Genomic DNA, 113648 nt, shown 5'->3' on the forward strand with positions numbered 1-113648 from the left:
ATTTCAGTCCGTTTCTGCAGGCGAGGGGGTTTATCATCTTCTGCAGCAGGAAGCAAAAGGGCTGGAATATGACTACTTCGCACTCTGCGTACGGCATCCCGTGCCTTTTACTCGGCCCAGGGTGACGCTGCAATCGACCTATCCTCAGGCCTGGATGGCGCATTATCAAGCCGAGAATTATCTCGCGATCGACCCGGTGCTGCGCAAGGAGAATTTCCTTCGTGGGCATCTGCCATGGAACGACAAGCTATTCCATGATACACCGGAATTATGGGACGGCGCGCGCGACCATGGATTACGCAAGGGCGTCACGCAGTGCCTGACGCTGCCGAACCATGCTCAGGGATTCTTATCCGTTTCAGGAACCAGCCATAGCCAGGGACCCTTTGCGGAAGATGAACTGGAGATGCGCTTAAGAACGCTAACCGAATTGAGCCTGCTGACGCTTTTGCGCCTGGAGGACGAGATGGTTATGCCGCCGGAAATGAAATTTAGTCGACGTGAACTGGAGATTTTGAAATGGACGGCGGAAGGGAAAACCTCGGCTGAGGTGGCAATGATTCTGTCTATCTCAGAAAATACCGTCAATTTCCATCAGAAAAATATGCAGCGAAAATTCAACGCGCCAAACAAAACCCAAATTGCCTGCTATGCCGTAGCGACGGGCCTAATTTGATCTCATGTGTTGTTCTGCGTGCCAGACGTAAGACCGGCTGTTAGTAATACCTTCAGCCGGTAATTGATTACTGACGATATGCCTGCTTAATTTGCTTAACGGTGCTGGAGAATACGGCAGCCTGAGCCTCATCTTCCATCTGCGCGATTTGTTTTTCCATTTTAATAATCACGCGGCCTGCATCAGCCTGACCCATGGCCTGCAGCATCAGCGTTATCATTGCTTTCAGACTCGAAACTTCCTGTGCCAGTTCTTGGTTATTTTCCGCAGTGGAAAAATCTGGAGTGCTCATCTATATCCTCGATTGCTTTCTGCGCAATTGCGCATGACTAAAAGTGAAGGCGGCGCAGTATACCACAAGCAAAGGAAAAAAAAGGAGTGCTTGATTTCTGTTCTTTCATCCGAGTGGTGAATGATTTAATTGACTGAATAATACGTATTCATGAGATCTAAGCGTGTTAATTTTTTCGTACGCCCCGTGTTCGTGTTAATAATTGTTACATATTCAGGCACATATTTATCGCCTACGCAATGTGTTGTGTTTTTACGTAATCTGTATGATGAATGTTAAAAAATAACTGTTGTACAACTCTATGTTATGTATGGCTTTCCAGCGGGTGTGCAGACAAATTTCCATAATTGCGCAAGAAATCTTTCCCAGCACATTTTTTGGCTTTCAAAATTAGGTTAAAACCCGGTAATATGTGGGAGATAAGCTATCAGTAGCGTTATCCCTAATTCTGGAGAATATTCCTTTGATCAACGTCCTTCTTGTTGATGACCACGAACTGGTGCGCGCAGGGATACGACGCATTCTGGAAGATATAAAAGGGATTAAAGTTGCCGGCGAGGCCTGCTGCGGTGAGGATGCCGTGAAATGGTGCCGCGCGAATCCCGTTGATGTAGTCCTGATGGATATGAACATGCCGGGTATCGGCGGCCTTGAGGCTACGCGAAAAATTGCCCGTTCCGTTGCTGATGCCAAAGTGATAATGCTGACCGTGCATACGGAAAATCCGCTGCCGGCGAAAGTCATGCAGGCCGGGGCTGCTGGCTACCTCAGTAAAGGCGCCGCGCCGCAGGAGGTTGTGAATGCGATTCGCTGCGTGGCATCGGGTCAGCGTTATATCGCCTCTGATATCGCCCAGCAGATGGCGCTAAGCCAGATTGAACCGGAGAAGGCGGAGTCGCCGTTTGCCAGTTTGTCTGAGCGAGAATTGCAGATTATGCTAATGATTACTAAAGGTCAGAAGGTCAACGAGATCTCAGAGCAGTTGAATCTGAGTCCCAAGACGGTGAACAGCTACCGCTATCGTATGTTCAGTAAACTGAACATACACGGCGATGTGGAGCTGACGCACCTGGCAATTCGCCATGGCCTGTGCAATGCGGAGTCGTTAGCAAGTCAGTGAGTGATGTTTTTGATGCAAAAGCTTTCCTGAAAACAGTAACCAGCCAGCCGGGCGTCTATCGTATGTATGACGCTGGCGGTACTGTTATCTATGTAGGCAAAGCGAAAGACCTGAAAAAGCGGCTGAGCAGCTATTTTCGCAGCAACCTGGCTTCGCGTAAAACCGAAGCGCTGGTTGCGCTTATCGCCCAGATTGACGTTACCGTGACCCACACCGAAACGGAAGCGCTGCTGCTTGAGCATAACTACATCAAACTATACCAGCCGCGTTACAACGTGCTGCTGCGCGATGATAAATCCTATCCCTTTATTTTCCTTAGCGGCGATACGCATCCTCGCCTGGCGACGCATCGTGGGGCGAAGCATGCGAAAGGCGAATATTTTGGCCCGTTCCCCAACGGCTACGCGGTTCGCGAGACGTTAGCGCTGCTGCAAAAAATCTTCCCTATCCGCCAGTGTGAGAACAGCGTCTATCGCAACCGTTCGCGGCCTTGCCTGCAGTATCAAATTGGCCGCTGTCTGGGGCCGTGCGTTGCCGGACTGGTGAGCGAGGAAGAGTATGCCCAGCAGGTCGACTACGTGCGCCTGTTCCTGGCGGGCAAAGACGATCAGGTACTGACTCAGCTGATTGCCCGCATGGAAAAGGCCAGCCAGGCGCTGGAATTTGAAGAGGCAGCGCGGATCCGCGACCAGATTCAGGCCGTACGTCGGGTAACGGAGAAACAGTTCGTCTCCAATACCGGTGACGATCTGGATGTTATCGGCGTCTCGTTTGATGCCGGCATGGCGTGCGTCCACGTGCTGTTTATCCGCCAGGGTAAAGTCCTTGGTAGCCGCAGCTATTTCCCCAAAGTGCCGAATGGCACCGAACTCGGTGAAGTGGTGGAAACCTTTGTCGGACAGTTCTATTTGCAGGGCAGCCAGATGCGGACGCTGCCGGGCGAGATCCTGCTGGATTTTAACCTGGGCGACAAAACCCTGCTAGCGGATTCGCTCTCAGAGCTGGCCGGACGCCGGGTTAACGTACAGACCAAACCCCGCGGCGATCGCGCCCGTTACCTGAAGCTGGCGCGCACGAACGCCGCGACGGCGCTGACCACCAAGCTTTCCCAGCATTCAACGATTACGCAACGTTTGCGGGCGCTGGCGACATTACTCAAGCTTCCGGCCGTCAATCGGATGGAATGCTTTGACATCAGCCATACGATGGGCGAACAGACGGTGGCGTCGTGCGTGGTTTTTGATAGCAACGGACCGCTGCGCGCAGAGTATCGCCGTTACAATATTACCGGTATCACGCCGGGAGATGATTACGCGGCGATGAATCAGGTCCTGCGTCGTCGCTACGGTAAGGCAATAGAAGAGAGTAAAATTCCCGATGTTATCCTGATCGACGGCGGTAAAGGTCAGCTTGGGCAGGCGAAGACGGTTTTTGCCGAGCTGGACGTGCCGTGGGATAAAAGTCACCCTCTGTTATTGGGCGTGGCAAAAGGCAGCGATCGTAAAGCGGGCCTGGAGACGCTATTCTTTGAACCGGAAGGCGAGGGCTTTAGTCTGCCGCCGGACTCCCCCGCGCTGCATGTGATTCAGCATATTCGCGACGAGTCGCACGATCACGCCATTACCGGCCACCGTAAGAAACGGGCAAAAGTAAAAAGCACCAGCACGCTGGAAACCATTGAGGGGGTCGGACCCAAACGCCGACAGATGCTGCTGAAATATATGGGCGGTCTGCAGGGGTTGCAGAAAGCCAGCGTCGAAGAAATTGCGCAAGTACCGGGTATATCTCACGGTCTGGCAGAAAAGATCTTCTACTCGTTGAAACATTAGGGGCTCTGTAGCAACATAGGGCTAATTTTTACTTACAACAGATAGTTACCCGTTACTATGCAATTTAATATCCCTACGTTGCTTACTCTGTTTCGCGTCATTCTTATCCCGTTCTTTGTACTGGCGTTTTATCTGCCGTTTACCTGGGCCCCTTTTGCCTGTGCGCTAATTTTCTTTGTCGCAGCGGTGACCGACTGGTTTGATGGTTATCTGGCGCGTCGCTGGAATCAGAGCACGCGTTTCGGCGCTTTCCTCGATCCGGTCGCGGATAAAGTCATGGTGGCTATTGCGATGGTACTGGTTGCCGAGCATTACCATACCTGGTGGGTGACGTTACCGGCCGCCACCATGATCGCGCGTGAAATTATTATCTCCGCGCTGCGCGAGTGGATGGCCGAACTGGGCAAGCGCAGCAGCGTGGCGGTGTCATGGATAGGCAAAGTCAAAACCACGGCGCAAATGGCCGCGCTGGTGTGGATGCTGTGGCGCCCAAATATCTGGGTTGAATGGGCGGGGATTGGTCTGTTCCTCGTGGCGGCGGTGCTGACGCTGTGGTCCATGCTGCAGTATTTGAACGCGGCGCGCGGCGATTTGCTTGATCAGTGATCGTTTCGGCGCAATTTTCAGCAAACAACACAAGGTTTTAAAAAATATCGTTGACTCATTGCGCCAGGTAAGTAGAATGCAACGCATCGAACGGCAGCACTGTCTGACAGACGATAACAAAATCAAGTAATTAGCAAATTAGCTTGATGATGCGGGAATAGCTCAGTTGGTAGAGCACGACCTTGCCAAGGTCGGGGTCGCGAGTTCGAGTCTCGTTTCCCGCTCCAGTTTACAACATCGGCATCAGCGGGTGTTCAAACATTAAGGCGCGTTAGCAAAGCGGTTATGTAGCGGATTGCAAATCCGTCTAGTCCGGTTCGACTCCGGAACGCGCCTCCAATTTCTATCCCGAGCCCGGATGGTGGAATCGGTAGACACAAGGGATTTAAAATCCCTCGGCGTTCGCGCTGTGCGGGTTCAAGTCCCGCTCCGGGTACCATTGGGATAAAGCAGAATAATCAAAGCAATAAGCAGTGTCGTGAAACCACCTACGGGTGGTTTTTTTGTTTTTGTATTTCCATAACCTCGCTTTTGAACCTCAGCCCCACCTCATTCATTTTTGTCATAGGACAAAACCCGCATCTGTTGTTATTCTGCGTCGGCAATCTATCATTATCTCAATAAGTGGGGATGAAATGTTTACTGGCCTCTGCGCTTTTCCTCTGACTCCGTTACATCAGCATGGCGTTGATGAAACCGCTTTTGCCCGGATTGTCACTCGCCTCGCCGAATCTGCCGTCGATGCTCTCGGCGTGCTCGGTTCCACGGGAAGCTATGCCTGGCTCAGCCGCGAGCAGAGAATGCAGGTTATCCGACAGGCCAAATCGCATGCCGGAGCGGTGCCGCTTATGGCAGGGATCGGGGCGCTGGGGACCGATCGGGTCCTTCGTCTGGCAGAGGATGCGCAGCGGGCTGGGGCCAGCGCGCTGCTCCTGCCGGCAATCGCCTATCAGCCCCTGACGGAAGAGGAGATTTTGGCTTTTTACCAGACCGTCACCCGCGAAGTCTCCGTGCCCGTCTGCGTTTACGATAACCCCGTGACCACGCATGTGACGACCTCGGATGCGCTTAAAGGCGCGATCGCTGCGCTGCCGGGTATCGCCTCAATTAAAATACCGGGTCCCGCTAAAAATGACGTCACACGGCGCGTTCAGAGCCTGCGGCGGCAGCTACCGGCTGAGGTGACGATCGGGATTAGCGGAGACGCCTGCGCGGCCGATGGCCTGAACGCCGGCTGCGAAGTCTGGTATTCGGTGTGCGGCGGCCTGTTCCCGCACGTCGCCAAAGAGCTGACGGCGGCCGCGACGCGCGGGGAGGCTCAGCGGGCGGAGGCAATAAGCGCCAGGCTGGAGCCGCTGTGGACGCTCTACAGAAAGTATGGCGGAAGCCTGCGGGTCACTGCCGCAGCGGTGACGATCCTCGGTCTGTGCGGTGAGGATTGTTTGCCGCGTCCCCTGCTACCGCTTTCGCCGGATGCCTTTCGTGAGATTGCTGAGACGCTGCGCAGCCTGAACCTTGAGTAGCCGGGTGGTTTTTTCTCGCTATTTCCGCTACTGTAAGCGCCATTTTTTACGACGATGAGCCTGTTTATGAAAACTGGACCCCTGAACGAAAGCGAAGTTGAATGGCTGGACGATATCCTGTCGAAATACGCGGTAGAAGGCACCATCATGGACGTTGCCGAGCTTGATGGGCTGCTGACGGCCATTCTCTCCGGGCCGACGGAGATTGAACCCGCGCAGTGGCTGCTTGCTATCTGGGGCGGAGCGGATAACGTGCCGCGCTGGGCCAACGATCGCGAGCGGGATCGTTTTGTGAACCTGACGCTGCAGCAAATGAGCGATATCGCCGAGCGCTTGAGCGATTATCCCGAACAGTTCGAACCGATGTTCGGCAGCCGCGAAGAGGAAGGGCAGGAACTCACGATTGTTGAAGAGTGGTGCTTCGGCTATATGCGCGGGGTGGGGCTGAGCGACTGGTCCGCGTTGCCGGCTGAGCTGCAGGCGGAGCTGGACGTGATTGCCCTGCACGGTACCGAGGAGCGATTTGAGGCGCTTGATGAATTATCCGCGGAAGAGTTTGTCGCCAGCGTTGAGCGAATTCGTCCTGCCGCCCTGGCGCTTTATAACTACTGGACTGAGCACGCGCAGCCGGCGGAAGTTCAGCAGCCCATCCGGAATGAGGCGAAGGTGGGGCGCAACGATCCTTGCCCGTGCGGCAGCGGTAAGAAATATAAGCAGTGCTGTTTAGCCAAATAAAAGAAGGGGCCAATATGGCCCCTTCTTTTTACCCTACCGCGGGCAGCAAGCCTGCGACAATCGCAAACTGGATCGCGACGATGCCGATCCCGCAGAGCAGGACGAGCCACAGCGCCGCTGAGCCTCCCGCGACCCGCCATGCTGCATCAGGATGCTGTTTGCGGCTCTTCATGACCAGCAGCGCAGGCAGCATGAGCGCCAGCACGGCCAGCGCGACGCCCGCATAGCCTAACGCCATCACGAAGCCACGCGGATAAAATAGCGCGAACGCCAGCGGGGGCAAAAAGGTAATCAGGCCGCTCTGTATCCGTCCACCGGCGCTGTTCTGGCGTTGAAACAGATCGGCCAGATAGTCGAATAACCCAAGCGCCACGCCGAGAAATGACGTCGCCAGCGCCAGATCGGCAAACAGATGCACCGCCAGCTCAACGTGCGGTGAGGCGACCACTTCGCGGATAGCTTCCAGCAGCCCGTTAAGCCCGGCATTTTTTGCCAGCAGCGCGGTAAAGACGGGAGAGTCAATGCTGCCGAGCGTCGCCAGCTGCCAGAAAATATAGGCGACCAGGGGAATAAAGCTCCCGATGACAAATACCCGACGCAGCTTGCGAATATCCCCGCCCAGATAGCTCACAATACTGGGTATGCTGCCGTGAAAACCAAACGAAGTAAAAATCACCGGAATCGCTGACAGAGCCAGTCCCTGCTGTAGCGGCAGCGTCAGTAAATTTACCTGGTGAATATGCGGCAGCAGCAGAGCCAGCATAATGGCGAGAAAGATAATTTTTGCGCTGAACAGAAAGCGGTTAAAAAGATCGACCAGCGAGGTTCCGATACACACTACCGTCCCGCCGATCCCGGTAAAAATCAGGACGCCTGCCGCAGGAGGCAGTCGCCAGTCCAGCCACTGGTTGAGGCTGGAGGCCAGCAGCTCGCCGGCGCCGCTAATATAGGCGGCGGTGAGAGCGTACAGCAGAAACAGCATGCAAAACCCGGTAGCCCACTGCCCGTAGCGGCCGAGATAGCGCGCGGCCAGCGACCCCAGTCCCATATCAGCCGGCACGTGCTGATACACTTCCAGCAGCAATAAGGCGGTATAACACATCAGCGCCCACAGCGTTATCAGCAAACCAAACGTTACGCCGAAACCCACGCCCGCCGAGGCCAGCGGCATCGCTAACATCCCTGCGCCGATTGTAGTGCCGGCAACGATTAAAATACTACCCAGAGTGCGGTTTTTCACGCTTTTCTCTATCCATCACGGAATACACAATTAATTATGCCGCGCAGAGTATGTGAAATCAGTGAGTTCGTCAAATGAGGGTTACAGGGGGTGTAATGATAACTTTACGATGCCAGAGGTTTGCGCGAAAGCTGCGCTGGCGCAAGAATCCGCCGCCCTGGCTGGTTTATTCTTCGGCCTTTACGGGAGGGGTTATGCCATCGATTCATGGTCACGAAGTGCTGCAAATGATGATTTCATCAGGCGAGTCTTACACTGTTGCTACGCTGGAAGCGGCGATTATCGACCGTTTTGGGAAAGAGGTTCGATTCCATACCTGCTCGGCGGAAAATCTGAGCGCGGCGGAGCTGGTGGCGTTTTTGCAGAAAAAAGGCAAATTTATTGCCGCTGAGGAAGGATTTAATACGCACGAAAGTAAAATTTGCCGCCATTAATACTCATACGGCAGCGAACGCCGGGCGTCGCTGCCGTAATTATTAATTTTGTGTGTCGAGCGTTGCCAGCTCTTTATCAATAAAGTACAGGCCTTCACCGCTTTTACCGGCAAGGGTCAATTTATCAATAACGGATTTAAACAGTTTCTCTTCTTCGTGCTGCTCAGCAACGTACCACTGCAGGAAATTAAATGTTGGATAATCCTGGCTGGTCATTGCCGCATGGGCCAGTTCGTTAATTTTCTGCGTAATCAGCTGTTCATGTTCGTAGGTGACGCGAAATAGCTCATCCAGGGACGCATATTCGGCGAAAGGTGAGGCGATAGCCGTGATGCAGGGCAGGCTGCCGGTATCGGTCAGATAGTCGAACAGGCGCTGCATATGGGTCATTTCCTCCTGCGCGTGGCGACGCAAAAACGCGGCGGCGCCTTCAAAACTGTGGTAGCTGCACCAGGCGCTCATTTGCTGATAAAGCAGAGAGGAATAAAGTTCGAGATTCATCTGCGCATTCAGCTTGTCGATCATTTCAGTTTTTAGCATCAGGCTGCTCCGGGAAAATAGAATTAAGGATTATTGTGCGCTCACTATAATTTGTTATTAATTTATTTGCAAAAAGTAAATTAATAAAATCATTTATTAATAATGCAAATGGGAATAACACGCATTGGCGATTTAAAAATAATGAGAATGGTTTTAATTTAATATTCTATGCGAAAAATCGTTGCGCCTAATTTAGCGGTGAAAATAGACCCGCCCGGCGGCCGCGGCGGGATTAGCCTGACGCGGGTAAGAGTGGGGAGGAGGCCATACCAGCCGGGGGCGGAAGTCAAAAGTGTGAGGCGAGATGCAATTTATAAAACAACTTTTCATAAAATTTGAAAGTATGTTCGTAAGGTAGTATTGTTCATAGCAACGCTAACGAACTATCGCGGGAGTGCCCGCAGAGCATTCAGGAGAGTAAAGCATGAAAATCGCACTGATGATGGAAAACAGCCAGGCGAACAAAAACGCCATCATCCTCAATGAGTTAAACGCCGTTGCTGAAGAAAAAGGCTTCCCGGTTTACAACGTCGGTATGAGCGATGAAAACGATCATCACCTGACCTATATTCATCTGGGGATCATGGCCAGTATCCTGCTGAATTCGAAAGCGGTGGACTTTGTGGTGACCGGCTGCGGTACCGGGCAGGGCGCGCTGATGTCGCTGAATATTCACCCTGGCGTGGTATGCGGCTACTGTATCGACCCTGCTGATGCCTTCCTGTTTGCGCAGATCAACAACGGTAACGCGCTTTCTCTGCCGTTTGCAAAGGGTTTTGGCTGGGGCGCAGAGCTGAACGTACGCTTTATCTTTGAAAAAGCTTTTACCGGCCGCAACGGCGAAGGTTATCCGCCGGAGCGTAAAGAGCCTCAGGTGCGTAACGCCGGGATCCTGAACGCGGTTAAAGCGGCGGTGGTTAAGGAAAACTATCTGGATACGCTGCGCGCGATCGATCCGGAGCTGGTGAAAACCGCCGTTTCTGGCCCTCGTTTCCAGCAGTGCTTCTTTGAGAACTGCCAGGATAAAGAGATCGAAGCGTTTGTGCGCCAGATCGTCGGTTAATATCCCGTCATGATGAGATGCTAAAGGCCAGCGCTGCTGGCCTTTTCTTTGGCTACTTCTTTTTGTTCGATACGCTGCTACCCGCCTCTTTGGCCAGATGCAGGCTATCAATCATGCCGACCAGGCAAATCACCGCGATAAAAATAAACGACAGGCGGAAGCTGATGCCCGGCAGGTGAGAAAGCGTAAACCATTCGCTGAACGTTTCCCCAAGACGAATGCCTATCGCGCCGAGCGTGATGCCCAGCCCCACGGCCAGCTGTGACGCGGTGCTGAACAGGGTATTGGCGTAGCTCATTTGCGCGGAAGGCACATCGGCAAACGCGAGCGTGCTGATGCCGGTAAACTGGATAGAGCGGAAGACCCCGCCAAGATAGAGAATCACAAAGATCAGCCAAACCGGCGTTTGCGGCGTTAAAAAAGCGCAGGCCAGCAGCGACAAAACGTTTAATGCGCCGTTAATCAGCAGCAGGCGGCGAAAGCCCAGCCAGCGGATCAGCGGCGTTGTGAGGGGCTTGATGGTTAAGTTGCCGACGAACACGGCCAGCACCAGCAGCCCCGAGTGGAAGGGGTCCATACCAAATCCGACCTGGAAAAGCAGCGGCAGCAGAAACGGCACGGCGCTAATGGAGGCGCGGAACAGGGAACCGCCGTACATGGTGACCCGGAAGGTGGGGATCTTGAGCGCATCAAGGCGCACCATCGGCCACCTGGTGCGGCGGAAGTGCCGCAGCGCGAAGAGCATGCAGCCCAGGCCCAACGCCAGTAGCGCCAGCGTCTGCCAGCCCAGAGGCTGGCGATCGCCGAGCAGCTCCATGGCGGCGACCAGGCTAACCATCGCCACCGAGGTGGCAACAAAGCCGGAAAGGTCGAAGGGGCGCTGCTCATCTTCGCGAATATTCGGAATGATACGCAGCGACAGGGCGATAGCGATAAGCCCGAGCGGCACGTTAATAAAGAAGATCCAGTGCCAGCTGGCGTAGCGGGTGATAAATCCGCCCAGCGGTGGGCCAATAATGGGCGCGACCAGCGCCGGCCAGGTCAGGGTGGCAATCGCCTTAATCAACTGGTGCTTCGGTGTGGTACGTAGTACCGCCAGCCGGCCAACGGGCACCATCAGCGCGCCGCCTATCCCCTGCAGAATACGCATCGCGACGAACACATCGACGTTGGTCGACAGCCCGCAAAAAACCGACGCCAGGGTAAAAATCGCCAGCGCGAGAGTAAAGATTTTCCGCGCGCCAAAACGATCGGCGATCCAGCCGCTGGCCGGTATCAGAACCGCAAGGGTAATAAGATAAGCGCTAATCCCGATATTGAGGTCGACCGCCGTCACGCCAAAATCTTTCGCCATGTCGGGCAGGGCGGTGGCTATCACCGTGCCGTCGAGAAACTCCATAAAAAAGGCGCCAGCCACCAGTAGCGCAGGTGCTGAAAAAGAACGGTCGTCCCTGGAGGAGGTGTGTGTACTCATTATTGTGTCGCTGCCATAGCAAAGAGAGCGCAGATTGGTCCGGAGCGTTCGGCTATTCACTATCCGGTTCTGCCCATTTTGTTTAAAAATTAAATTATTTTGGTAAAAAATAGGTGATTTAGCGCACGTTTATATTGATTTTTGTGATGTAAGTCATATTATAACCATCAGGGCATTAACACCTGCATAACAAAAATGGAGTCAACCATGAAACTGCGCAAAATCCTGAAGAGCATGTTCGAAAACTACTGCAAAACCTTCAAAGACGTACCGCCTGGCGCTATGTTCTGATAAAAAAACCTGCTGCGGCAGGTTTTTTTATATCCCGGGATTTAGGGTACTATTACGCTCCTGAAAAAAGGAGTGAAAAATGTCTCAACATCTTACCGAGCACGACGAGCTGGTCTCTGACGTGGTTGCCTGCCAGTTAGTTATCAAACAGATCCTCGACGTCATTGATATCATCGCCCCCGTTGAGGTGCGCGAAAAAATGACCACCCAGCTGAAAGCCATCGATTTTGCCAGCCACCCGGCATCGGCTGACCCGGTGACCCTGCGGGCGGTACAAAAGGCCATCGCGCTGATTGAACTGAAATTTACCCCGCAGGAAGAAGCGCACTAGCGGCGTCAGCCCCGCCATCATTGTGATAGCGGGGCGTTATCACCTGTTAGTGGGAGACGGCGGTTTGAACGGCGCCTTCCTGCGTATCTTTAAACAGCCTGCTGTTGCCCCAGCACTCTTCGTAACGGTGGCCGACTAAATCTTCAACGACAAGGCGAACGTCCGGTGCGATATCGGCGATCTTACCGCCTGCTTTAATACGCGCGACTTCCTGCAGCACTACCAGATGCGCCTTGCGATCGAGTTTCATCTGCTTACTGAACACAATGGCTGCCAGTGCCAGCAGAATCACGCCCGCACAAAACACCACCGCAATCGCGGTGACCGCGCTCTCTGGCTGCGTATGCGCTTTCGACTGAAAGCCGTAGAAGCTGAGGATCGCCCCCATGGAAAAGACGATAATCGAGCGCAAAATTTTACCGGAGAAGGTCATGGCTCCCGCATAGATCCCCTCGCGGCGACGGCCGGTATAGATTTCATCGACATCCGCCAAAAAGGTGTAAACGGTCCAGGGAATGTAGTAGACGCCGCCGGTGCCCAGGCCGAAGAGTACGGTAATGCCAAACATCAGGATGGTGGCCAGGCTTGAAGGCAGGTGGAAGAACCATAGCGAGGTGTAGAGCAGCACGGCAAAGATAACCACGCCCAGCGCCAGAATATACGGCTTACTGAAGCCTTTCTTCACGCACAGGCCAATAAACAGGGCCGTTGATACCAGCTGGAGGATGGAGTTCAGACTGTTAAGCCCGGCCACCATCGCCGGATCGTGCTGCAGCACGAATATAACAAAGTAGGTGAAGATCGAGGCAAAAAGCCACTCGGCGCCGAAGCCGCAGAGATACATACCCAGGTGTTTGCGGAATACGCGCAGGTAAAACGTTGAGCGCATATCTTTCGCCAGCATGAGCAGAGTATTGAACAGTCCCTTTTTCTCTCCCTTGCTTATCTCCTCTTCGCGGGGACGCTCCCAGCTGCAGTACCACAGGCAGGAGATGGCCGCGATAAGAATGACGCCGTAGGTCAGCCCGGTGAGAAAAAACGGGGTGGCGGATTCTTTACCATAAAGCAGGATGAACTGCCCGGGGATAAATGCCGCGAGAAAGTTGGCCAGTTTGCCGAAAATCGCTTTATAACCGGTAAGCTTCGAACGCAGTGAGAAATCGTCGGTCATTTCGGTCGCCAATGTTTCATAGGGGACCATAATCGAGGTATAAATGATTTCAAAGACGACGTAGGTGCACAGGTAGTACCAAAAGCCGAGGCCTTCTACCCACAGCAGCGGGTAGAACATCATCAGCGGAATGCCAATCAACAAAAAGAAACGGCGACGACCAAAGCGTTTACCCAGCCGCGTTTTACCAAAGTTATCGGTGAGATAGCCCATCAGCGGGTTACTAATTGCGTCGATAATGCTGGCGACGGAAAAAATAAAGGAGGCTTCGATCAGCGTCAGCCCACAGAAGGTTGTATAAAAATAGAGCAGCCATGCGCCGCTGATCGCCAGTGCGCCGCTTCCCAGTAAATTCCCGCCGCCGTAGGCTAACTGATGGCGTAACAAAATCGGTCTTCCCTGCAGCCCCTGTGGGGCTGAAGCCGTATATCTTGCCATTAAAGTAAACTCCGTATTTTAAATTTTTGAAACAGTGTTTTTATATTCTCAACCCGTAGTTTTAAACGTGATCCAGATCACCAATACCCTGCTAATTCCTCCGGCGGAGCAGGAATGAGATCTGGTTAAAAGTTTTTAATGCTTTTCTGGAATAAAAACGGCGCCGAAGCGCCGAAAAAGAAGGGGGACAGGGAACCTGCGATTAAAGAGAGCGCTGGCCCGAACAGGCGAGTTCTGATGATTTATCGCCGGCAAGCATCCGCCGGCATGGCGTTATACGCGCTGTTGACTGACCAGATCCAGCAGGTGGCTATCGGTTTGTTGTACGCTGGTTCCGGCATTTTTCGCATGACGGATTTCTTCAAGAATGGTCTCCAGCAGCATGCCATCCTGATCCTGCTCTTCAGCAAGCAGCGTCAGAAAACGCAGGGTTGATTCATCGCTTTGCGCCTTCGCCTCTTCCGCCAGGCTGGAAAGTATCGTGCTGCGCTGCTGATAATCTTCGACGGTTTTGCTAAAGAGATCTTCCAGGGACGAACATTCAGTGCCGTAGGTTCCTTCCGCTTTCACAACGGGCCAGGCGCCTGATTTTTTCATAAAATCAAAGACCTGCATCATCTGCGTGATACTGGCTTGCGCTCGGTTACGGAGAAAAGTGGCGGTACCGTTCAACCGTTGCTGAGTACACCATTCGCTCAAATGCAGATACAAATTTGAGGTATAGAACTCAAGATTCATCTGGTTATTCAGCTTTTGAACCATTCCTGGTACGACCATACAAATATCCTTATTCACTTTGGAGGGGGCGGGCGCCATATCTTGACGCATCTACATCAGGGTCGCCTTAGAAATTACGGTGCACAGAGAGAGTCCTGAGTAATAGTATTCAGGATTTCTGCACAGCCGTTTGAATTAAATTTCTTATCTCAACAAATATAGAATAGCGCCATATTTGAATTAAGAAAACTCTCAATGAGTGATATTTACATTTCGTTACAACATCCGTATTTATCTTGAAAAGAGGGGGGGGTGTAAGAATAAAGTCTGATTTTTACCGATCGAAAATAATCTTATTTTACTGATTTTAAATGTTTTTATTTCCGCGCCTCATTAATTGATAGTAGTTCTAATGATTTTGATGAAATTGTGTTTTAAAAATAATGATTAATAATTCTATTTTATGTTAGTCTGCGAGTGAGAAAATGATGAGGTTAATTTAAAAAGATGCTGCTTTTGTAAACACATTATTGCTAACAGGCTATCTGAAGGAGTCGGAAATGAAAAAAGTTGCGGTGCTGCTGGCACCGGGTTTTGAGGAAGGTGAAGCGATTGTGGTGATTGACATTCTTCGTCGCTTACACCTCGATGTCGAACTGCTCTCCTGCGCTGATTCGCGCGCGGTGGTGAGCTATCACGATATCCCCATGGTGGCGGACAGCACGCTAACAGAGCGCGCCGGGATACTGTACGACGCGGTGGTTCTGCCCGGCGGCCCGCAGGGAAGCGTCAATCTTGCCGCCAGCCGGGACGTCGTGGCGTTTATTTCGGCCCACGATACCGCGGGAAAGCTGATCTGTCCGATCTGTTCGGCGGCGGCGAGAGTGCTCGGCGGCAACGGGCTGCTCAAGGGGCGACGCTACGTCTGTTCGGGAGAGTTATGGCAGCACGTCACGGACGGAGAGTACGTGGACCAGGCGGTAGTGGAGGACGGTAATTTGATTAGCGGTAAAGGCCTGGGACACGTTTTTGACTTTTCATTTACCGTAGCCGCCCGTTTATTGGGGGATGAGGCGCCCGTTCGCAATCATGCGGAGCACATTTATTGTCGCTGGTAATCCCTACAGGGATAACTCTGCTGATGATATAGAGAATATTGCTACGGCCTGCGCTAATTGTCTGACAATTAGCGCTTTTTTTATGTCATTTTTCGCTGTTTATATGCACGCAATTACTGTAATTCCGCGATGTGATTGGGCTCTCGTATGGAGAAATAATTTCCGGTTAATACTATTTAAACAACGGCACTCAGCGTTGAGATTTTTCTAATGCCTTGTTTTTCGTCCGATTAAAAATTTAAGACTTATTATTCCCTACATAAAAGCGAATTAAAGCTGGAGTTTACCATGCACAAATTTACTAAAGCGCTGGCGGCAATCGGTCTTGCCGCGGTTATGTCACAATCAGCTATGGCTGAGACGCTTAAGCTGGGTTTTCTGGTGAAACAGCCTGAAGAGCCATGGTTTCAAACCGAGTGGAAATTTGCCGATAAGGCCGGTAAAGATTTAGGTTTCGATGTTATTAAAATTGCTGTGCCCGACGGCGAGAAAACCCTGAACGCGATAGATAGCCTGGCGGCCAGCGGAGCCAAAGGCTTCGTCATTTGCACCCCGGATCCGAAGCTCGGGGCGGCCATTGTCGCCAAAGCGCGCGGCTATGATATGAAAGTGATTACCGTTGATGACCAGTTCGTCAACGCCAAAGGCAAACCGATGGACAGCGTACCGCTGGTGATGATGGCGGCCAGCGAAATCGGCGCGCGCCAGGGGCAGGAGCTCTATAAAGAGATGCAGAAACGCGGTTGGGACGTGAAGGATACCGCGGTTATGGCCATTACTTCCGACGAGCTGGATACCGCCCGCCGCCGCACTACCGGCTCAATGGACGCTCTGAAAGCCGCCGGTTTCCCGGAGCAACAAATCTATCGCGTGCCAACCAAATCTAACGACATCCCCGGCGCGTTTGACGCCGGTAACTCCATGCTGGTTCAACATCCTGATGTTAAGCACTGGCTGATCGTCGGCATGAACGACAACACCGTGCTGGGCGGCGTGCGCGCCACCGAAGGCCAGGGCTTTAAAGCGCCTGACGTTATCGGGATCGGTATCAACGGCGTCGATGCGGTGAACGAACTTTCTAAAGCGCAGGCCACCGGTTTCTATGGCTCTTTACTGCCAAGCCCGGATATTCACGGCTATAAAACCAGCGAAATGCTTTACAACTGGGTGACAAAAGACGTTGAACCGCCGAAATTCACCGCGGTAACCGACGTGGTGCTGATTACCCGCGACAACTTTAAAGAAGAGCTGGCGAAAAAAGGGCTGTAAGGCCAGTTGACCGGGCCTCTTGCCTTGGCGCGAGAGGCTCTGTACAGAAAAGCGGAGTCGTTATGCAACAGTCTACCCCTTATCTCTCATTCCACGGCATCACCATGACATTCCCGGGCGTTAAAGCGCTGTCCGATATTAGCTTTGGCTGCTATGCCGGACAGGTGCACGCCCTGATGGGAGAAAACGGCGCCGGGAAATCCACGCTGCTGAAAATTCTCAGCGGCAACTACATACCGACCGCCGGCAACCTGCAAATCCGCGGCCAGCAGATGACGTTTACCCACACCACCGAGGCGCTGAACGCCGGGGTGGCCATTATCTATCAGGAGCTGCATCTGATCCCGGAAATGACCGTGGCGGAAAATATCTACCTCGGGCAGCTGCCGCATAAAGGCGGGATTGTGAACCGGTCGCTGCTGAATTATGAAGCCGGCCTGCAGCTGAAGCATCTGGGGCTGGATATCGATCCGGAAACGCCGCTCAAGTATCTCTCTATCGGCCAGTGGCAGATGGTGGAGATCGCCAAGGCGCTGGCGCGTAACGCAAAAATTATCGCCTTTGATGAGCCGACCAGCTCCCTGTCTGCGCGGGAAATCGAAAACCTGTTTCGGGTTATCCGCGAGCTGCGCCAGGAAGGACGGGTCATTATTTACGTTTCCCACCGCATGGAAGAGATCTTCGCGTTAAGCGACGCGATTACGGTGTTCAAAGATGGTCGCTACGTGCGCACCTTCGACAATATGCAAGAGGTTAACCACGACGCGCTGGTACAGGCGATGGTGGGGCGCGAGCTGGGCGATATCTACGGCTGGCAGCCGCGTGAATATGGCAAAGAGCGTTTGCGTCTTGAACAGGTGAAGGCGCCAGGCGTGCGGCAGCCCGTCAGCCTTTCGGTGCGCAGCGGAGAAATCGTCGGCCTGTTTGGGCTGGTTGGCGCCGGGCGCAGCGAGCTCATGAAAGGCTTATTCGGCGGCAGCAGAATAACCGGCGGCCAGGTTTATATCGACGGGGAGGCCATTGATATTCGCAAGCCGGCTCAGGCGATTCAGGCCGGGATGATGCTCTGCCCGGAAGACCGCAAAGCGGAGGGGATTATTCCGGTCCACTCGGTGCGCGACAACATCAATATCAGCGCTCGCCGCAAGCATATTCTCGCCGGCTGCGTTATCAACAACGCCTGGGAAACGCAGAACGCCGACCAGCATATCAAATCGCTGAATATCAAAACGCCCGGCGCCGAGCAGCTGATTATGAACCTCTCCGGCGGCAATCAGCAGAAGGCGATCCTCGGCCGCTGGCTGTCGGAAGAGATGAAAGTCATCCTGCTTGACGAGCCAACGCGCGGTATTGACGTGGGCGCTAAACATGAAATCTACAACGTTATCTACGCATTAGCGGCATCGGGCGTCGCGGTGGTCTTTGCCTCCAGCGATTTACCGGAAGTTCTCGGCGTTGCCGATCGCATTGTTGTGATGCGCGAGGGTGAGATCGCCGGAGAGCTGCTGCATGAACATGCGAATGAACAGCAGGCATTGAGCCTTGCCATGCCAAAAGTGAGCCAGGCGGTCGCCTGAGTAAGGAGTCTATGATGTCATCAGTTACCACTTCAGGTACTACCCGGTCGGCTTTTAGCTTCTCCCGCATTTGGGATCAGTTCGGCATGCTGGTTGTTTTCGCGGTGCTGTTTATTGGCTGCGTGATTTTTGTGCCTAATTTTGCCTCGTTTATTAATATGAAAGGCCTTGGGCTGGCTATTTCTATGTCCGGAATGGTGGCCTGCGGAATGCTGTTTTGCCTGGCATCGGGGGATTTCGATCTGTCGGTCGCCTCGGTTATCGCCTGTGCCGGTGTGACCACGGCGGTGGTGATTAACCTGACGGAGAGCATGTGGGTGGGGATCGGCGCCGGTCTGCTGCTCGGCGCGCTGAGCGGCCTGGTCAATGGTTTTGTGATTGCCCGCCTGAAGATTAACGCCCTGATCACCACCCTGGCCACCATGCAGATCGTCCGCGGTCTGGCCTATATCATCTCTGACGGTAAAGCGGTTGGGATTGAAGACGAGCGTTTCTTTACCCTCGGCTACGCCAACTGGTTTGGCCTGCCAGCGCCTATCTGGCTGACCGTTGCCTGCCTGATTGTCTTCGGCCTGTTGTTGAATAAAACCACCTTTGGCCGCAATACCCTGGCGATTGGCGGTAACGAAGAAGCGGCGCGTCTGGCGGGCGTGCCGGTAGTGCGGACCAAGATCATCATTTTCGTCCTTTCCGGCCTGGTTTCCGCGGCGGCAGGCATTATCCTGGCTTCACGAATGACCAGCGGACAGCCGATGACCTCGATTGGCTATGAGCTGATTGTCATCTCGGCCTGCGTGCTGGGGGGCGTATCGTTGAAAGGCGGGATCGGTAAGATCTCCTACGTGGTGGCCGGGATCCTGATCCTGGGAACGGTAGAGAATGCGATGAACCTGCTCAATATCTCGCCATTCTCGCAGTATGTCGTACGCGGCGTGATTTTACTGGCGGCGGTGATCTTCGACCGCTACAAACAGAAAGCGAAACGAGCCGTTTGATTCGTCCAACTTTTCAGTTTAATCCTAATCCATTGCCAGCGCTCGTTGCGCTGGCAATGACTATCAAAAATGGCGAGGCTGGTCACACTGTCTATACTTACATGGCTACAATTATTTAACACCCAGCATGTTGCTGGCCATGATAAGGAGGAAACAGGGTGGCTGACCAGATTTATGTACCGCCTGCGTTAACCGGAAACTGCGCTTTTTTCTTTGACCTCGACGGTACCCTTGCCGGTATCAAACCCCATCCCGATCAGGTGGTCATTCCTGCCGATGTTTTGCAGTCGCTGCGCCAGCTCGTGCAGCAGCACAACGGCGCGGTGGCATTGATTTCAGGGCGCTCAATGGTTGAGCTGGATGAGCTTACCCGTCCTTACCGGCTGCCGCTTGCCGGTGTCCACGGGGCTGAACGCCGTGATATCAATGGTAAAACGCATATTGTCTCTTTACCGGATTCTCTCCAGAAGGCGCTCTCTGCGGAACTGACCGCGGCGCTGGATGACTTGCCGGGATGCGAACTGGAAAGTAAGGGGATGGCCTTTGCTCTGCACTACCGACAGGCGCCGGAGCATCAGCACGCGGTGCTCGCGCTGGCGCAGGCCGTCGTGCAGCGCCATCCCATTCTGGCATTACAGCCGGGTAAGTGCGTGGTGGAGATCAAACCGCGCGGAGTGAATAAAGGTGAAGCGATAGCCGCTTTTATGCAGGAAGCTCCATTCAGCGGGCGCAGGCCGGTGTTTGTCGGTGATGACTTAACCGATGAAGCGGGTTTTAGCGTCGTCAATCAACTGAGTGGCGTATCGGTCAAAGTGGGCGGCGGTGAGACCCAGGCGCACTGGCGCCTGCCGGATGTCGCCGCTGTTCATCTTTGGATTAGTAACATCGCGAATCATGGGCAACAACCAGATGCGCTAACCGACAGGAGAGATGGCTATGAGTCGCTTAGTCGTAGTATCTAATCGTATTGCCCCGCCGGATGACAAAAAGGCCAGCGCCGGTGGCCTTGCCGTGGGGATTATGGGGGCATTAAAAGCAGCCGGAGGACTGTGGTTCGGCTGGAGTGGGGAAATCGGTGACGACCAGCAGCCGTTAAAAAAAGTGAAGCAGGGGAATATCACCTGGGCTTCCTTTAACCTTAGCGAGCAGGATCACGACGAATATTACAACCGCTTTTCCAATGCCGTTTTATGGCCCGCCTTCCACTATCGTCTCGATCTGGTTGATTTTCAGCGTGAAGCCTGGGAAGGCTATCAGCGCGTCAACGCAACGCTGGCGGATAAACTGCTGCCGCTGATCGAACCTGACGATATCGTCTGGATCCACGATTACCACCTGCTGCCGCTGGCCAGCGAACTGCGCCAGCGCGGGGTCAATAATCGCATCGGCTTCTTTTTACATATTCCGTTCCCGACGCCGGAAGTCTTTAACGCGCTCCCGCCGCACGCGGAGCTGCTTGAACAGCTGTGCGATTACGATTTACTGGGTTTCCAGACCGAGAGCGATCGCCTGGCGTTTCTCGATTGCGTATCGATGCAGACTCGCCTGACGACGCGCGACGGCAAAAAGCATGTGGCCTGGGGGAAACCTTTCCACACCGAAGTCTATCCGATCGGTATCGATCCGGAAGAGATTGCGCGGAGCGCAAAAGGGCCGCTGCCGCCGAAGCTGGCGCAGCTGAAGAGCGAACTGAAAAGCGTGCAGAATATCTTTTCCGTTGAGCGGCTGGACTATTCCAAGGGGCTGCCGGAGCGTTTTCTGGCCTACGAGGCGCTGCTGGAGAACTATCCGCAGCATCATGGCAAGATTCGCTATACCCAGATTGCGCCGACGTCGCGCGGCGATGTTCAGGCCTACCAGGATATTCGTCATCAGCTTGAAACCGCGGCCGGCCGCATTAATGGCCGATATGGCCAGCTGGGCTGGACGCCGCTTTATTACCTGAATCAGCACTTTGAACGCAAGCTGCTGATGAAAATCTTCCGCTACTCGGACGTCGGTCTGGTTACGCCGCTGCGCGATGGGATGAATCTGGTGGCGAAAGAGTATGTGGCCGCGCAGGACCCGCAAAATCCGGGCGTGCTGGTGCTGTCGCAGTTTGCCGGCGCGGCGAACGAGCTGCCGACGGCCTTAATCGTCAATCCTTACGATCGCGACGAGGTCGCGGCTGCGCTGGACCAGGCGTTAACCATGCCGCTGGCCGAGCGTATTGCCCGCCATTCGGCCATGCTGGCGGTGATTAAAGATAACGATATTCATCGCTGGCAGGAGCGGTTTATTGCCGATCTAAAGGAGATTGAGCCAGGAAGTGAGGAGAGCCACTTAGCGCGCAAGGTCGCGACCTTCCCCAAGCTCGCCTGAGACGATCGCGGTTAGCGCTTTCGGCGCTAACCTTTTTCCAGACACACCAGCAGCACGTCAACGCCGCTGCTGCCCACGATATCTTTCGCCGAACAGGTAGCGCGAGAGAACAGGCTCTGGTTGTGGTTGCCGCAAATCACCAGGTCAACGCGATGCCGCTGGCAAAAATCCTTCACATGGTGGGCAATCCCGCCGCTGGCGATAGTCATTTTCTCTATCGGGTAGTCGGCGTGGCGGGCGAGCTCGGCCAGAAAGCCGCGCGTCTCCTCCTGCATCACTTCGCGTAAATTTTCCATCATTGGCGCCGCAAACTGGTTATACAGCTCCGGGTCCGTTGCCAGGGTAATCAGGCTGACCTTCGCATTGACCGGACGGGCGATGGAGACGGCTTTCTGAATGAGGACCCGGCTTTCCGGGGTTGGCGCCACGGCGACCAGCAGATGTGAGTAGGGCATCAAGCCTCCTTGAGATACGCGAAACAACCCTTTTCTATTGTCTTTACTCCCATTCCTTAGCTTTCGCAAGGTTTATCCGCAGCGAAATAACGCGCCCAGATTTCACTCCGCCGCGCGCCATTTTGGTGGTCACTTCGCAACTTTTGGTCCGATCTTTTGTATTAAAAGAAACGCTGTTTTATAAATCAGTGAGGCGCGTTCATCGACTCTTTGTGTTTTTGCCATTGAACGCTTTTGGCTGGCAAAAATGAAAAGGTAACGCCGTTCCCATGTTCTTAATGTAGCCATGTATCAACCCCCTTTTGGCTGAATGGGCCAAAACGCGGTTCGGAGTTCTCTAAAAAAAGACACAGGATTTACGGCGATGAAAACACGTAAAATCGGTTTGGTTAACTACCTTGCCTATGGATCGGGCGATTTCCTTGGTGCGGGAACGACCGCACTCACAGCAGCATGGCTGCTCTACTTCTACACCACCTTTTGCGGTCTTTCCCCTATCGAGGCGACGCTTATTTTTGCCACCGCCAGGGTTCTGGATGCGGTAATCAGTCCGCTGATGGGCTTTCTGACGGATAACTTTGGCTCAACCTGGCTGGGGAAACGTTTTGGCAGGCGTAAGTTCTTCATCCTGCTCGGCATCCCCTGCGTGTTTAGCTACTCCATCATGTGGGTAGGGGATATGGGGTTCTGGTACTACCTGCTGACCTATCTTCTTTTTGATATTGTCTACACCATGATTCTGGTGCCGTATGAAACGCTGGTACCGGAAATGACCGATGATTTTAAACAGAAAACCAAATTCTCCGGCGCGCGTATTTCTATGGCGCAGATGTCGGCGATTCTGGCTTCCTTCCTGCCGGGCGTTCTGCTGACTATCTTTGGTAAGGACAACGCCGTTTCTTTCTTCTATGCCAGCCTGGTGTTCTCGGTGCTGTGCGCCATGATGCTGACCTTCGTCTGGTTCTTTACCTGGGAACGCCCGCGTGAAGAGTGGACGGAGGCCGCGCTGCGCGCCGAAGAGGAGAAACAGAACCTGAGCCTGTCGCAGAGTCTTAACCGCCTGTTCATTGAGTTAAGTTCGACCCTGCGCATTAAAATTTTCCGTCAGCATCTGGGGATGTATCTGGGCGGCTATATCGCCCAGGATGTCTTCAATGCGGTCTTTACCTACTATGTGGTGTTTGTCCTGATGCAGGAAGCCTCAATGGCTTCTAACCTGCTCGGAACCATGGCGATCTTCCAGTTTATTGCGGTTATCGCCATGATCCCGCTGTGTATTCGCTTCGGGCCGGCGCCATCGTATCGCATGGTGGTGGTGCTGTTCGGCCTGAGTTCGCTCTCTTACGCGGTGCTGTACTACGCTGGCCTCAGCGATGTCTATTCGCTGCTGCTGCTGATATCCGCAGTGGCGGGCCTGGGCCGCGGCGGCATCAACTACGTTCCGTGGAACACCTACACCTATATTGCCGACGTGGACGAAGTGATCACCGGCCAGCGCCGCGAAGGCATCTTTGCCGGGATCATGACCCTGACGCGTAAAGCTTCCCAGGCCGGAGCGGTGATGCTGGTGGGGATCATCATGCAGATGTCGGGCTTTGTCTCCGGACAGAAAACGCAGCCCTATGAAGTGAGCCATACCATTCTGCTGATCCTCAGCGTGGGCACCTTACTGGTGCTGGCCTGCGGTTTCCTCGTTTCCCTGCGCTTTAAGCTCAATCTGCAAACCCACAGCGTCCTGCGCGCGGAAACGCTGAAAATGCGTGAATCCGGTCGCGCTCAGCCAGAACTGGCCAGCGCCGGGGATCGTGAGGTGGTGGAGATGCTGGCCGGGATGCCGTACGACGCCCTGTGGGGAAACAACAATATTGGTTATCTGAATCGGAATAAACCCGCCGCGCCAGCGCTGAAGCCGCGTTCAGCCATGAATTCGACATATAACAGAGGTTAAGGATATGAAAGTTTGGCCTGTCAAACATAGCCCACTACTGCGCCAGCCGGAGCGTTTTATCGCCCGCAATGAACTGCAGGCGCTGATTCAGAAGGTGACGCACAATCTGGTCAACATTAAGGACGAAAGCGGGCAATTTTTACTGCGGCTGGACGACGGACGCGTTATCGACACCAAAGGGTGGAACGGCTGGGAGTGGACTCACGGCGTCGGCCTGTACGGTATTTATCAGTATTACCAGCAGACCGGCGATACGGCGATGCGCGACATTATTGATGGCTGGTTTGCCGACCGCTTTGCCGAAGGCGCGACCACCAAAAACGTCAACACCATGGCGCCGTTTCTCACCCTGGCTTACCGCTACGAAGAGACGGGCAACCCCGCGTATCTGCCCTGGCTCGATAGCTGGGCGGAGTGGGCGATGAACGAAATGCCCCGCACTGAGTCTGGCGGCATGCAGCACATCACCCTGGCGGAAGAGAATCATCAGCAGATGTGGGACGACACGCTGATGATGACGGTTCTGCCGCTGGCGAAAATCGGCAAGCTGCTTAATCGTCCGCAATACGTAGAGGAGGCGGTATATCAGTTTCTGCTGCACGTGCAGAATCTGATGGACCGTGAGACCGGCCTGTGGTTTCACGGCTGGAGCTATGAGGGGCGGCATAATTTCGCCCACGCTCGCTGGGCGCGCGGCAATAGCTGGCTGACTATCGTTATTCCGGATTTCCTGGAGCTGGTGGATTTACCCGAGAACAGCGCGGTACGGCGTTATCTGGTGCAGGTGCTGAATGCGCAGATTGCGGCGCTGGCCCGCTGTCAGGACGATAGCGGCCTGTGGCATACGCTGCTTGACGATCCTGACTCCTATCTGGAAGCGTCGGCGACCGCCGGTTTTGCTTATGGGATCCTCAAAGCGGTGCGCAAGCGCTACGTGAGCCAGGCGTATGCGGAGGTTGCGGAAAAAGCGATTCGCGGCATCGTGCAGAATATCTCAGCGCAAGGGGAGCTGTTGCAAACGTCGTTCGGTACCGGCATGGGTTCGAATCTGGATTTTTATCGCGACATTCCGCTGACGTCGATGCCGTATGGCCAGGCGATGGCGATCCTGTGCCTGACGGAGTATCTGCGGAAGTATTTCTGAGAAGGGCGGAATTTCCCCGGTGGCGCTTACGCTTACCGGGGATACAATGATGCTGCAGGTCTGATGAGCGTGGCGCCATCAGGCGTTATAAACCAAACCCGGCTTTCGCCGGGTTTGGTTTTACATCCGTTCTACGGTTTCGATACCCAGGGTATCCAGACCCAGCTTCAGCGTTTTCGCCGTCAGCAGCGCCAGCTTCAGGCGGCTGTTGCGCGTCTCTTCGCTTTCGGCGCTCAGGATCGGGCAGTGCTCGTAGAAGCCGGAGAACAGACCCGCCAGATCGTACAGGTAAGAACACATCACGTGCGGCGTGCCTTCACGCGCGACGACCGTCAGGGTTTCTTCAAACTGCAGCAGACGGGCTGCCAGCTGGGCTTCGCGCTCTTCGGTGATGACCACCGGCGCCGCCGCCAGCGCGCTTTCATCGATATCCGCTTTGCGGAACACGGAGAGCACGCGGGTATAGGCATACTGCATATAAGGCGCGGTATTGCCCTCAAAGGCCAGCATGTTGTCCCAGTCAAAGATGTAGTCGGTGGTGCGGTTTTTAGACAAGTCGGCATATTTCACCGCGCCGATCCCGACCGCGTTCGCCAGTTTTTCCAGCTCATCGGCGGGCATCTCCGGGTTTTTCTCCGCCACCAGACGGCGCGCGCGCTCCAGCGCTTCGTCCAGCAGGTCGGCGAGCTTCACGGTACCGCCGGCGCGGGTTTTAAACGGTTTGCCATCTTTGCCGAGCATCATGCCGAACATGTGGTGCTCCAGCGGGACGGAATCCGGCACGTAGCCGGCTTTACGCACGATGGTCCACGCCTGCATCAGGTGCTGGTGCTGGCGAGAGTCGATGTAGTAAAGCACGCGGTCAGCATGCAAATTTTCGTAGCGGTATTTTGCGCAGGCGATATCGGTGGTGGTGTAGAGATAGCCGCCATCCTTCTTCTGGATGATAACGCCCATCGGTTCGCCTTCCTTGTTTTTGTACTCATCAAGGAACACTACGGTCGCGCCTTCGCTTTCTACCGCCAGACCTTTGGCTTTCAGATCGGCAACGATACCCGGCAGCATCGGGTTATAGAGGCTTTCACCCATCACGTCGTCGCGGGTCAGGGTAACGTTGAGGCGGTTATAGGTTAACTGGTTTTGCGACATGGTGATGTCGACCAGCTTGCGCCACATTTCGCGGAAGTACTCGTCGCCGCCCTGCAGCTTAACGACATAGCTGCGCGCGCGCTCGGCGAAGGCTTCGTCTTCATCGTAGTGTTTTTTCGCTTCGCGATAGAAACCTTCGAGGTCGGCCAGCGCCATTTCACCGGCGTTTTCCTGCTGCTGTTTTTCCAGGTACGCGATGAGCATGCCGAACTGGGTGCCCCAGTCGCCCACGTGGTTAGCGCGGATCACTTTATGGCCGAGAAACTCCAGCGTACGCACCGCGGCGTCGCCAATAATGGTGGAACGCAGATGGCCTACGTGCATCTCTTTCGCCACGTTCGGCGCGGAGTAATCGACGACCACCGTCTGCGCCTGCGGCTGAGCCACGCCCAGACGTTCCGATTTCAGCGCGCTGCTGACGTTTTCCGCGAGGAAGGCCGGATCGAGGAAAATATTAATAAAGCCAGGGCCGGCGATCTCTACCTTATTGGCAATCCCGCTCAGATCGAGATGAGACAGTACCTGCTCTGCAAGTTGTCGCGGCGCCATGCCCAGTTTTTTGGCAACGGCCATCACGCCGTTGGCCTGATAGTCGCCGAACTGGACTTTTGCTGACTGGCGGACCTGAGGTTCGCAATCGGCAGACGCGCCTGCCGCGATCAGGGCCTGACTGACTTTTTCTGAGAGAAGAGCCTGAATATTCACCGAAACACCTTACGTTAACACGCCGTCACCCTGATGGGGCGGCGCGGGAATGTGGACAAATTAGGGCAGGAGTATACTGCATTTGCACCCACGCGTCAGCACCGCGCGGAGGTTGCTGAGCCTCGCGCTCAACGAATAACCGTTCGCGGGACGCTGCCGGCGATTGCCGGTTGGTCGGTCGCGGAAAACGCGATAGATTAGCGCTTTTTAGCGAGTACCGAGGCTTACGATGGCGAACTGGCAGCAGATAGATGAACTGAACGATATTTCCGCGGACCTGCCGCGCTTTACCGAGGCGCTGAACGCGCTTGCTCACCGGCTCGGTCTCGATATTACGCCCCATGACGCCGACCATATTTCCCTGCGCTGTCACCAGAACGCTACGGCGGAACGCTGGCGTCGCGGCTTTGAACAATGCGCTACTCTGCTGTCGGAAAATGTCATTAACGGTCGACCCATTTGCCTGTTCAGGCTGGATGAGCCGGTGGTCGTGGCGCACTGGCGTTTTAGCGTCGTTGAACTGCCGTGGCCGGGCGAAAAGCGCTATCCGCATGAAGGCTGGGAGCATATTGAAATCGTTCTGCCGGGCGATCCTGAAACGCTCAATACCCGCGCGCTGGCGCTGCTTTCCGATGAAGGGCTGGGCCAGCCGGGCATTTTTGTGAAGACCAGCGCGCCGAAAGGAGAGCGTGAGCGTTTACCGAATCCGACCCTGGCGGTAACGGATGGCAAAGTGACGATCAAATTTCACCCGTGGTCGATTGAGCAAATTGTCGCCAGCGAACACGCTGAACGATAACAGTGTGAAGCGACGCGGCGTCTGCCGGAAGAAATCGTGACATTCTGTAGTGCCTGCCCTATCGACGGAGAGAAGAATGACCTTACTGGAAGTCTGTTGTTACAGCATGGAGTGCGCGCTGGAGGCCCAGCGCCGGGGCGCCGATCGCATCGAGCTATGCGCCGCGCCGCGGGAGGGAGGGCTGACGCCTTCGCTGGGGGTACTGAAATCGGTGCGTGAAGCGGTGACCATTCCCGTTCATCCGATTATTCGCCCGCGCGGCGGTGATTTTTGCTATACCGCCGGCGAATTTGCCGCGATGCTTGATGATGTGGCCGCGGTGAAGGATCTCGGTTTTCCCGGCATGGTGATCGGCGTTCTGGACGCCGACGGTCGGGTGGATAGGGCGCGAATGAAAAAAATAATGGCGGCGGCGGGAACCCTGGCCGTCACCTTTCATCGGGCCTTTGATATGTGCGCCGACCCGCGCCAGGCCAGCGCTGAGCTGGCTGAACTCGGCGTTCAGCGTATCCTGACTTCGGGCCAGCAGTCTTCAGCCGAAAAAGGAATTTCATTAATCAGGGAACTTATTTCCCAAAGCGATACTCCTATTATTATGGCCGGTGCAGGCGTCCGCGCCGCCAACCTGCCGCTATTTTTGCAGGCAGGGGTAAAAGAGGTGCATACCTCGGCAGGCCAGTGGTTACCGTCCCCGATGCGCTTTCGCAATCCCGGACTGTCGATGTCTACGGATGCCGAAGCAGATGAATACTTACGCTACGCCGTCAATGGCGAAGCGGTAGCGGAAATGAAGAAGATTATTTCCGCACAGAGAGATTAAAACCCTAAATAATTCGAGTTGCGAGAAGGCGGCGACGCAGGGGATCCACAGGAGCTTACTCAAGTAAGTGACTGGGGTGAGCGAGGAAAGCCAACGCACATGTAACTTGAAGTATGACGGGGATAAACCGTTTTTTGCTGCACATCATGTCGCCCAATATGATGATTGCCCGTACCAGGCCCCTGCCCATTAAACAGGGGCCTTTTTTTATCCTGAAAACGCGTTAACCAGGCTGCTTGTCGGCCCGCTTTTTCGCCGCCAGGGACTGTTCTGTTTCCGGTTTGGTGGCAATAAGCACCGCGCGCAGCGGGGCAGGGTAGCCTTCGCGGGTTTTGCTGCTGTCCTGCGGATCGAGGAAGTCGGCCAGCGACTCGGTGGTCATCCACTCGGTGCGGCGCTGCTCTTCGGTGGACGTCACGCACGCGTCGACGACGCGTACATCGATAAATCCGCATTTCTCCAGCCACTGCTTTAGCGCGGCGGCAGAAGGGATAAAGTAGACGTTGCGCATCTGCGCATAGCGATCGCCCGGCACCAGCACGGTATTTTCGTCGCCCTCGACGACCAGCGTCTCCAGCACCAGCTCGCCGCCGGGAACCAGCTGATCTTTGAGCTGCCACAGGTGATCGAGCGGGGAGCGGCGGTGGTACAGCACGCCCATCGAAAAGACGGTATCAAAGGCGTTCAGCGCCGGAAGTTGCTCAATGCCCAGCGGCAGCAGATGCGCGCGCTGATCGTTGCCCAACAGCTTTCGCACCGCTTCAAACTGGCAAAGGAACAACTGGGTGGGATCGATGCCTACCGCCAGACGAGCCCCGGCGCCAATCATCCGCCACATGTGGTATCCGCTGCCGCAGCCGACATCAAGGATGGTACGTCCGGTGAGGTCGGAAAGGTGCGGCAGTACGCGTTCCCACTTCCAGTCGGAACGCCATTCGGTGTCGATATTCACGCCGTAAAGCGACCAGGGCCCTTTACGCCACGGCATCAGATTCTTCAGCAGGTTTTCAATCCGCAGACGCTGGCCGTCGCCCAGCGGCGTTTCGCTCTCCGCGGTGACGCTATGCAGCAAATCCAGTCGGTAGGGCGAAAACTCGGGCAGAAACTCGACGGCCCGCTCCCATTCCCGGTATTTCCCGTGCAGCGCGTCACGCTGCCAGGCCGCCACCTGAGCGGGCAGCGTCTCCAGCCAGTGCGACAGCGGGCTTTTGGCAATCAACTGATAAAAGTTGCTGAAATCAATCATGCCTGGTCCCCGGATTTTACGGCGATTAACGATCCGAAGTTAAAGCACTGGAACCACAGTTCGGCATGTTCGAAACCGGCCTTGCGCAGGCGCGCTTTGTGGGTTTCGACGGAATCGGTGAGCATCACGTTTTCCAGCATGCTGCGCTTTTGGCTGATTTCCAGCTCGCTATAGCCGTTGGCGCGTTTGAAATCATGATGCATGTTGAACAGCAGTTCGCCGACGTTGTCATCTTCGAAGCTGAATTTTTCCGACAGCACCAGCGCGCCGCCCGGATTGAGCCCCTGATAGACCTTATCAAGAATGGCCTGGCGTTCGCCCGGTTCGAGAAACTGGATGGTGAAGTTCAGCACCACCATCGAGGCGTTTTCTATCGTGACGTGGCGAATATCGCCTTCAATCACTTCGACCGGCGTCGGCGCCTTATAGGCGTCAATATGGCGACGGCAGCGTTCGACCATGGCCGGCGAATTATCAACGGCGATGATTTTGCAGCCGGCATGCGCAATATTGCGGCGCACGGACAGCGTGGCTGCGCCAAGCGAGCAGCCGAGATCGTAAACCTGGGTATCCGGCTGAACGAAACGTTCCGCCAGCATGCCGATCATGGAAATGATATTGGAATAGCCGGGAACAGAGCGCTGGATCATATCCGGGAAGACTTCAGCAACCCGTTCATCAAAGGTCCAGTCGCCGAGGCTGGCAATCGGCGCGGAAAAAAGCGTATCGCGGTGAGACATAACGTTAAACCCGAAAAATCGAAAACGGCGTATTGTGCGCTAACGGACGGAGAAAACCAACTCCCAGGGCATATACCAGAAGTTCGCCAGCACCATCAGCAACAACGAACACCACGTCGCGCTCATGCCGGAACGACGCCAGCGGTAGAGACGATGATGAAAGCCATAGGAGTGCATCAGGCGCCCGGCGATCAGTAAAATACCGCAGACGTGGACCATCCAGGTCTGCGCGCCGTTCATTTCCATAAACAGCAGCAGAATCAGGCCAATGGGAACATATTCCACCGCGTTCCCGTGCACGCGTATAGCAACCTGCAGTTCGCTAAAACCGCCGTCGCCGTAGCCAACGCGATATTGCGTCCTCAGTCGTACAACGTCCCAAGAAAACTTAATAAGCAATAACGCACCTAAAACCGCATACAGCGCGCTGACCATACTCAAAACTCCCTTTCATCGCTTCCGGTGGCTCAATTGAGGATAGCAGGATATCAGAAAAGAGAGGTTTGCTGCGGAATTGAAGGTGCCGCCCCTATTTCCGGTAGGGCGGCGCGCAGATCGCTCCACAGAGTGTCGACCAGTTCCGGCGCCTGGGCAATATCCGGGGTATGGAGGAACAGGTACGGCGTGGTTGTCTGCGCCCATTTTGGCAGCGTGCGTAACCACACGCTAAACAGTTCACGATTTTGCGCCATGTCATCGCTGCCGATAAAACGCACCATCGGATGGTGGGCCGTCACCAGCGCATGGACGGGGACTTTTGGCTTCTTTCTTTGCGCGTCGAGCATCGCCGGGCTGCGGGCGACGGCGCTATGAACCGGACGGCTATCCAGGATCACGCGGTTGACGTTTCGCTGATGCAGCCCGCGATTGAGCTGCTGTTCCGCTTCCTCTTTGGCGAAAAACTCCGGATGCCTTACCTCAACGCCGTAGCTAAATTCGCGCGGCAGGCTGTCGAGGAACTGCCAGAGCGCGGGAAGATCCCGAGGGCCGAACGTGGCCGGCAGCTGCAGCCAGTATTGGCCAATGCGCGATGACAGCGGCGCCAGGCGGGTGAAAAACTCGTGGCTTAAGTCGTCGCAGTTGCGCAGCGATGCCTGGTGCGAAATGGTGGCCGGAAACTTGAAGCAGAAGCGAAAATCATCGTGGGTTTGTTCATACCAGCGGCTGACAATCTCAGCTTTTGGTAAAGCGTACAGGGTCGTGTTGCCCTCCACGCAGTTAAAATGGCGGGCATACTCTTCAAGGCTGGTGATACCCAGGCGCACCCACTTCGGGTGCGCCCATTGGGGAAGCCCAATATAGATCATAACGCGGCAAGTACCTCCTCGGTACTGCGCACGCGGGCAATACGCGGGAAGATGTGCGTCATGCTGCCCTGATGCTGTTCAGCCGTTGCTGCGCTGCAGGCGTCTTCAACGAGAATCAGATTGAAGCCCAGCTCCCAGGCGTTGCGCGCCGTCGATTCGACGCCGATATTGGTTGAGATACCGCACAGGATAATCGTATCGATACCGCGACGGCGAAGCTGCAGCTCCAGGTCGGTGCCGTAAAAGGCTCCCCACTGGCGTTTGGTGACTTCGATGTCGCTCTCCTGTTTTTCCAGCGCCAGGGGATAGGTCCACCAGTTTTCCGGTAGCGTATGGGCTCCTGCCTGGGCATCGACAGGCTGCTTCAGCGCTTCGGCGAAATCCGCCGACCAGCCAACGCGAACCATGACCACCGGGGAACCCTGCTGGCGGCACTTTTTGGCCAGACTCGCGGCGCGCTCAACCACGTCGTCAGCCCGATGCGGGCCGCCGGCAAACGGTAAAATGCCTTCCTGCAGGTCTATAACCACCAGCGCGGTTTTTTTTGCATTGAGTTCTAACATGATATCCCCGTATCTTCTTCTGTTGTCAGGTCGCTACAATACCGTTGCCGATCTCGCCCGAGGGTAACAAATTTTGTTAATTTTTGTGAGTACAAGCAATAAGCGCGCAGCAAAGCAACGCTGCGCGCTGCGCCGGGCTTATCGTGCGCCATAATTTCCAGTATAATAGCCGCCTTTTTTCATTCAGTTGTGACATCAGCTAAAGCTGCGACCTCGTCGCCTGCAAGACAGGCAACAATCCGCCTGCGGCTAAGTTAAGGGATATCTCATGCGTACAGAATATTGCGGGCAGCTTCGTCTGTCCCACGTAGGGCAGCAAGTGACTCTGTGTGGTTGGGTCAACCGTCGTCGTGATCTCGGTAGCCTTATCTTTATCGATATGCGTGACCGCGAAGGCATCGTACAGGTGTTTTTCGATCCGGATCGTGCCGACGCATTAAAGCTGGCCTCTGAACTGCGTAATGAGTTCTGCATCCAGGTCACCGGTACCGTGCGCGCGCGTGACGAAAAAAACATCAATAGCGATATGGCCACCGGCGCCATCGAAGTGCTGGCATCGGATCTGACGATTATCAACCGCGCTGAAGCGCTGCCGCTGGACTCCAACCACGTCAATACCGAAGAAGCGCGTCTGAAATATCGCTACCTGGACCTGCGTCGTCCGGAAATGGCGCAGCGCCTGAAGACCCGTGCGAAAATCACCAGCCTGGTGCGCCGCTTTATGGATGACCACGGTTTCCTCGACATCGAAACGCCGATGCTGACCAAAGCCACGCCGGAAGGCGCGCGCGACTACCTGGTCCCATCCCGCGTGCATAAAGGGAAATTCTACGCGCTGCCGCAGTCTCCACAGCTGTTCAAGCAGCTGCTGATGATGTCCGGTTTTGACCGCTACTATCAGATCGTTAAATGCTTCCGCGACGAAGACCTGCGTGCCGACCGTCAGCCGGAATTTACCCAGATCGATGTGGAAACCTCCTTCATGACCGCCGGGCAGGTGCGCGAAGTCATGGAAGCGCTGGTGCGTAACCTGTGGCAGGAAGTGAAGGGCGTGGATCTGGGCGATTTCCCGATTATGACCTTCGCCGAAGCCGAGCGCCGCTACGGTTCTGACAAACCAGACCTGCGTAACCCGATGGAGCTGGTGGACGTCGCCGATCTGGTGAAAGCGGTGGAATTCGCCGTCTTCGCCGGCCCGGCTAACGACGCCAAAGGGCGCGTTGCCGCGCTGCGCGTACCGGGCGGCGCGGCGCTGACCCGTAAGCAAATCGACGAATACGGTAAGTTTGTCCAGATCTACGGCGCGAAAGGGCTGGCCTATATTAAAGTAACCGAGCGGGCGAAAGGCCTTGAAGGCATCAACAGCCCGGTGGCTAAATTCCTCAACGCCGAGATCGTTGAAGCGATCCTTGAGCGCACCGGCGCGCAGGATGGCGATATGATCTTCTTCGGCGCGGATAACAAAAAAGTGGTCGCCGACGCGCTGGGCGCGCTGCGTCTGAAGCTGGGCAAAGACCTGAACCTGACCGACGAAGACAAATGGGCGCCGCTGTGGGTTATCGACTTCCCGATGTTTGAAGACGACGGCGAAGGCGGCCTGACCGCGATGCACCATCCGTTCACCTCGCCGAAAGACATGTCCGCCGCCGAGCTGAAAGCCGCGCCGGAAGACGCGGTGGCCAACGCCTACGATATGGTCATCAACGGCTATGAAGTGGGCGGCGGTTCCGTGCGTATTCACAGCGGTGAGATGCAGCAGACCGTGTTCGGCATCCTGGGCATTAACGAGCAGGAGCAGCGCGAGAAGTTTGGCTTCCTGCTGGACGCGCTGAAATACGGTACCCCGCCGCACGCGGGCCTGGCTTTTGGCCTCGACCGTTTGACCATGCTGCTGACCGGTACCGATAATATCCGTGACGTTATCGCCTTCCCGAAAACGACCGCAGCCGCTTGCCTGATGACCGAAGCGCCAAGCTTCGCTAACCCGGCATCGCTGAGCGAACTCGGTATTCAGGTGGTGGCGAAAGAGGCAAAAGAGTCTCTGGAGAATAAGTAAGATGTCATTCAAGCTCCCCGTTTCCGTACTGGTGGTGATTTACGCCGAAGATACGAAGCGGGTGCTGATGTTGCAGCGGCGCGACGATCCCGCGTTCTGGCAGTCGGTTACCGGCAGCCTGGAAGAGGGAGAAACCGCGCCGCAGGCTGCCGCGCGTGAAGTTATGGAAGAGGTCGCCATCGATGTTGCCTGCGAGCAGCTGGCTTTGGTTGATTGTCAGCGTACGGTAGAATTCGAGATATTTTCTCATTTACGTCATCGCTATGCGCCGGGCGTTGAGCGCAATACGGAGTTTTGGTTCCGTCTTGCGCTCCCCCATGAACGCCAGATTGTCTTTACAGAACATCTGGACTATCGCTGGGTTGACGCGGCGGAAGCCGCCACGTTGACCAAGTCCTGGAGCAACCGGCAGGCGATTGAAGAATTTGTAATTAACGCCGCCTGAAAGGGCGCGCTTTTTTTTGGAGAGTTTTTTATGGCAGGTCATAGTAAATGGGCCAACACCAAGCACCGCAAAGCGGCACAGGATGCCAAGCGCGGTAAGATCTTTACGAAAATTATTCGCGAGCTGGTCACCGCCGCGCGTCTGGGCGGCGGCGATGCGGGCTCTAACCCGCGTCTGCGCGCGGCAATCGACAAAGCGCTGAGCAACAACATGACCCGCGACACCCTGAACCGCGCTATCGCGCGCGGCGTCGGCGGCGATGATGATGCGAACATGGAAACCATCATCTATGAAGGTTACGGTCCTGGCGGCACGGCGGTAATGGTTGAATGTCTGTCCGACAACCGCAACCGTACTGTGGCGGAAGTACGTCATGCCTTCACCAAAACCGGCGGTAACCTGGGGACCGACGGTTCCGTTTCCTACCTGTTCAGCAAAAAAGGCGTTATCTCCTTCGAGAAAGGCGACGAAGATGCGATCATGGAAGCGGCGCTGGAAGCGGGCGCGGAAGACGTTGTGACCTATGACGACGGCGCGATTGACGTTTATACCGCCTGGGAAGAGATGGGCGCGGTACGCGATGCGCTGGAAGCCGCCGGCCTGAAAGCGGACGCGGCCGAAGTCTCGATGATCCCGTCAACCAAAGCGGATATGGACGCGGAAACTGCGCCGAAACTGCTGCGTCTGATCGATATGCTGGAAGATTGCGACGACGTGCAGGAAGTTTATCACAACGGCGAGATCTCTGATGAGGTCGCCGCAACCCTGTGATATCCTTAATCTTTCAGCCCACAGCGGTGTTGGCTCTCCTCGCTTACCCCGGTCACGTAGTGAATCTACGCTCCCGTGGATGCGCTGCGTGGCCGCCTGGCTGTGAACTGAAATCTTTAGGGTCTCACGGGTTAGTTATGACCGGAGGCGCGTGATGGCCATTATTCTCGGCATTGACCCGGGGTCGCGCGTCACTGGTTATGGCGTCATCCGCCAGGTTGGACGCCAGCTGAGCTACCTGGGCAGCGGCTGTATTCGCACGAAAGTGGATGATTTACCGTCTCGCCTGAAGCTTATCTATGCGGGCGTGACGGAAATTATCACCCAGTTCCAGCCGGACTATTTCGCCATCGAACAAGTGTTTATGGCAAAGAACGCCGACTCGGCGCTGAAGCTCGGCCAGGCGCGCGGCGTGGCGATTGTCGCGGCGACGAATCAGGACCTGCCGGTCTTTGAGTACGCCGCCAGGCAGGTAAAGCAGACCGTTGTCGGCATCGGCAGCGCGGAAAAGAGCCAGGTGCAGCACATGGTGCGCACGTTGCTTAAGCTGCCGGCTAACCCGCAGGCGGATGCGGCGGATGCTTTAGCCATCGCCATCACCCATTGCCACGTCAGCCAGAACGCGGCTCAGATCGGCGAAAGCCGCCTGAACCTGGCGCGCGGACGCTTACGATAACCTGAAATCAGGCTGGATATCTATCCAGCCTTTTTTTATGATACCGCATTAGACTTTCGGCCCTTAATCCAGGAGCTCCATGTGATAGGCAGACTCAGAGGCATCATTCTCGAAAAACAACCCCCGCTGGTTTTACTTGAAACGGGAGGCGTAGGCTATGAGGTTCATCTGCCGATGACCTGCTTCTATGAGCTGCCGGACGTGGGTAAAGAGGCGATCATTTTCACCCACTTTATCGTTCGTGAAGATGCACAGCTGCTGTATGGCTTTAACAACAAGCAGGAGCGCACGCTGTTTAAAGAGCTGATTAAAACCAACGGCGTCGGTCCGAAGCTGGCGCTGGCGATCCTTTCCGGCATGTCGGCGCAGCAGTTTGTCAATGCCGTTGAGCGCGAGGAGCTGGCGGCGCTGGTGAAGCTGCCGGGTATCGGCAAGAAAACCGCGGAACGTCTGATTGTCGAAATGAAAGACCGCTTCAAAGGACTGCACGGCGATCTGTTTACGCCGGCAGCCGATCTGGTCCTGACGTCGCCGGCCGGCCCGTCTGACGATGATGCTGAACAGGAAGCGGTTGCCGCGCTGGTGGCGCTGGGCTATAAACCTCAGGAGGCCAGCCGGATGGTCAGCAAAATCGTACGCCCGGATGCCAACAGTGAAACGCTAATTCGCGAAGCGCTCCGCGCCGCGTTGTGAGGTAAGGGATGATTGAAGCAGACAGGCTGGTATCGGCGGACAGCAGCGGTTTTGAAGAGGCGGCCGATCGCGCAATTCGTCCTAAATTGCTGCAAGAGTACGTGGGCCAGCCGCACGTCCGTTCGCAAATGGAGATCTTTATCCAGGCGGCGAAGCTGCGCGGCGACGCGCTCGATCACCTGCTGATTTTTGGCCCGCCGGGGCTGGGGAAAACCACCCTGGCAAACATCGTCGCTAACGAGATGGGCGTTAACCTGCGCACCACCTCCGGCCCGGTGCTGGAGAAGGCGGGCGATCTGGCGGCGATGCTGACCAATCTTGAGCCCCACGACGTTCTGTTTATCGACGAGATCCACCGCCTGTCGCCGGTGGTCGAAGAAGTCCTGTATCCGGCAATGGAAGATTATCAGCTGGATATCATGATTGGCGAAGGGCCCGCGGCGCGTTCAATAAAAATCGATCTGCCGCCGTTTACCCTGATTGGCGCGACGACTCGCGCCGGCTCGCTGACATCGCCGCTGCGCGACCGTTTTGGCATCGTTCAGCGCCTGGAGTTCTACCAGATCCCGGACCTGCAGCATATTGTCAGCCGCAGCGCCCGCTATATGGGACTGGAGATGAGCGAAGAGGGGGCTCTGGAGGTCGCGCGCCGCGCGCGCGGTACGCCGCGAATCGCCAACCGCCTGCTGCGCAGGGTGCGTGACTTTGCCGAGGTTCGCTACGACGGGCGTATCTCTGAGGAGATTGCCGCTCAGGCGCTGGATATGCTCAACGTGGATGCGGAAGGCTTTGATTATATGGACCGTAAGCTGCTGCTGGCGGTCATCGATAAATTCTTTGGCGGGCCGGTCGGCCTGGATAACCTCGCGGCGGCCATCGGTGAAGAGCGGGAAACCATTGAAGATGTGCTGGAGCCGTATCTGATCCAGCAGGGCTTTTTACAGCGTACGCCGCGCGGGCGAATGGCGACGGTACGGGCCTGGACCCACTTCGGCATTACGCCGCCGGAAATGCCGTAATCGTTGTCCGGCTATAAAACGGCAGACTGCAGAGGCCAGTAGCCCGGCTAAGCGGAGCGCAAGCCGGGGAAATAGCTGAAGCGGTATTGCGGTTTGATGTCCCGGCTTGTGGCGTGAACGCCTTAGCCGGGCTACAACGTCCGCAGACGGCCATGAGCCCATAGCCGTCTGCCGAGTTTTGATGGCGGCTGACGCGGGCGCATAAGCGTCAGGCGGCCGGTTTCTTGCTCATGCTGAAGATAAACAGCAGCGCGGCGCACAGCACCACGGAAGGCCCCGCCGGCGTGTCGTAGAACGCCGAGAGGGTCAATCCTCCGGTAACCGCAATCATTCCCACGCCAACCGCCACTCCCGCCATTTGCTCCGGCGTACGGGCAAAGCGGCGGGCCGTTGCGGCGGGAATAATCAACAGCGACGTGATAATCAGCGCCCCGACGAACTTCATCGCCACGCCGATGGTCAGCGCGGTCACCAGCATCAATAGCAGCTTGACCCGCTGAAGCTTAACGCCATCAACAAACGCCAGGTCCGGGCTAATGGTCATCGACAGCAGGTTGCGCCATTGCCAGTGCAGGATCGCCAGCACGATAACCACGCCAATCGCAATGGAGATCAAATCTTCCGGCGTCACCGCCAGCAGATCGCCGAACAGATAGGCCATCAGATCGACGCGCACGTTTGACATCAGGCTGACCACCACCAGGCCCAGCGACAGCGCGCTGTGCGCCATGATGCCGAGTAGCGTGTCTACCGCCAGGTGGGGGCGTTTCTCCAGCCACACCAGGCCACCCGCCAGCAGCAGCGTCACCGCGATGACCGCATAGAACGGATTGACGTTGAGCAGTAAACCAAAAGCCACGCCGAGCAGAGAGGCGTGGGCCAGGGTATCACCGAAGTAGGACATCCGGCGCCAGACGACGAACGATCCCAGCGGACCCGCCGCACAGGCGAGCATCATTCCGGCCAGCCAGCCGGGGAGCAGTAATTCAATCATTAACGGTCATTTCCCCGACGCAGTACAATCCGCCCCTGCAGGTCGTGGCGGTGGTTATGATGATGGCGATAGATCCCTAGCTGTTCCGCGCCGCGCTGGCCGAACATCGAGATAAATTCCGGGTGCATAGAGACCACTTCCGGCGCGCCGGAGCAGCAAATATGCTGATTCAGGCACAGCACTTCGTCGGTTTTGGCCATTACCAGATGCAGGTCATGAGAAACCATCAGTACGGCGCAATCAAGCTCCTGGCGCAGCTGGTTAATCAGATCGTAAAGCGCCACCTGACCGTTGACGTCAACGCCCTGAGTCGGCTCGTCGAGCACCAGCAGCTGCGGCTGATTGAGCAGCGCCCGCGCCAGCAGTACCCGCTGGGTCTCTCCGCCGGAAAGCTTCTGCATAGGGGCGTCGATCAGATGCCCGGCCTGCACGCGCTTAAGCGCTGGCAGAATGTCGCGTTTGTGCGTTCCCGGACGTAAAAGCATAAAGCGGCTGACGGTCAGCGGCAGGGTAGCATCAAGGTGCAACTTTTGCGGCACATAGCCGATCCGCAGATGCCCGTCGCGTTTGATAATCCCTTCCGAGGGTGCTACCAGCCCCAGAACCACTCTCACGAGGGTCGATTTACCGGCGCCGTTCGGCCCCAGTAAGGTTAAAATTTTGCCCGGCTTTAGCGTTAGCGAAATGTCAGACAGCACGCGCCTTTGGCCATAAACGACCGCGACGTTTTCCAGAGTTACAAGATTTGTCATATCAAATTAGAGGTTGCACAAGCCAGTGAATGTTATAATATCACATCTTTCTCATTCTATACGATGATTAGACGCATTATGTTACATAAAAATACGCTTCTTTGCGCTGGACTTAGCGCCGCTTTTTTGTTCGCCCATGCGCCGTTGGCCAGCGCCGCGGTTGTCACTTCCCTTAAGCCACTGGGTTTTATCGCTTCCGCTATCGCGGATGGGGTGACACAGACGCAGGTACTGCTGCCGGACGGTGCCTCGGAGCATGACTATTCGCTGCGGCCATCGGATGCAAAACGCTTACAGAACGCAGACTTAGTGGTCTGGATTGGTCCAGAGATGGAGGCGTTTATGGATAAGTCAACGCAAAGCATTGCGCCGAACAAAAAGGTGACGATTGCCGAGCTTGACGGCGTGAAACCGTTACTCATGAAAGGCACCGACGACGACGACGACCATCACGGTCATGACCATGGCGCCGGGGAAAATAGTGACGACGATCACCATCACGGCATCTATAACATGCATCTGTGGCTTTCCCCAGAGATAGCGCGCCTTTCGGCGGTTGCAATCCACGATAAATTATTGGAACTTATGCCGCAGAGTCGAGCCAAACTTGACGCCAACCTGAAGGATTTTGAGGCAAAATTAGCCGCAACCGACAAGCAGGTTGGGACCGAGCTGGCACCGCTGAAAGGGAAGGGATATTTCGTTTTTCATGACGCCTACGGCTACTTTGAAAAACATTACGGTTTGACCCCACTGGGCCATTTTACTGTCAACCCTGAAATCCAGCCTGGTGCGCAGCGTTTACACGAAATCAGAACACAGCTGGTTGAGCAAAAAGCAACTTGCGTTTTTGCTGAGCCACAGTTCAGGCCAGCGGTCATCGAAGCTGTTGCCAGGGGAACGTCCGTGCGCATGGGAACCCTGGATCCACTTGGAATCGGAATTAAGCTGGGTAAAGAGAGTTACCCGCAATTCCTGAGCCAGATGGCGAATCAGTATTCAAGCTGCCTGAAAGGAGAATAACGAGGAAGTGAATACGTGCAACAGATAGCCCGCGCTGTCACTCAGGCATTTAACAATCTGCCACGACCTCACCGCGTTATGCTGGGGTCGCTTAGCGTTCTTACATTAGCGGTCGCCGTCTGGCGGCCTTACATATACCACCATCCTGAATCCACCCCCATCACCAGAACCATCGAGCTGGAACAAAGCGAAATTCGTTCGCTGCTGCCAGAAGCTTCGGAACCCATCGATCAGGCGCCTCAGGAAGAAGAGGCTATCCCTCAGGACGAGCTGGATGACAAGGCGGATAGCGATTCCGGTGGCCACGAATATGTGGTCTCGACCGGCGATACGCTTAGCAGCATTCTTAATCAGTACGGCATTGATATGGGCGATATCGCCCGGCTCTCCTCGGTGGATAAAGAGCTGCGTAATCTGAAAATTGGTCAACAGCTCTCCTGGACCCTGACGGTGGACGGCGACCTGCAAAGCCTGACCTGGGAGATGTCGCGCCGCGAAACCCGCACCTACGATCGGGTTGCAAACGGTTTCAAAATGAGCAGCGAGCTGCAAAAAGGCGACTGGGTCAATAGCGTACTGAAAGGCACCGTAGGCGGCAGCTTCGTCGCCAGCGCTCGCGATGCCGGCCTGACCAGTACCGAAATCAGCGCGGTGATCAAAGCCATGCAGTGGCAGATGGACTTCCGTAAGCTGAAAAAAGGCGATGAATTCTCCGTGCTGATGTCGCGTGAAATGCTCGACGGTAAGCGCGAGCAAAGCCAGCTGCTTGGTGTGCGCCTGCGCTCGGAGGGTAAAGACTATTACGCGATCCGCGCTGAGGATGGCAAATTCTACGACCGCAACGGTACCGGCCTGGCGAAGGGGTTCCTGCGCTTCCCGACCGCACGTCAGTTCCGCGTCTCTTCGAACTTTAACCCGCGTCGTCTGAACCCGGTGACCGGCCGCGTCGCGCCGCATCGTGGCGTCGATTTTGCGATGCCGCAGGGCACGCCGGTGCTGTCGGTAGGGGATGGCGAAGTGGTGGTGGCTAAACGTAGCGGTGCGGCAGGTTATTACGTCGCCGTCCGTCATGGTCGCACCTATACCACCCGCTATATGCACCTGCGTAAGCTGCTGGTCAAACCCGGGCAGAAGGTGAAACGTGGCGATCGTATTGCGCTGTCGGGCAACACCGGGCGTTCTACCGGTCCGCATCTGCATTATGAAGTGTGGATCAACCAGCAGGCGGTCAACCCGCTAACGGCGAAACTGCCGCGTACGGAAGGGCTCAGCGGTTCCGACCGTACCGATTATCTGGCGCAGGCAAAACAGGTGATTCCGCAGCTGCGGTTTGACTAACCTTCCGTCAGTTAAAGCCGGTGCACGCTGTGCGCCGGCTTTTTCTTTTGTACGTTACTCAACGTATCGCTAAACTAACCCATTATCTTTATTGAGCGGAAATTCTGCGGATTGGGCATGGAAACGAAAAAAAATAATATTGAATTTATTCCAAAATTTGAAAAATCCTTTTTGCTACCGCGCTACTGGGGCGCGTGGTTAGGGGTTTTTGCCTTCGCCGGTATCGCTCTGACGCCGGCCTCTTTCCGCGATCCGATTCTCGGCAAAATGGGGCGCTTTGTGGGGCGCCTGGCAAAGAGTTCGCGCCGTCGGGCGCAGATTAACCTGCTGTACTGTTTCCCGGAAAAGAGTGAGCAGGAACGAGAAGCCATTATTGATGCAATGTATGCCTCCGCGCCGCAGGCGATGGTCATGATGGCGGAGTTAGGCCTGCGCGACCCGCAGCGCATTCTTTCTCGCGTCGACTGGCAGGGCAAAGAGATCATCGAGGAGATGCAGAGAAACAACGAGAAAGTGATCTTTCTGGTTCCCCATGCCTGGGGCGTGGATATTCCTGCGATGCTGATGGCTTCCGGCGGGCAAAAAATGGCGGCGATGTTCCATAATCAGGGCAATCCGGTATTTGATTACGTCTGGAATACCGTGCGCCGTCGTTTCGGTGGACGTATGCACGCGCGCAACGACGGGATCAAACCGTTTATTCAGTCGGTGCGTCAGGGGTACTGGGGCTACTATCTGCCGGATCAGGATCACGGCGCCGAGCACAGCGAGTTTGTTGATTTCTTTGCCACCTATAAAGCGACGCTCCCGGCGATCGGCCGTTTAATGAAAGTCTGCCGCGCCCGCGTCGTACCGCTGTTCCCGGTCTATGATGGTAAAACGCATCGTCTGACGGTGCTGGTGCGCCCGCCGATGGACGATCTGCTGGAAGCGGACGATAACACTATCGCCCGGCGGATGAACGAAGAGGTGGAAGTGTTCGTGAAGCCGCATACCGAGCAGTATACCTGGATCCTCAAGCTGCTGAAAACGCGCAAGCCGGGTGAAATCGAGCCCTACAAGCGTAAAGAGCTGTACCCCAAGAAGAAGCCGCATCAGGGGTGAAAATCGCAGCCAATGGCCTCACCGGGTTCATTGGCCGTATTGTTTGAGTTGCGTCAAATGATCGGCAACGAGCCGGTAACGATATTCCGGACGACCGGTGATGCCGTAATGGTTGGTGGTGTAGAGGATATTTCTCTGCTCCAGCCAAATCAGATATTTGCGGCATGAGACCCGGGATATCTGTAGCGCCGCGGCCAGTTCATTGGTCGAAAAGTCACGTTCCTGCCAGGCGTCAATCCACTGGCACACCAGACGAAGCGTCTGCGGCGTAAGCCCTTTCGGCAAGCGGCGTGCGCTTTCCTGCTGCTGAACCCCGCTGCGCAGCAGGCTGTCCACATCGGCCTGGGCGTAGCTGGATTTCGCATTCTTCAGATCGCGCTTTTTACGCCATGACAACAGCGCCTCCTCAAAGCGCGGAAACTGAAACGGTTTAATCAGGTAATCGACCACGCCATAATGCAGCGCCGTCTGAACCGTGCACCTATCGGCAGCGGAGGTAATCATAATGACATCAATATTTCGCGCATCGGCGCGTAGCGCGGGCAGCAGATCCAACCCGTTCTCTTGCTGCATGTAGACATCCAGCAGCACCAGATCGACCTGCGCCAAATGGCTAAGCATCTCCCTGGCTTCGCGGACCGTGGGGGCCACGCCGCAGCAGTGGAAATCCGCCACCCGGCTGAGAAACAGCCGGTTCAGCTCGGCCACCATGGAATCATCATCGACAATCAGCACATTAATCATGCGGGATTTCCCGGTGCGGCGGGAAGCCGGCGCGCTTCCCGTAATATGTGTCTGGGATGGCGATCAAAATGGCGATCGTTTATACGCGGTGTAGCGCGCTCGCCAGAACATTTTATCGATATTCGCGGCCAGCTGTGCCTCGTCAATCTGCGGCGCGACGCCATCCTGCTGAGCCGCGCGTGCGACCTCTGCGGCAATTGCCCGGGAAATCATCTCAATCTCGTCGACCGGCGGCAGTAATCCGCCGGCGTCGCGGGTGGCCAAAGGCGAGTGGGCGGCCAGGGTTTTACTGCAGGCGATAAGCATCCCTTCGGTCACGCGCGCCGCTTTGCTGGCCAGAATCCCCAGCCCCAGACCGGGGAAAACATAGGCATTGTTGCACTGGGCGATATCGTAGGTCTTACCGTCATAGAATACGGGCGCGAACGGGCTGCCGGTGGCAATTAGCGCATTCCCCCGGGTCCATTCCAGCAGATCCTTCGGCTGGGCTTCGGCGCGGGAGGTCGGGTTGGACAGCGGCATAATAATCGGACGCGGGCAGTGCCGGTGCATCTCTTTGATAATCTCTTCGCTGAACAGTCCCGGCTGGCCGGATACGCCAATCAGCACGGTGGGATGGACGTTGCGTACAACATCCATCAGCGACAGGTGGGCCGCATCGGTATCCCAGCGGGTAAGATTTTTCCGCGGCGTGACGTGGCCCTGCTGGAAATCCAGCAAATCCGGCATCTCATCGGTCAACAGGCCAGGGCGGTCGACCATAAAGATGCGATTGCTCGCTTCCTGCTCTGAGAGCCCGTCATCAACCATCAGCGCAATGATTTTTTCCGCTATCCCACATCCGGCCGATCCGCTGCCGAGAAACACCACTCGCTGATCGCGGATCCGCGTACCGGCGGCAGCGGCGGCAGCGATCAGCGTGCCTGAGGTCACGGCTGCCGTGCCCTGAATATCATCGTTGAAACAGCACAGCTGGTGACGATAGCGGTTAAGAAGCCGGGTGGCGTTTTTTTGCGCAAAATCTTCGAACTGTAGTAGCACATTGGGCCAGCGCTGCGTGATGGCATGGACAAACATGTCCATAAATTCCATGTACTGCTCGTCGCTTATACGCGGATGACGCCAGCCCATATACAGCGGGTCCTCAAGATGCTGGGCGTTGTTGGTGCCCACGTCCAGCATAATGGGGAGCGTTGATGCCGGGTGTATACCCCCGCAGGCTGTATATAACGAGAGTTTACCAATCGGGATCCCCATGCCGCCAATCCCCTGGTCGCCGAGGCCAAGAATGCGCTCGCCGTCGGTCACCACAATAACGTTGATATCATTGCGGGAAAAGCCCTGCAGCATCTCATCAATGTTGTGACGGTTAGGCCATGAAATAAACAGACCGCGTCCCCGGCGATAAATTTCAGAGAAGTGTTCACATGCTTCACCTACCGTTGGGGTATAGATGATCGGCAGCGTTTCTTTCATATGGCTGCGCAGCAGATTATAGAATAGGGTCTCGTTAGTATCCTGAATATTTCGCAGGTAGATATGGCGCGAAATATCCCGTTTAAACTGGCAAAACTGCCCCCACGCGCGCGCGGTTTGCTCTTCAATCGTTTCGACATTATGCGGCAGCAGACCCTGAAGATTAAACGCGGTCCGTTCACCTTCAGTAAACGCGAGACCTTTATTTAATAACGGGTTTTCCAGCAGCACGGCGCCGTTATAGGGCGTATATAAGGTTTCTGTGGCTAACATTTGATGACTCCTGAATATCATAATAAATAATTGCCGGAATTCTTCGGGCTTTATTTCAGTGATTAAGAGATTAAATAAATCATGAATCCTTCAGTGACGACGCCCACTGCGGTACCGAGCAAAATAGAGGATGAGGCGGGCTCGATATAGGTATCGCTGCGCAGGGCAAACATCCCTGCCGCAATGGCGGAAGGCGTCGCGCCGATGATAATGACCTGCTGCATCAGGCTATGGCTGAGCCCGAAGGCGAGGCCGGCTACGGCCATCATGGCCGGCTGGAGCAGATTCTTGATGCTGATATTGGTACAGGTTTGAATATTGACCGTAGGACGTTCGCCGTAAAATAGCAGCCCAAGGGCGAACAGAGAGAGGCCGCCCGCCACTTTTCCCACCATCTCAATGGGCATGCTCAGCATGTGCGGCAGCTGTACTCCGGCAAGGCTGAGCAGTACCCCGGAAATCGGTATCCAGACGATCGGGTTTCGGACGGCTTTAAACAGGTTTTGCAGGATAAGCCGCAGCGGATTAGGCTGTTCCGCGTCAGCGCGGCCGCGCTTGTCACCCATGCGAATCAGGATGATGGTCAGGGGGATCATCAATACGCTGGTCACCAGGTTACCGATAAGCACGCCGAGAAAACCCTCCGGACCAATCAGCACCGCAAGCACGGGAGCGCCAAAGTAGGCCATGTCGGGGAACGCGCACACCAGGGACTGAATCGCGCTGGTTTTAATATCATGACGAAAAACATAGCGTGAGATCAGGAGCGTGAGGATATATGACCCCATCAGACCGATGACTAACACCGCCATAAAGGTGAAGTTTTTCATCTTATCGGGATGGGTATTCAGTGCGCCGATAAAAAGATGGAAGGGAAGCGCGAAACGAATGACCACCGTGGCCAGTACGGACGCATCCTCGCGGCGGGTATAGCCCAGCTTACCGCTTAGCCATCCGAGCAGCATGATAAACACCAGGGGAAAAAGGGATTCTAAGAGCAGTGAAGGCATAAGATGTCCTGAAAATATATTATCGGCTACGTTGTGTTTTTTTAATCTAGCGATCCCATAATATTTAAAAGGTGATAGTCATCACAGTCGCTGGGGTTTAAATAATTTCGCCTTAAATACTTTACTTACAAATAGAGAAAAAAGGACAGAATCATCACTTTATCTCTCTGCTATTCAGTTATACCGATGCCGGTAACTTTAGTTTCAGGGTAATAAATTAAATTACTTAAAATAAATATTATGCTTTAGTCACAAAGCACGACAGTAAAACCTGGATTTTATTTTTTAATGTTAACGTCCTGTGCTAACGTTTTTTTTGTTTCATTGGTATTTTGCCTGGCACTTTTTTATTTATTTGATTGCGCGCTTTTAATATTGCGTCGATACCCTACGTGACATCATTATTCAGGTAAAAATATGGAAAATAACTCACTCAACCACCCGATAGATAAAACGCTGCCGAGCGGGCAGGCGCCACGACTTTTATCCAATATTGAGGTCGGCGCCGTGCCGTTGGTGCTCTTTATCGGGATAGCCGCAATTGTTGCCATCTCCGCGACCGCAGGCCTGCTGCCGAAGAACATGATTGGCGGTCTGGCGGTAATCATGACCCTGGGGTTCGCGCTGGCTAAAATTGGCCGAATGGTGCCAATCCTCAAGGAGGTTGGCGGCCCGGCCATTTTGTGCCTGATGACGCCGTCGGTGCTGGTCTATTTCGGCATGTTCGAAGCGCATACCCTCGATACCGTGCACTTGCTGATGAAAGAGGCCAACCTCCTCTATTTCGTCATCGCCTGCCTGGTCGTCGGCAGCATTCTGGGCATGAACAGAACCATCCTGATTCAGGGAATGGTACGTATGTTTGTCCCGCTGGTGGTGGGGACCGGGGCGGCGATCTTAACCGGCCTGCTGGTGGGCAGCCTGTTTGGCTACAGTTTCTACCACACCTTTTTCTTTATTATCGTGCCGATCATCGGCGGCGGTATCGGTGAAGGGATCCTGCCCCTGTCGCTGGCCTATTCAGCTATTCTCGGGCAAACGCCCGACGTTTACGTGGCGCAGCTGGCGCCGGCTGCCGTGGTGGGCAACATTTTCGCCATCATCTGCGCCGGTTTTCTGGCGCGCATGGGGACGCGACGTCCTTCGCTCTCCGGCAGCGGAATGCTGATCCGCAGCCATGAAGATAACAGCGTCTTTGCGCAAAATCAGCGCGCGCAGCCCACGGATTTCCAGCTGATGGGGGCCGGATTATTAATGATTTGCGCGTTTTTTATCGTCGGCGGTCTGCTGGAAAAGGTGGTGCATATTCCGGGGCCGGTGCTGATGATTCTGGCCGCGGTATTTTGCAAATACGCGAAGGTTATCCCGGCGGCGATGGAGCTCGGGGCGCACAGCTGCTACAAGTTTGTCTCCGCCGCGCTGGTTTGGCCGCTGATGATAGGCCTGGGAATGCTGTATGTTCCTCTGGAAAGCGTGGTAGCGGTCTTCTCGGTTGGCTACGTGGTGGTTTGTGGCTCAATCGTCATTGCGATGGCGCTAAGTGGCTTTCTTATCGCTTCTCGGCTGAATATGTACCCGGTCGAAGCGGCCATCGTCACCAGCTGCCACAGCGGGCTTGGGGGGACGGGAGACGTTGCCATTCTCTCGGCATCAAACCGAATGGGATTAATGCCTTTTGCCCAGATAGCCACCCGTATCGGCGGCGCGTCGACGGTGATTACCGCCACGCTATTGTTGAGCTGGCTTGCGTAGTTTAGCGGGCGAGGGGGCAAAAAAATACCTGCCAGCTGCGGCGCTGGCAGGTAGGTGGAGAGGCTTACTCGACGGTCAGAATGCGGGTGGTGTTGGTGCTACCGATGGTGCTCATCACGTCACCCTGAGTGACGATAACCAGGTCGCCGGTCACCAGATAGCCTTTATCACGCAGCAGCGTTACCGCGTCGTGCGCAGCGGCTACGCCTTCATTGACGCTATCGAAATGCACCGGGGTCACGCCGCGATACAGCGCGGTCAGGTTCAGCGTGCGCTCGTGGCGAGACAGCGCGAAAATCGGCAGGCCGGAGCTGATGCGGGAAGTCATCAGCGCGGTCCGACCGGATTCCGTCATGGTAATGATAGCGGTGACGCCCTTGAGGTGGTTCGCTGCGTACATGGCGGACATCGCAATGGCTTCTTCCACGTTATCGAACTGAATGTCCAGGCGGTGCTTGGAGACGTTGAGGCTGGGGATTTTTTCCGCGCCGAGGCAGACGCGCGCCATCGCGGCAACGGTCTCAGACGGATACTGGCCCGCGGCGGTTTCTGCCGACAGCATCACGGCGTCGGTGCCGTCCAGCACGGCGTTCGCCACGTCCATGACTTCGGCACGGGTTGGCATCGGGTTGGTGATCATCGACTCCATCATCTGCGTCGCGGTAATGACCGAGCGGTTCAGCTGACGGGCGCGGCGGATCAGCGCCTTCTGGATGCCGACCAGCTCCGGATCGCCAATTTCCACGCCGAGGTCGCCGCGGGCCACCATGACAACGTCGGAGGCGAGGATCACGTCATCCATCGCGTCCTGATCGCATACCGCTTCCGCGCGCTCGACTTTGGCGACGATTTTGGCATCGCAGCCGGCATCGCGCGCCAGGCGACGAGCGTAGTTCAGGTCTTCGCCGCAGCGCGGGAAGGAAACGGCCAGGTAATCGACGCCAATTTTGGCGGCGGTGATGATGTCCGCTTTGTCTTTCTCCGTCAGCGCTTCTGCAGAGAGGCCGCCGCCCAGCTTGTTAATACCCTTATTGTTGGACAACGGTCCGCCGACGGTGACTTCGGTGAACACCTTCATGCCCTGAACTTCCAGGACCTTCAGCTGTACGCGGCCGTCGTCCAGCAGCAGAATGTCGCCCGGAACCACGTCAGCCGGCAGCCCTTTATAGTCGATGCCGACTTTCTCTTTGTCGCCTTCGCCTTTACCCAGGTTTGCGTCGAGGAGGAATTTATCGCCGATATTGAGGAAAATTTTGCCTTCTTTGAAGGTGGAAACGCGGATTTTCGGCCCCTGTAGGTCACCGAGAATCGCGACATGACGGCCCAGTTTCGCCGCAATCTCACGGACTTTATCCGCGCGGATCTGATGATCCTCCGCGGTGCCGTGAGAGAAGTTCATACGTACCACGTTAGCGCCTGCGGCAATAACCTTCTCAAGGTTGTTATCGCGGTCGGTAGCCGGGCCTAAGGTAGTCACGATTTTGGTTCTGCGAAGCCTTCTGGACATGTAATACTCCGTTGACTGAAACAACTTTGGTGTTGCGTGAACATGGATTCGGTAGCGCCGATGAGCAAAGTCGCTATACCGGAACGTTACCGACGGTGTAATAGGATAGTGCTTTGTTTCTACTTTTATTGGTCATTGCTGTGTACGCTGAGCTCTTTATCAAAGCGCGATTCCTTGAGCGCTTCCTTGACCCTCTTCAAGTTATCTCTGAATTTTGCTCCCCGCCGCAGGGTGAAGCCGGTCGCCAGGACATCAATCACCGTCAGCTGCGCTAAGCGGGAGACCATCGGCATATAGATATCGGTATCTTCCGGTACGTCCAGGGTAATCGCCAGCGTTGATTCCCGGGAAAGCGGCGTGCCGGGGGAGGTAATCGCGATCACCATCGCATCGTTTTCGCGGGCCAGCTGAGCCAGCTCCACCAGGCTTTTAGTCCTGCCGGTATGCGAGATGATCACCACCACATCATCGTCATTACAGTTCATACAGCTCATGCGTTGCAGGACGATGTCGTCGGAATAGATCACCGGCACGTTAAAACGGAAAAACTTGTTCATCGCGTCGTGGGCGACGGCGGCCGAAGAGCCCAGGCCAAAAAAGGCGATTTTCTTCGCCTGCGTGAGCAGGTCAACCGCGCGATTGATCGCCGACATGTCGAGAGAATGATGGACCTGATCTAAACTGGCCATGGCTGACTCAAATATCTTTCCCGTATAGGACTCAACGCTGTCGTCTTCATCGACGTTGCGGTTAACATAGAGCGTACCGTGCGCCAGGCTTTGTGCAAGATGCAGTTTGAAATCCGGGAAACCGCGCGTTTCCAGGCTGCGGCAGAAACGGTTAACCGTGGGCTCGCTGACGCCGGCTTCCAGCGCCAGGGCGGCAATACTTGAATGAATGGCCTGCGCGGGGGTAGCAAGGATGACTTCCGCCACTTTGCGTTCAGATTTGCTAAGGTGTTCCAGCCGGGACTGGATTTTTTCCAGCATATTCATGGGTAATCGGGCGCTCATCAATGGAAGCGATTTCATTAATGGGTGAAATCATCAGGCGTTTTAGCAAGAATATACCCCTCCGTAGTCGGAAACGGTGAGGAATGACCTGAAAATATGTTGTTTTTTTTCATTACATGATCAGAGTCGTATTTTACTAACTGATAATCGGTCGAAACAACGAACAATATTAGCCGCATGCCCAAAATCTCAGCCTCTATTTTCCACCCTGTGCGATTTAGCAGCGGGAACGGCCGCTGAGGGTTTCGGGAAATTCGTAAACACAGTACGATGCAGTGAAAGAAAATTACAAATACAACTATAGTCTGGCATAAGCACCGGGCTATCAACTAAGGAGAATGACATGGCGGTAACGCAAACGGCCCAGGCATGCGATCTGGTCATTTTCGGCGCGAAGGGTGACCTGGCGCGACGTAAATTGCTGCCTTCCCTGTATCAGCTTGAAAAAGCGGGCCAGATCCACCCTGACACCCGCATCATCGGCGTCGGTCGCGCCGACTGGGACAAAGACGCTTACACCAAGGTAGTCCGCGAAGCGATGGAAACCTTCATGAAGGAGAAAATCGATGAAGGTTTGTGGGAGACCCTGAGCGGGCGTCTGGATTTTTGTAACCTTGACGTCAACGATACCAAAGCGTTTACTCGCCTGGGCAAAATGCTCGATCAAAAAGAGCGGGTGACCATTAACTATTTCGCCATGCCGCCGAGCACCTTTGGCGCGATTTGCAAAGGTCTGGGTGAAGCGAAGCTGAACGCCAAGCCGGCCCGCGTGGTGATGGAGAAACCGCTGGGTACCTCCCTGGAAACCTCCCGCGAGATCAACGATCGGGTGGGTGAGTTCTTTGAAGAGTGCCAGGTCTACCGTATCGACCACTATCTGGGTAAAGAGACGGTGCTGAACCTGCTGGCGCTGCGCTTTGCCAACTCGCTGTTCGTCAATAACTGGGACAGCCGCACCATCGATCACGTCGAGATCACCGTGGCGGAAGAGGTGGGCATTGAGGGCCGCTGGGGCTACTTCGATCAGGCCGGGCAGATGCGCGACATGATCCAGAACCACCTGCTGCAAATTCTGTGCATGATTGCCATGTCCCCGCCGTCAGATTTGACTGCCGATAGCATCCGCGATGAAAAAGTGAAGGTGCTGAAATCGCTGCGCCGCATTGACCGCACCAACGTGCGTGAAAAAACGGTGCGCGGCCAGTACACCGCCGGTTTTGCCCAGGGCAAAAAAGTGCCGGGCTACCTCGAGGAAGAGGGGGCCAACAAGTCCAGCCATACAGAAACCTTCGTGGCGATCCGCGTGGATATCGACAACTGGCGCTGGGCGGGCGTACCGTTCTACCTGCGTACCGGTAAACGTCTGCCGACCAAGTGTTCCGAAGTCGTGGTTTACTTCAAGACGCCGGAACTGAACCTGTTCAAAGAGACCTGGCAAGAGCTGCCGCAGAATAAGCTGACCATTCGTCTGCAGCCGGATGAAGGGGTGGATATCCAGGTGCTGAACAAAGTTCCCGGACTTGACCACAAGCATAACCTGCAGATCACCAAGCTGGATCTGAGCTACTCGGAAACCTTTAATCAAACCCACCTGGCGGATGCCTATGAGCGCCTGCTGCTGGAAACGATGCGCGGTATCCAGGCGCTGTTCGTCCGTCGTGATGAAGTGGAAGAGGCGTGGAAGTGGGTCGATTCCATCACTGAAGCCTGGGCTGCCGATCGTGATTCGCCGAAACCGTATCAGGCGGGTACCTGGGGGCCGGTTGCCTCCGTGGCGATGATCACCCGCGACGGTCGTTCGTGGAACGAGTTTGAGTAATCGCCAGCTCCTCCGTCAGGGTTATTTTACCGGTAACATGATCTGACGCAGCAAGTCGCGTAATTTTTAATCTTTTAAGCCCCGGAGGATTCACCCCCGGGGCTTTTTTTATTACACTGCCTGCAGATATTTTGCCCCTGAGCCCCAGTACTGGTGCCCTAAGCCCCTAAAAGTACCGCTAAAGCGCTGCGGCCGGACAGATGAAATTTGAGGAGCCTTTATGAATTCTGAAATGTTACGGGTAACAAATCGCATCATCGAACGCTCGCGCGATACCCGCGAAGCCTACCTCGCCCGGATTAACCAGGCCAAAACCGACACCGTTCATCGCGCCCAGCTGGCATGCGGTAACCTGGCCCACGGCTTTGCCGCCTGCCAGGCGGATGACAAAGCCTCGCTGAAAAGCATGCTGCGCAATAACATCGCCATTATTACCTCCTACAACGATATGCTGTCCGCCCACCAGCCCTATGAGCGCTATCCGGACATTATCCGCAAAGCGCTGCACTCCGCGAACGCGGTAGGCCAGGTCGCCGGCGGCGTTCCGGCGATGTGCGATGGCGTGACGCAGGGGCAGGACGGGATGGAGCTGTCGCTGCTCAGTCGTGAAGTGATTGCCATGTCCGCCGCGATTGGCCTGTCGCACAACATGTTTGACGGCGCGCTCTACCTCGGCGTCTGCGATAAAATTGTCCCCGGCCTGGCGATGGCTGCGCTGTCGTTCGGCCACCTGCCGTCCATCTTTATCCCTTCCGGGCCGATGGCCAGCGGCCTGGCGAATAAAGAAAAAGTGCGCATTCGTCAGCTCTATGCGGAAGGCAAAGTGGATCGTATGGCGCTGCTGGAGTCCGAAGCCGCGTCTTACCATGCGCCTGGCACCTGTACCTTCTACGGTACCGCCAATACCAACCAGATGGTGGTTGAGTTTATGGGGATGCAGCTGCCCGGATCGTCATTCGTGCATCCGGATGCGCCGCTGCGCGAAGCGCTGACCGCCGCCGCCGCCCGCCAGGTGACCCGCCTGACCGGCAACGGTAACGAGTGGATGCCGCTGGGCAAAATGTTTGATGAAAAAGTGGTGGTCAATGGGATTGTCGCGCTGCTGGCAACCGGCGGCTCCACCAACCACACCATGCACCTGGTGGCTATGGCGCGGGCGGCAGGGATCATCATTAACTGGGATGATTTCTCCGATCTCTCTGACGTGGTGCCGCTGCTGGCGCGCCTCTACCCGAACGGCCCGGCGGATATTAACCACTTCCAGGCGGCTGGCGGCGTGCCGGTGCTGGTGCGCGAGCTGCTGAAAGGCGGCCTGCTGCATGAAGATGTTCACACCGTTGCCGGCTTCGGCCTCTCTCGCTACACCATGGAGCCCTGGCTTAATAATGGCGAACTTGACTGGCGCGAAGGGGCGACCGCGCCGCTGGACGAACAGGTTATCGCTACGTTTGACAAACCGTTCTCTCGCCACGGCGGCACCAAAGTGCTGAGCGGTAACCTCGGACGCGCGGTCATGAAAACTTCCGCCGTGCCGGTTGAAAACCAGATTATTGAAGCTCCTGCGGTGGTTTTCGAGAGCCAGCATGACGTACTGCCCGCCTTTGAAGCGGGGCTGCTCGACAAAGATTGCGTGGTTGTCGTCCGTCATCAGGGGCCAAAAGCGAACGGCATGCCAGAATTACATAAACTTATGCCGCCACTTGGTGTATTATTGGACCGCCGTTTCAAAATTGCGCTGGTAACCGATGGTCGTCTCTCCGGCGCATCAGGCAAAGTGCCATCGGCGATCCACGTGACGCCCGAAGCGTACGATGGGGGCCTGCTGGCGAAGGTACGCGATGGCGATATCATCCGCGTCAACGGCCAGACGGGCGAGCTAACGCTGCTGGTCGATGACGCAGAGCTGGCCGCGCGTCAGGCGCATATTCCTGACCTGAGCGGTTCGCGCGTGGGAACCGGCCGGGAAATGTTCGGTGCGCTGCGTGAGAAACTCTCCGGAGCAGAACAGGGCGCAACCTGCATCAATTTTTAAGACGATTCGATTTATAGATCTGGCGAGAGAAAATCTGATGAAAAACTGGAAAACAACTGCAGAAGCAATCCTCACCTCCGGCCCGGTAGTACCGGTAATCGTGGTGAAAAAGCTGGAACACGCTGTGCCAATGGCGAAAGCGCTGGTTGCAGGCGGCGTACGCGTACTGGAAGTGACCCTGCGTACCGAGTGTGCGATGGACGCTATCCGCGAGATCGCCAAAGAAGTCCCGGAAGCGATTGTCGGTGCCGGTACCGTCACTAACGTTGAGCAGCTGAAAGAAGTGACCGAAGCGGGCGCGCAGTTTGCTATCAGCCCTGGCCTGACCGAATCCCTGCTGAAAGCGGCGACCGGCGAAGGCACCATTCCGCTGATCCCGGGGATCAGCACCGTATCCGAGCTGATGCTGGGTATGCAGTATGGCCTGAAAGAGTTCAAATTCTTCCCGGCGGAAGCAAACGGCGGCGTGAAAGCGCTGCAGGCGATTGGCGGCCCGTTCGCGCACATTCGCTTCTGCCCGACTGGCGGCATCTCTCCGGCGAACTATCGCGACTATCTGGCGCTGAACAGCGTACTGTGCATCGGCGGCTCCTGGCTGGTGCCGGCGGATGCGCTGGAAGCCGGTGATTACGACCGTATCACCAAACTGGCTCGTGAGGCGGTAGAAGGCGCGAAGTAATCTTCGCGCACTCACCAGAGGCCCGGTCTGCGACCGGGCTTTTTTTTATCCTGCGACCACGACCGCTGACGCCGCCGCTTTGGCGCGCGCAACCGCTTCCTCAACGTTATCGGCTATCGCCAGCGTCACGCCCAGACGACGCGAACCGTCAATTTCCGGCTTGCCGAACAGACGCAGCTGCAGTCCCGCGCCGACCGCGGCCTGAATATTGCTGAAAGTGACGTTCTGGCTGGTTAGCTGCGGCAGGATCACCGCCGAGGCCGCCGGGCCGTACTGGCGAATCGCGCCAATCGGCAGGCCGAGGAAGGCGCGAACGTGCAGGGCGAACTCGGATAAGTCCTGTGAAATCAGCGTGACCATACCGGTGTCGTGCGGGCGCGGCGAGACTTCGCTAAAAATCACCTCATCACCGCAGACGAACAGTTCGACGCCGAACAGGCCGTAGCCGCCCAGCGCCAGCACCACTTGACGGGCGATTTCCTGCGCGCGTTCCAGCGCCAGCGCGCTCATCTGCTGCGGCTGCCAGGATTCACGATAGTCGCCATCTTCCTGGCGATGACCGACCGGCGCGCAGAAGTGTACGCCATCCGCGGCGCTGACGGTGAGAAGGGTAATCTCGAAATCAAAATTCACCACGCCTTCAACGATAACGCGTCCGGCTCCGGCGCGGCCGCCCTGCTGCGCATACTGCCAGGCGTCAGCCAGCTGTTCGCTGGAACGAATAAAGCTCTGGCCTTTACCCGATGAGCTCATTACCGGCTTGACGATGCACGGCAGGCCTATCCCGGCGACGGCTTCGCGGAAGGCGGGTTCGCTGTCGGCAAAACGGTAGGCGGAGGTCGGCAGCTTCAGCTCTTCAGCTGCCAGGCGGCGGATCCCTTCGCGATTCATGGTGAGCTTTGCCGCGCGCGCGGTGGGGACGACTTTCTGCCCGGCCTGCTCCAGCGCGACCAGTGTATCGGTGGCGATGGCCTCGATTTCCGGCACGATAAAGTCAGGTTTTTCCTGCTCAATCAGCGCCTGCAGCGCTTCGCCATGCAGCATATTGATGACGTGCGAACGGTGTGCGACCTGCATGGCCGGGGCGTCAGGGTAACGATCGACGGCGATGGTCTCAATTCCCAGGCGCTGGCATTCAATGGCCACTTCTTTACCCAGTTCGCCGGAACCTAACAGCATTACCTTTGTTGCCGCAGGGCGCAGCGCCGTACCTAATACAGTCATAACTCTCTTCCGCAGTAAAAAAACATGCGCCGCATTATAAACGAAAACGTTTGCGCATGTCTTTATGCGCGTCATTTGAGTTCGGGGAAGAAATTTGATATACTGTATAAAAATACAGTACTGAGAGGCTGCATCATGGCGGTTGAAATTAAATATGTAGTGATTCGCGAAGGTGAGGAAAAAATGTCTTTTGCCAGCAAAAAAGAGGCCGATGCTTATGACAAAATGCTCGATCTGGCGGAAGTACTGAACGACTGGCTGGTTGAATGCCCGCTAACGCTCGATGAAGAGCAGCGCGATAGCATGGCGATGTGGCTGGCCGAACGTAAAGACACCCTCAACCATATTTTGCGCTCCGGTAAGCTGCCGGAAGCCGAGGGCGCCGCCGAGGCGCCAGCCGATCGCGCAGAAGCAGAAGAGGGCGACAAGACCGACGACGTCGTCGAATCTGAAGCCCCGGCGCCGGCGAAGCCGCGCAAAGCGAAAGCGGCCTGAGCTACGCTGCCGCCGCCAGCGCTTCTGGCGGCAGGCTCCCGCGCTTCCCGGCGCGACATTTGCTCATCTTTAGCTGCCGATAACGTTTCCTGACGTCGCGTCGTTTAGGCTGGTGGTATCGCTTATCGCTTATCGCTTATCGCGCAACGAGGAAATGTATGGCTAACTGGCTTAATCAACTGCAGTCTCTGCTGGGTCAGCAGGGGCGGTCTTCTTCATCTGACGATCAATCAAGCGGCAAAAATTTACTCCTGCCGGGCGCGCTTGGCGGGCTGGCCGGGCTGCTGGTCGCCAGCAAATCATCGCGCAAGCTGTTAGCCAAATACGGCTCCGGCGCGCTGCTGGTCGGCGGCGGCGCGGTTGCGGGCAGCGTTTTGTGGAATAAATATCAGCAGAAGATGCGCGCCAGCGCGCAGCAGGCATCGGCTGATGTCGCGCCCGCACAGGCGCCATCTCCCGCACCGGCCGAACTCGACGCCCGCAGCGAACGGCTGATTATGGCGCTGGTCTTCGCCGCTAAAAGCGATGGACATATTGACGAACGCGAGCGGGCAAATATCGAAGAGCAGCTGCGTGCGGCAAACGTCGACGTCCAGGGCCGGGTGTTAATTGACCGGGCGCTGGCGCAGCCCCTCGACCCGCAGAGCCTGGCGCAGGGCATCTGCAGCGAGCAAGAGGCGCTTGAAGTTTACTATATCAGCTGCGCGGTCATTGATATTGACCACTTTATGGAACGCAGCTATCTGAACGCCCTCGGCGAAGCGCTGAAGCTCCCGCAGGAAGTGCGTGAGGATATCGAACGGGATATTCAGGCGCAAAAACAGGCCGTAACGCTCTAAATCCGCACGTTTCGCTTGCATCGCTGGCGACTTTTGCCACCCTTATATATTGTGTAGTCACGTCACCCTTCAGGCTGCTTTGAAGCAGCCTGAAAATTTTAGTACTCAATACAAGCCGCAGAAGAATAAGCAGATGCCACCAAAAGCGAAACGGATCCCCCATGCCATGACATTACATGGCGACACGCGAATCGATAATTACTACTGGCTGCGCGATGACGATCGCTCGCAGGCGGAAGTGCTGGATTATCTGCGCCAGGAAAATGAGTACGGCAAAAAAGTGATGTCTTCGCAAAGTAGCCTGCAGGACAGGGTACTCAAGGAGATTATCGACCGTATTCCGCAGCGCGAAGTGTCAGCCCCCTACACCAAAAATGGCTATCGTTACCGCCAGGTCTACGAGCCGGGCTGCGAGTACGCGATTTATCAACGCCAGCCGGTAGTCAAAGAGGAGTGGGATGAATGGGACGTCCTGCTTGACGGCAACCAGCGTGCGGCCGGCAGCGAATTCTATACCCTCGGCGGATTAGGCGTTTCGCCCGACAACAGCCTGATGGCGGTGGCGGAAGACTATCTCTCCCGACGCCAGTATAGCCTGCGCTTCTTTCCCTTAAACGACGACCGGCAATTTGCGGAAGTGCTGGAGAACGTCTCGCCTGATTTTGCCTGGAGTAACGATTCGCAGACCCTGTGGTACGTGCGTAAACATCCCACCACGCTGCTGCCGTATCAGGTCTGGCGCCACCGTCTGGGGACCCCGGCCAGTGCGGATGTTCTGGTGTATGAAGAGCAGGACGATACTTTTTACGTCAGCGTACACAAGACGACTTCCCAGCAGTTTGTGGTGATCTATCTGGCCAGCGCGACCACCAGCGAAGTGCTGCTGCTCAATGCGGAAATGACCGACGCCGAGCCGGTCTGTTTTCTACCGCGGCGTAAAGATCATGAATATAGCCTCGATCACTATCAGCACGCTTTCTATCTGCGCTCTAACCGTGAGGGTAAGAACTTCGGCCTTTATCGTACTACCCTGCGCGATGAGCAGCAGTGGGAGACCCTGATCGCGCCGCGTCACGAAGTCATGCTGGAAGGATTTACTCTGTTTACCGACTGGCTGGTTGTGGAAGAGCGCCAGCGCGGGCTGACCAGCCTGCGTCAGATCAATCGTAAGACAAGAGAGTCCCAGGGCATAGCCTTTGACGATCCGGCCTATGTGACCTGGCTTGCCTATAATCCGGAGCCGGAAACCGCCCGCCTGCGCTACGGCTACTCCTCCATGACGACGCCGGATACGCTGTTTGAGCTGGATATGAATACCGGCGAGCGGCGGGTGCTGAAACAGCAGGAAGTCAAAGGGTTCGATGCCAGCCACTACCGCAGCGAGCATCTGTGGATCAACGCCCGCGACGGCGTCGAAGTCCCGGTCTCGCTGGTCTACCGTCATGAACATTTCCGCAAAGGTGCCAGCCCTCTGCTGGTGTACGGCTACGGCTCCTACGGCGCAAGCATGGATGCGGATTTCAGCGCCAGCCGCCTGAGCCTGCTCGACCGCGGCTTTGTGTTCGCTATCGCCCATATTCGCGGCGGCGGCGAGCTGGGACAGCAGTGGTACGAAGACGGTAAGTTTTTGTGCAAGAAAAATACCTTCAACGATTATCTCGACGTCTGCGATGCGCTGCTGGCGCAGGGCTACGGCGATCCGCGTTTTTGCTACGGCATGGGCGGCAGCGCCGGCGGTATGCTGATGGGCGTCGCGGTGAACCAGCGGCCGGAGCTCTTTCACGGCGTGGTGGCCCAGGTTCCCTTTGTCGATGTCCTCACCACCATGCTCGATGAGTCGATTCCGCTGACCACCGGCGAGTTTGAAGAGTGGGGGAATCCGCAGGATGAAGCCTATTACCGCTATATGAAAAGCTACAGCCCGTACGACGGCGTGCAGGCTCAGGCGTATCCGCATTTGCTGGTCACCACGGGTCTGCATGATTCGCAGGTACAATACTGGGAGCCGGCAAAATGGGTGGCAAAACTGCGCGAGCTGAAAACCGACGATAACCTGCTGCTGCTGTGTACCGATATGGATTCCGGCCACGGCGGTAAATCCGGCCGCTTCAAAAGCTATGAAGGCGTGGCGCTGGAGTATGCGTTTCTGATTGGCCTGGCGCAGGGGACGCTGCCGGGCCAGGCGGAGGTATAGCGCCGATTACTCCCCGAGATAGTGCTTCAGCGTCAGGCGCAGCTCGGGGCTCATGCGATCCAGGTTATTAAACAGCCAGCGCAAATAGCCAGGATCGTTTTCCGCCACTTCCGAGACCGGCTTGCCGCGGTATTTGCCGAAGGTAAAGGTGGAGAGCAGCGCCGGGCGGCCGGTAATGGTCGCCATCTCCTCAGGCGTCCAGCCGGAGGTGTTGATGATATCGAGCAGCAGGGCCGCGGTGATATAGCAATCGTACAGCGCCCGGTGATGATGCAGTCCCGGTGGCGTCGCGACGCTGAGCTTGCGCGATTTATACAGCCCCATATTGCTGTACTTGATGCCTGGCCACAGGCGGCGCGCCAGCTTCATCGTGCAGATCCACTCGCCCTGCATTTCCGGCAACACCCGGCGGTCAAAGCTGGCGTTATGGGCGACATACCACGGACTGCCCATATACAGCGGCACAATCTCCTCGATCCACGGCTTATCGGCGACCATCTCTTCGGTGATATGGTGAATCGCCATCGCCTGCGGGCTGATAGGCCGGTCGGGGCGAACCAGGTGGCTCATGGGATTGGTGATGTGTCCGTCGACAATATCTACCGAGGCGATTTCAACAATGCCTCCCTGCAATCCGCAGGTTTCTGTATCGATTACGCGCAGCATGGCTCGCTCCAGGCCAAAGAAACCAGCGTAATAGAATGCGCAGGTCTTGCCAACGTGGATGTCCGCAGGGGACGGGAATTATTTCTGTTTCGGTTCATAGGGCAGGCGAGAGAGCGAAACGGAGGCCAGTCGATGGGCGATCAGACGTTCGCGAAACCAGCCGCGCAGATGCTCGGGCTGTTCTCTTTCGACTAAATCAGCCACCACCGGCATATTGTAGCGTTCTTTAAACGCGACGCCCGCCGCGGCGAGATCGACATTCACTTTGTCCATCTCCTCCTGGGATAGTTTAGCCAGGTTCTTTTCCATCGGTTTCTCCTCTGATAACGCCGCAAAAAGTACTAAGCACGCGGCAAAAAGGCAAGTCTCAGACGCTTAGCTCGACTGCGCCATTATACAGGGTTATTCTCTGTGCTACATACATAACAAAAAGGAATGACAACTATGCCAATCATCGCCGGGCGCGCGCTGCGTCTGTCTCTGTTTCTCGCCGGTTGCCTGACCGCAGCAGGCGCATCGGCCCACGCCCATCTACAACAACAGCTTCCGGCGGCCAATACCGTGGTGAACGCTTCGCCGCAGGCGCTGACCCTGAACTTCTCCGAAGGCATCGAAACGCAGTTTAGCGGCGTAACCCTCACCGGGCCGCAGCAGAAGACCATCACCCTCGGTAAACCCGTCCGCAGCGACAGCAATAAGGCTCAGCTGACGGTACCGGTTGAGCAGGCGTTGACGCCGGGCGAATATACCGTTAACTGGCACGTGGTCTCCGTAGATGGCCACAAGACGAAAGGGCAATACACCTTTACCGTGAAGTAAGCCGATGCTGAGTGGAGTCTATGTCAGCTTACGCTTTATCCATTTCATTTCGCTGATCGTCGCTTTCGGCTGCGTCCTCTACGGCGCATGGTGGGCGCCGGTGGCCTTACGTCGTTTGATGATGCAGCGCTTCTATCCGCTGATGCGCTATTTATTATCAGCAAGCGCGCTGTCGGCGCTGCTGATGCTGATGGCGCAGGGCGGCTTGATGGGCAACGGCTGGCCGGACGTCTGGCAGCCGGCTATCTGGCAGGCGGTGGCCGGGACGCAGTTTGGCGGCGTGTGGGTATGGCAAATTTTACTCGCCTTTGTGGCGCTGGCGGTGGTCTGGCTGAAGCCCCGGCGACCGGGACGTTTGCTGCTGGTGCTGTTTTGCGCTCAGCTGCTGCTGCTGGCCGGCGTCGGGCATGCCGCAATGAACGATGGCTGGCTGGGGATAGTGCAGCGAACCAACCATGCGCTTCATCTGTTTTGCGTGGCCAGCTGGTTTGGCGGTCTGCTGCCGTTTATCTACTGTCTTCGCCTGGCGCACGGTCGCTGGCGGCAGGCGGCTATCTGCACCATGATGCGTTTTTCGCGCTATGGGCATCTGGCGGTTGCCGGCGCCATCGCCAGCGGCGTGGTAAATGCGCTGCTGATCCAGGGCGGACTTATCAGCACCTCGCCCTGGGGGCGTATGCTGTTGTTCAAATGTGCGCTGGTGGCGGCAATGGTGGCAATTGCGCTGGTGAACCGGTATGTTCTGGTGCCACGCATGCCGGCAGGCGGAACGCGAGCGGAGCAGCTCATCGTGCGCACCACGCAGATAGAAATTGCGCTGGGGGCGCTGGCGCTGTTTGCCGTCAGCCTGTTTGCCACCTGGGAACCTTTCTGAATAAACTGGTTAAATCATGAAAAAAATCGTTCTGACAATGTTGTTACTGGCAAGTTCTGGCGCTGCGCTGGCGGCACCGCAGGTGATTACCGTAAGCCGCTTTGAGGTGGGTAAGGAGAGCTGGGCGTTTAACCGTGAAGAGGTGATGCTGACCTGCCGTCCGGGCAACGCGCTGTTCGCCATTAATCCCAGTACCCTGGTGCAGTACCCGCTAAACGACATCGCCGAACAGCAGATGAAAGACGGTAAAACCAACGCGCAGCCGATTTCTGTGATCCAGATTGACGATCCGCAGCAGCCGGGACAAAAAATGAGCCTGGCGCCCTTTATTGAGCGCGCGCAGAAGCTCTGCTGATCGCCGCCTGCATCCCGCTGTATTTACATGAAAAAAACCGCCATCCCCCGATACCGGGCGTGGCGGTTTTTTGTTGGCATCAGCAATTTTGATACGAATTATTCGTCCACTTTTGTCGCGGACTGGAAAACCTGACACGGTAAACTATTCTTATAAGGCAAGGCGACTTAGCCTGCATTAATGCCAACTTTTAGCGCACGGCTCTCTCCCAAGAGCCATTTCCCTGGACCGAATACAGGAATCGTGTTCGGTCTCTTTTTATCTGTTTTTCACAAACCGCAGATTCCATTGCAAAACCCCAGTCGCTTTTTTCGGGGCTTTTTTCTTATACCACAACAATAATTTCCTAAACATTTCTTTTACAAAAAATCGTCTGCTAACGTTTTAGTAGCTCACGGTCACCAGTACGGTATCGCTGTAGGTTCCCGCAGGCTGGTTGCTCTGGGTCGGGTTAATCTTGAGGGTGTAGTTCGCGGACTGCGCGGCGCCGGAGCCGGTTACGCTGAGATTGTTGCTTTCCGTCCAGGCGCTGCCGTTGGGCTGGTAAAACTGATACTGCAGCCAGGCGGTTGGTTGGTTCGCAATGGGCTGGCTCATCTGCCGCCAGTCGCCGACGCTGGCGTTAGTGCTGGTGAGGTTGACGGTGTAGGCCGCGTTTTTAGTGCAGCGGATGGCAAGCTGGCCGCTGTAGTGGCTAAAACCGGACGGAAGGGCGGCAGAGGCAAATTCGACGTCCGGCGCGCTGTCGATATAGCAAACATTGGTCACCTTCACCGACACGTTGACCGTCGAGGTCAGGGTTCCGTTATTCGGAATACATATCTTAATGCCCAGCAGATCGAGCCCGACGTAGCAGAATCGGTACACCCAGGTGATGGTTAACACATCGGTATAGGTACCGGCGGGGACGTTGGCTCCCGGCGTGGTTCTGAAGTAGAGCGGCATGGTGCCATCGCTTGAGTTAAATAAACCCAGCAGTTCGAGCAGCGTTGTTCTGGACCAGCTAATCACGCCGCCGTCCTGATAGGCCGGCGAGCACGAGGCGTCAGAACAGACGCTATAAGGGATGGCATCGCCCGCGCCATTAAGCAGCCGCGGAACGCCGTTGCTCTTGTTGGCCGACGCCAGAGTGGCGCTTAACGTATTGGTTGAGTTCAGCGCCACCAGTTCCGGGGTGCAGTAAAACCCCGCGCCGGCCATCACGCCCTGAGGCGCGCTGTTGAGTGCAAAGGAATCGACCGGGCCGATCGCTGGCGCACTGGTTTTGATACTGCAGGCGGCCAGCGCGGTGCTGGCTTGCCCGAGCGCTAAGAGCATCGCGAATACGAGGATAATACTTTTCAACGTTATCTCCGCTGTTAAGAGGGGCAGCTGACCGGACCTATCCGCTGCGGAACCGGCGTTGAGGACGGAAGTTCGAACTGGACGCTGCATCGAAGCTCTCCGGCGTTTATTTTGACTTCGTTGTGGCGTCCAAGGTGCGAGAACCAGACCACGCCGTCATAGCCCACCAGGCCGCGCTGCTTGCTGTTAACCTCCTCGACCGGCGTACCGACCGGCAGCGGTTGCCCCCTGGCATCGACGAAGACGAGGGTTGCCGAGCGCACGCGGTTCACCGGGAAATCGACCAGCGCTCCGCTGCCTTCGCGCACGGCGATGCGTTTCTCCACCGTCAGAGCTTCGGTGTCCGTTGGCAGCGGTAGCGTATCGAGAGTGACTTTCCCCGGATACCACGCCGTCGCCCACGGGATCAGCAGATGACCATTTTTATCGGTCACGCCGACTTTGCGATTTTCATAATTCACCGCAATATTCGGGTAGTTGCCGGTGGAGACGACGATAAAGGCGTCGTTAATTTGCCGGGCGAAAAACAGACTGTTATCCATCAGCACCACCGAGCCCGCGGCCTCAAACCAGCTGTGACGATCGTCGCGCGACCCGTAGTAGCCTCCGCTCAGCGTTGACACGCGGTTGATCCAGGTCAGATCCGCCTGACTATAGTTATCGCCGCCGATCGAATGGGCGAGGTTCCAGCCCAGCCCGCCTTCTGCCGGAGCAGAGCGGCTGACGCTGATATTTTCTCCCCATTGTCCGGCGCTGGCGCGCTGGCCGCTTAGCTGGACAGAGGTTTGCGAATCGAAAGGGATGATGACCTGCAGCATGCTGGCGTAACTACCTTCCTGCAGATCGCGGTTGACGCTCAGGCTGAGGCTGCTGCTGAGCCACAGGCCGCGGCTCCAGGAGAGGTTCAGCAGCCGGGTGCGCGAATTATCCTCGGCTTTGATATCAAAGTAGCCAATGCTAAAAGAACCGAGGGTTCGTCCCCACGGACTCAGGCTCAGCGTGGCCTGGTCTGACTGACGGCTGAGCGTGGCGGTAGACCCATAGGTGCTGAGGTTGTCGTAGCCGGCGCTGCGGCGGATATGTTGATAGCTCACTCCCCAGCTACTGCCATAGTAAGAGTAACCCGAGGTGAACTGGTTTCCGTCTCCCTCGCCACGGCTGGCGCTGCCCGACAGGCTGAGGGTGCCCAGATTCCCCACGCCGATATCGCTGCCAATGCCGGCATTGGTTAACCCTTCGCGGTCTTCGGTATGCGTCGAAAGCGTGAGCCAGTTGTTGAATCCGTAGCGATAAATAGCGCTTACCGCGCCGGCGCCATAATCGGCACTCCTGATACCGTAGTTGTTGCGCAGGGCGCCGAGGGTGAAATCAAAATCGCTCAGTCCTTCCCGCAGCAGGGTATTGGAGACATAAAAAGGGATGCTGGTGGAGACCTGGCGACCCAGAGCGTCGGTGGTCACCACGGTGGCTTCGCCGGCGCCGCTGATCCAGGGAACGTTGGTCAGCGTATAGGGGCCGCCATTGATTTGCGCAGCGCTGCTCTTATAGCCGTTAATAAACAGATCGACGCTTGAAGGAACCGCCGCGCTGCCGGATAAGTTAAGCAGCGGATATGTCACCAGATCCGGGCGAACGCTGAAGTTGCGGCTCAGGCGTAGCCCCCCCATGCGCACGGAACTGCTCCACGTCAGGGCGTTACTGACCACGTCCCCGGCCTGGTAGCTAATCATTTGGTCGCTATCGCTGTACTTCCACAGGGTGTCGTAGCGCATATAGCCCTGCTGCTCGTAGCCCGTCGAAGACCAGTTTTGCCGAATCACGGCGTTATTGGAAAGGACGCCCGGCGGGCCGAAAAGGCGCGTTTCGGTGAAGGTGCTGGTGGTTTGCGAACCGCCGGATGAAAAGAGGCTGTAAGCGTCGTAGTTAAATAAAATTCCCGGGCTGCTTATCGCGGTCTGGCCAGGTTGTTCCGTAGTCCCCCCTATGTGCTGCTCGGGGAGCCATTTGTCCGGAACCTGGAGCTTGAGGATCTGACCCGGCTGGTCATATTCCACTTTCACCGAGGGTAGCGTCGTCACATCAACCAGCGCGTCGCCGGTTTGCAGGGGAATATGCGCTTGCTGCAACACGCTGGCCGCGATCCAGTAGTGGCCAGCGTTGACCTTTACCGGAACGGCGCCGGCAAGAATATTGCCGTTGACCGATACGCTGAGGTACAGCTCGTACTCCTGCTTTTCGCCGTAGGATGCCGCAGGCGCAGGCAGGGAATCATAGGTCGCGGCGCAGGCCGTTACCGACGCCATCGCCAGCAGCCCCCCGGACGCCGTCCTTTTCAGATCTCTCATTTTTAACGATTCGCCGGAATTTCCACCGCCTGACCGTTATCCGTTAATTTCGCGAACAGATGCATTCCTGACGGCACGGAAGCGTTTCCGGCGCTCGGGAAACAGCTCTTTTTCTGCGCCAGAACGTAGCCGAGAAGACCATTAGCCTGGGGAATGCGCCCCTTACCGTTCGCGTTCGCCCAGTAAACCGCGCTGAGGCGCGCGTGCTGATTGCCTCTGTTTTCGATGCACAGCGTCTGGCGGTTATTTTGCTGCGAGAGCGACCAGCGCAGCGTGGCCCTTACCGGTTCGACTGAACCCGCGTTCTTTAGCGGCGTGACGCCCTGCCCATAGGTAAACAGCGGCAGGACATAGCGCATGCGCATTTTCAGCCCGGCGGCGTTCTGTTCCGTCTGCGCCGCGGGTTGCGCGGCAGGGATCTCATCGATAACAATGCGATAGGACTGCTCTTTGCCGTTTGCGATGGGGGCGACGCGCATGAGCCGCACCAGCTGGCGCTGCCCCGGCGCTACCGTGGTAAAAGGCGGGCTGGCGACAACATCCCGCTGATCGGCGTAGACGTCCGCTGACGCTTTTTGATCCCAGGCAAACACGCGCAGCTGCAAATTAACCGGCGCGCTGCCGCGATTCTCCAGCCACAGTTCAGACCCTGTTTCGTGGCTTTCGATCGTTTGAAATATCGGCCATACCAGAACGGAGCTGGTGGCCAGCACGAATGAGGGAAGCAATAAAGCGAATATAAACGGCGCAAATCTACAGCGAATCATAGTTAACCTGTGAATTATCTAATAGGTCAGCGTGACGGTGACCGTGTCGGTATAGGAGCCCACCGCCGGGAAGCCATTCGTGGCAAAAAGGCGGCCATAAACCGTGTAGGTTTGCGTGGTGCTCGGAAAGGATGCAACGCTCAGGGCCAGCGTACTGCTGCCCCAAACGTTAGCGCGGTTGGCGTCCTGATAAAGCTGGTACGCCAGCGTGCTGCTGTTGCCGTTCGACATGTAGCGCTGAGTGGCTGAGCCGCCGTTGACGCCATAGTCGAGGGCGATTGAAATAGCGGTGCCGGGCGTGCAGGTCACGATGATGGAACCTGCGCCGGCGGTACTCGCGACATCCACGTTGCTGTAAAGCGATGACAGGGTGCCAAAATTCAGCGTGCCGAAGTCCGTCGTTTGGGAGCCGTCCCCGGCGCCCAGCGCGCAGCCTGCGGTTATCTGCGCGGAGACTTTGAACGTCTTTTGGGCAACGGCGGCATGGGCGCCCGAGGTAAAAAGCAGAAGTAATGTAAGCCACTCTGGTCGAAGCATGACGCCCATTTTCCTTATGCGGTTACCAGGCTAAGGTCGCGGTGACAATGTCGTCATACACATCGGCTGTCGGCGCGTTGACGCTCTGGTCTTCGGGGCGAATGCGGGCAAAAACAGGAATCGCCTGTGGATTCCCTGTGCCAACGATAGGTATCGTGCCGCCAGGTAGGATTTCGTTATTGCGGGCGGCATCCGAATAGAGCCGATAGGCAATCTGCTGGGTGCCACCGGCGTTTTTCATATAGCGCAGCGCAGCATCGCCAGACTGGCCGCCGTCAAGCGTCAGGGTCGAGGCAAGATCCTCGGTGCAGGTCACGGTTAGGGCGCTTCCGCCGCCGCTGCCGATGATCTCCGCATCAATGGAGTTGGCTAAATCGCCATAGGAGCCGAAATTAATGTTGCCCCAGCGGTTGTTTTCGCCATTGCGGACATTCGATACGCTGCATCCGCTGCCGAGCGTCACCTGGACGCCAATCTGGCCGCTTAAGGTTCCCGCTGCAGAAGCCGGTTGAAGAATAACTATGGCGCTCAGTAAGCCGCCCAGGAGACTGCGCGAGATCGTTGTGACGTTCATAGAGAACCTCTTAGTGGAAAGCCGCTGAAGAAAAACAACAATGTAGCGATAGACGTTGGTCACCGATTAAGTGCCGCGGTTTTGTTGGTTAACGTATAACTACTCCTGCAAGATATGTGTAATTTTGTATTTATGGCTGGTTATGTGTTTTTTATTGGATTATTGTTCTGTATTTATGCCTTTTATATGGATGCAAACTCTTTTTGTTAATTAATTGTTGGTGTTATGTTTTTTAATTGTGTTTTGAAGGGGCGTGAAAATAGGGCGATTTTTTCTTAAATCACAATCTGGCGCAAAGTTTGCAACAAAAAATCTGGACAAAAAGGCGGGTATAGACACTGGAGGCGCCGTTGAGCAAGGGCGAGGAGAAAACACCTGCACAAAATCAGGCCCATAGTGCAGGTGAACTTTACGGGCCAACATCGGAAGTGACCCAGTATACACATTTGTATGACAAATGAAATAATAGATAAGAGACGGTTTTTCACTTTTTTGGCGGTTATTCTTCTGATCGCGCTATGGGTTATTGTCAGGGAGGCGAAGGGGGCGAACGACGGCGTGAAAATAATGGGCAACGATTTATTCTGGCGCCACAAAAGAGGGGTACAGCCATGTTTCCAGAAAGCTCACCAGAAACCATATTTGTCCGCTAAAAATAAACCACAGAGCAGCGGTCAAAATAATCAACAGGATAGCCAGCAGGAGTAATTCTGTTTTGCTCATAACTTCACTAGCCGTCCGCAAGGAGTACAACGAAGTTATGATAGTAACTAAAGCGCCGTTGAAGATGCAAACGCCGCTGTGCTAAACGGCGTTGGCGAAGCGGCGGGAGAGCTAATCCATGAGTATCGCCATCTGAGCGGCCATATCATCCAGCAGCTGGAAGCGGCGACGATATTCGGCGCGTTTCTTACTGGCGATGCTCTCAAGCGTCTTTCTTTCCAGCTGCAGCGGCAGACGCCAGCGCCAGGCGCCGTCGGCGACCCCATCAATAGAGTGCCAGAACTCATTATAGCTGGCGTGAAAATGGCGCCCTTTACTCAGCCGATAGCGCAGCGCGCGGAAGACGTGGCCGCTGTCGCTGACCCCGTAAATGTGATGAATGTTGCAGCGCGCCGCCATTAACCAGATAAATTCCATCAGCAGGCGTTTCGGGAACAGGCCGTAACAGGCGCGGGTCGCCCGTTTAATCACTTCGTGCGGAACGGTGCTGCGCGGCCCCTGCAGGCCGCCGATAGTCAACTGCCATTGCTCCTGCTGGCGGGTGACGCTAAACGTCACGCTGGCAAGCACAATCTCATCGCTATCGCGCAGCCACAGCGTCGTTTCGCCCTCGCGTTCGGCTTTGCCCGCCGAGGACGCGGAGAGCGTAAACCGGCTGTCGTCTTTGCCTGTCAGCTCAAGCAGCGGCACATCTTTCGCGGCGGTCATGGCCCCGGCGAGGCGCGAGGCGCCCAGGGAATCAACGAACTGGTAGTGGCTGATAATGGCCTGAGCGCGCTGGCTGGCGTTTAACCCGCGGGTTAAATACTGGCGATGGACTTTGCCCGGCAGCGTCACCTGAGCGGCGAGCAGCTGATTGAAATCCGCACGCGCCGACAGGCTCTCCAGCATGCTGCGCGTTGGCGCATAAAATAATGCCGTGCGCAGTAAAAACTTAAGCCGGTAATGACGTTGTTGCCAGATGGGGGCGGGGGTGATCCGGCCCATCACCAGATCGGCAATGAGATTTGGGCGTCGCTCAACTACGCTGGCTGAATGCAGGCTGTTATCCGTCACGATGAATACCTCGGTGTTATTTAGCCTCTATTCTATGGATATATCGTGGGGAGCTTAATGCCCGGCCGGACTATATTTGGCTTTCGTTTAAAATCGATTGAGGTGCCAATTTACGGGCGGTGAAGCCGCAGGGTTTTCCTATAATTATGCGAGGAGGACGAAATATGTATCAGCGTATTTACGGTTGCGACTGGCGTAATATCTGGCTGGTGGGCGACCTGCACGGCTATTTCGCACGCCTGATGGCGGCCCTTCGTGAGCGCAAGTTTGACCCTTACCAGGATCTGCTTCTTTCGGTGGGCGATCTGATCGATCGTGGGCCACAAAGCGCGGAGTGTCTGGATTTACTGCGCTATCGCTGGGTTTACGCGGTGCGTGGAAACCATGAACAGATGGCGCTGGAGGCGCTTGCCGACGGCGATATGAGGCTCTGGGAGATGAACGGAGGCGACTGGTATACGCAGCGTGCGGCGAGCCAAAAGCAACGCCTTACGGCGCTTATTGCCCGCTGCCGCCGACTGCCGCTAATTATTGAACTCCACAGCGGTGAGCAGGTGCACGTGATTGCCCACGCTGATTACCCCGCCGCGGTTTATCGCTGGCAGCGCGTTGTTGATGAGCACCAGGTGCTGTGGCGTCGGCAGCGTCTCACTGACCATCTCGCCGGGCGTCACGGGGCGATTGCCGGCGCTGACCATTTCTGGTTCGGCCATACGCCGCTGAAGCGACGCTACGATAGCGATAACCAGCACTATATCGATACGGGGGCCGTGTTTGGTGGAGAGCTAACCCTGGTGGCGCTACAGCTGGCAGGCTAAAAATCGCTGTATTCTCGGGCGGGAAGCCAGAAACTATCGATAAAATCTTCTACCGGAAAGCAGCCGCCGTGGCGTATCCGCTGATCGTCCATGGCCGTTGTGCACTGCCGCTCGTTATCGTAAACATCGACAACGATATCTTCACAGCCGCCGTCCAGGTAACAAATAAACAGCACTAAGGCAAACATCCGAGCCTCATATCCTGAAAAACATAGCGTTAAGTGTAGGAGATGACGGAGAAGCGGGGAAATAAATAACCCGTCTCAGGCGACGGGTTCAATTGAGTCAGGCGAGGCGCATGACCCAGGCATCGGACTGGCGATCGTAGTGCTTACGGTAGAGGACGGAATGTTCACCATCAAGTATGGCGGGTACGCTGGTATCCGCGTCCCATGCATCAAGCTGCATGCATAAATCCGGATCGGATTTACAGGGGATGCTTAACGTTCGCTCTCCCTGCTGTTCGCCGTGCAGTTCGGCGTCGTCTATCTCAAACGCGCCGATACGTACGTTAGTTTTGGCCATAAATTCACCCCGTTTGTCTGCTGAGTTGTGGTACGACCAGTTAAGGCCGCCATTTTTCAGCGTAGACAAACGGGCGTAAAGCGCCAGTGAAAAAATGCTGTTTTTCGACGCGCCATCACGCTTTTTTGCTAAAAAGCTTACCGTCACGCACCAGTTCGCGGGGATAGCTATTTTTTAAACGCGACCCGACTTTTTTCGCCAGCCCGATCGGCGCGCCCTGATAGGTGACAATCGCATCATCCTTCTGCGGGAGCGTTTCAGGATAGATATCGCGACCGCGATACCACTCTTCCGCTTCGGCCTCCGTCAGCGCCAGGGGAGCGGCCGGCGCAGCAAGCGCAATCACCGCTTCGTGCTGCCAGCGGTAGCCTTTGTTATGGGTTTCGGCGAGCCGAATGCCGATGCGGGAAAAGCGCACTTTGCCGAATAACGCTTCGAGCGCCTGTGGGAATAACCAGATTTCTTTATCGCGCTGCCAGAGCGTATGGTCGGCGGTCCACTGCAAACCGACGGCGGCGGCGGCGGCAATTACGGCGGCGGATTCGCGGGTTTTAAGCGGCGTGAAGGGGAATTTCCCCACTTTATAACCCGGCGCCGGGAGCGGGTCGATGGCCGCGGTTTTACGTAAACGGGCGACGAAGAACCCTTCGCAGTCAAAAATCTGCGGGAAGACGTGCAGGAAGCCCTCCTCGGTGAGGGCTTCGCTGGCCTGCGGGAACAGTGAGCCGAGCGGCACGACTTCTACCGCCTGCGGATAGCGCGCCAGCAGCCCGTTGACCACCTCTTCGTTTTCTTGCCGGTTCAGGGTACAGGTGGAGTAAACCAGCGTCCCGCCGGGGCGAAGGGCGTGAAACGCGCTGTCAATCAGCTCGCGCTGGGTCACCGCAATTTCCGCGTTGCTTTCCGGCGACCAGTTTTTCAGCGCATCGGGATCTTTACGTACTACCCCTTCGCCGGAGCAGGGGGCGTCGAGCAGGATCGCGTTAAAGCATTCCGGCAGCGCGGCGCCGAATACCCGACCATCGAAATGGGTCAGCGCCACGTTGCTGATTCCACAGCGGCTGATGTTGGCGTGCAGGACTTTAACCCGGCTGGCGGAATATTCATTGGCCAGAATGCCGCCTTCGTTACCCATGCGGGCGGCGATTTGCGTGGTTTTAGAACCCGGCGCGGCGGCGACGTCCATCACCCGCTTCGGCATCTGGCCGTCGGCAAACAGCGCGGCGACCGGCAGCATGGAGCTGGCTTCCTGAATGTAAAACAGCCCGCTAAGGTGCTCGGCCGTGCTGCCCAGCGGCAGGTCGTCTTCATCTTCACGCTCGATCCAGAAACCCTCTTCGCACCACGGAACCGGCGTGAGCTGCCAGCGGTAGGGGGCGACCAGCTGCAAAAAATCAGCCACCGTGATTTTCAGCGTATTGACGCGAATGCTTCGCCGCAGCGGGCGCTGGCAGGCGGCGATAAAGTCGTCAAAAGAGAGATGCGTCGGCATTGCCGCACGCATTTGAGCGAGGAATTCTTCAGGAAGATAGACAGCGTTTTGAGCCACGGGGAGCGCACCACAACGAAAAAAGGGGGCGTAGTTTACCATAAAGGCTCCGGCGGCGGACACCGGAGCCTGTTATGCTTAGCGCGGCAGGGCGGTGCCCCATTCACGCCACTCTTTCGGTTCGCTCTCCAGCAGCAGGAAGTGTTTGCCATCCTGCGCTTTCGGCGCCAGCGGCGTACCCGGAGGCGTCGCAAACGCGATGCCGCCGCGAATGAACTGATTAAAGGTACCGGTTTTCACCACCCCGCCAATCAGGCCAAAGTCGAGGCTATAGCCGGAAGCCAGCCAGAACACCGAGTTGTTGCGCACCAGATACTGATAACGCTTGCTGATACGCAGCTGTACCATCACGCGATCCGACATCGAACCGAGCATCAGACCGGTCACCGTGCCGACTTCGAGCCCGCGGAATAGCACCGGCGTGCCGATACCCAGCGAACCCGCTTCCGGTACTTCGACAATAATGCTCAGGCCGTCGATATAACGTGAATCGCTGATCGTGGTTTCCTGAATTTCGAAATCACGACGCGGCGCACCGCGTCCCGGCTCGACGTTGATATAGGCCTGGAAAAGGGTATCCAGATGTTCGACGCCCGCCGCGGATATCTGCGGCGTAATCACCGAGAAACGCGTCCCGGCGCGGGCAAAGGTATTGACGTATTCCGGGTAGAGAACCGCTTTCGCCTGCACTTCGTTTTTCGCGGTAATTAAATTCAGCGACTGGATCTGGCCAATATCAATCCCCAGGTAGCGAATTGGCATCCCTTCGGCGATTTTACCGGCGTCGAAGGCGTGCAGGGTTATCTGCCCACCCACCGCGCGGGCGGCGGTTTCTGACGCATACAGCACGCGTTTGTTATCGATCCGCGCGCTGGCGCTGGCGCCGCTGAGGTTATCAAAGCTAATCGCGCCCTTCAGCGCGCGGGAGAGCGGGGATGCCTGCACCGTCAGGCCGCTGCCGTTAAGCTGCACTTTCGCGCCGCCTTCGGCCCAGAACACGCTGTTGCTGGTCAGCAGATGGCGATATTCCGGCTTGATATGGATATTGATCTCAAAGGCGTTCTTGCGCGGCTGCACGGTGATGATTTCCCCGACCGCAAATTTACGGTACAGCACCACGGAGCCTGCCTGCACGTCCGGTAGCGTCTCGGCTGAGAGCGTAAGCGTGGTGGTCGGCAGATCGCTCATGCTGTTTTCCAGCGCCTTTTCCTGGTTCGCGTACAGCGGATAGCGGCTTTGCATCGCCCCTTTGTCGCCCGGGATAACGCGGATCCCGCCGCTGACCCATTCGCTGGCGCTGGCCCCGAGGAACTCCACGCCATCGATGCCGACTTTAACATCGATGCGGCTGTTGACCACGAATTTGCTATCGCCGCGTACCAGAGAACGGTACTCCGGCATCACCGCCACCTGGAACGTGACGCCATCGGCGTTCAGCTTGCGTTCCAGAACCTGGCCAATCTGCACGCCGTGCAGAATCAGCGGCTGCCCGGCGTCGATGCCGTAGCTTTCCGGCGCGGTGAGCGTGACGGTCGCGACATCCGGCTCTTCCAGAATGGATTTATCGGCAGGCAGCACCGCAAACTGGTTGCGGGGTTCACCCTCGCCGGGGACCAGCTCGAAGGTGGTGCCGGTCAGCAGGGCGCTGACGCTGGGGTTATCCAGCGAGATTTTTGGCTTCTTCATCTGAATAAGCGTCTTCTCGCGCAGCAGGCTGACGACGCTCGGGTCGACGGTCATTTCGCCGGTCACTTTCCCGTCGCCATTGAGATTCAGCTTACTGAGCTGGCCGACCTCCAGGCCCTGGTACATCAGCGGCGTAGAGCCCGCTTTTAAGCCTGCGCCATCCGGGAGATCCAGTTTAACCACCACGCCGCGCTGGCTGTGCGCCAGGTCTTCGTATAAGTGATAGTCCGTGTTTTGCTGAGCCTGTGGAGAATCATCCGGGGAATCAAAGGCGATAGCGCCGTTCACCAGCGCCGAGAGGCTGTCCAGCTGGACTTTCGCTCCGCTCAGGCTGACGTCCGCCTTCACGCCGGATACGTTCCAGAAACGGCTCTCTTTTTTCACCAGGTTAGTGAAACGCCGCTCGATCAGCACATCAATGGTGACGCCCTGATTGTTCGGATTAATGGCGTAGTCATATACCCGGCCGACCGGAATCTTACGGAAGTAGACCAGCGAGCCGCTGGTTAACGAACCCAAATCCGCTGACTTGAGATGAATCATCAGCTCGCCGTTATTGATGTGGTACTTCGGCTGGGTATCGAGGGCGACAAAGTGATCCTCGGGCTCGCCCTGGCCGGGCATCATGCCGATATAGTTACCGCCCACCAGCGCATCCAGGCCGGACACGCCGGCAAGCGAGGCTTTCGGCGTCACCAGCCAGAACTGCGTCTCCTTGCGCAGCGCATCTTTCATATCGCCCTTGACGCTGGCGGAAACCTCAATTTTGCTCAGATCTTTACTCAGCGAGATGTTCTCCACCGTACCGACTTCTACCCCCTGATAGCGGATAGGCGTGCGGCCAGGAACGATACCGTTAGCGGACTGGAAGTCGATAACGATCGTCGTACCGCGATCCTGGTAGCTGGTCCATATCAGCCAGCCGGCAATCAGCAGCGCGATGACCGGCAGCAGCCAAAATGGCGAGATACGGCGTTTAGTTTTAATTTTGGCTTCAGTCGGCGAAGCGGGCGTTTCCTGACTCATGTGCGTCCCAAAGTAAGCGGCTGTCCAGCCATTCAACAGCAAGGATAGTTAATATTACCGCGGCGCCAAAATAGACCGCGGCGGGCCCCATCGTAAACGCGAGGAGCTGATCGCGGTTGATCAGCGACATGGTTAATGCGATGACAAAAAGATCCAACATAGACCAGCGGCCGATCCAGGTAATCAGCCGCAGTAGCAGGATGCGGGTACGTAATCCCTGTTCACACTTGAATTGTATGCTGACCAGCAGCGTAAACAATACAATTACTTTGGTGAATGGGACCAGAATACTGGCGATGAACACGACGCCGGCGATAGCGACGTTGCTGCTGGCCAGCGACATAATGCCGGAAAGGATGGTGTCATCCTGACGCGCGCCGTTGACGTAGATAATCGAGATCGGCAGCAGGTTGGCAGGCAGCAGGAAAACCATTGACGCAATCAGCGCAGCCCAGCTCTTTTGCAGGCTCTGGCGGCGTCTGTGGCGCAGGGGAGTGTGGCAGCGACGGCAGCGGCCGCGCGAATCGCGATGGCCGGTATAATGGCAGCCGAGGCAAACCTGCAGGTTTTCATCCGGCCGCAGCGCCGGGCGCTGGGGGTAAAAACGCTCCCAGAGCTCCTCAACGTTCATATGGATAAGCGTCAGGATACTGAGCAGGGTGAGGGAGATATAGGCGATAAGCCCGATGCCCGGCTGCAGGAAGGCGTAATCCTGCACCTTAATGGAGGCGACGCCGATGCCGACCAGGTAAATATCCAGCATCACCCACTCTTTGAGCCGCTCCAGCATCAGCAGTATCGGGCGCAGATTCATGCCCAGCACGTTGCCCAGCCACAGATAGGCGATTGAGACCACCAGCAGCACCGGCGCCACGACCGCGCAAAATAGCACCATCGCCGCCGTGAGCGGATCGCCCTGGCCGGTCATTTGCCAGATGCCCTGAAGGACGTTAGCGTCGATACGCACGCCCAGCAGATGCAAACGCAGCAGCGGTTCGCTCCAGGCAAAAGGCATCAGCAGCAGCATCGCGATTGCCATGCTGCCCAGCCGGGTAAGCGACCAGTCGCGGCCATCGCGCACTTTGGCGTTGCAGCGGGGACACCAGGCGCTTTGATTCTTTTTTAGGACCGGTAAACGAAACAGCAGGTCGCACTGCGGACAGCGCTGATAGTGAGCGTGCTCAACGGGGGCGCTGACCGAGTAGACGACCATTTTTTTTGCTGGCGTAATCCTGGGTGTTTTTAGTGGCATTTATAGCTTACAGAAATGAGTGTATCTCTCTATCTTAACTCAGGAATGAATTCATCTTGAGCATGAATGCATTTAAAGCTTATTTTATTAGGCTGTAAGTGTAAGGTAGTAAGACAACTAAGCGACCAAATAATGAACAAATCAGAATTCTACGCGGATTTGAACCGCGATTTTCAGGCGTTAATGGCAGGCGAAACCAGTTTTCTGGCGATGATTTCAAATACCAGCGCGCTGCTGTTCGAGCGGCTGACCGACGTGAACTGGGCCGGTTTCTATCTTCTGGAAGGTGACACGCTGGTGCTTGGCCCGTTCCAGGGCAAGCTGGCCTGCGTGCGGATTCCGGTCGGACGCGGCGTATGCGGGACTGCCGTCGCGCAGAATTGCGTGCAGCGGGTAGAGGATGTTCACGCGTTTGATGGGCACATCGCCTGTGACGCCGCCAGTAATTCGGAAATTGTCTTCCCGTTACGGGTGAACAATCAAACTATCGGCGTCCTGGATATCGATAGCACGGCGCATTCCCGCTTCACCGCTGAAGATGAGCAGGGACTGGCAGAACTGGTCGCGCATCTGGAAAAACTCATTTCTGCGACTGATTATCAAAAAATATTCACCCGCGTCGCAGGATAATCAACGGATAACGTAGCATTTACCGATGACGTCATTATAATGACGCCTGTTCATGCCTGCGGCTTGTTGGCTACGTCCGTTGTAATCAGGAAATTTCATGGAAAATCAACCTAAGTTGAATAGCAGTAAAGAAGTCATTGCGTTTCTGGCCGAACGTTTCCCTCAGTGTTTTAGCGCTGAAGGCGAAGCTCGCCCCCTGAAAGTCGGTATTTTTCAGGATCTCGTTGAGCGCGTTGGCGGAGAGATGAATCTCAGCAAAACCCAACTTCGCGCTGCTTTGCGTCTTTATACTTCGAGCTGGCGCTACCTGTACGGCGTTAAGCCTGGCGCAGTCCGCGTTGACCTTGACGGCAACCCGTGCGGCGAACTGGAAGAGCAGCACGTCGCTCATGCCCGTCAGCAGCTTGAAGAAGCAAAAGCCCGCGTCCAGGCGCAGCGCGAAGCGCAGCAGGCCAAAAAACGCGAAGCCGCTGCCGCAGCAGGCCAGCCGGAAGAGGGGGCACGTCGCGAGCGTAAACCGCGTCCTCAGCCTCAGGCGCGTCGTAAAGACGGCGCTGAGCAGCGTAAACCTCGCCCGGCAGCAGCAGCCAAAGCGCCGCGCGAAGAGCGTCATACCCCTGTATCAGATGTGTCTGTATTGACCGTTGGCCAGGCACTGAAGGTGAAAGCAGGCAATAATGCAATGGACGCCACCGTCCTGGAAATCACCAAAGATGGCGTTCGTGTACAGCTGACTTCTGGTATGTCAATGATTGTACGCGCAGAACACCTGGTGTTCTGAAACGGAGGCCGGGCCAGGCATGAACAAATTCTTTAAGCTCACCGCGTTGGCGGGCCTGCTGGTAATCGCAGGCCAGTCGTTCGCCGTGGACGATATCACCCGGATCGATCAAATCCCCGTGCTGAAAGAAGAGCCGCAGCACGCGACGGTGAGCGAGCGCGTCACATCGCGCTTTACCCGCTCTCACTACCGGCAGTTCGATCTTGATAATGCCTTTTCGGCAAAAATTTTCGATCGCTACCTGAACCTGCTCGACTACAGCCATAACGTGCTGTTAGCCAGCGACGTGGCCCAGTTTGCCGCGAAAAAGAATCAAATCGGCGATGAGCTGCGCAGCGGGAAGCTGGACGTTTTTTACGACCTGTATAACCTGGCGCAGAAGCGTCGATTTGAGCGTTATCAATATGCATTGAAAGTGCTGGAACGTCCGATGGACTTTACCGGCAATGACAACTTCAACCTTGACCGCAGCAAGTCTCCCTGGCCGAAAGATGAGGCCGAGCTGAATGCGCTGTGGGACGCCAAGGTGAAGTTTGATCAGCTCAGCCTCAAGCTGGCTGGCAAAGATGATAAAGAGATTCGCGAGACCCTAACCCGTCGCTACAAGTTTGCCATTCGCCGTCTGGCGCAAACCAATAGCGAAGACGTTTTCTCGCTGGCGATGACCGCCTTTGCGCGTGAAATCGACCCGCATACGAACTATCTCTCTCCGCGCAATACCGAACAGTTCAACACCGAAATGAGCCTGTCTCTCGAAGGTATCGGCGCGGTACTGCAGATGGATGACGACTACACGGTGATCAACTCACTGGTGGCCGGTGGTCCTGCGGCGAAGAGTAAATCCATCAGCGTGGGCGACCGTATCGTTGGCGTTGGCCAGCCGGGTAAAGGCATGGTTGATGTCATCGGCTGGCGTCTTGATGATGTCGTGGCGCTGATCAAAGGTCCCAAGGGCAGCAAGGTTCGTCTGGAAATTCTCCCGGCGGGTAAAGGCGCGAAAACGCGGATTGTGACCCTTACGCGCGAACGCATTCGTCTTGAAGACCGCGCGGTTAAGATGTCAGTCAAAACCGTCGGCAAAGAGAAGGTTGGCGTGCTGGATATTCCGGGTTTCTATGTTGGCCTGACGGACGACGTCAAGGTTCAGCTGCAGAAACTGGAGAAACAGAACGTTAGCAGCATCGTTATCGATCTGCGCAGCAACGGCGGCGGGGCGCTGACCGAAGCGGTTTCGCTTTCTGGCCTGTTTATTCCATCCGGCCCGGTTGTCCAGGTTCGCGATAATAACGGTAAGGTGCGTGAAGACAGCGATACCGACGGCGTGGTGTACTACAAAGGCCCGCTGGTGGTGCTGGTCGACCGTTTCAGCGCCTCGGCTTCTGAAATTTTCGCCGCCGCGATGCAGGATTATGGCCGCGCGCTGATCGTCGGTGAGCCGACCTTTGGCAAGGGGACCGTCCAGCAGTATCGTTCGCTGAACCGCATTTACGATCAGATGCTGCGCCCTGACTGGCCGGCGCTGGGGTCCGTACAGTACACCATCCAGAAATTCTACCGTATTAACGGCGGGAGTACTCAGCGCAAGGGTGTGACGCCGGACATCATGATGCCGACCGGAACCGAAGAGCGTGAAACCGGCGAGCAGTATGAAGATAACGCGCTGCCGTGGGATAGCGTCAATGCGGCAACCTTCGTGAAGTATGGTGACCTGACGCCGTTCGGACCCGAGCTGCTGAAGCGCCACGATGCGCGTATCGCCAAGGATCCTGAGTTCCAGTACATCATGAAGGACATTGCTCGCTATAACGCGATGAAAGACAAACGCAACATCGTCTCCCTGAATTACGCGCAGCGTGAAAAGGAGAATGAAGAAGATGATGCGATTCGTCTGGCCCGCGTTAACGATCGCCTGAAACGCGAAGGCAAGCCGCTACTGAAAAAACTGGAAGATCTGCCGAAGGATTACCAGGAGCCTGACCCGTATCTTGATGAAACGGTTCATATTGCGCTCGACCTGGCCCATGAGGAAAAGGATCGGCCTGCGGTAGAGCCTCCGGCCAGTAAATAATCCCCCAACGGGCACACTAAGTTGTGCCCGTTTTTCTTTCTCGCCTTTCCCAACGTTCATTGCCTGATTTCAACAAAATGTCAACGCTTTTGCCCAGCGTCAGCAATATGCTACAAAATGTAAAGTTGTGTCTTTCTCGTGACTTAGCGGGGCCTGATGGTTGAAAATTGGCGTTCTACCCATACCATGTGGGTAATCGCATAGTGCGTTTTGTTAAATCGAGGTTAAAAGAAAATTATGATGCGAATCGCGCTTTTCCTGCTGACCAACCTGGCAGTGATGGTGGTGTTCGGGCTGGTGCTGAGCCTGACGGGAATTCAGTCAAGCAGCATGACCGGGCTGCTGATCATGGCCCTGTTGTTTGGTTTCGGCGGCTCAATCGTTTCGCTGCTGATGTCGAAATGGATGGCGCTGAAATCGGTGGGTGGGGAAGTCATTGAGCAGCCGCGTAACGAAACCGAGCGCTGGCTGATGAATACCGTCGCGCAGCAGGCGCGCCAGGCGGGCATCGCTATGCCGCAGGTCGCTATCTACCATGCGCCGGATATTAACGCCTTCGCGACCGGCGCGCGCCGCGATGCGTCGCTGGTGGCGGTCAGTACCGGGCTGCTGCAGAACATGAGCCGTGATGAAGCGGAAGCGGTTATCGCCCATGAGATTAGCCACATCGCCAACGGTGATATGGTCACCATGACGCTGATCCAGGGGGTAGTGAACACCTTCGTTATCTTTATCTCGCGCGTTATCGCGCAGATTGCGGCGGGCTTCCTCGGCGGCAACCGCGATGAAGGTGAAAGCAGCAACGGCAACCCGCTGATCTACTTTGCGGTCGCCACGGTGCTGGAGCTGGTATTTGGTATTCTGGCCAGCATCATCACCATGTGGTTCTCCCGCTACCGCGAGTTCCATGCGGACGCCGGTTCAGCGAAGCTGGTAGGGCGTGAGAAAATGATCGCCGCGCTGCAGCGTCTGAAAACCAGCTATGAGCCGCAGGAGGCCAGCAGCATGATGGCGTTCTGCATTAACGGCAAAGCGAAATCCATGAGCGAGCTGTTTATGACTCACCCGCCGCTGGATAAACGTATTGAAGCCCTGCGCAGCGGCGAATACCTGAAATAACCGTCGCGCCTGGCCCTGAAAACAAAAATCCGCAACCTTCGGGCTGCGGATTTTTTTACGCCGGTTTTTGCGTTACAGCCTGACGCGCGGCTGCGTGACGCGTAGCCCGCTGACGGCGGCCGCGACGACGGCAAACGTTCCGGCCAGCAGAAGCGCGGTGTGGGTTCCGCTATTGCCCAGCAGGTTAAACAGCAGCGCCACCAGCGCGGCGCCAGTGCTCTGCCCAAGCAGGCGCGCGGTCCCCAGCATGCCGCTTGCGCCGCCGCTGCGATGAGCCGGCGCTGACGAGACGATGGTGTGATTGTTGGGGGACTGGAACAGGCCAAAGCCCGCGCCGCAGAGCGCCATTCGCCAGATAATATCCAGGTCCGACGGCGCGGAGGGCAGTAAAGCCAGGCCGAACAGGCCGCAGGCCATGATGATTAGACCCATCGCGCCCAGCAGCCCGGCGTGAACTTTCTCAATCAAATATCCCGCCAGCGGCGCCATGACCATAGTGGCCAGCGGCCACGGCGTCAGGAGCAGACCGGTTTCCACTTCGCTACGCCCCATCATTGACTGCAGGAAGAACGGCAGCGAAACCATCGCCAGCATCTGGGCGCAAAAAGAGCATATCGACGTACAAATTGACAGAGAGAATAGCGGAATGCGCAGCAGGTCAACCGGCAGCAGGGGGACCGGCATTTTGAGCTGGCGGCGGACAAAAAAGAACCCGACGACCAGCATGGCCATAACCTCCGCCGCAACCAGCGCGCCTGACTGGCCCTGAGCGAACCCGCCGAGGGCGGTAATCAGTAAGCCAAAAGTGAGGGCATTCATGATGGCGCTCGGCAGGTCGAAGCGGGTAACCTTGCTGCGGCCGGTGTTAGCTGGCAGATAGCGCATCGCGAGAAGCAGTGAAATAATCCCCAGCGGAACGTTAATCAGAAACAGCCATTGCCATGAAGCCATTGAGAGAATCGCGGCGGCGATGGTCGGCCCCGCCGCGGAGGAGACGGCCACCACGAAAGAGTTGATCCCCATCCCGCGGCCGAGAAAGCGCTGAGGATAAATCAGGCGAATCAGCGCGGTGTTAACGCTCATCAGCGCCGCGCCGCCGAGCCCCTGCGCCACGCGCGCCAGGGTCAGCATTTCCAGGCTTCTGGAGAGCGCGCAGGCCAGTGACGTGAAGGTAAAAAGCACCAGGCCGATTTTATAAATACGCCGGTAGCCGACCATATCGCCGAGGAAAGAGAGCGGCAGCAGCGCGATAACGATAGCAATTTGGTAGGCATTAACTATCCAGATTGAAGAGGCCGGGGATGCGTTTAAATCGCTGGCGATGGTCGGCAGGGCGACGTTGGCGATAGCGCCGTCCAGCACCGCCATCGCCAGGCCTAATACAATGGTCAGAATGGCGCCGTAACGCTGCGGTAAAGGCAGCCCATCGGAGATGTTTTTATCCATGTGAAGTCTGTATCTTATCGGGAACTATTAACTGGTTAATAATTTTAGCATTGATTATTCAGCGGCATGTCGCAGATTTGTAACGAATCGGCAGAAGAACGATTGCGGGTAACGGGATGCGAATTTATAATAAAAACCGGTTCTAATTTTTATAAAACAGTTGCGATGAGGTGATAAATGGCAGTTGCAGATTTGGATAAACAGCCAGATTCTGTCTCTTCGGTATTGAAGGTTTTTGGCATTCTGCAGGCGCTTGGCGAAGAGCGTGAAATTGGCATTACCGAACTGTCCCAGCGCGTCATGATGTCAAAAAGCACCGTTTATCGCTTTTTGCAGACCATGAAATCGCTGGGATACGTAGCTCAGGAAGGTGAGTCCGAGAAATATTCTCTGACCCTGAAACTCTTCGAACTTGGCGCGCGGGCTTTGCAGAACGTTGATTTGGTGCGCAGCGCTGATATTCAGATGCGCGAGCTTTCACGCCTGACGAAAGAGACCGTCCACCTGGGCGCCCTGGATGAAGACAGCATTGTTTACATCCACAAAATCGACTCAATGTACAATTTGCGCATGTATTCGCGCATCGGGCGTCGTAACCCGCTGTACAGCACCGCGATCGGTAAAGTGCTGCTGGCCTGGCGCGATCGTGCCGAGGTTGAGCAGATTCTGGAAGGGGTGGAGTACAAACGCAGCACCGACCGAACTATCACCAGCACCGAAGAGCTGCTGGCGGTTCTCGATAAGGTCCGCGAGCAGGGGTATGGCGAAGATAACGAAGAGCAGGAAGAGGGACTGCGCTGCATCGGGGTTCCGGTTTTCGACCGCTTCGGCGTGGTTATCGCGGGCCTGAGTATCTCTTTCCCGACGCTGCGTTTCTCGGAAGAGCGCCTGAACGAGTACGTGGCGATGCTGCACACGGCGGCGCGTAAAATTTCAGAACAGATGGGCTACAACGATTATCCGTTCTGACCTTGTGCGTAAATCGGGCTACAGCGTCTGTAGCCCGATCGTGACTAGCCGTTATCAACAACCGTGGCGCTTTTTCGCAGGATAGGGCAATCGGTAATGCCGATAATACCGCTGCTGGAATGAACATATTGTGCGGTACTGATGCCGCGAGCCGTGAGATATTTACACTGCAATCCCAGCCCCCCGGCATTCTCACTGCTGCCCATTAATACGCCGTAGCCGCTTAATAATACGCCAATCCACAAGATAGCCAGCACCACAATGGTACGAATGATCAATCGCATTGTTGCCTCATTATTTGTATTATCCTTGCGTCCATTCTGGCATGAACATCGTTTGAAACAAGTCTATGATTCCTAAACTTGCCTTTCGTATTACAGTTAGCCGCGGTTTAAGAAGGTCATGTTATCCTGGCGACATCTGGTACTGATGCGGAGTGTGGAGTGAAAAAATTACGCTGGGTTTTGCTGATAGTCATCATCGCAGGTTGTTTACTGCTATGGACTCAGATGCTTAACGTAATGTGCGATCAGGATGTACAGTTCTTCAGCGGCATCTGCACTATCAATAAATTTATTCCCTGGTAAGACATTTTTAATATGACTGATTTTCTTCTGCCGCGCGGGTGGTAGAATAAACGCCTTCTCTTTGAGGTGGTGAAATGAGTGAGTTACTAAATCCTGGGATTGTAAGCCTGGCATCCGTGGCGCTTTCAGTTGTGCTGTTGCTTGTCGGCCTGTTGTTATGGTTTTTTGTTAATCGCGCCAGCTCGCGCGCTAATGAGCAGATAGCGCTGCTGCAGGCGCTGCTGGATCAGCAAAAGCGGCAAAACGCGCTGCTGCGCCGTCTCTGCGAGGCCAATGAGCCAGAGAAGGAGAGTGCCGCAGAACCTTCCATCGCCGAGAAGGGGAAAGGCGACGACGACTTCATTCGTCTGGTCGCAGAGCGCTAATCTGATTGTCAGGTGTACATCGTGACGGTGTGCGCCTGTATCTCCCCCGGTGTATAACGTATCCTTATCGATAAATTCTCTTCCGAACGTAAACCTGCCCACCGGCAAGCGGAGGCGGCGCGTTTATGCTCTCTTTAATTAGTTTGTTTAATTCATCAAATAAAAGAACAGGAAAGACCTGACTGTCATCAGGCGTTCATTATTGCGATGAAGTATAGACAATATTTTAAGTACTTCAATTAACGCGCTTCGATATTATGCCATGGGCCTGTAAAGCAATTTTTCAACTATCGATATGAGCTTTTAAATGCATCTTTATGCAATGCTTTCTGACTCCCCCTAAAATTGGCAGCTTGGCTCTACGCGGGGCCCGGCAAGCTGAAGTCATTGAGCAATGGCGGATAAACTCCCAGGCAGGGGGCCGTCTCAGCGGCGCCAGCGCGGAGGGAGAAGGATAAGCCAGAGGAAGCAAAGTCGCATAAATGTGCAGGTGATCAAATGATTCCCTTATAATTTGTGCGAGCGATCGAGAGCCGTCTAAAAATGGCTTGCCATTATTTACGTAGTATGTGATAACACGTTTCGGGTTAAACGAGGTACAGTTCTGTTTATGTGTGGCATTTTCAGTAAAGAAGTCCTGAGTAAACACGTTGTCGTTGAATACCGCTTCTCTGCCGAACCTTATATTAGTGCCTCATGCAGTCATGTGTCAGTTTTATCTATGTAAGTGCCCCACGGGCGAAGAAAACAGTCTAAGGAATTTTGCAAATGGCAAAGATTAAAGGTCAAGTTAAGTGGTTCAACGAGTCTAAAGGTTTTGGCTTCATTACTCCGGCTGATGGCAGCAAAGATGTGTTCGTACACTTCTCCGCTATCCAGGGTAACGGCTTCAAAACTCTGGCTGAAGGCCAGAACGTTGAGTTCGAAATTCAGGACGGCCAGAAAGGTCCAGCTGCAGTTAACGTAACTGCTATCTGATTTAGACCACTGAATCTTGTAAGAAAGCCTCGCAGCCGCGGGGCTTTTTAGTCTTTATTGCAAATCATGTCATTTTTCCTCCCTCTGTTGCGCTTTGTTGCAAAACAACATCCTTATTAGCACTGTTTAGCAACCTGTTTTGTATATATCTGTTAAATCAGGTGGTTGCAAAATAATGATGGAGCTAAGGTGCAAAAGAACAAACTTAAGTCAGCCGCCAACTTTACCCCTCTGCGGTTTGGGTTGTTATGCGTGGCCATTCTTTGCTGTATGGGTCTGCTGCTGGCCCGGGTAGGCTGGCTGCAAATTGTCTCTCCCGACAATTTGGTTAAACAAGAAGATATGCGCTCCTTGCGCGAAGAGCCTATCGACGTGCAGCGCGGCATGATTAGCGATCGCGAGGGCCGCCCGCTGGCGGTTAGCGTGCCGGTGAGCGCCATCTGGATCGATCCGCAAACAACTCTCGCAAAAGGCGGCGTCGGATATGGCCCGCGCTGGCAGGCGATGGCGCAAGCTTTACACCTCAACCTTAGCGAGCTTGCCCATCGCGTGCAGGCGCATCCTCATGCGCGTTTTCTCTATCTGGCGCGCCAGATAAACCCGGAGCAGGCGGAGTGGATCGACAAGCTGCACCTGCCGGGGATTAATCTGCGCGATGAGTCGCGTCGTTTTTATCCCGCGGGGCACGTTGCGGCTAATCTGCTGGGCTTTACCAATATCGATAATCAAGGAATCGAGGGGGTAGAGAAAAGCTTTAATGCCCAGCTAACCGGTCAGCCCGGGCGTCGCCTGGTGCGCAAAGACCGGCACGGCAACGTCATCGAAAATATCACCGAAGTCCCGGCGGTCCCGGCCCACAATTTGCAGCTCAGTATCGATGAGCGTCTGCAAACGGTGACCGAGGACGCGCTGGATAACGCCGTGCGCTGGAACAAAGCGGAATCAGGGGCGGCGGTATTAATTAAAATTGATACCGGGGAAATCCTGTCGATGGCCAGCTACCCCGATTTCAACCCTAACAATCGCGATGACGCGAAGCTGGATGATTTCCGCAATCGCGCGATTAGCGATACTTTCGAGCCGGGGTCGACGGTTAAGCCGCTGGTGCTGATGACCGCGCTCCAGCAGGGCATTGTTCAGCCGGATAGCGTGGTGGATACCCATCCGTTTACCCTCGACGGTCATCGTATTCGCGACGTCGGTTACTACCCTGAGCTGTCCCTCACCGGCATTCTGCAAAAATCCAGCGATACCGGCGTTTCACATTTGTCGCTGGCCATGCCGATTCAACATCTTATCGATACCTATAAAGCGTTCGGTTTCGGCGACTCTACCGGTCTGGGATTAACCGGTGAAAGCGCCGGGCTGATGCCGCAGCGTCGCTACTGGGGACAGCTGGACCGGGCGACATTCGCCTTCGGCTACGGCCTGATGGTTACGCCGCTCCAGCTGGCGCACGTTTACGCAACTATTGGCAGCTACGGTATTGAGCGTCCGCTATCGATCACGCGTATCGATCCGCCGGTCATGGGCACCCGAGTGATGCCGGAGCAGATTGTGCATGAAGTCGAACATATGATGGAGAGCGTTGCCTTGCCGGGCGGCGGGGGCACAAAAGCGGCGGTGCGCGACTATCGGGTGGCGGTAAAAACCGGTACCGCCAAGAAAATTGGCCCTGACGGGAAATATATCGACAAATACGTGGCCTACACCGCAGGGGTGGCGCCCGCCAGTAACCCAAAATTTGCGCTGGTAGTGGTGATGAACGACCCCAGCAACGGTTCGTATTACGGTGGGGCAGTGTCGGCGCCGGTATTCAGCCAGATCATGGGCGATGTCCTGCGCCTGGAAAACGTGATGCCAGATGGGATGCCGCAGGGTTCTGAAAACCTGATCGTCATGCATCATGACGGCGTGCTGCCGCCTGCGCTGTAACGGTGGCCTGGAGGGGCGAATAGCGCTACACTTTCGCCCTTTCAGCACACCGGAGTTGCCATGTCTTACAGTTGCCCACTTTGCCACGCGCCGCTTGAGCGCCGCGATAATAGCTTTATCTGCCCGCAGCGGCATCAGTTCGATCTGGCGAAGGAAGGGTACGTCAATTTACTGCCGGTGCAGTTTAAGCGCTCCCGCGATCCGGGCGACAGCGCTGAAATGATGCAGGCCCGGCGGGCGTTTCTCGATGCGGGTCATTATCAGCCGCTTCGCGACGCGATCTGCGCTTATCTGCACACCTTCGCGCCGACCGATTTACTGGACATCGGCTGCGGGGAAGGCTACTACACCCACGCTTTTGCCGCCATCGCCAGCCGCAGCTGGGGTCTGGACGTGTCGAAATCCGCTATCCGCGCGGCGGCAAAACGGTACCCGCAGGTCAACTTTTGCGTCGCCTCCAGCCAGCGTTTACCGTTTGAGGATGCAAGCCTGGATGCGATAGTACGTATTTACGCCCCCTGCAATGCCGTTGAGCTGGCGCGCGTTGTCCGCCCCGGCGGCTGGGTCATCACCGCGACGCCGGGGCCTCGTCACCTGATGGAGCTGAAAGGGTTGATATACGACGAAGTGCGTTTGCACGAGCAGAACGCGGAAGAGATGGCAGGGTTTACGCTACGTCACCAGCAGCAGCTGGCCTATCCGATGCAGCTTAACGGCAGCGAGGCGGAAGCTTTACTGCAAATGACGCCGTTTGCGTGGCGGGCTAAGCCGCCGGTTCGGGAAGCGCTGCGTCAACAGGTGGGATTTGACTGCCAGACCGATTTTGCCATTCACTGCTGGCAGCGCGACGCCTGAGGATCAGCCGGCGAAATGGCTCCAGAGGATCTGGGCGCCGATGCCAATCAGCACGATACCGCCGAGGATTTCCGCCCGTTTGCCGAGCAGCGGGCCGATAAAACGTCCCACCATCATACCGAGCGTCGACATTATCAGCGTGGCGCAGCCGATAGCCAGCGCGGTGGCGATAATGTTGACCTGCAGAAACGCCAGGCCAACGCCGACGGCCATGGCGTCAAGGCTGGTAGCGAATGCGGTGGTCACCAGCAGCCAGAAACCGTGGCGTCGCGGAGTTTCGCAGTCGTCGTCGTTGCCGCCGCGAAACCCTTCGATAACCATTCGACCGCCGAGAAACACCAGCAGCACAAAGGCAATCCAGTGGTTCCACTCGAGAACAAACTGGCTGGCAAGCATCCCCATTCCCCAACCGACCAGCGGCGTGAGCGTTTCGATAGCGCCAAAGATAAGACCCGTGCGCAGGGCTTCAGAAAATTTAGGTTTATGGAGAGTGGCGCCTTTGCCAATAGAGGCCGCGAAGGCGTCCATGGACATGCCGAAGGCAAGAAGAATTGTAGCGGATACATTCATGAGAGCGTCCTGACCGGGGATAATCCATATGACACATCGCCGCCCCCAGTAAAAATACGCAGCCCATCCTGAAGATGAGGCGCCGCGTACAGCAGCGATGCGTCTATGGTCTCGCCTGATTGAAGACGTTCTTCTTCAACCCGTACGTGCCACGTTTTGCAACGAGTATGTTGACACGTACATTTTCTGGCAGGCAGAAAATTGGCTACTCCCCAACGACGGGCGCAACCTTAACATAATTTTAGAATATAAAACAATAACAGAGTCAGGTTATTTTGCTAACCAAATGATAACGATTTTCATTTAAATTTAGAAGTGAATAATTCGTTAATAAATATCGGCGAATTAAACGAATGGAATATAGCCGCGGCTATATTCCATTCGCCGGGGAATGACAAAATATAGCGCAGGCTATATTTGTAACTCATTGAGTTGAAATGAGAAGTTTGTATATTTTTTCCAGGTCGTCGATATTTTGTACGCGAATTAGCAGGCGACGCTGCTCTAATTGCATAACCAGCACGCCATCTTCCGATAAATTCATCTCTTTAATACGCTTATATTCGATCCAGATATTGGCGAAAAAAAAGCCTTCTTTTTTGAAGATGATTTTGGGTGAACGGATCCAGAAAAGATATAACCCCATCAAGGCCAGGGCAGATAATAGCCAGGTGGTGATAAGTTCGCCCTGGCTGGCAATATTGTTATAAATCAGGATAGCAATGAGGCCGACGAAGATAATGCCATCGACGCGATTGCGGCGGAGCAGGGGGATAGCCAGCAAAACGGGGCCATTGCGGCGCGGCATGATGAACTGATCGTAAATCGCAAACGCGAGCAGAACGAGAATAAACAGGATTAACACCAGGTCCGTGATTGTCATCCATCCTCCAAATAAAAAAGCCGGGGGCAAGCCCCCGGCGCACAGCGTGTAGATTACTGGCCCAGCAGGCCGACAGCGTAGCCCGCGATACCGATGACGAAGAAGCCAACGATGATCCACAGGGCGTTAACTTTCTTGCGCAGCAGCCACATACAGGCGAAGGTCAGCAGCAGCGGCACCAGGCCCGGCATCAGCTGGTCAAGGATAGTCTGCACGGTGGTCACGCGCGTCTGGCCATCCTGACCGGTGATGGTGGAAACCACCAGCGGGATGTTCACGTGCGTCCACTTGTTAACCAATGCCCCCATGACAAACAGGCCGAGAATTGACGCCCCCTCGGTCAGTTTCTGCAGGAAGCCGCCGCCCATATCTTTAACGATATCGATACCTTTACGGTAACCGTACGCTACGCCGTAATAACGGGTCAGCAGACGCACCGCGTTAAACAGGATAAAGAACAGCAGAGGCCCGAGCAGACTGCCGCTCATGGCGATACCTGCGCCCAGCGCGGCGAACACCGGACGAACGGTACCCCAGAAGATAGGGTCGCCCACGCCGGCCAGCGGGCCCATCAGACCAACTTTGATACCGTTGATAGCACCATCGTCGATCTCTGCGCCGTTAGCACGCTGCTCTTCCATCGCCAGCGTTACGCCGAGAACCGGCGCCGCAACGTAGGGATGGGTGTTAAAGAACTCAAGGTGACGTTTAATCGCCTGTTTACGCGCATCGTTGTTCTCCGGATACAGGCGACGAATAGCCGGCACCATGGAGAAGCAGAAGCCCAGCGCCTGCATACGTTCGAAGTTCCATGAACCCTGGAACAGGTTAGAACGAATGAACACGCCACGAATATCACTCTGAGTCAGTTTTTTCTCGGTGGTATTTTTAGTCATATCAACCATTTCGCTCACCTGTTAGTCCAGTTCGTTGTCGAGATCGTTATTACCAGCAGCCTGCACAGGCGCACCCGCTACGCGGTTGTATTTCGGGCTCAGCTGGATGTAGAGCACCGCCATCACGGTACCAATTACACCCAGAGCAACCAGGTTGAAATCGGTGAACGCGGCGGTCACAAAGCCCAGGTAGAAGAACGGCATCAGGTAGCCTGCGCGCATCATGTTGATGACCATCGCGTAACCGACGACCACGATCATGCCGCCCGCGATGTTCAGACCGCCGGTAACCACTTCTGGAATGGCGTTCAGCATACCCTGTACTTCGCTGGTGCCGACGGAAATCGCCACGATAACGGCAGGGATAGCGATACGCATGGCCTGCAGGAACAGCGATGAAACGTGCAGCCAGGATATGGCCGTCAGGTTTCCATTCTCCGCGGCCTTATCCGCCGCGTGCTGGAAGGCAACGGTGATGGTACGGACGATAATGGTCAAAACCTGGCCTGCCGCTGCCAGCGGGATTGCCAGCGCGATACCGGCACCGATGCTTTGATGGCCGGCGATAACCAGAACGGTAGAGATGATGGAAGCAAGGGCGGCATCCGGCGCAACGGCCGCACCGATGTTCATCCAGCCCAGGGCGATCATTTCCAGGGTACCACCGATAATAATACCGGTTTTCATATCCCCGAGAACGGCGCCAATCAGCGTACAGGCCACCAGAGGACGGTGGAACTGAAATTCATCAAGTACCGACTCCATACCCGCAATACACGCGACGATGAACACCAGCACAATCTGAAGAAAGGTAATCTCCATTGTACTTCTCCTGTTGATTAAGTCTTAAGTTGAAAATTGCGTTGCGATCCGCGGGGTGACTTATTTCACCTTGGCGATCAGATCCATCATTTTCAGTTTCTGGTCGGTGGAAACTTTGCGGGCCTCCAGTTCGATACCGCGGGCATTCAGCTTTTTGAACGCTTCGATATCTTTCTCATCGACCGAAATGGCGTTGTTCACCTGCGTTTTACCCTGGCGGAAAGCCATGCCACCGATGTTGACGCTGGTGATTTTCACACCGCCTTCAACCACGCGTTCAACGTCCGTTGGGTTAGTGAACAGCAGCATAATGCGCTCGCCTGCGTATTTGGGGTTGTTATAGACGCGGATCATTTTCGCGACGTCTACAACGTGGGCGGTAACGCCCGGAGGAGCAACCTGAGTCAGCAGCGTTTTACGTACGGTATCCGCCGCAACTTCGTCGCTGACGACGATAATGCGGGAAACGTTGGTTTCTTTAGTCCAGCGAGTGGCGACCTGGCCGTGGATTAAACGGTCATCGATACGCGCAAGTCCGATAACCATGTAGTCGTTTGGACCCATTGGCTTCAATGGCGCAGCCGCTTTCGGTGCAGCAGCCTGAACCGGAGCAGGGGCGGCCTTTTCCACCGGCTTCGCTTTCAGCGCCTTAACGCCTTCGCGACCGGTTTCTACCGCCAGGGCAACCAGCTCATCGAACGACGGGTTGTCGTCACGCGCCATCAGCGTTTCGACCAGCATCGGAATATTAACGCCCGCGATGACTTCATAATGTTCTTTATCGACGACAATGCGGCTGGCCGCGTTAAACGGGCTGCCTCCCCATGTATCGACGAGAAATAACACGCCTTTTGCTGTATCCAGCTTTGCCAACTGAGCGTTGTACTTTTCGATTAACGTTTCTGCGTTTTCGCCAGGGACGAAATCAATCCAGCCTACGTTTTCCTGTTCGCCCAGCAGCATTTCTGCCGTTTTTAACAGCTGTTCTGCAGCCCAACCATGTGTGCCTATTACAATAGCAATCGTCACTTGCTACCTCCTTTATAATCGTGAATGCATCATCTGTTCTGATACATCCTGAATCACTCTTGCGAACAAAATCGATTCAGTAAGGGTGTAAGATATAAAGTAATTACTACAGCGAATTATTTTAGACAGTGAAAAAATAATTAATGTGATGAAGCTCCGCTAATTATGCATCTGTTGGTAATTATTTTGCAGCGCAAAAAATAGTCTTAGCTATTGCAAAGACAGGTAAATTTTTTCCAATTATGCTCTATATTTTGCTATGTTTACGTTCCGTTTAATTACTCAGGAGTATAGGGCATAGCCCGCTATATGGACCGTCACCGACGTCTTTTCACCTTCCGGCACGCGTTTGCCGCCGCCACCTGCTACGTCTTTTCACCAGCAACAAGTGTCTCGTCTGTGCATGACACAGCGATGACTACGCCTGTCGTTAACTGGAGCTGCTCATGGAATTCTTAATGGATCCCTCTATTTGGGCCGGTTTGCTGACGCTTGTCGTCCTTGAAATCGTACTGGGTATCGACAACCTGGTGTTTATCGCCATCCTTGCCGACAAGCTGCCGCCAAAGCAGCGGGACAAGGCGCGCCTGATCGGCCTCTCGCTGGCGCTGTTTATGCGCCTGGGTCTGCTGTCGGTTATTTCGTGGATGGTGACCCTGACGAAACCGCTTTTCAGCGTTGCCGATTTCTCGTTTTCCGGACGCGACCTGATCATGCTGCTCGGGGGGATATTCCTGCTGTTTAAGGCGACCACCGAACTGCATGAACGGCTGGAGAACCGCCAGCATGACTCCGGTCATGGTAAAGGCTATGCCAGCTTCTGGGTGGTGGTACTACAAATCGTGGTACTGGACGCCGTGTTCTCGCTGGACGCCGTGATTACCGCGGTCGGGATGGTTAACCACCTGCCGGTGATGATGGCGGCGGTGGTGATCGCGATGGCGGTGATGCTGCTGGCTTCGAAGCCGTTGACTAATTTTGTCAACCAGCATCCGACGGTGGTAGTGCTCTGTCTGAGCTTCCTGCTGATGATCGGCCTGAGCCTGGTGGCTGAAGGTTTTGGTTTCCATATACCGAAAGGTTACCTGTACGCCGCGATTGGCTTCTCGATAACCATCGAGTTCTTTAACCAGATTGCGCGCCGTAACTTTATTCGTCATCAATCGACCCTGCCTCTACGCGCGCGCACTGCCGATGCGATCCTCCGTCTGATGGGCGGGCGTAAGCAAAGCGCCGCGGCGCATGATAGCGATAGCGCGTCGGTCGTGCCGATCCCCGAAGGCGCGTTTGCGGAAGAAGAACGCTATATGATTAACGGCGTGCTGACCCTGGCCCAGCGTTCGTTGCGCAGCATTATGACCCCGCGCGGGGAAATTAGCTGGGTAAACGCCGAGCAAAGCGAAGAGGAAATTCGCCGTCAGCTGCTCTCTTCACCGCACAGCCTGTTCCCGGTCTGCCGCGGCGAGCTGGATGAAATCATCGGTATCGTGCGGGCGAAAGAGATGCTGGTGGCGCTGGAAGCGGGTGACAATGTTGCCGCTCTGGCTTCCGCCTCGCCGGCGATTGTGGTCCCGGAAACGCTGGACCCGATCAATCTGCTGGGCGTGCTGCGCCGCGCCCGCGGTAGCTTTGTCATCGTGACTAACGAGTTTGGCGTCGTACAGGGGCTGGTTACGCCGCTGGACGTACTGGAGGCGATTGCCGGCGAGTTCCCGGATGCTGACGAAACGCCGGAAATTGTCATCGACGGCGACGGCTGGCTGGTGAAAGGTTCAACCGACGTGCATGCGTTGCAGCAGGCGTTGGGGGTAGACGATCTGGTCGATGAGGACGAAGATATTGCCACGGTTGCCGGCCTGGTGATTGCCGTCAACGGCCATATTCCGCGTCCGGGCGACGTGCTTGAACTGGCACCTCTGCAGTTCACGATTGTTGAAGCCAACGATTATCGCGTCGATCTGGTACGCGTCGTCAAGCTGCGACAGTATAACGACGAAGAAGAGTAACGGCTGATGCCCGTCGGCCCTCGGGCCGCCGGGCATTTTTAAGCGTTCAGCTCCCGACGCTTTTCCGCCGCCAGCCACTGCGGAAAGTCCTCTACCGGCATCGGCCGGGCGTAGTAAAATCCCTGCAATAAATCGACGCCGTTGCCGCGCAGATACTCTTCCTGATCCCGGGTCTCTACGCCTTCCGCGACCGTCACAATCTTCAGCCGATGGGCGAGAGCAATGATCATGTCGGTCACCGTTGCGTTGACGCTATCAATCCCAATTGCGCTGGTGAAGGATTTATCGATCTTCAATACATCAGGACGCAGCTTTTCCAGCCAGGAAAGGGAGCTGTTGCCGGTGCCGAAATCATCGATAGCCAGCTGCACCCCTTTGAAATGCAGATGCTCGGCCATATGGTGGTCGCCATCCTGAAGCACGTCGCGTTCGGTGAGCTCCACCACCAGCTGCTGTACCGGATGGGCGCTGAACCAGTAGTGATGCAGATCGCGCAGCAGTTCGCCGTTGGCGAAATGGCGGGCGGCGACGTTGATGCTGATGTGAAAATGTTTGTCCTGCGGAAAAAGGGCTAATTTGTGGGCCGTCTGGGAGATGACATAGCGGGTGAGGGGAACGATCAGATTATAACCTTCGGCTATGGGGATAAATACCTCCGGCGAAATAGCGCCTCTGCGTGGATTATTCCACCGCAGCAGTATCTCCACGCCGCAGCACTGACGGGTGCGCAAGTCCTGCAGGGGCTGGCACCAAAGCGTGAACTCGTGGGCGGCAATACCGAGATTAATTTCCCGGGAAAAGCTCATTCTTCCCGCGGTCGCCAGCCAGGCGATGCCGGTCATTAACAGGCTGATTATCAGCGCCAGCGGCAGTTCGGCCGGTAGCTCATTGAGGGCGACCGCTGAGGCGCCCGGCCCGCTGACGTTAATGGTGAAGGGAAACTGCGTCGACGACTGGCGGTAGATGATTTGCTCGCCCGGCAAGGATTCCTGTTTAATCAACCCGGAACCGCTAATAAAGCTTTTATCGCCAATGCTGAGGCCAATTCCGGTAATTAATGGCGATTTTGCGTTAAAAATTAACTCGCCCAGCAGCTCGATATTGATCACCAGCAGCACGCCGTCGGCGCCGCTAAGCGAAGCGGGATACCACTGGATAAGCACCGGCGTCCCTTTAAGCAGCGATGCGTCGTAGCTGAAGGTGAGCAGGGCGTGATTGGCGGGGAGCGCCGGCTGTAACTGGTGAACCGGAATATTTCGTTGGCCAAAAATACTCGAGCAATAGAGCAGGTCAGACTGGACCAGCGCGATGGAACGTACCGTTTGCAGCGATGCCGCCAGCTTACGTAACGTGAGGTGGACGTCCTGACAGGGATGGTTCACAAGTTGCAGCAGCGTGGCGTGCTGGGCCGCCAGGGGCCGCAGAATATTATCCATCGCGGCCACCATTTTATTGGTGCTGAGCTGGACGCGCTGCTGATTTAAGCTACGCTGCGAAATAAATCGTATCACTAATGTTGTCGTCAGGGTCAGTAGCGCGACCAGCAAGCAAACCAGGATACGTTTCCTGCGGTAGGTTGTGATAACTTTTTGTGCAGTCTGCATGCGCGACGCCCTGTCGGCTAAAAGTGTTAATGAGAGTAACAGCCGTTATAGAGCAAGTGTAGTGGGCGCAGATAATAATATAGCGTGGAAAAAGAAGAATGCGCCCGGGGGCGCATTCTGTAGGACACGGATTAGTCGCACTGAACTTTAATCGCCAGGCCGCCGCGCGACGTTTCCCGGTATTTGGCGTTCATGTCTTTACCGGTCTCGTACATGGTCTCAATGACTTTATCGAGCGAGACGCGCGGCTCGCTGGTGCGGCGCATGGCCATCCGGCTGGCGTTGATCGCTTTGACGGAGGCAATGGCGTTACGTTCGATGCACGGCACCTGTACCTGGCCGGCCACCGGGTCGCAGGTGAGGCCAAGGTTGTGCTCCATGCCGATTTCCGCCGCCACGCAGACCTGCTCGGGGCTGGCGCCAAGGATTTCCGCCAGGCCCGCAGCGGCCATCGAGCAGGCCACGCCCACTTCGCCCTGACAGCCCACCTCCGCGCCGGAAATGGACGCGTTCATTTTATACAGCGTGCCGATAGCCCCTGACGCCAGGAAGTAACGAATATAGATATCCGGGCTGACGGACTCGATAAAGTGGTCGTAGTAAGCCAGCACCGCCGGTACGATGCCGCAGGCGCCGTTCGTCGGTGCCGTCACCACGCGGCCACCGGCGGCGTTTTCTTCGTTGACCGCCAGCGCGAACATGTTGACCCAGTCCACCACGTTCATCGGATCGTGGGAGAGTTTATCGCTGGCAACCAGCATCCGCCGCAGCGCCGAGGCGCGACGAGGCACGCGCAGCGGGCCGGGCAGAACGCCTTCGGTATTCATTCCGCGATCGATACAGGCGCGCATGGTCTGCCAGATATTGGCAAAATAGTCTTCAATCTCTTTTTTGCTGTGCAGCGCCAGCTCATTCTGCATCACCATGCCGGAGAGCGACATGCCGGTCTCTTTGCAGTAGCCCAGCATTTCCTGAGCGGATTTAAACGGATAGGGTACGGTGAGTTCGCTGGCGCTCTCTTTGCCGAAATGCTCTTCATCGACGATAAAACCGCCGCCGATGGAGTAATAGGTTTTGCTGTAGATTTCTTTCTCGCCAGCCCAGGCATGAATGGTCATGCCGTTTTCATGCAGCGGCAGGTTGTCGCTGCGAAAACGCATGCCGTCATTCTGCGGGAAATCGACTTCATGCTGCCCCTGGGCCAGCAGCAGGCGACCGCGCGTTTCAACGTCGCGGATAAATGCCGGTATCGCGTCAATATCGACCGTATCGGGCTGATTGCCCGCCAGTCCCATAATAATGGCGATATCCGTATGGTGGCCTTTGCCGGTTAATGACAGTGAGCCGTAGACGTCAACCGCCACGCGCGTCACTTCATTAAGCAATCCCTTTTCGACCAGGTCATCGACGAACTGTTTACCGGCCTTCATCGGCCCTACAGTATGGGAAGATGAGGGGCCGATCCCCACCTTGAACATGTCGAATATACTAATCACGCTAACACTCCTGACAGGGTTGTCGCGGGTGCGACAACGATGTAATCACTGCGCATAGTGTAAGAGGGAACCGGGTCATCAGCTTATCTATTCACATGAATTAAACTAATGCATAACCCCGGATTTACTAATGCTGAGAACGCCGTCTCAGTTTGAGTATAGCTAAGGACGGGCGCCTATCTGTAGCGCCAGCTCGCGAATAATGCCGGCGGTCATTCCCCAGACAAAATAATGCTGGTACCAGGAGAGCCAGACGCGATGCGAATTGCCGCGGCGATGGATATCCAGCGGATGGTAGCGCCCCAGGCGCAGCGCTTCGGCCAGCGGCATTTCGAAGACCGCGGCCACTTCATCCTGGCTGGCGTGATAGTGCAAATTGGGGGGGATAATCCCTACCACCGGAGTAACCTGAAAGCCGGTCACGCTATCGACCGGCGGCAGAACGCCAATCACCTCAACCGACTCCGGCGGGATCGCCACCTCTTCCTGCGCTTCACGCAGCGCGGCGGCGATTAGCGTTGCATCGCTGTTATCTACCGCGCCGCCGGGGAAGGCCACCTGACCCGCATGCTTGCGCATCAGCGGCGAACGCTGGGTCAGCAGCAGCCCCGGCTGCGGGCGGCGAACTATCGGTACCAGCACCGCGGCCTGGCGCTGGTTGAGCGCGTGGCGCGTGGGCTGCGGACGCAGAAGCTGAAAACGTGAGAGGAAATCGTCAAGTTCGAGGGCGCTGTCCGCCATGTTCTAGCTCTCCAGTTGATGCAGGATACGATTAACTTTATCAAAAGTTTCCTGATATTCCGCTGCCTCTTCGCTATCGGCCACAATTCCGCCGCCGGCGGAGCAGTAGAGGTGTCCCTGCCAGGCCGTCAGCGTACGGATAGTGATACTGGTATCCATGTTGCCGCAGAAGCTGAGATAGCCGATGCTGCCGCACCACGCGTTGCGCCGCTGCGGTTCCAGTTCATCGATGATCTCCATCGCTCTGACCTTCGGCGCGCCGGTGATTGAGCCGCCGGGAAAGGCCGCGCGCAGCAGGTCGGCGGCGTGCAGATGAGCGGGCAGCCTGGCGGTGACGGTGCTCACCAGATGATGCACGGCGGGGAAGGGCTCCACCACAAACAGCTCAGGAACGCGAACGCTACCGGGTACCGCAACCCGGCCAATATCGTTACGCATTAAATCGACGATCATCAGATTTTCGGCGCGGTCTTTTGGCGAGTTCGCCAGCTTTTGCGCCTGCAGCGCGTCCTGCTCAGGGTCGGCCAGCCTGGGTAATGTCCCCTTGATGGGGCGGGTCTGAATTTCGCCTTGCCGGAGCTGAATAAAACGCTCGGGCGACAGGCTTAATACGGCCCCTTCATCCAGGCGAATAAAGGCGCTGAACGGCGCGCGATTGGCGCGGTTAAGCTGACGGAAGGCCTGCCACTCATCCCCGCGATAGCTCGCCGTAAACCGCTGCGCCAGGTTGACCTGATAGCAGTCGCCGCTGTGCAGATAAGCCTGAATCTGGCGGAACTTCTCGCCATACTCCTCGCGGCTCATATTCGCGCGCCACGCTGAGGTCAGGGTAAAGGTTGCAGCGACAGGCGCTGTCTGTGCTTCCAGCCACGCCAGGCGCGCCTGCGGATCGTCATAGCTGAATAACGACACCTCCCGGCGATGATGATCGACGATTAACGCCCAGTCATAAATACCTACCGCCATATCCGGCAGTTCGATATCCGCGTCGGCCCGCGCCGGCAGATGTTCAAAACGACGACCCAAATCGTAGCCGAACAGTCCCAGCGCGCCGCCGAGAAACGGCAGATGCGGATGAGGCTGCGGCTGCAGGTTACAGTGCGCCAGCTGCTGATGCACCAGCGTAAGCGGATCGGCGGCGGAGGTTGAGACGGTTTCCCCTTCGCGTAGGGTGGTTAGTTGACCGTGAGTCACCAGCGTGGCGCGCGGCTGGGCGACAATGATGTCAAAACGGTTATGCGCATGTTCGGCAAAACCGGAATGCAGCAGCATCGCCCAGGGCTGGGAACTCAACGGGCTAAAATAGTATTCAGCGGCATCCGGACGCCAGGGCAGGGAAATCATTGCGGGGGACAACATCGTCTTCTTCAATCCTGATCGTTACCGTCCGCTGGTATACGCGCGGACGGCGTGAAATAATTACGCCCCACAATGTAGCAGGAGTCAGTCATGTTTGCAGGTTTACCTTCGCTGAGCCACGAGCAGCAGCAAAAAGCAGTGGAACGAATTCAGGAGCTGATGTCGCAGGGCATGAGCAGCGGCCAGGCGATTGCTTTAGTGGCGGATGAACTGCGCGCCTCGCATACCGGGGATCGGATTGTGGCGCGCTTTGAGGATGAAGACGAGTAAATCCCCCGTTGCGATCAGATGCCGCTTTCCGGGAGCGGAAGGATCGCATCAGGTCGTTTCCCGGGATCGTCGTACAGCGTCACGTGCGTTACGCGATCGCCGCGCCAGAAGGTAATGTGCGTACCGGCTGGCGTATGATGCACATTCACCTCCGTCAGCGGCGCGCGGTTAGCGAAATCCCACAGGCAGACGAAACGCGCCTGCGGCAGGTGATTGCGCATCACCAGATAGCTGAGATCGCGAATCGCCGGGTTATCGGGCGCCAGCCCTTGCCAGAGTTCACCATCGCCGGAAAGCCAGAGCGCAACGGTGTCTTTGTCGCGCGCAAAGTGGCGCGGCTGGCAGCCGTTCAGCGGGGTCATGGTGGCATTGGCCATATGCCGCAGCGGTCCGCTGAGCGAAAAAGGCTGCGGCGTACCGCTCTGGTCCAGCGCCCGCGCCGCCAGGTGCAGTGTCCAGTCAAGCTGCTGGCGATGCGGATTTTCCACGGTAGAGAGATCGATCAGTACCTCTTCAAGCCACAGCAGGCGACGGCGAAAGCGCACGCCTCGCCAGGCCGCCGCGTCCCACTCGACGCGGCTATGGCTGTTGAGCTCCGGCGGCGGCTTTCCCCAGTCAACCTCGCTATCCAGCCACAGAGAGTCGCTATCCATATGCCAGCCTAGCACCTGCGGATTGGCCGGAGGCTGGTTGGTCTGATTGACCGAAAGCGTATTGTGGGTGGCGCTGTTTTTATAATAGTCATAGTGCATTTTCGCACCATAGCCGGTGGTGCCCATATCCGTGAGCAGCCAGCCGTCGCGATGCCAGAGCATCAGCCCCAGCCTGTCGTAATGGTCGTGCTCGCCGCCCCAGGGGCTGTGCTTAATCAGCAGCGCCTGCTGCGGTCGCCGCCATAACGTCAGGCCGGCGCCGGGCGCAAACAGCGACTGCTGCGGGATCAGCGGCAGGGGCGTTTCCGGCAGGGGGTGTTCGCGCCACAGTAAGGTTTCACGCTCGTCGGGCGTCGTTTCGGTAAACTGCAGCACCGCGGCGTACTGCGGGTCACGCCAGATAAACCAGGCGAACTCGTAAAGATCCCGATGGTTGAGCTTCTCCTGCCCGGCGAGGCAGTCATTAAGCCGCGGGAAGGTGCCGTCCGGCAGCAGTAGCGACAGCGGGAACGTCAGCATCGCCTGATACCACGGGCCGTCCAGCAGGCTCCAGCGGGTGCCGCGCGCCAGCTTCTCAAAGGCCAGAAAGCCCTGCAGCGCGTAGTAGTGATAGTGAACGGAGCCTTCAAACCATAGCCCCTCCGCCAGCAGGCCATTTTCCAGCTGCCAGCGCAGGCCGTACGGCTGGTTCACGGCAAACTCCAGCAGCGTCTCATCTTCGAGGATGAAACCCAGTACGCCAAGCGCCGCGCTGATTTTAACCTCATGGTTGTGGATCTGCGGGCTACGATGGTCGCGCAAAAACGCTGCCGCGCAGCGCAGCAGGTTTTCACTGATGTGCCGCTGCTCGCCGGGCGCCAGGCTGTCGCGAATGAAGTCATAACCCAGCGCCATTTCCAGAATGCAGTTGGCTTCGCACAGCGTCTGGGCGTTCATCTTGCCCGGTCCGTTGTTGGGAATATCGCCGTGGATCTCATAGCCGGGATAGACATCCGCGTAGCCCATCAGCAGCGTGCGAACTTTATCGCGATACGCCGTTTCGCCTGTCAGCCGCCATAACAGGCCAAGCTGCTGACAGGCGCTGGCGTTACGGCCATTCATCTCGCGCCACCATGCGCCATCCCACGGTTCACCGCTAAATATTTCCCCATCGACCGGGCAGGCATGCTGGTGGGGCGTATCCGCCCGCCACGTCAGACGCACGCCGTGGTGCGGACAAAAGTAGTAGAGATTCCAGCTGGCGATCCCTGACTGCGGAATGCGAACCGCTGCATCTAATACCGGCTGAGCATCCTTCACCAGCCGTTCAAGCAGTCCGCTATTCGCGGCTGCACGTCCGACAATGTCGGGCCAGAGCCCGGAGAATTGTTTCATTAGCGGTTATCCCTGACCTCTGACGATGCGGAAAGCGGGGCGATGAGCGTAGTGATATCGTCGGGGTATTTCGCCCGCAGCCACTGCGCTTTGTCACGGAACAGCGGATCTTCCGGCCAGGCGTGCGCGGCGGTGGCGATATTGCGCAGCGCTTTCTTGTCATCCATTTTATCCAGGTCCTTCCAGAGCCACGGCGTATCGCTGTTAATAAACCCGGCGATGTACTGATAGCCTTTGCGCAGGCTATGGTCGTCGAGGGTGAAGTTCCAGATATCGACGCCCGCCTTCTCGCCGAGCCTTCCCAGGCGGTTGTAGGCTTCAAGGTTAAAATTGCTGTAGTGCCACGGGCGCGTGCGCTCCAGTTCGGCCATCTGGCGGCCTTCAATATCAAATTGTCCCGCAATACGCCGCAGCTGGGTGATGTACAGGCGCTTTTTCGCCTCGTCGATTTTCCCGCTGAACAGGGCGAAGGCGGCGGCCTGCATATCGAAATAGCTGCCGTGATTGTTATGCCAGTTCTCTTCTTCAAAGCCGTTCTGGCTGGTGGTCATCCAGTGATAATAGTCACCAAACCACTGCTTCAATGCGCTAACGTCGTTTTCGCTCAGCGCATCGGAGGATTGCAGCAGGGCGATGGCGTCAACGACGTCAACCAGCGCGCGGCTATCAATAATGCCGATACCGCGTCCGGTATTGATGCCGGGAATGGCCTGGGCATGCTGCAGGTTGGGGGTCATGCGCGTTTTGGGATCGAGGAACCAGGTCTTTAACTGCGCCGCCGCCTTTTGCGCGTAGCGATCGTCGTGAGAGAAGTACCACGCCAGCGCCAGCGTTGACACGTCGTTACTCATCTTCACCAGCCGGTTCTTATCGGTGGCGTCGCTATTGGCGTCAGGGTTGGTTTGCCCATCTTTGCGAATATAAGGAAGCCCGTCTTTGGTATCGGGATTCGGCCACCAGTAAGGCGGAAAGCTGTAGTAGTCGTGCTTATTGCCGCTGGCGGCGACCAGCGTTTTATCCATCACCGAGAACAGCGGATGATTGAGCGCCAGATCGGCTTTTTTTAGCAGCGCCGCTTGCGCCTGAACAAATAGCGGATCTTTCGCGGCGATCTGCTGCCGGCTAAAGGCTAAATCCTTTCCGTCTAGCGTGTACGGCTCGGCGGCATACGAGGCGGCGCTCAGGCCGAAACAAAACAGCGCAATGCCTAACAAACCTCGGCGAGGTATTGAGTTCATCGTGATAACCCTTCTGCAAATATGAGAAAAGATAACAACAGAATTATACCTGACGCGTATTTAAAGAACGCGTGAAACAGGCGGTGTAATTAAAAATAATATATTTAAATATTCGATGGCGAGCAGTGTAAAAGACAAAGTGATTTTTTTTGTGATGTCCTTCAAGTTTAACGTTTTGGATAAATAATGACGCTTTTAATGCAGTGTACATCACGTTTTTTGCCGTTTTTCTCTATTTTTTGAATCTTTTAACAAAATTAGTAAAATCATAAGCAATTGATTTATATGATTATTTATTTTTTTGTCACTTTTTTTGTCACTTCTCTGTGTGATCTGTCTCAATTTTCTTGTTTTTGAAACGCAATTTCTTTTTTATACGGTTGTATTGGGAAATACATTTCTATCTAATGAATGGAAATAATTCTTGCGCCAGCTGTATTAACGCCTGAGCGATATTCAAATTCTTTTACGTGTATTAATTGAGAATTTAATTACCTTTGTGCCCTACAATAAAGGATATGCCATCATGTCTGCCTGTAAATTACGTTCACTGTTACTTCTCACCGCACTCGGGCTCGGCGTTAGTCAAAGTTACGCCGCCACCACTCTCAACGTCTGGATCCGCGCCAGCAATGACTCGAAGAATATCTACAAACAGGAGGCGGAAAAATTTGAAGAAAAAACCGGTATCAAAATCGCGTATTTCAACGCCACCACCGACTTTGAACAGCGGCTGGCGCGCGCCACGGCGGGCAACGCCTTACCCGATTTGATTTTTAACGATGCGGCGTCGCTGGGGCAGTTCATCCAGCTGGGTATTGCCGAAGAAATTGACCCGCAGGCGATCGCGGGCGGCGACCAGCTATTCCAGACGGCATGGAAGAGTACCCGCTATATCGACGGTAAGTATTACGGCGTGCCGACCTCGGCGCAAACTTTCGCGCTCTTCGTGCGTAAAGACTGGCGTGAAAAACTGGGGCTGCCGCAGCCTAAGAGCTGGGATGATATCCAGACGCTGGCGAAAGCCTTCACCACTCAGGATCCCGATGGTAACGGCAAAAATGATACCTACGGCTTTATCGTTCCCGCTTCCACGACGCGCGGCTACGCCAGCTGGTTTATGAGCAGCTTTATCTGGCAGGCGGGTGGTGATTTCGTTAAAGAAGAGAACGGAAAATTCAGCGCTTCGCTCAATACGCCGGAAGTGGCTCAGGCGATGACCTTTATGCGCACCATGATGTGCGACAAAGTCACCCAGCCGGGCGCGATTAACGCCACCACCGCCGACGTTATTCCCTCCTTCCGCTCCGGGCAAAGCGGCATGTTCTTCAGCGGGCCGTACCATATCGCGCTGTTCGATAAAGACCCCGGTAAAGACAACTTCGAAGTGATCCCGGTGGCGGGGCCGAAAGGCGAAGCCACCCTCGCCGAGGGCACCACGGTCTTTATGATGAAGAGCAGCATACAGAAAGAGGCGGCGCGAAAATTTATCGAATTTATGATCTCTGCGGAAGGTCAGGAGATCGGCATGGGTAAAGGCAGCCAGCATATTCCGGTAGTGCGTCTGCCGGTGAATAAGAACGTCGACGTCAAAGCCGTGTATCAGGACGCGCGCTGGGAAACTTTCGCCAGACTTTACAACGAACAGGGACGCTACGTGCCGCAAATCCCCAACTGGACGCCGGTGCGCCAGGTGGTTGCCGACGGTTTTAACCGGATTTTTGCCGACTGCGGCAGCGATATTCCCGGCGAGCTGAAGACGCTCGACGGCAAGGTGAACGCTGAGCTGAAAAAACAAAATGTGCTGGCTAACTGAGGACATAGGTTATGACGCTGCATGAGACGAAGTCCTCGCCGATAAAGCAGGCCGCTTCGCCTGACTCGACCGGATGGCTGAGCGCAAAGCGTAAGCGGGCGCTGATCCCGTGGCTGTTTTTAGCGCCTGCGCTGATTATTTTTAGCTGGTTTAAGTTTATCCCGATGATTCAGGGTCTGGTGATGAGCTTTTACAAGGTTAACTTTAATCAGCCCAACGAGTGGGTGGGGCTCGATAACTTCACCCGCGCTTTTGCCGACGCAGAGCTGCACGCGGCGGTGGTGAATACCCTGCTTTACGTGGTGGTAACGATGTTCGCCGCGGCTATCCTGGCGTTTTTCCTCGCCATGCTGCTGGAAGGCCCGGCGCGCCATCTGCGCTTTATTCGAACCGCCATCTTTTTACCGGCGGTTACCAGCGCGGCGATCGTCGCCGAAATGTGGCGCATTTTGTTTAACCCGACGCCCAACGGCGTGGTTAACCACATCCTCAGCTGGTTTGGCGTCGCCGACCAGGGCTTTCTTGCCAGCTCCGATCAGGCGCTGGGCGTCATCATGCTGCTGCATATCTGGAAAGCGGTGCCCTACAACATGGTGATCTTTATTGCCGGCCTGGCGGGAATCAGCCGCGATTTATACGATGCGGCGAACGTCGACGGCGCCAGCTGGTGGAACCGCCTGCGCTACGTCACGCTGCCCGGCATGATCCCGGCGCTCTCGGTGGTACTGATGCTCTCCTTCATTCGCGGTTTCCGCGTGTTTGCCGAGGTGTACGCCACCACCGGAGGGGGGCCTTCTAACGCCACGGAAATGGTCATGACCCACATCTACAAGCTGGGCTTTGAGCAGTTTGACTATGGCTACGCTTCGGCGGTGTCGTTCCTGCTGTTCACCTTCACGGTTATCTTAACCCTCTGTCATCTGACGCTGAAAAAACGTATCGCCCGTTACTAAGGAGCCGCGATGTTAAGCAAACGTTGGGATACAGCAGGGCGCTGGTTCATCTACGCGCTGCTGCTGATTGTCTTTGTCGGGCCGTTCTGGGGCATCGTCGCCACGGCATTCAGCGGCGCGCCGGTGAAGCCGGGCGAGCTGCTGGCCTGGCCGCATCAGTTCTCGTTGGAAAACTTCATCTTCGCGTGGATGGATATCGGCGTCTGGCAGTATCTGCTGAACTCCATTCTGGTGGTGTTCTTCGGCACCGTTCTGCAGGTGTCGGTCAGCGCGCTGGCGGCGTACGCCCTGGCGCGGAAGAAGTTTCGCGGCGTAGCGCTGGTGAGCCTGGTGATTTTGTCCACCATGATGCTGCCGGAAGAGGTCATCGCCATTCCGCTGTACATGATTATCAACTGGCGGCTGCCGCTGATCGACGCCTCGCTCTACAACAGCTATCTCGGAATGATTTTACCGGTCGTCGGCTGGGCGTTCTCCATCTTTGTCCTGACCGAATTTATGTCAGCGATACCGAAAGAGCTGGAGGAGGCGGCGCGGATTGACGGCGCGAACGAATGGCAGATTTTCTTCCACGTCATTCTGCCGCTGGTAAAACCGGCGCTTGGCACGGTGGTGACCTTCGGCTTTATTATGATTTGGGACCAGTACCTGCTGCCGCTGATTGTGGTCAACCAGGACAGCCTGAATACCATTCCGGTGATCCTCGGCACGCTGCGTACCGATGAGAGCATCACGCCGAACATTTTTATCGCCATTACGCTGCTGGCGATGCTGCCCAGCATCATCGTCTATCTGGGTCTGCAAAAACATTTCAATCGCGGGATTATGTCCGGCGCGGTCAAAGGATAAGGGGTTAACGATGGGATCGGTTGTATTAAATAGCGTGCGCAAATCATACGGGGATGCCCACGTCATTAAAGATGTGTCGCTGACGATTCCGGACGGCGAGTTCTGCGTCCTCGTTGGCCCCAGCGGCTGCGGCAAATCCACGCTGCTGCGCATGATTGCCGGGCTGGAGGAGATCTCCGGCGGCGAAGTACATATCAACGAGCGTAACGTCACCGAGGTGGAGCCGAAGCTGCGCGACATTGCGATGGTGTTCCAGAGCTATGCGCTCTACCCGCAGATGACGGTGCGTGAAAATATGGGCTTTGCCCTGAAGATGGCTAAGCTGCCGAAAGCGGAAATCAGCCAGAAGGTGAATGAAGCGGCGGCGCTACTGGGGCTGGAGCCGCTGCTGGAGCGCCTGCCCAAAGATCTCTCCGGCGGCCAGCGCCAGCGCGTGGCGATGGGGCGGGCGATCGTGCGTAAGCCGCAGGTGTTCTTGTTCGATGAACCGCTCTCCAACCTTGACGCCAAGCTGCGAACCCAGGTACGCGGTGAGATCCGCGAACTGCATCGTCGGCTGAAAACCACCTCGGTGTACGTCACCCACGATCAGATTGAAGCCATGACCATGGGGCAGATGATTGTGGTGCTGCGCGACGGGCGAATAGAGCAGGCGGGGACCCCGCTGGAACTGTACGACCGGCCGGCGAATCTGTTTGTCGCCGGGTTTATCGGCTCGCCGGAGATTAACCAGCTGCCGGGCGTCGTGGTCTTGAACGGTAGCGCCACCAGCCTGCGTCTGAAAGATGGCTCCCTGCTGGCTTTGCCCGCCGGTTTACGGGTCACCGACGGTCAGCAGGTGGTGTACGCCATTCGCCCCGAACAGGTCAACGTGGTTCATGAAGCGCGGGACGATGCGCTGGCGGCGAAGGTGACGGCGGTGGAGAACACCGGCTCGGATATGCAGCTCTTCTGCGATACCGGCGGCGGGGCGTTTACATCGGTGTTCAAACAGCGTCTGGCCGTAAAAGAGGGCGATAAGATCTGGCTGCAGCCTAAGCTCGCCGGCGTGCACCTGTTCGATGCGCAAAGCGGCCAGCGCATAGCCTGCCGGGAGGGAAATTAAGGTGGTGATGAAGCTGTACACCCTTGACGAAACCTGCCTGGAAAACGCCCGGGCGGGCCTGAAGCAGCCCTTCTCGCCGCTGCAGCTGGCGCTAAGCAAGCTGGTATCGGAGGCGGATATCCTGCGTCGGGAAGCGCCGGAAAGCGTGGTACATAAAAAGCTGCGCCCAGCGAGCGGCGACGCGCACGATTACTACAGCCTGGGGACCTACTGGTGGCCAAACCCGCGGCGGCCCAACGGGCTGCCCTATATTCGCCGCGACGGGCATATTAATCCGCAGTGTGAGAACAACGACACGGATACCTCGCGCATTATCCGCATGTGCGAACGGTGCCTGACCCTCGGGCTGGCGTGGTACTTCACCGGTCAGCGCCAGTACGCGCAGGCGGCGGCTGCGCAGATCCGCTGCTGGTTCCTTGATGCGGAAACGCGGATGAACCCGCATCTGAACTATGGCCAGGCGATCCCGGGGATTGTTTCCGGTCGCGGTACCGGGCTTATCGATACCCGCTTAATGTGGATGGTGGTGGACACCATCGGTTTGATTAACGCGGCGAGCGTGCTTGATACCGACGATATCATCGGCCTGCACCAGTGGTTCCGCGACTTTAACCACTGGATGTACTACAGCGACATCGGCCACTCTGAGTACGTCTGGCACAACAACCACGGCACCTGGTACGACGCTCAGCGGACGGTTAACGCGCTATTTTATGGCGATAAAGGGCTGGCGGCGCGGATCATCGAGCAGGGGATCACCCAGCGGATGGCGGCGCAGATTGACCAGGACGGCAGGCAGACGATGGAGCTGGAACGTACCATTCCGTTCCACTACTCGCTGTTTAATCTGGAGGCGCATCTGCTGCTCAACCGCTACGCCGAACACGTTGAGTTCGATCGCTGGAACGCCATCCGCGATGGGCGAGGCGTGAAGCAGGGGATTGATTACCTGGTGCCGTTTATCCGGGAACCGGATCTCTGGCCCTATAGCGACCTGCAGGGAATCGTGTGGGATAGCGCGCTGCGCGTGCTGCTGCAGTCAGTGCGGGGCTATGCAAAACAATCTGCCAGCTATCGTGAAGCGCTGAAATGTGTGCCGCAGGAGACGCTGCAGTTGAAGGAACAGCTGATGTGGTGTCCGGGCTGATAGAACAATGCTTCTTGCCTCCCGACGGCGCTGTGCCCGATCGGCCTGGCTGCTATGTAGCCCGGATAAGGCGTTTACGCCGCTATCCGGGGAATGCGCCGGATAACGGCTTTGGCGCGGCTTCTTCCCGGGAGGCGCTACGCTTGCCCGGGCTACGGGGCCACGGCTGTCTTACACGGCGGCGATGATTTTAATCTCGACTTTGTACTTCGGATTCATCAGCTTCGCCTGCACCGTACAGCGCACCGGGGCATGACCGGCGACGACCCACGCATCCCAGGCCTGGTTCATCGCCGCAAAGTCTGCGCCGTCGGCAAGAAAAATCGTCGCATCAAGAATACGCGACTTGCTGCTGCCCTGTTTCTCCAGCACGGCGTCAATCTGCGCCAGGGTATCGGCGGTTTGCGCGCAGGCATCGGCATCAAGGTTGGACGGCACGCCGGTGTAGTACAGCGTCTGGTTGTGAATTACCACATCAGACCAGCGGGCTTCGGCATCAATACGCGTAATGGTCATGTTTATTTCCTCTTTGTTCCGGTTCATTAAGCTGCGGCAAGACTGCCATAATGTTTCACCTGCGTCACTACCCGCACTGGCGAAAACGACTCCACCCTGACATAATCACTGTCCAAATAACCAGGGGGTAATGTGATCGACGATTTTGCAGCAGACGGCCAGCTGGCCAGCGCGATTGCGGGATTTAAACCACGCGAGCCGCAGCGTCAGATGGCTTTCGCCGTCGCCAGCGCGATTGAAGAAACCCGTCCGCTGGTGGTTGAGGCGGGGACCGGGACCGGGAAAACCTACGCCTACCTGGCGCCTGCGCTCCGCGCCAATAAGAAAGTCATTATCTCCACCGGCTCGAAAGCGCTACAGGATCAGCTCTACAGTCGGGATTTACCCACTGTCGCTAAAGCGCTGAAGTACACCGGTAAGCTGGCCCTGCTGAAAGGGCGTTCGAACTACCTGTGCCTGGAGCGGCTGGAACAGCAGGCGCTCGCCGGCGGCGACCTGCCGGTGCAAACCCTCAGCGATGTCATTCTGCTGCGTTCGTGGTCTAACCAGACCGTTGATGGCGATATCAGCACCTGCGTTAGCGTGGCCGAAGATTCCCAGGCCTGGCCGCTGGTCACCAGTACCAACGATAACTGCCTCGGCAGCGACTGCCCGTTATATAAAGACTGTTTTGTGGTGAAGGCGCGGAAAAAGGCGATGGATGCTGACGTGGTCGTCGTCAACCACCATCTGTTCCTCGCCGATATGGTGGTCAAAGAGAGCGGATTTGCCGAGCTGATTCCCGAAGCGGAAGTGATGATCTTCGACGAAGCGCATCAGCTACCGGACATCGCCAGCCAGTACTTCGGCCAGTCGCTCTCCAGCCGCCAGCTGCTGGACCTGGCGAAAGATATCACCATTGCTTATCGCACCGAACTCAAAGACACCCAGCAGCTGCAGAAATGCGCCGACCGCCTGGCCCAGAGCGCGCAGGATTTTCGCCTGCAGCTGGGGGAACCCGGCTATCGCGGCAACCTGCGCGAGCTGCTGGCGGATAACAACATTCAGCGCGCGCTGCTGCTGCTTGATGATGCGCTCGAACTCTGTTACGACGTGGCAAAGCTGTCGCTGGGCCGCTCGGCGCTGCTCGACGCCGCCTTTGAGCGGGCCACCGTCTACCGCGGCCGCCTGAAGCGGCTCAAAGAGACCAACCAGCCCGGCTTTAGCTACTGGTATGAGTGCACTTCGCGTAATTTTACTCTGGCGCTGACTCCGCTGACGGTAGCGGATAAGTTTAAAGAGGTGATGGCGCAAAAATCGGGGAGCTGGATTTTTACCTCGGCGACGCTCTCGGTCAATGACGATTTGCACCACTTTACCGATCGCCTGGGGATTGGCGAAGCGCAAACGCTGCTGCTGCCCAGCCCCTTTGATTATGCCCATCAGGCGCTGCTGTGCGTACCGCGCAATTTACCTTTGCCGAACCAGCCCGGCGCGGCGCGCCATCTGGCGGCGATGCTCAAACCGCTGATTGAGGCCAACGACGGGCGCTGCTTTATGCTCTGCACCTCGCACGCCATGATGCGCGATCTGGCGGAACAGTTCCGCGCCACCATGACGCTGCCGGTGCTCCTGCAGGGAGAAACCAGCAAAGGTCAGCTTTTACAGCAGTTCGTCAGCGCCGGAAATGCGCTGCTGGTGGCGACCAGCAGCTTCTGGGAAGGGGTGGACGTGCGCGGCGATGCGCTTTCGCTGGTGATTATCGACAAGCTGCCGTTCACCTCGCCGGACGATCCGCTACTCAAAGCGCGGATGGAAGATTGTCGCCTGCGCGGCGGCGATCCTTTTGACGAGGTCCAGCTACCGGACGCGGTGATTACCCTTAAACAGGGGGTGGGGCGCCTGATTCGCGACATCGACGATCGCGGGGTACTGGTTATCTGCGACAACCGTCTGGTGATGCGTCCCTACGGCGCGGTCTTCCTCGCGAGCCTTCCGCCTGCGCCGCGCACGCGCGATATCCGCCGGGCGGTGCGTTTTCTTGCGGTGCCGCCGGCGAGGTAATCCGGCGCAAAATGTGGTAAGCTGCGCGCCATTTTGTCAATCTGCTAGAGCGAGAGCGCGACAACCCATGCGAATTTTAGCTATCGATACCGCCACGGAGGCCTGCTCCGCGGCGCTGTGGAATGATGGCACCCTCAGTGCTCATTTTGAAATCTGCCCCCGTGAACATACCCAACGTATCCTGCCCCTGGTGCAGGATGTCCTCAATGAAAGCGGAACGCTATTGACCGAGCTTGATGCGCTGGCCTTTGGCCGCGGGCCGGGGAGCTTCACCGGCGTGCGTATCGGCATCGGTATCGCGCAGGGGCTGGCGCTGGGGGCCGGGCTGCCGATGATCGGCGTATCTACGCTGGCGACCATGGCGCAGGGCGCGTGGCGGAAAAACGGCGCCACCCGCGTGCTGGCGGCCATCGACGCCAGAATGGGCGAAGTCTACTGGGCGGAATATCAGCGCGATGAGCAGGGCGTCTGGCACGGCGAAGAGAGCGAGGCGGTGCTGAAGCCGGAAGCGGTTCGCGAGCGGCTTCAGCGGCTGGAAGGCGAGTGGGCCACCGTGGGCACCGGCTGGCAGGCGTGGCCGGATATGGCTCACGACTGCGGTTTAACGCTCGTCGATGGCGACATTCAGCTGCCTGAAGCGCAGGATATGCTGCCGCTGGCCTGCCACCTGTTTACGGCGGGAAAAACCGTGGCCGTCGAACACGCTGAGCCAGTTTATTTACGTAATGAAGTGGCGTGGAAGAAACTTCCTGGCCGCGAGTGAATCTCAGTAACTATATGTCTGAGAAGAAGGAAGGAGTCGCGTCATGGCGGGTCAAAAAAGGGTAGTGCGTTGGTTAGTCGCGGCAGCAGTCGTTGCTGCGCTGAGCGGGTGCGCTTCGGTGCCGGATGCCATTAAGGGCACCACCCCGACGCCGCAGCAGGATTTAGTCCGCGTGATGAACGCGCCGCAGCTGTATGTCGGCCAGGAAGCGCGTTTTGGCGGTAAGGTCGTCAGCGTGCAGAATCAGCAGGGTAAAACCCGC

111 protein-coding genes, 3 tRNA genes and 1 riboswitch (2 of these 115 only partly in view) are annotated in these 113648 nt (G+C 56.2%); of the genes, 64 read left to right on the forward strand and 50 right to left on the reverse strand.

The window, feature by feature from the left end; genetic code table 11:
• Positions 1–676: the 3' portion of a transcriptional regulator SdiA gene (gene sdiA / locus ABLU88_RS03725; protein WP_014229875.1), read on the forward strand. The gene continues 47 nt to the left of window position 1, outside the view; the window shows 676 of its 723 coding nt (coding positions 48–723); its start codon lies off the left edge, out of view; it ends in the stop codon at positions 674–676.
• A 67-nt stretch (positions 677–743) separates the two neighbouring features.
• Here sdiA and ABLU88_RS03730 read toward each other — a convergent pair whose 3' ends face one another.
• On the reverse strand, positions 744–968 hold the full coding sequence (locus tag ABLU88_RS03730) for a DUF2594 family protein (protein ID WP_110192857.1): 225 nt from the start codon (positions 966–968) through the stop codon (positions 744–746).
• 463 nt (positions 969–1431) lie between these two features.
• Between ABLU88_RS03730 and uvrY the strand changes: the two genes are divergently transcribed.
• From uvrY to ABLU88_RS03770, 8 genes are all read left to right on the forward strand, one after another.
• Positions 1432–2088: a UvrY/SirA/GacA family response regulator transcription factor gene (uvrY, locus tag ABLU88_RS03735; protein ID WP_004122102.1), complete on the forward strand. Its 657-nt coding sequence runs from the start codon at positions 1432–1434 to the stop codon at positions 2086–2088.
• Positions 2085–3917: an excinuclease ABC subunit UvrC gene (gene uvrC / locus ABLU88_RS03740; protein WP_004852196.1), complete on the forward strand. Its 1833-nt coding sequence runs from the start codon at positions 2085–2087 to the stop codon at positions 3915–3917. Before uvrY ends, uvrC begins: the two co-directional genes overlap by 4 nt.
• Positions 3918–3974: 57 nt before the next feature.
• Complete coding sequence (pgsA, locus tag ABLU88_RS03745; RefSeq protein WP_004122100.1) at positions 3975–4523, forward strand: CDP-diacylglycerol--glycerol-3-phosphate 3-phosphatidyltransferase; 549 nt, start codon at positions 3975–3977, stop codon at positions 4521–4523.
• A 151-nt stretch (positions 4524–4674) separates the two neighbouring features.
• Positions 4675–4750 (forward strand) — tRNA-Gly (locus ABLU88_RS03750).
• Positions 4751–4788: 38 nt separating this feature from the next.
• A tRNA-Cys gene (locus ABLU88_RS03755) sits at positions 4789–4862 on the forward strand.
• A 13-nt stretch (positions 4863–4875) separates the two neighbouring features.
• Positions 4876–4962 (forward strand) — tRNA-Leu (locus ABLU88_RS03760).
• A gap of 196 nt (positions 4963–5158) precedes the next feature.
• Positions 5159–6046: a dihydrodipicolinate synthase family protein gene (locus ABLU88_RS03765; RefSeq protein WP_348836165.1), complete on the forward strand. Its 888-nt coding sequence runs from the start codon at positions 5159–5161 to the stop codon at positions 6044–6046.
• Positions 6047–6112: 66 nt separating this feature from the next.
• Entirely contained in the window at positions 6113–6781 is a 669-nt protein-coding gene (locus ABLU88_RS03770) for a YecA family protein (protein WP_014229873.1), read from the forward strand.
• A gap of 28 nt (positions 6782–6809) precedes the next feature.
• Here ABLU88_RS03770 and tyrP read toward each other — a convergent pair whose 3' ends face one another.
• Positions 6810–8021, reverse strand: coding sequence for a tyrosine transporter TyrP (gene tyrP / locus ABLU88_RS03775; protein WP_025106109.1), 1212 nt, complete (start codon positions 8019–8021; stop codon positions 6810–6812).
• A gap of 194 nt (positions 8022–8215) precedes the next feature.
• On the opposite strand from tyrP, the gene ABLU88_RS03780 reads away from it, so the two are divergent.
• Positions 8216–8455, forward strand: a complete 240-nt coding sequence (locus ABLU88_RS03780; RefSeq protein WP_004852186.1) for a YecH family metal-binding protein — start codon at positions 8216–8218, stop codon at positions 8453–8455.
• A gap of 42 nt (positions 8456–8497) precedes the next feature.
• Here ABLU88_RS03780 and ftnA read toward each other — a convergent pair whose 3' ends face one another.
• Complete coding sequence (gene ftnA / locus ABLU88_RS03785; RefSeq protein WP_004852185.1) at positions 8498–8995, reverse strand: non-heme ferritin; 498 nt, start codon at positions 8993–8995, stop codon at positions 8498–8500.
• Between the two features lie 424 nt (positions 8996–9419).
• Here ftnA and ABLU88_RS03790 point away from each other — a divergent pair, with 424 nt between their 5' ends.
• Positions 9420–10058: an RpiB/LacA/LacB family sugar-phosphate isomerase gene (locus ABLU88_RS03790; protein WP_014229871.1), complete on the forward strand. Its 639-nt coding sequence runs from the start codon at positions 9420–9422 to the stop codon at positions 10056–10058.
• 52 nt (positions 10059–10110) lie between these two features.
• Here ABLU88_RS03790 and ABLU88_RS03795 read toward each other — a convergent pair whose 3' ends face one another.
• Positions 10111–11532, reverse strand: coding sequence for an MFS transporter (locus ABLU88_RS03795; RefSeq protein WP_047723520.1), 1422 nt, complete (start codon positions 11530–11532; stop codon positions 10111–10113).
• Positions 11533–11739: 207 nt separating this feature from the next.
• Here ABLU88_RS03795 and azuC point away from each other — a divergent pair, with 207 nt between their 5' ends.
• Together azuC and ABLU88_RS03805 are read left to right on the forward strand one after the other, a co-directional pair.
• Entirely contained in the window at positions 11740–11823 is an 84-nt protein-coding gene (gene azuC / locus ABLU88_RS03800) for a stress response protein AzuC (RefSeq protein WP_014229869.1), read from the forward strand.
• Positions 11824–11902: 79 nt separating this feature from the next.
• The gene (locus tag ABLU88_RS03805; protein ID WP_004103438.1) at positions 11903–12154 is read left to right on the forward strand and encodes a DUF2766 family protein; all 252 of its coding nucleotides are present in this window, start codon (positions 11903–11905) and stop codon (positions 12152–12154) included.
• 46 nt (positions 12155–12200) lie between these two features.
• Here ABLU88_RS03805 and ABLU88_RS03810 read toward each other — a convergent pair whose 3' ends face one another.
• Both ABLU88_RS03810 and ABLU88_RS03815 read right to left on the reverse strand, forming a co-directional pair.
• Complete coding sequence (locus tag ABLU88_RS03810) at positions 12201–13712, reverse strand: MFS transporter (protein ID WP_348836183.1); 1512 nt, start codon at positions 13710–13712, stop codon at positions 12201–12203.
• Positions 13713–14036: 324 nt separating this feature from the next.
• Positions 14037–14540, reverse strand: coding sequence for a non-heme ferritin-like protein (locus ABLU88_RS03815; RefSeq protein ID WP_348836166.1), 504 nt, complete (start codon positions 14538–14540; stop codon positions 14037–14039).
• 500 nt (positions 14541–15040) lie between these two features.
• On the opposite strand from ABLU88_RS03815, the gene ABLU88_RS03820 reads away from it, so the two are divergent.
• The 6 genes from ABLU88_RS03820 (at position 15041) to otsA (ending at position 21800) form a co-directional block, all read left to right on the forward strand.
• Entirely contained in the window at positions 15041–15598 is a 558-nt protein-coding gene (locus ABLU88_RS03820) for a DJ-1/PfpI family protein (RefSeq protein WP_032693589.1), read from the forward strand.
• Between the two features lie 288 nt (positions 15599–15886).
• Positions 15887–16867, forward strand: coding sequence for an arabinose ABC transporter substrate-binding protein (locus ABLU88_RS03825; protein WP_014229864.1), 981 nt, complete (start codon positions 15887–15889; stop codon positions 16865–16867).
• A 62-nt stretch (positions 16868–16929) separates the two neighbouring features.
• Positions 16930–18444 carry an L-arabinose ABC transporter ATP-binding protein AraG gene (gene araG / locus ABLU88_RS03830; RefSeq protein WP_348836167.1) on the forward strand — a complete coding sequence of 505 codons (1515 nt, stop codon included), beginning with the start codon at positions 16930–16932 and terminating at the stop codon, positions 18442–18444.
• A gap of 14 nt (positions 18445–18458) precedes the next feature.
• On the forward strand, positions 18459–19439 hold the full coding sequence (araH, locus tag ABLU88_RS03835) for an L-arabinose ABC transporter permease AraH (protein WP_025106114.1): 981 nt from the start codon (positions 18459–18461) through the stop codon (positions 19437–19439).
• A gap of 158 nt (positions 19440–19597) precedes the next feature.
• Entirely contained in the window at positions 19598–20401 is an 804-nt protein-coding gene (gene otsB, locus ABLU88_RS03840) for a trehalose-phosphatase (protein WP_014229862.1), read from the forward strand.
• Complete coding sequence (gene otsA, locus ABLU88_RS03845; protein ID WP_014229861.1) at positions 20376–21800, forward strand: alpha,alpha-trehalose-phosphate synthase; 1425 nt, start codon at positions 20376–20378, stop codon at positions 21798–21800. The genes otsB and otsA overlap by 26 nt, the downstream gene beginning before the upstream one ends.
• A gap of 26 nt (positions 21801–21826) precedes the next feature.
• Here the strand turns inward: otsA and uspC are convergent, their stop codons facing one another.
• Together uspC and ABLU88_RS03855 are read right to left on the reverse strand one after the other, a co-directional pair.
• Positions 21827–22255: a universal stress protein UspC gene (gene uspC, locus ABLU88_RS03850; RefSeq protein WP_004852164.1), complete on the reverse strand. Its 429-nt coding sequence runs from the start codon at positions 22253–22255 to the stop codon at positions 21827–21829.
• 129 nt (positions 22256–22384) lie between these two features.
• Positions 22385–22543, reverse strand: coding sequence for a hypothetical protein (locus tag ABLU88_RS03855; protein ID WP_157835615.1), 159 nt, complete (start codon positions 22541–22543; stop codon positions 22385–22387).
• A 76-nt stretch (positions 22544–22619) separates the two neighbouring features.
• Between ABLU88_RS03855 and ABLU88_RS03860 the strand changes: the two genes are divergently transcribed.
• Together ABLU88_RS03860 and ABLU88_RS03865 are read left to right on the forward strand one after the other, a co-directional pair.
• Positions 22620–24203 carry an MFS transporter gene (locus tag ABLU88_RS03860; RefSeq protein ID WP_009652039.1) on the forward strand — a complete coding sequence of 528 codons (1584 nt, stop codon included), beginning with the start codon at positions 22620–22622 and terminating at the stop codon, positions 24201–24203.
• A gap of 4 nt (positions 24204–24207) precedes the next feature.
• Positions 24208–25347, forward strand: coding sequence for a glycoside hydrolase family 105 protein (locus ABLU88_RS03865; RefSeq protein WP_014229860.1), 1140 nt, complete (start codon positions 24208–24210; stop codon positions 25345–25347).
• A gap of 120 nt (positions 25348–25467) precedes the next feature.
• Here ABLU88_RS03865 and argS read toward each other — a convergent pair whose 3' ends face one another.
• Entirely contained in the window at positions 25468–27201 is a 1734-nt protein-coding gene (gene argS / locus ABLU88_RS03870; protein ID WP_025106115.1) for an arginine--tRNA ligase, read from the reverse strand.
• Positions 27202–27430: 229 nt separating this feature from the next.
• On the opposite strand from argS, the gene ABLU88_RS03875 reads away from it, so the two are divergent.
• Both ABLU88_RS03875 and cutC read left to right on the forward strand, forming a co-directional pair.
• The gene (locus ABLU88_RS03875; protein ID WP_032720340.1) at positions 27431–28000 is read left to right on the forward strand and encodes a VOC family protein; all 570 of its coding nucleotides are present in this window, start codon (positions 27431–27433) and stop codon (positions 27998–28000) included.
• Positions 28001–28076: 76 nt separating this feature from the next.
• A complete protein-coding gene (gene cutC / locus ABLU88_RS03880) occupies positions 28077–28820 on the forward strand; it encodes a copper homeostasis protein CutC (RefSeq protein ID WP_103814998.1) in 744 nt (247 codons plus the stop codon).
• Positions 28821–29043: 223 nt separating this feature from the next.
• Here cutC and cmoB read toward each other — a convergent pair whose 3' ends face one another.
• From cmoB to ABLU88_RS03905, 5 genes are read right to left on the reverse strand one after another with little or no spacing between them, the layout of a single operon-like run.
• On the reverse strand, positions 29044–30066 hold the full coding sequence (cmoB, locus tag ABLU88_RS03885; RefSeq protein WP_148851891.1) for a tRNA 5-methoxyuridine(34)/uridine 5-oxyacetic acid(34) synthase CmoB: 1023 nt from the start codon (positions 30064–30066) through the stop codon (positions 29044–29046).
• Positions 30063–30806 (reverse strand): carboxy-S-adenosyl-L-methionine synthase CmoA, encoded by a 744-nt coding sequence (cmoA, locus tag ABLU88_RS03890; protein WP_009652021.1) that lies wholly within the window; start codon positions 30804–30806, stop codon positions 30063–30065. Before cmoA ends, cmoB begins: the two co-directional genes overlap by 4 nt.
• A 39-nt stretch (positions 30807–30845) precedes the next feature.
• The gene (locus ABLU88_RS03895; protein ID WP_004122068.1) at positions 30846–31241 is read right to left on the reverse strand and encodes an MAPEG family protein; all 396 of its coding nucleotides are present in this window, start codon (positions 31239–31241) and stop codon (positions 30846–30848) included.
• 53 nt (positions 31242–31294) lie between these two features.
• A complete protein-coding gene (locus tag ABLU88_RS03900) occupies positions 31295–32113 on the reverse strand; it encodes a DUF72 domain-containing protein (RefSeq protein ID WP_014229856.1) in 819 nt (272 codons plus the stop codon).
• Entirely contained in the window at positions 32110–32676 is a 567-nt protein-coding gene (locus ABLU88_RS03905; protein ID WP_009652068.1) for a hydrolase, read from the reverse strand. The genes ABLU88_RS03900 and ABLU88_RS03905 overlap by 4 nt, the downstream gene beginning before the upstream one ends.
• Before the next feature lie 268 nt (positions 32677–32944).
• Between ABLU88_RS03905 and aspS the strand changes: the two genes are divergently transcribed.
• The 6 genes from aspS (at position 32945) to ruvB (ending at position 38336) form a co-directional block, all read left to right on the forward strand.
• Positions 32945–34732 carry an aspartate--tRNA ligase gene (aspS, locus tag ABLU88_RS03910; protein ID WP_348836168.1) on the forward strand — a complete coding sequence of 596 codons (1788 nt, stop codon included), beginning with the start codon at positions 32945–32947 and terminating at the stop codon, positions 34730–34732.
• Position 34733: 1 nt separating this feature from the next.
• Positions 34734–35177, forward strand: a complete 444-nt coding sequence (gene nudB, locus ABLU88_RS03915; RefSeq protein WP_004852138.1) for a dihydroneopterin triphosphate diphosphatase — start codon at positions 34734–34736, stop codon at positions 35175–35177.
• A 30-nt stretch (positions 35178–35207) separates the two neighbouring features.
• Positions 35208–35948 carry a YebC/PmpR family DNA-binding transcriptional regulator gene (locus tag ABLU88_RS03920; protein WP_004122063.1) on the forward strand — a complete coding sequence of 247 codons (741 nt, stop codon included), beginning with the start codon at positions 35208–35210 and terminating at the stop codon, positions 35946–35948.
• Between the two features lie 154 nt (positions 35949–36102).
• Positions 36103–36624: a crossover junction endodeoxyribonuclease RuvC gene (ruvC, locus tag ABLU88_RS03925; RefSeq protein WP_014229855.1), complete on the forward strand. Its 522-nt coding sequence runs from the start codon at positions 36103–36105 to the stop codon at positions 36622–36624.
• An 81-nt stretch (positions 36625–36705) separates the two neighbouring features.
• On the forward strand, positions 36706–37317 hold the full coding sequence (gene ruvA / locus ABLU88_RS03930; protein ID WP_004103390.1) for a Holliday junction branch migration protein RuvA: 612 nt from the start codon (positions 36706–36708) through the stop codon (positions 37315–37317).
• Between the two features lie 8 nt (positions 37318–37325).
• Complete coding sequence (gene ruvB, locus ABLU88_RS03935) at positions 37326–38336, forward strand: Holliday junction branch migration DNA helicase RuvB (RefSeq protein WP_004852130.1); 1011 nt, start codon at positions 37326–37328, stop codon at positions 38334–38336.
• A gap of 208 nt (positions 38337–38544) precedes the next feature.
• On the opposite strand, the gene znuB is transcribed toward ruvB, so the two are convergent.
• Both znuB and znuC read right to left on the reverse strand, forming a co-directional pair.
• Positions 38545–39330 (reverse strand): zinc ABC transporter permease subunit ZnuB, encoded by a 786-nt coding sequence (gene znuB, locus ABLU88_RS03940; protein WP_348836169.1) that lies wholly within the window; start codon positions 39328–39330, stop codon positions 38545–38547.
• Positions 39330–40082: a zinc ABC transporter ATP-binding protein ZnuC gene (gene znuC / locus ABLU88_RS03945; RefSeq protein WP_014229853.1), complete on the reverse strand. Its 753-nt coding sequence runs from the start codon at positions 40080–40082 to the stop codon at positions 39330–39332. The genes znuB and znuC overlap by 1 nt, the downstream gene beginning before the upstream one ends.
• 78 nt (positions 40083–40160) lie before the next feature.
• Between znuC and znuA the strand changes: the two genes are divergently transcribed.
• The 3 genes from znuA (at position 40161) to lpxM (ending at position 43547) form a co-directional block, all read left to right on the forward strand.
• Positions 40161–41105 carry a zinc ABC transporter substrate-binding protein ZnuA gene (gene znuA / locus ABLU88_RS03950; protein WP_004852123.1) on the forward strand — a complete coding sequence of 315 codons (945 nt, stop codon included), beginning with the start codon at positions 40161–40163 and terminating at the stop codon, positions 41103–41105.
• Between the two features lie 15 nt (positions 41106–41120).
• On the forward strand, positions 41121–42443 hold the full coding sequence (mepM, locus tag ABLU88_RS03955; protein ID WP_348836170.1) for a murein DD-endopeptidase MepM: 1323 nt from the start codon (positions 41121–41123) through the stop codon (positions 42441–42443).
• A gap of 117 nt (positions 42444–42560) precedes the next feature.
• The gene (gene lpxM, locus ABLU88_RS03960; RefSeq protein ID WP_048260994.1) at positions 42561–43547 is read left to right on the forward strand and encodes a lauroyl-Kdo(2)-lipid IV(A) myristoyltransferase; all 987 of its coding nucleotides are present in this window, start codon (positions 42561–42563) and stop codon (positions 43545–43547) included.
• A gap of 27 nt (positions 43548–43574) precedes the next feature.
• On the opposite strand, the gene dcuR is transcribed toward lpxM, so the two are convergent.
• From dcuR to ABLU88_RS03975, 3 genes are all read right to left on the reverse strand, one after another.
• The gene (dcuR, locus tag ABLU88_RS03965) at positions 43575–44291 is read right to left on the reverse strand and encodes a two-component system response regulator DcuR (protein WP_348836171.1); all 717 of its coding nucleotides are present in this window, start codon (positions 44289–44291) and stop codon (positions 43575–43577) included.
• A gap of 63 nt (positions 44292–44354) precedes the next feature.
• Complete coding sequence (locus ABLU88_RS03970; protein WP_064405645.1) at positions 44355–46040, reverse strand: NAD-dependent malic enzyme; 1686 nt, start codon at positions 46038–46040, stop codon at positions 44355–44357.
• Positions 46041–46102: 62 nt separating this feature from the next.
• Positions 46103–47050: an AEC family transporter gene (locus tag ABLU88_RS03975; protein ID WP_025106124.1), complete on the reverse strand. Its 948-nt coding sequence runs from the start codon at positions 47048–47050 to the stop codon at positions 46103–46105.
• 417 nt (positions 47051–47467) lie between these two features.
• Between ABLU88_RS03975 and ABLU88_RS03980 the strand changes: the two genes are divergently transcribed.
• On the forward strand, positions 47468–48802 hold the full coding sequence (locus ABLU88_RS03980) for a 2-hydroxycarboxylate transporter family protein (protein ID WP_025106125.1): 1335 nt from the start codon (positions 47468–47470) through the stop codon (positions 48800–48802).
• Between the two features lie 64 nt (positions 48803–48866).
• Here the strand turns inward: ABLU88_RS03980 and pyk are convergent, their stop codons facing one another.
• Complete coding sequence (gene pyk, locus ABLU88_RS03985) at positions 48867–50309, reverse strand: pyruvate kinase (protein ID WP_004852109.1); 1443 nt, start codon at positions 50307–50309, stop codon at positions 48867–48869.
• A 125-nt stretch (positions 50310–50434) separates the two neighbouring features.
• Entirely contained in the window at positions 50435–51340 is a 906-nt protein-coding gene (locus ABLU88_RS03990; RefSeq protein WP_161505349.1) for a MurR/RpiR family transcriptional regulator, read from the reverse strand.
• Between the two features lie 325 nt (positions 51341–51665).
• Between ABLU88_RS03990 and zwf the strand changes: the two genes are divergently transcribed.
• From zwf to ABLU88_RS04005, 3 genes are all read left to right on the forward strand, one after another.
• Entirely contained in the window at positions 51666–53141 is a 1476-nt protein-coding gene (gene zwf, locus ABLU88_RS03995) for a glucose-6-phosphate dehydrogenase (RefSeq protein WP_004122041.1), read from the forward strand.
• A 220-nt stretch (positions 53142–53361) separates the two neighbouring features.
• A complete protein-coding gene (gene edd / locus ABLU88_RS04000) occupies positions 53362–55173 on the forward strand; it encodes a phosphogluconate dehydratase (protein WP_025106126.1) in 1812 nt (603 codons plus the stop codon).
• Positions 55174–55210: 37 nt separating this feature from the next.
• Positions 55211–55852 carry a bifunctional 4-hydroxy-2-oxoglutarate aldolase/2-dehydro-3-deoxy-phosphogluconate aldolase gene (locus ABLU88_RS04005; protein ID WP_348836172.1) on the forward strand — a complete coding sequence of 214 codons (642 nt, stop codon included), beginning with the start codon at positions 55211–55213 and terminating at the stop codon, positions 55850–55852.
• A gap of 45 nt (positions 55853–55897) precedes the next feature.
• Here ABLU88_RS04005 and purT read toward each other — a convergent pair whose 3' ends face one another.
• Complete coding sequence (gene purT, locus ABLU88_RS04010; RefSeq protein ID WP_348836173.1) at positions 55898–57076, reverse strand: formate-dependent phosphoribosylglycinamide formyltransferase; 1179 nt, start codon at positions 57074–57076, stop codon at positions 55898–55900.
• Positions 57077–57211: 135 nt separating this feature from the next.
• On the opposite strand from purT, the gene ABLU88_RS04015 reads away from it, so the two are divergent.
• The 3 genes from ABLU88_RS04015 (at position 57212) to ptrB (ending at position 60604) form a co-directional block, all read left to right on the forward strand.
• Positions 57212–57571: a YebG family protein gene (locus ABLU88_RS04015; protein ID WP_025106127.1), complete on the forward strand. Its 360-nt coding sequence runs from the start codon at positions 57212–57214 to the stop codon at positions 57569–57571.
• Positions 57572–57729: 158 nt separating this feature from the next.
• The gene (locus tag ABLU88_RS04020; protein WP_122117429.1) at positions 57730–58410 is read left to right on the forward strand and encodes a DUF533 domain-containing protein; all 681 of its coding nucleotides are present in this window, start codon (positions 57730–57732) and stop codon (positions 58408–58410) included.
• Between the two features lie 133 nt (positions 58411–58543).
• Positions 58544–60604: an oligopeptidase B gene (gene ptrB, locus ABLU88_RS04025; protein WP_348836174.1), complete on the forward strand. Its 2061-nt coding sequence runs from the start codon at positions 58544–58546 to the stop codon at positions 60602–60604.
• A gap of 6 nt (positions 60605–60610) precedes the next feature.
• Here ptrB and exoX read toward each other — a convergent pair whose 3' ends face one another.
• Both exoX and ABLU88_RS04035 read right to left on the reverse strand, forming a co-directional pair.
• Positions 60611–61270, reverse strand: coding sequence for an exodeoxyribonuclease X (gene exoX, locus ABLU88_RS04030; protein ID WP_014229839.1), 660 nt, complete (start codon positions 61268–61270; stop codon positions 60611–60613).
• Positions 61271–61348: 78 nt separating this feature from the next.
• Positions 61349–61579 carry a DNA polymerase III subunit theta gene (locus ABLU88_RS04035; RefSeq protein WP_004103351.1) on the reverse strand — a complete coding sequence of 77 codons (231 nt, stop codon included), beginning with the start codon at positions 61577–61579 and terminating at the stop codon, positions 61349–61351.
• Positions 61580–61714: 135 nt separating this feature from the next.
• On the opposite strand from ABLU88_RS04035, the gene yobA reads away from it, so the two are divergent.
• From yobA to ABLU88_RS04050, 3 genes are read left to right on the forward strand one after another with little or no spacing between them, the layout of a single operon-like run.
• Positions 61715–62089 (forward strand): CopC domain-containing protein YobA, encoded by a 375-nt coding sequence (gene yobA / locus ABLU88_RS04040; protein WP_014229838.1) that lies wholly within the window; start codon positions 61715–61717, stop codon positions 62087–62089.
• Between the two features lie 4 nt (positions 62090–62093).
• Positions 62094–62963: a copper homeostasis membrane protein CopD gene (gene copD / locus ABLU88_RS04045; protein ID WP_348836175.1), complete on the forward strand. Its 870-nt coding sequence runs from the start codon at positions 62094–62096 to the stop codon at positions 62961–62963.
• A gap of 16 nt (positions 62964–62979) precedes the next feature.
• Entirely contained in the window at positions 62980–63318 is a 339-nt protein-coding gene (locus tag ABLU88_RS04050; RefSeq protein ID WP_004103344.1) for a YebY family protein, read from the forward strand.
• A 384-nt stretch (positions 63319–63702) separates the two neighbouring features.
• On the opposite strand, the gene ABLU88_RS04055 is transcribed toward ABLU88_RS04050, so the two are convergent.
• The 7 genes from ABLU88_RS04055 to ABLU88_RS04085 all read right to left on the reverse strand — a co-directional run bounded on the left by ABLU88_RS04055 (position 63703) and on the right by ABLU88_RS04085 (position 70664).
• On the reverse strand, positions 63703–64662 hold the full coding sequence (locus ABLU88_RS04055; RefSeq protein ID WP_042945476.1) for a spore coat protein U domain-containing protein: 960 nt from the start codon (positions 64660–64662) through the stop codon (positions 63703–63705).
• Between the two features lie 14 nt (positions 64663–64676).
• On the reverse strand, positions 64677–67007 hold the full coding sequence (locus ABLU88_RS04060) for a fimbria/pilus outer membrane usher protein (protein ID WP_064377677.1): 2331 nt from the start codon (positions 67005–67007) through the stop codon (positions 64677–64679).
• Between the two features lie 2 nt (positions 67008–67009).
• On the reverse strand, positions 67010–67774 hold the full coding sequence (locus ABLU88_RS04065) for a fimbria/pilus periplasmic chaperone (protein ID WP_348836176.1): 765 nt from the start codon (positions 67772–67774) through the stop codon (positions 67010–67012).
• A gap of 18 nt (positions 67775–67792) precedes the next feature.
• A complete protein-coding gene (locus ABLU88_RS04070) occupies positions 67793–68311 on the reverse strand; it encodes a spore coat U domain-containing protein (RefSeq protein ID WP_004852079.1) in 519 nt (172 codons plus the stop codon).
• A gap of 22 nt (positions 68312–68333) precedes the next feature.
• On the reverse strand, positions 68334–68885 hold the full coding sequence (locus ABLU88_RS04075; RefSeq protein WP_048261006.1) for a spore coat U domain-containing protein: 552 nt from the start codon (positions 68883–68885) through the stop codon (positions 68334–68336).
• A 579-nt stretch (positions 68886–69464) separates the two neighbouring features.
• Entirely contained in the window at positions 69465–69608 is a 144-nt protein-coding gene (locus ABLU88_RS04080; RefSeq protein WP_009651986.1) for an Ecr family regulatory small membrane protein, read from the reverse strand.
• Between the two features lie 111 nt (positions 69609–69719).
• Positions 69720–70664: a VirK/YbjX family protein gene (locus tag ABLU88_RS04085; RefSeq protein WP_348836177.1), complete on the reverse strand. Its 945-nt coding sequence runs from the start codon at positions 70662–70664 to the stop codon at positions 69720–69722.
• A 164-nt stretch (positions 70665–70828) separates the two neighbouring features.
• Here ABLU88_RS04085 and pphA point away from each other — a divergent pair, with 164 nt between their 5' ends.
• Positions 70829–71482, forward strand: a complete 654-nt coding sequence (pphA, locus tag ABLU88_RS04090; RefSeq protein WP_170911934.1) for a protein-serine/threonine phosphatase — start codon at positions 70829–70831, stop codon at positions 71480–71482.
• On the opposite strand, the gene ABLU88_RS04095 is transcribed toward pphA, so the two are convergent.
• From ABLU88_RS04095 to yebS, 5 genes are all read right to left on the reverse strand, one after another.
• Positions 71479–71670 carry a YebW family protein gene (locus ABLU88_RS04095; RefSeq protein ID WP_004122014.1) on the reverse strand — a complete coding sequence of 64 codons (192 nt, stop codon included), beginning with the start codon at positions 71668–71670 and terminating at the stop codon, positions 71479–71481. The two genes, pphA and ABLU88_RS04095, sit on opposite strands and share 4 nt — an antisense overlap.
• Positions 71671–71767: 97 nt before the next feature.
• A complete protein-coding gene (locus ABLU88_RS04100) occupies positions 71768–72007 on the reverse strand; it encodes a YebV family protein (RefSeq protein WP_004852069.1) in 240 nt (79 codons plus the stop codon).
• 115 nt (positions 72008–72122) lie between these two features.
• Complete coding sequence (rsmF, locus tag ABLU88_RS04105; protein WP_185220034.1) at positions 72123–73556, reverse strand: 16S rRNA (cytosine(1407)-C(5))-methyltransferase RsmF; 1434 nt, start codon at positions 73554–73556, stop codon at positions 72123–72125.
• 78 nt (positions 73557–73634) lie between these two features.
• Complete coding sequence (locus tag ABLU88_RS04110; RefSeq protein WP_025106139.1) at positions 73635–76268, reverse strand: PqiB family protein; 2634 nt, start codon at positions 76266–76268, stop codon at positions 73635–73637.
• Positions 76237–77520 carry a membrane integrity lipid transport subunit YebS gene (yebS, locus tag ABLU88_RS04115; protein ID WP_025106140.1) on the reverse strand — a complete coding sequence of 428 codons (1284 nt, stop codon included), beginning with the start codon at positions 77518–77520 and terminating at the stop codon, positions 76237–76239. Before yebS ends, ABLU88_RS04110 begins: the two co-directional genes overlap by 32 nt.
• 132 nt (positions 77521–77652) lie before the next feature.
• Between yebS and ABLU88_RS04120 the strand changes: the two genes are divergently transcribed.
• The 4 genes from ABLU88_RS04120 to htpX all read left to right on the forward strand — a co-directional run bounded on the left by ABLU88_RS04120 (position 77653) and on the right by htpX (position 82118).
• Positions 77653–78150, forward strand: coding sequence for a GAF domain-containing protein (locus ABLU88_RS04120; protein WP_025106141.1), 498 nt, complete (start codon positions 77653–77655; stop codon positions 78148–78150).
• Between the two features lie 97 nt (positions 78151–78247).
• On the forward strand, positions 78248–78931 hold the full coding sequence (gene proQ, locus ABLU88_RS04125) for an RNA chaperone ProQ (RefSeq protein ID WP_004852059.1): 684 nt from the start codon (positions 78248–78250) through the stop codon (positions 78929–78931).
• Positions 78932–78950: 19 nt separating this feature from the next.
• A complete protein-coding gene (prc, locus tag ABLU88_RS04130) occupies positions 78951–80999 on the forward strand; it encodes a carboxy terminal-processing peptidase (RefSeq protein WP_014229824.1) in 2049 nt (682 codons plus the stop codon).
• Between the two features lie 237 nt (positions 81000–81236).
• Complete coding sequence (gene htpX, locus ABLU88_RS04135; protein WP_014229823.1) at positions 81237–82118, forward strand: protease HtpX; 882 nt, start codon at positions 81237–81239, stop codon at positions 82116–82118.
• Between the two features lie 72 nt (positions 82119–82190).
• Here htpX and ABLU88_RS04140 read toward each other — a convergent pair whose 3' ends face one another.
• Entirely contained in the window at positions 82191–83564 is a 1374-nt protein-coding gene (locus ABLU88_RS04140; protein WP_048261011.1) for an MFS transporter, read from the reverse strand.
• 177 nt (positions 83565–83741) lie between these two features.
• On the opposite strand from ABLU88_RS04140, the gene kdgR reads away from it, so the two are divergent.
• The gene (gene kdgR, locus ABLU88_RS04145; RefSeq protein WP_004103314.1) at positions 83742–84533 is read left to right on the forward strand and encodes a DNA-binding transcriptional regulator KdgR; all 792 of its coding nucleotides are present in this window, start codon (positions 83742–83744) and stop codon (positions 84531–84533) included.
• 44 nt (positions 84534–84577) lie between these two features.
• Here the strand turns inward: kdgR and ABLU88_RS04150 are convergent, their stop codons facing one another.
• Positions 84578–84817, reverse strand: coding sequence for a YobH family protein (locus ABLU88_RS04150; RefSeq protein WP_004122000.1), 240 nt, complete (start codon positions 84815–84817; stop codon positions 84578–84580).
• A gap of 159 nt (positions 84818–84976) precedes the next feature.
• On the opposite strand from ABLU88_RS04150, the gene mgrB reads away from it, so the two are divergent.
• The 6 genes from mgrB to rlmA all read left to right on the forward strand — a co-directional run bounded on the left by mgrB (position 84977) and on the right by rlmA (position 89253).
• A complete protein-coding gene (gene mgrB, locus ABLU88_RS04155) occupies positions 84977–85120 on the forward strand; it encodes a PhoP/PhoQ regulator MgrB (protein WP_002911375.1) in 144 nt (47 codons plus the stop codon).
• Positions 85121–85194: 74 nt separating this feature from the next.
• Entirely contained in the window at positions 85195–85485 is a 291-nt protein-coding gene (locus tag ABLU88_RS04160) for a YebO family protein (protein ID WP_004103312.1), read from the forward strand.
• A gap of 610 nt (positions 85486–86095) precedes the next feature.
• The gene (locus tag ABLU88_RS04165; protein WP_004134862.1) at positions 86096–86212 is read left to right on the forward strand and encodes a DUF2627 domain-containing protein; all 117 of its coding nucleotides are present in this window, start codon (positions 86096–86098) and stop codon (positions 86210–86212) included.
• 41 nt (positions 86213–86253) lie between these two features.
• Positions 86254–86463, forward strand: coding sequence for a transcription antiterminator/RNA stability regulator CspE (cspE, locus tag ABLU88_RS04170; protein ID WP_001062678.1), 210 nt, complete (start codon positions 86254–86256; stop codon positions 86461–86463).
• Between the two features lie 189 nt (positions 86464–86652).
• A complete protein-coding gene (gene ftsI / locus ABLU88_RS04175) occupies positions 86653–88398 on the forward strand; it encodes a peptidoglycan glycosyltransferase FtsI (RefSeq protein ID WP_014229820.1) in 1746 nt (581 codons plus the stop codon).
• 60 nt (positions 88399–88458) lie between these two features.
• Positions 88459–89253 carry a 23S rRNA (guanine(745)-N(1))-methyltransferase gene (rlmA, locus tag ABLU88_RS04180; RefSeq protein WP_014838813.1) on the forward strand — a complete coding sequence of 265 codons (795 nt, stop codon included), beginning with the start codon at positions 88459–88461 and terminating at the stop codon, positions 89251–89253.
• 3 nt (positions 89254–89256) lie between these two features.
• On the opposite strand, the gene mntP is transcribed toward rlmA, so the two are convergent.
• The 5 genes from mntP to manX all read right to left on the reverse strand — a co-directional run bounded on the left by mntP (position 89257) and on the right by manX (position 93453).
• On the reverse strand, positions 89257–89823 hold the full coding sequence (gene mntP, locus ABLU88_RS04185; RefSeq protein WP_014229818.1) for a manganese efflux pump MntP: 567 nt from the start codon (positions 89821–89823) through the stop codon (positions 89257–89259).
• Positions 89824–89894: 71 nt separating this feature from the next.
• A riboswitch (yybP-ykoY riboswitch) is annotated at positions 89895–90049 on the reverse strand.
• Between the two features lie 198 nt (positions 90050–90247).
• Positions 90248–90706: a DUF986 family protein gene (locus tag ABLU88_RS04190; protein ID WP_004852044.1), complete on the reverse strand. Its 459-nt coding sequence runs from the start codon at positions 90704–90706 to the stop codon at positions 90248–90250.
• A 53-nt stretch (positions 90707–90759) separates the two neighbouring features.
• Entirely contained in the window at positions 90760–91611 is an 852-nt protein-coding gene (locus tag ABLU88_RS04195) for a PTS mannose transporter subunit IID (protein WP_004103307.1), read from the reverse strand.
• Positions 91612–91623: 12 nt separating this feature from the next.
• The gene (gene manY, locus ABLU88_RS04200; protein WP_004103305.1) at positions 91624–92424 is read right to left on the reverse strand and encodes a PTS mannose transporter subunit IIC; all 801 of its coding nucleotides are present in this window, start codon (positions 92422–92424) and stop codon (positions 91624–91626) included.
• A 60-nt stretch (positions 92425–92484) separates the two neighbouring features.
• Positions 92485–93453: a PTS mannose transporter subunit IIAB gene (gene manX / locus ABLU88_RS04205; protein WP_004103303.1), complete on the reverse strand. Its 969-nt coding sequence runs from the start codon at positions 93451–93453 to the stop codon at positions 92485–92487.
• Positions 93454–93899: 446 nt separating this feature from the next.
• On the opposite strand from manX, the gene yoaE reads away from it, so the two are divergent.
• On the forward strand, positions 93900–95459 hold the full coding sequence (gene yoaE, locus ABLU88_RS04210) for a CNNM family cation transport protein YoaE (RefSeq protein ID WP_148849310.1): 1560 nt from the start codon (positions 93900–93902) through the stop codon (positions 95457–95459).
• A gap of 38 nt (positions 95460–95497) precedes the next feature.
• On the opposite strand, the gene ABLU88_RS04215 is transcribed toward yoaE, so the two are convergent.
• The 4 genes from ABLU88_RS04215 to pabB all read right to left on the reverse strand — a co-directional run bounded on the left by ABLU88_RS04215 (position 95498) and on the right by pabB (position 100659).
• Entirely contained in the window at positions 95498–97063 is a 1566-nt protein-coding gene (locus ABLU88_RS04215) for an EAL domain-containing protein (protein ID WP_046878459.1), read from the reverse strand.
• A gap of 131 nt (positions 97064–97194) precedes the next feature.
• Positions 97195–98559 carry an L-serine ammonia-lyase gene (gene sdaA, locus ABLU88_RS04220; RefSeq protein WP_032694112.1) on the reverse strand — a complete coding sequence of 455 codons (1365 nt, stop codon included), beginning with the start codon at positions 98557–98559 and terminating at the stop codon, positions 97195–97197.
• Between the two features lie 162 nt (positions 98560–98721).
• Entirely contained in the window at positions 98722–99300 is a 579-nt protein-coding gene (locus tag ABLU88_RS04225; RefSeq protein WP_004852034.1) for a CoA pyrophosphatase, read from the reverse strand.
• 3 nt (positions 99301–99303) lie between these two features.
• A complete protein-coding gene (pabB, locus tag ABLU88_RS04230) occupies positions 99304–100659 on the reverse strand; it encodes an aminodeoxychorismate synthase component 1 (protein WP_046878458.1) in 1356 nt (451 codons plus the stop codon).
• Positions 100660–100749: 90 nt separating this feature from the next.
• Between pabB and ABLU88_RS04235 the strand changes: the two genes are divergently transcribed.
• Positions 100750–100929, forward strand: coding sequence for a YoaH family protein (locus tag ABLU88_RS04235; protein ID WP_004103292.1), 180 nt, complete (start codon positions 100750–100752; stop codon positions 100927–100929).
• Positions 100930–100943: 14 nt separating this feature from the next.
• Here ABLU88_RS04235 and ABLU88_RS04240 read toward each other — a convergent pair whose 3' ends face one another.
• Together ABLU88_RS04240 and ABLU88_RS04245 are read right to left on the reverse strand one after the other, a co-directional pair.
• Entirely contained in the window at positions 100944–102956 is a 2013-nt protein-coding gene (locus ABLU88_RS04240; RefSeq protein WP_348836178.1) for a heparinase II/III family protein, read from the reverse strand.
• Complete coding sequence (locus ABLU88_RS04245; RefSeq protein WP_348836179.1) at positions 102956–104194, reverse strand: alginate lyase family protein; 1239 nt, start codon at positions 104192–104194, stop codon at positions 102956–102958. Before ABLU88_RS04245 ends, ABLU88_RS04240 begins: the two co-directional genes overlap by 1 nt.
• Positions 104195–104720: 526 nt before the next feature.
• Here ABLU88_RS04245 and ABLU88_RS04250 point away from each other — a divergent pair.
• From ABLU88_RS04250 to ABLU88_RS04270, 5 genes are read left to right on the forward strand one after another with little or no spacing between them, the layout of a single operon-like run.
• Positions 104721–106010 carry a sugar ABC transporter substrate-binding protein gene (locus tag ABLU88_RS04250; RefSeq protein WP_025106146.1) on the forward strand — a complete coding sequence of 430 codons (1290 nt, stop codon included), beginning with the start codon at positions 104721–104723 and terminating at the stop codon, positions 106008–106010.
• A gap of 11 nt (positions 106011–106021) precedes the next feature.
• Complete coding sequence (locus ABLU88_RS04255) at positions 106022–106963, forward strand: sugar ABC transporter permease (protein WP_025106147.1); 942 nt, start codon at positions 106022–106024, stop codon at positions 106961–106963.
• 9 nt (positions 106964–106972) lie between these two features.
• Positions 106973–107812, forward strand: a complete 840-nt coding sequence (locus tag ABLU88_RS04260; protein ID WP_348836180.1) for a carbohydrate ABC transporter permease — start codon at positions 106973–106975, stop codon at positions 107810–107812.
• Positions 107813–107822: 10 nt separating this feature from the next.
• Positions 107823–108917, forward strand: a complete 1095-nt coding sequence (ugpC, locus tag ABLU88_RS04265; RefSeq protein ID WP_014229809.1) for a sn-glycerol-3-phosphate ABC transporter ATP-binding protein UgpC — start codon at positions 107823–107825, stop codon at positions 108915–108917.
• Between the two features lie 7 nt (positions 108918–108924).
• Positions 108925–110064, forward strand: coding sequence for an alginate lyase family protein (locus tag ABLU88_RS04270; protein ID WP_014229808.1), 1140 nt, complete (start codon positions 108925–108927; stop codon positions 110062–110064).
• A gap of 171 nt (positions 110065–110235) precedes the next feature.
• On the opposite strand, the gene ABLU88_RS04275 is transcribed toward ABLU88_RS04270, so the two are convergent.
• Positions 110236–110580 carry a RidA family protein gene (locus ABLU88_RS04275; RefSeq protein WP_004113724.1) on the reverse strand — a complete coding sequence of 115 codons (345 nt, stop codon included), beginning with the start codon at positions 110578–110580 and terminating at the stop codon, positions 110236–110238.
• Positions 110581–110712: 132 nt separating this feature from the next.
• Between ABLU88_RS04275 and ABLU88_RS04280 the strand changes: the two genes are divergently transcribed.
• The 3 genes from ABLU88_RS04280 to ABLU88_RS04290 form a co-directional block, all read left to right on the forward strand.
• The gene (locus ABLU88_RS04280) at positions 110713–112623 is read left to right on the forward strand and encodes an ATP-dependent DNA helicase (protein ID WP_014229807.1); all 1911 of its coding nucleotides are present in this window, start codon (positions 110713–110715) and stop codon (positions 112621–112623) included.
• Positions 112624–112690: 67 nt separating this feature from the next.
• Positions 112691–113386: a tRNA (adenosine(37)-N6)-threonylcarbamoyltransferase complex dimerization subunit type 1 TsaB gene (gene tsaB, locus ABLU88_RS04285; RefSeq protein ID WP_048263759.1), complete on the forward strand. Its 696-nt coding sequence runs from the start codon at positions 112691–112693 to the stop codon at positions 113384–113386.
• A gap of 43 nt (positions 113387–113429) precedes the next feature.
• Positions 113430–113648: the start of a Slp family lipoprotein gene (locus tag ABLU88_RS04290; RefSeq protein WP_004852007.1), read on the forward strand. 366 nt of this gene lie beyond the right edge of the window; only the first 219 of its 585 coding nucleotides appear in the window; the start codon lies at positions 113430–113432; the stop codon falls past the right edge of the window.

The sequence above is a fragment of the Klebsiella sp. GW_Kp182 genome, assembly GCF_040062275.1.
GTDB lineage: Bacteria > Pseudomonadota > Gammaproteobacteria > Enterobacterales > Enterobacteriaceae > Klebsiella > Klebsiella michiganensis.

What these genes read in the sequence shown, in the direction of transcription:
- ABLU88_RS04015 (WP_025106127.1), top strand. Translation starts at nt 57,212, where the DNA reads ATGGCGGTTGAAATTAAATATGTAGTGATTCGCGAAGGTGAGGAAAAA.
- rlmA (WP_014838813.1), top strand. Translation starts at nt 88,459, where the DNA reads ATGTCTTACAGTTGCCCACTTTGCCACGCGCCGCTTGAGCGCCGCGAT.
- ABLU88_RS03805 (WP_004103438.1), top strand. Translation starts at nt 11,903, where the DNA reads ATGTCTCAACATCTTACCGAGCACGACGAGCTGGTCTCTGACGTGGTT.
- znuA (WP_004852123.1), top strand. Translation starts at nt 40,161, where the DNA reads ATGTTACATAAAAATACGCTTCTTTGCGCTGGACTTAGCGCCGCTTTT.
- znuB (WP_348836169.1), bottom strand. Translation starts at nt 39,330, where the DNA reads ATGATTGAATTACTGCTCCCCGGCTGGCTGGCCGGAATGATGCTCGCC.
- ABLU88_RS04215 (WP_046878459.1), bottom strand. Translation starts at nt 97,063, where the DNA reads ATGCAGACTGCACAAAAAGTTATCACAACCTACCGCAGGAAACGTATC.
- ruvC (WP_014229855.1), top strand. Translation starts at nt 36,103, where the DNA reads ATGGCCATTATTCTCGGCATTGACCCGGGGTCGCGCGTCACTGGTTAT.
- cspE (WP_001062678.1), top strand. Translation starts at nt 86,254, where the DNA reads ATGGCAAAGATTAAAGGTCAAGTTAAGTGGTTCAACGAGTCTAAAGGT.
- ABLU88_RS03975 (WP_025106124.1), bottom strand. Translation starts at nt 47,050, where the DNA reads ATGCCTTCACTGCTCTTAGAATCCCTTTTTCCCCTGGTGTTTATCATG.
- ABLU88_RS03780 (WP_004852186.1), top strand. Translation starts at nt 8,216, where the DNA reads ATGCCATCGATTCATGGTCACGAAGTGCTGCAAATGATGATTTCATCA.
- ABLU88_RS03980 (WP_025106125.1), top strand. Translation starts at nt 47,468, where the DNA reads ATGGAAAATAACTCACTCAACCACCCGATAGATAAAACGCTGCCGAGC.
- htpX (WP_014229823.1), top strand. Translation starts at nt 81,237, where the DNA reads ATGATGCGAATCGCGCTTTTCCTGCTGACCAACCTGGCAGTGATGGTG.
- ABLU88_RS03900 (WP_014229856.1), bottom strand. Translation starts at nt 32,113, where the DNA reads ATGATCTATATTGGGCTTCCCCAATGGGCGCACCCGAAGTGGGTGCGC.
- cmoB (WP_148851891.1), bottom strand. Translation starts at nt 30,066, where the DNA reads ATGATTGATTTCAGCAACTTTTATCAGTTGATTGCCAAAAGCCCGCTG.
- yoaE (WP_148849310.1), top strand. Translation starts at nt 93,900, where the DNA reads ATGGAATTCTTAATGGATCCCTCTATTTGGGCCGGTTTGCTGACGCTT.
- purT (WP_348836173.1), bottom strand. Translation starts at nt 57,076, where the DNA reads ATGACTGTATTAGGTACGGCGCTGCGCCCTGCGGCAACAAAGGTAATG.
- ABLU88_RS03820 (WP_032693589.1), top strand. Translation starts at nt 15,041, where the DNA reads ATGAAAAAAGTTGCGGTGCTGCTGGCACCGGGTTTTGAGGAAGGTGAA.
- ABLU88_RS04110 (WP_025106139.1), bottom strand. Translation starts at nt 76,268, where the DNA reads ATGAGTCAGGAAACGCCCGCTTCGCCGACTGAAGCCAAAATTAAAACT.
- ABLU88_RS04225 (WP_004852034.1), bottom strand. Translation starts at nt 99,300, where the DNA reads ATGGCGGACAGCGCCCTCGAACTTGACGATTTCCTCTCACGTTTTCAG.
- yebS (WP_025106140.1), bottom strand. Translation starts at nt 77,520, where the DNA reads ATGCCACTAAAAACACCCAGGATTACGCCAGCAAAAAAAATGGTCGTC.
- nudB (WP_004852138.1), top strand. Translation starts at nt 34,734, where the DNA reads ATGTCATTCAAGCTCCCCGTTTCCGTACTGGTGGTGATTTACGCCGAA.
- ABLU88_RS04020 (WP_122117429.1), top strand. Translation starts at nt 57,730, where the DNA reads ATGGCTAACTGGCTTAATCAACTGCAGTCTCTGCTGGGTCAGCAGGGG.
- ABLU88_RS04245 (WP_348836179.1), bottom strand. Translation starts at nt 104,194, where the DNA reads ATGAACTCAATACCTCGCCGAGGTTTGTTAGGCATTGCGCTGTTTTGT.
- exoX (WP_014229839.1), bottom strand. Translation starts at nt 61,270, where the DNA reads ATGCTGCGCGTAATCGATACAGAAACCTGCGGATTGCAGGGAGGCATT.
- ABLU88_RS04005 (WP_348836172.1), top strand. Translation starts at nt 55,211, where the DNA reads ATGAAAAACTGGAAAACAACTGCAGAAGCAATCCTCACCTCCGGCCCG.
- ABLU88_RS03795 (WP_047723520.1), bottom strand. Translation starts at nt 11,532, where the DNA reads ATGAGTACACACACCTCCTCCAGGGACGACCGTTCTTTTTCAGCACCT.
- araG (WP_348836167.1), top strand. Translation starts at nt 16,930, where the DNA reads ATGCAACAGTCTACCCCTTATCTCTCATTCCACGGCATCACCATGACA.
- ABLU88_RS03765 (WP_348836165.1), top strand. Translation starts at nt 5,159, where the DNA reads ATGTTTACTGGCCTCTGCGCTTTTCCTCTGACTCCGTTACATCAGCAT.
- ABLU88_RS03815 (WP_348836166.1), bottom strand. Translation starts at nt 14,540, where the DNA reads ATGGTCGTACCAGGAATGGTTCAAAAGCTGAATAACCAGATGAATCTT.
- yobA (WP_014229838.1), top strand. Translation starts at nt 61,715, where the DNA reads ATGCCAATCATCGCCGGGCGCGCGCTGCGTCTGTCTCTGTTTCTCGCC.
- ABLU88_RS04080 (WP_009651986.1), bottom strand. Translation starts at nt 69,608, where the DNA reads ATGAGCAAAACAGAATTACTCCTGCTGGCTATCCTGTTGATTATTTTG.
- uspC (WP_004852164.1), bottom strand. Translation starts at nt 22,255, where the DNA reads ATGCCCTACTCACATCTGCTGGTCGCCGTGGCGCCAACCCCGGAAAGC.
- ABLU88_RS03875 (WP_032720340.1), top strand. Translation starts at nt 27,431, where the DNA reads ATGGCGAACTGGCAGCAGATAGATGAACTGAACGATATTTCCGCGGAC.
- ABLU88_RS03825 (WP_014229864.1), top strand. Translation starts at nt 15,887, where the DNA reads ATGCACAAATTTACTAAAGCGCTGGCGGCAATCGGTCTTGCCGCGGTT.
- ABLU88_RS03855 (WP_157835615.1), bottom strand. Translation starts at nt 22,543, where the DNA reads ATGGCTACATTAAGAACATGGGAACGGCGTTACCTTTTCATTTTTGCC.
- ABLU88_RS03790 (WP_014229871.1), top strand. Translation starts at nt 9,420, where the DNA reads ATGAAAATCGCACTGATGATGGAAAACAGCCAGGCGAACAAAAACGCC.
- ABLU88_RS04160 (WP_004103312.1), top strand. Translation starts at nt 85,195, where the DNA reads ATGAGTGAGTTACTAAATCCTGGGATTGTAAGCCTGGCATCCGTGGCG.
- ABLU88_RS04275 (WP_004113724.1), bottom strand. Translation starts at nt 110,580, where the DNA reads ATGACCATTACGCGTATTGATGCCGAAGCCCGCTGGTCTGATGTGGTA.
- ABLU88_RS04150 (WP_004122000.1), bottom strand. Translation starts at nt 84,817, where the DNA reads ATGCGATTGATCATTCGTACCATTGTGGTGCTGGCTATCTTGTGGATT.
- araH (WP_025106114.1), top strand. Translation starts at nt 18,459, where the DNA reads ATGTCATCAGTTACCACTTCAGGTACTACCCGGTCGGCTTTTAGCTTC.
- ABLU88_RS04120 (WP_025106141.1), top strand. Translation starts at nt 77,653, where the DNA reads ATGAACAAATCAGAATTCTACGCGGATTTGAACCGCGATTTTCAGGCG.
- dcuR (WP_348836171.1), bottom strand. Translation starts at nt 44,291, where the DNA reads ATGATTAATGTGCTGATTGTCGATGATGATTCCATGGTGGCCGAGCTG.
- aspS (WP_348836168.1), top strand. Translation starts at nt 32,945, where the DNA reads ATGCGTACAGAATATTGCGGGCAGCTTCGTCTGTCCCACGTAGGGCAG.
- ABLU88_RS04095 (WP_004122014.1), bottom strand. Translation starts at nt 71,670, where the DNA reads ATGTTTGCCTTAGTGCTGTTTATTTGTTACCTGGACGGCGGCTGTGAA.
- pgsA (WP_004122100.1), top strand. Translation starts at nt 3,975, where the DNA reads ATGCAATTTAATATCCCTACGTTGCTTACTCTGTTTCGCGTCATTCTT.
- ABLU88_RS04235 (WP_004103292.1), top strand. Translation starts at nt 100,750, where the DNA reads ATGTTTGCAGGTTTACCTTCGCTGAGCCACGAGCAGCAGCAAAAAGCA.
- ABLU88_RS04060 (WP_064377677.1), bottom strand. Translation starts at nt 67,007, where the DNA reads ATGAGAGATCTGAAAAGGACGGCGTCCGGGGGGCTGCTGGCGATGGCG.
- tsaB (WP_048263759.1), top strand. Translation starts at nt 112,691, where the DNA reads ATGCGAATTTTAGCTATCGATACCGCCACGGAGGCCTGCTCCGCGGCG.
- otsA (WP_014229861.1), top strand. Translation starts at nt 20,376, where the DNA reads ATGAGTCGCTTAGTCGTAGTATCTAATCGTATTGCCCCGCCGGATGAC.
- pyk (WP_004852109.1), bottom strand. Translation starts at nt 50,309, where the DNA reads ATGTCCAGAAGGCTTCGCAGAACCAAAATCGTGACTACCTTAGGCCCG.
- ugpC (WP_014229809.1), top strand. Translation starts at nt 107,823, where the DNA reads ATGGGATCGGTTGTATTAAATAGCGTGCGCAAATCATACGGGGATGCC.
- ABLU88_RS04260 (WP_348836180.1), top strand. Translation starts at nt 106,973, where the DNA reads ATGTTAAGCAAACGTTGGGATACAGCAGGGCGCTGGTTCATCTACGCG.
- ABLU88_RS03770 (WP_014229873.1), top strand. Translation starts at nt 6,113, where the DNA reads ATGAAAACTGGACCCCTGAACGAAAGCGAAGTTGAATGGCTGGACGAT.
- ABLU88_RS04035 (WP_004103351.1), bottom strand. Translation starts at nt 61,579, where the DNA reads ATGGAAAAGAACCTGGCTAAACTATCCCAGGAGGAGATGGACAAAGTG.
- cmoA (WP_009652021.1), bottom strand. Translation starts at nt 30,806, where the DNA reads ATGTCTCACCGCGATACGCTTTTTTCCGCGCCGATTGCCAGCCTCGGC.
- ABLU88_RS04065 (WP_348836176.1), bottom strand. Translation starts at nt 67,774, where the DNA reads ATGATTCGCTGTAGATTTGCGCCGTTTATATTCGCTTTATTGCTTCCC.
- ABLU88_RS03990 (WP_161505349.1), bottom strand. Translation starts at nt 51,340, where the DNA reads ATGAAATCGCTTCCATTGATGAGCGCCCGATTACCCATGAATATGCTG.
- ABLU88_RS03730 (WP_110192857.1), bottom strand. Translation starts at nt 968, where the DNA reads ATGAGCACTCCAGATTTTTCCACTGCGGAAAATAACCAAGAACTGGCA.
- ABLU88_RS03895 (WP_004122068.1), bottom strand. Translation starts at nt 31,241, where the DNA reads ATGGTCAGCGCGCTGTATGCGGTTTTAGGTGCGTTATTGCTTATTAAG.
- copD (WP_348836175.1), top strand. Translation starts at nt 62,094, where the DNA reads ATGCTGAGTGGAGTCTATGTCAGCTTACGCTTTATCCATTTCATTTCG.
- ABLU88_RS03865 (WP_014229860.1), top strand. Translation starts at nt 24,208, where the DNA reads ATGAAAGTTTGGCCTGTCAAACATAGCCCACTACTGCGCCAGCCGGAG.
- ABLU88_RS04270 (WP_014229808.1), top strand. Translation starts at nt 108,925, where the DNA reads ATGAAGCTGTACACCCTTGACGAAACCTGCCTGGAAAACGCCCGGGCG.
- ruvB (WP_004852130.1), top strand. Translation starts at nt 37,326, where the DNA reads ATGATTGAAGCAGACAGGCTGGTATCGGCGGACAGCAGCGGTTTTGAA.
- kdgR (WP_004103314.1), top strand. Translation starts at nt 83,742, where the DNA reads ATGGCAGTTGCAGATTTGGATAAACAGCCAGATTCTGTCTCTTCGGTA.
- ABLU88_RS04195 (WP_004103307.1), bottom strand. Translation starts at nt 91,611, where the DNA reads ATGGTTGATATGACTAAAAATACCACCGAGAAAAAACTGACTCAGAGT.
- ABLU88_RS03860 (WP_009652039.1), top strand. Translation starts at nt 22,620, where the DNA reads ATGAAAACACGTAAAATCGGTTTGGTTAACTACCTTGCCTATGGATCG.
- ABLU88_RS04240 (WP_348836178.1), bottom strand. Translation starts at nt 102,956, where the DNA reads ATGAAACAATTCTCCGGGCTCTGGCCCGACATTGTCGGACGTGCAGCC.
- proQ (WP_004852059.1), top strand. Translation starts at nt 78,248, where the DNA reads ATGGAAAATCAACCTAAGTTGAATAGCAGTAAAGAAGTCATTGCGTTT.
- cutC (WP_103814998.1), top strand. Translation starts at nt 28,077, where the DNA reads ATGACCTTACTGGAAGTCTGTTGTTACAGCATGGAGTGCGCGCTGGAG.
- ABLU88_RS03920 (WP_004122063.1), top strand. Translation starts at nt 35,208, where the DNA reads ATGGCAGGTCATAGTAAATGGGCCAACACCAAGCACCGCAAAGCGGCA.
- ABLU88_RS04140 (WP_048261011.1), bottom strand. Translation starts at nt 83,564, where the DNA reads ATGGATAAAAACATCTCCGATGGGCTGCCTTTACCGCAGCGTTACGGC.
- pabB (WP_046878458.1), bottom strand. Translation starts at nt 100,659, where the DNA reads ATGTTGTCCCCCGCAATGATTTCCCTGCCCTGGCGTCCGGATGCCGCT.
- manY (WP_004103305.1), bottom strand. Translation starts at nt 92,424, where the DNA reads ATGGAGATTACCTTTCTTCAGATTGTGCTGGTGTTCATCGTCGCGTGT.
- mntP (WP_014229818.1), bottom strand. Translation starts at nt 89,823, where the DNA reads ATGAATGTATCCGCTACAATTCTTCTTGCCTTCGGCATGTCCATGGAC.
- lpxM (WP_048260994.1), top strand. Translation starts at nt 42,561, where the DNA reads ATGGAAACGAAAAAAAATAATATTGAATTTATTCCAAAATTTGAAAAA.
- ABLU88_RS04165 (WP_004134862.1), top strand. Translation starts at nt 86,096, where the DNA reads ATGTGTGGCATTTTCAGTAAAGAAGTCCTGAGTAAACACGTTGTCGTT.
- ABLU88_RS04070 (WP_004852079.1), bottom strand. Translation starts at nt 68,311, where the DNA reads ATGCTTCGACCAGAGTGGCTTACATTACTTCTGCTTTTTACCTCGGGC.
- ABLU88_RS04250 (WP_025106146.1), top strand. Translation starts at nt 104,721, where the DNA reads ATGTCTGCCTGTAAATTACGTTCACTGTTACTTCTCACCGCACTCGGG.
- prc (WP_014229824.1), top strand. Translation starts at nt 78,951, where the DNA reads ATGAACAAATTCTTTAAGCTCACCGCGTTGGCGGGCCTGCTGGTAATC.
- ABLU88_RS04075 (WP_048261006.1), bottom strand. Translation starts at nt 68,885, where the DNA reads ATGAACGTCACAACGATCTCGCGCAGTCTCCTGGGCGGCTTACTGAGC.
- azuC (WP_014229869.1), top strand. Translation starts at nt 11,740, where the DNA reads ATGAAACTGCGCAAAATCCTGAAGAGCATGTTCGAAAACTACTGCAAA.
- edd (WP_025106126.1), top strand. Translation starts at nt 53,362, where the DNA reads ATGAATTCTGAAATGTTACGGGTAACAAATCGCATCATCGAACGCTCG.
- zwf (WP_004122041.1), top strand. Translation starts at nt 51,666, where the DNA reads ATGGCGGTAACGCAAACGGCCCAGGCATGCGATCTGGTCATTTTCGGC.
- pphA (WP_170911934.1), top strand. Translation starts at nt 70,829, where the DNA reads ATGTATCAGCGTATTTACGGTTGCGACTGGCGTAATATCTGGCTGGTG.
- ftnA (WP_004852185.1), bottom strand. Translation starts at nt 8,995, where the DNA reads ATGCTAAAAACTGAAATGATCGACAAGCTGAATGCGCAGATGAATCTC.
- ABLU88_RS04190 (WP_004852044.1), bottom strand. Translation starts at nt 90,706, where the DNA reads ATGACAATCACGGACCTGGTGTTAATCCTGTTTATTCTCGTTCTGCTC.
- znuC (WP_014229853.1), bottom strand. Translation starts at nt 40,082, where the DNA reads ATGACAAATCTTGTAACTCTGGAAAACGTCGCGGTCGTTTATGGCCAA.
- ABLU88_RS03905 (WP_009652068.1), bottom strand. Translation starts at nt 32,676, where the DNA reads ATGTTAGAACTCAATGCAAAAAAAACCGCGCTGGTGGTTATAGACCTG.
- ABLU88_RS04100 (WP_004852069.1), bottom strand. Translation starts at nt 72,007, where the DNA reads ATGGCCAAAACTAACGTACGTATCGGCGCGTTTGAGATAGACGACGCC.
- ABLU88_RS04255 (WP_025106147.1), top strand. Translation starts at nt 106,022, where the DNA reads ATGACGCTGCATGAGACGAAGTCCTCGCCGATAAAGCAGGCCGCTTCG.
- ptrB (WP_348836174.1), top strand. Translation starts at nt 58,544, where the DNA reads ATGCCACCAAAAGCGAAACGGATCCCCCATGCCATGACATTACATGGC.
- ABLU88_RS04050 (WP_004103344.1), top strand. Translation starts at nt 62,980, where the DNA reads ATGAAAAAAATCGTTCTGACAATGTTGTTACTGGCAAGTTCTGGCGCT.
- ABLU88_RS03970 (WP_064405645.1), bottom strand. Translation starts at nt 46,040, where the DNA reads ATGTTAGCCACAGAAACCTTATATACGCCCTATAACGGCGCCGTGCTG.